Genomic DNA, 109461 nt, shown 5'->3' with positions numbered 1-109461 from the left:
TTCCTCGGGCGCCAGGCCGCCTTCATGACCGGCGCACTCGTTGGTGCCACCGGTGGCGTGCTGGCAGCGATTGCGCTTTTCCAGGGTAATTTCTGGCTGTTTGCTTTTGCCCTGATGATGATCGGCATCAGTGGCGGCTTTACCCAGAAAATCCGTTTTGCCGCAGCCGATGCCTCGCCGTCTATGTTCAAGCCCAAGGCCATTTCCTGGATCCTCGGTGCGGGCATTGTCTCCGCCATCATCGGCCCGCAGCTTGCCATCTGGGCAAAGGATGTTTTTGAGCCGGTCACTTTCGCCGGCACGTTTCTCGCCATCCTGCCCTTGAGCCTCATTGCCATCGCCATCCTTGCCTTCCTGAAGCTGCCGCAGCCGGCCAAGGTCACGGCGCAGAGCGGGGCCGCACGGCCGCTGCGCGAGATCATCACCACGCAGCGTTTTGCCACCGGCATGGTCTGCGGCATCGGCACCTATGCGCTGATGACCTTCGTGATGACCGGCGCGCCGCTTGCCATGGTCGTCGGCTGCGGTTTTCCAACGGAACTCGCCACACTCGGCATCCAGTGGCATGTGCTTGCCATGTTCGGCCCGAGCTTCTTTACCGGCATGATCATTGCCCGCCTTGGCGCCGAACGGGTCGTGGCGCTCGGTCTTGTCACGCTGATGGCCTGCGCGGTTATTGCCCATCTCGGCATCGAGCTGTGGAATTTCTGGGGTGCGCTGGTGCTTCTCGGCATTGGCTGGAACTTTGGTTTTATCGGTTCCACCGCCATCATCGCCTCTACCTACCGGCCGCATGAGGCCGACAAGGTGCAGGGTTTTCATGATATCGTGCTGTTCGGCTCTGTGGCGCTGTCGTCGTTTTCCTCCGGCAAGGTGTTCACCTCCTATGGCTGGTCATTCATCAACCTTGCCATCTGGCCGGTCGCCATCCTCTGCTTAGGCCTCATCGGCGCACTGATTCTGCGCCAGAACCGTGCGCAGACCGTTTGATCTGCCTCACATCCTTCAAATACAGACGAAGTTAGGCTGAAGGGCCACCCTTGCCGGGTAAGCCCTTGACGCCATTTCCTCATCGCCGCACTCTTGGGCTCTGGATCACGTCACAGGCTCCTTGGGAGGGGAGGCGCGTGGTTCTCGTCCGGCGCAAATGCTGCGGCCGGTATTTTGGGAGAGGAACATCGTATGACAGTGATAGTGGGTGTGATCGTTTGCGGTCTCCTGTCGATCGCTTATGCAGCCTGGGCGACACGCTCGGTGTTGGCTGCCGATCAGGGTAACGCGCGTATGCAGGAAATTGCCGGCTATATCAGGGAGGGCGCACAGGCCTATCTCACGCGCCAGTATATGACCATCGCCGTCGTCGGCGCGGTGGTGACTGTGGGCACCTGGGCGCTTCTGTCCGGGCTTGCGGCCATCGGCTTCGTCATCGGCGCGGTTCTCTCAGGGGCGGCCGGCTTTATCGGCATGCATGTGTCGGTGCGCGCCAATGTGCGCACGGCGCAGGCCGCCTCGCACAGCCTTGCTGCAGGCCTTGATATCGCCTTCAAGTCCGGTGCCATCACCGGCATGCTGGTGGCTGGCCTCGCGCTTCTCGGCGTCTCCATCTATTACGCCATCCTGGTCCACGGCCTTGGTAATGCGCCGGGCAGCCGGCATGTCATTGATGCGCTGGTTGCGCTCGGCTTCGGCGCCTCGCTCATCTCCATCTTCGCCCGTCTCGGCGGCGGCATCTTCACCAAGGGCGCAGATGTCGGCGGCGATCTTGTCGGCAAGGTCGAGGCCGGCATTCCCGAAGACGATCCGCGCAACCCCGCGACCATCGCCGATAACGTCGGCGACAATGTCGGCGATTGCGCCGGCATGGCGGCAGACCTGTTTGAAACCTATGCGGTCTCGGTCGTTGCCACCATGGTGCTTGCGGCGATCTTCTTTGCCGGCGTGCCGGCCCTTGGCGTCATCATGGTCTATCCGCTCGCCATCTGCGCGGTCTGCATTCTCACCTCGATTGCCGGCACGTTCTTTGTGAAGCTCGGCACCAACGGCTCGATCATGGGCGCGCTCTATAAGGGGCTGATCGCGACAGGCGCGCTGTCGATTGTCGGGCTTGCGGTTGCCACGTCCTTCACCATCGGCTGGGGCTCGATCGGCACGGTCGCCGGCATGGATATCACCGGGGTAAACCTGTTTTTCTGCGGTATCCTCGGCCTCGTGGTGACCGCGCTCATCGTGGTGATTACGGAATATTACACCGGCACCAACAAGCGCCCGGTCAATTCCATCGCCCAGGCTTCTGTCACCGGCCACGGCACCAATGTCATCCAGGGGCTGGCGATCTCGCTTGAATCGACGGCGCTGCCAGCCATCGTCATCGTCGGCGGCATCATCACCACCTACCAGCTCGGCGGCCTCTTCGGCACCGGCATTGCCGTCACCACCATGCTCGGCCTTGCCGGCATGATCGTCGCACTCGATGCCTTCGGCCCGGTCACAGACAATGCAGGCGGCATCGCAGAAATGGCGGGCCTTCCGCCGGAAGTGCGCAAGTCCACCGATGCGCTGGATGCGGTCGGCAACACCACCAAGGCGGTCACCAAGGGTTATGCCATCGGGTCTGCCGGTCTTGGCGCGCTCGTGCTGTTTGCTGCCTATTCGAACGATCTGGCTTACTTTGCCGCAAACGGTGCGCAATATCCTTATTTTGCCGATGTCGGCGAAATCTCCTTCAGCCTTGCCAATCCGTATGTCGTGGCCGGCCTCATCTTCGGCGGCCTCATTCCTTACCTCTTCGGCGGCATGGCGATGACGGCCGTCGGGCGGGCGGCAGGCTCCATCGTGGAAGAGGTGCGCGCCCAGTTCCGCAACCATCCAGGCATCATGCTCGGCACCGAAAAGCCGGATTACGGCCGCGCCGTCGATATCCTGACGAAGGCCGCGATCCGGGAGATGATCGTGCCGTCGCTTCTGCCGGTGCTGGCACCTGTCGTCGTCTATTTCGGCGTGTTGCTCATCTCCGGCTCCAAGGCCTCGGCCTTTGCAGCGCTTGGCGCCTCGCTTCTGGGCGTCATCATCAACGGCCTCTTCGTCGCGATCTCCATGACATCGGGCGGCGGCGCCTGGGACAATGCCAAGAAAAGCTTCGAGGACGGTTTTGTTGACAAGGACGGCCATCGCCACATGAAGGGATCGGATGCCCACAAGGCGTCCGTGACAGGCGATACGGTGGGCGACCCCTACAAGGATACGGCAGGGCCTGCCGTTAATCCGGCGATCAAGATCACCAATATCGTCGCACTGCTGCTGCTGGCGGTGCTGGCTGCCTGACCGATAGGACTAACTTTTTGCGAAACGGAAAAGGCCCGCGGCACAAAAATGCCGCGGGCCTTTTCGAATAATCCATCTGCCGCACGGGCAGGGGCTGGAGGCGTCAGTAGCCGCCGGTGGTATTGCCGCCACCCATCATGTTGCGGAAGGTCGAGGCTGCTCCACCGGCACCACCGCCGCCCGAAAGCAGCTGCTGCAGGAAGGTGAGGTCGCGGCCGCCGGTCGGCGTCGTGCGCGAAATCGTGTCGAAGACCTGGCCGTCCTTCAGCGTATAGACCGCGCGACGGGCAACCACGCCCTCCTTGTTGAAGTAGAAGGCGACCACCGTCTGCTCGACGAGCTGCGGCTTCATGAAAGCAACGGGGCGCTCGCGTTTCTGCGAGATGTAATAAAACACTTCGCCGTCGAAGGTCGCGGTCGTGGAGGGTGTGCCCATGGAGAGCAGAACCTGCTCGCGGCTCGAACCTTCCGGTGTCAGGTCCAGCGCGTCCTTGTCCAGCACATAGCCGTTGTGCAGCGTTTCGCCGATCCCTGTCGTGCAGCCGGACAGACCAAGGGTGACGGTGACCGCCACGATCGCAGCCTTGCCGGCCCTATCAAAATGAGACCCAAACACCCGCTTCTTCAACACCCTGTCCTCATGTGTTCCATCCCACCAACCAATCCGACCGTTGCTGCGATAGCATTGTGGCTATTCCGCGAACACCGGCATGTTTCAGTCGGCGAGGGCCTGAAATCCGCCTGCCTCATCGCTGCGACGCCGGAACGGCATTGCAATTCGTGCCTGCTTCGGTAAACCAGCTTTCGTTTCCATGCAACACGGCTGGCTTGACCAGCATCCGCTTTGGCGGCCAAGAAGTGCAGGCTTTCATGATCTTCGGTCTTTTCCGTCAGAAAAATCAAAACCGCGCCATTGTCGATAGGCAATATGCGACCTTGACGGCTGCTGCCCGCATTCCTTTCTTTTATACAGACCTCGATGTGCCTGATACCGTCATGGGCCGCTTCGAGATGCTGTCGGCTGTCATGATCCTGTTTTTCCGCCGCACCGCGAAATCGGGCACCAGCGGTCAGGAACTGGCGCAGGAGATTGTTGATGCGTTTTTCCAGGACATCGACCATTCGATCCGGGAACTGGGCATTGGCGATCAGGCCGTGCCCAAGCGCATGAAAAAACTGGCTGGCATGTTTTACGGCCGGCTGGAAGCTTATGGAAAAGCCATCGAGGCCGGGGATGAACCGGCTTTGTCTGCCGCCCTGCGGCGCAATTTTTATCCGTCTGGCGCTGAAGCCCCGACGATGGACGGTCTCGGACGCTGGATGCTTGAGGCGCAGGAAGCGCTTGCAGCGGTCTCCGAAGACGACATCGCACGCGGCATGCTGATGTTGCCCGAGCCCGGAAAGGGAGAACAGTCATGAATACACCCCTCGACCACAAGGAAAAACCGCCTTTCTCCTATCCGGTAAAGGTCGGCAATATCTCGGCCAATGCCGTCACTGTGCGTGTGGAGGCAGATGAGCGTGAGCGCGAAGCCCTTGCCAAACTCTGGCAGGTGGTCTCGGTCGGTTCGCTGAAGGCAGAGCTGCAGATTGCGCGCTGGAAAAAAGATGGAGTGCGGCTGAAGGGCCGGGTGCAGGCGCATATCGTGCAGGCCTGCGTTGTTTCGCTGGATCCGGTGGAAGCCGATATCGACGAAGAGCTGGAACAGATCTTCGTGCCGGAGGGTTCCAAGCTTGCCCGCATGATCACCGGCGATACCGCTGAAATGGTGCTCGATCCCGATGGACCGGATCTTCCCGAGACCTTTGTCGGCGATACCATCGACGCCGGCGCCGTGGTGGCGGAGTTTGCAGCGCTTGCGATCAATCCCTATCCGCGCAAAGCCGGCCATGAATTCACCGATCATATCGAGGCCGACGAGACGCCCAACGGGGGCAAACCAAACCCCTTTGCGGTGCTCAAGGACTGGAAAACCAAGGAATAGCGTTTGCATTTCCCCAGTAATGAGTTGTATGCGGCGGCAGAAACAGTATTTTGGCCGCGATTTCGCCAAGCGCGGGACAGAAGGATCAGGAACGCGTGATCAGGATATCTCTCGATGCCATGGGTGGCGATTTCGGTCCGCAAGTCGTCATTCCCGGCGCTGCCAAGGCGATGGACCGTCACCCCGATGTGACTTTCCTCATTTTCGGCCAGAAGGCGCTGTGCGAGCCGCTTCTTGCCAAATACCCCAAGCTTGCCGCCAAGACCGTCTTTCATGACTGTGACGTGGCCATCACCATGGACGAAAAGCCAAGCGCTGCGCTGCGGCGCGGTCGCCATGTCTCGTCCATGTGGCGCGCGATCGATGCGGTGAAGACCGGCGACGCCGATGTGGTGGTCTCTGCCGGCAATACCGGCGCGCTGATGGCGATGGCGATGTTTTGCCTGCGCACCATGTCTGGCATCGAACGCCCGGCGATTGCCGGCATCTGGCCGACACTGCGCGGCGAAAGCATTGTTCTCGATATCGGCGCCACCATCGGCGCCGATGCCCGCCAGCTTCTGGATTTCGCCCTGATGGGCGGGGCCATGGCCCGCTCGCTGTTTGAGATCGAGCGCCCGACTGTGGGCCTCCTCAATGTCGGCGTCGAGGAGGTCAAGGGCCAGGAAGACGTGCGCGAGGCGGGCCGCATGATCCGCGAGGCGAACCTGTCGACCATTGCCTATCATGGCTTTGTCGAGGGCAATGATATCGGCCGCGGCGTGGTCGACGTGGTGGTCACCGAAGGGTTTACCGGCAATATCGCGCTGAAGACGGCCGAAGGCACCGCCAAGCAGATGGCCGAGCTTTTGCGCTCTGCCATGTCGCGAACGCTGATGTCGAAGATCGGTTATCTCTTCGCCAAGGGCGCCTTCGACCGCCTGCGCGAGAAAATGGACCCGCGCAAGGTTAATGGCGGGGTCTTCCTCGGGCTGAACGGCATTGTCATCAAGAGCCATGGCGGCACGGATGCGGAAGGTTATGCCTCGGCCATCGACGTCGGCTACGACATGGTGCGCAATCAGCTGAACGACAAGATCCTGCAGGATCTCAAAGATTATCATGCCCGCCACCTGCCGCCGGCAGGTCCGGAAGAAGCGGCGTAAGGAAGCAGGAATGACGCGCATGATCCGATCAGTGGTTCTGGGTTTCGGGGCGGCGCTGCCAAAGCGCCAGGTCACCAACAAGGAACTCGAAAGCCTCGTGGAAACCTCCGATGACTGGATCGTGCAGCGCACGGGCATCCGTCAGCGTTACATTGCCGGCGAGGGGGAAACGACGGCCTCGCTCGGTGAGCAGGCGGCGCGTGCCGCGCTCGACAATGCAGGCCTGACACCTGTCGATATCGACCTCGTCATCGTCGCGACATCGACGCCTGACAACACCTTCCCGGCAACGGCCGTCAACATCCAGAACCGGCTCGGCATGACGCATGGTTATGCATTCGATGTGCAGGCGGTCTGTACGGGCTTCGTTTATGCCATGGCGACGGCCGATGCGCATCTGAAGGCCGGCCTTGCCAAGCGTGCGCTGGTGATCGGCGCTGAAACCTTCTCCCGCATTCTCGACTGGACGGATCGCACCACCTGCGTTCTCTTCGGCGATGGCGCCGGCGCGCTTGTTCTGGAAGCGCAGGAGGCCGAGGGCACCATCGCTGACCGCGGCGTGCTGACCGCGCACCTGCGCTCGGATGGTTCCCACAAGGACAAGCTCTATGTGGATGGCGGCCCGTCCACCACAGGCACGGTCGGCCATCTGCGCATGGAAGGCCGCGAAGTGTTCAAATATGCCGTCGGCATGATCACCGATGTCATCGAGGCGGCATTCACCGCCACCGGCACCACGGCTGACGATCTCGACTGGCTGGTGCCGCACCAGGCCAATCGCCGCATCATCGATGGGTCCGCCAAGAAACTCGGCATTCCCTCCGAAAAGGTTGTGGTGACGGTGGACCTGCACGGCAACACGTCGGCTGCCTCCATTCCACTGGCAATTTCGGTTGCCGCCGCCGACGGGCGGATCAAAAAGGGCGATCTGGTGATGCTGGAAGCCATGGGCGGCGGCTTTACCTGGGGCGCCCTGCTGATTCGCTGGTAATCTCGCGTTTACAAGTGCTTGACCCGAAAGACCAAGGGACATAGAGTTTGCACTCGTTAGAAATCGAACGTTGACGGGCGGGGTCCATGGCCGGCAAGACAGTGACACGCGCAGACTTGGCGGAATCGGTATTTCGCAAGGTTGGCCTTTCGCGAACCGAGTCGGCCGAGCTTGTCGAAACGGTCATCGACGAAATCTGCAACGCCATCGTGCGCGGCGAAATGGTCAAGCTTTCTTCTTTTGCCACCTTCCAGGTGCGCTCCAAGAATGAGCGCATCGGCCGCAACCCGAAAACGGGCGAAGAGGTTCCGATCTCGCCGCGTCGGGTGATGACGTTCAAGGCCTCCAACGTGCTGAAACAGCGTATCTTGAAGTCGCACCTGCAGCGCAAGGCCAAGACCAAACCGGCCAACCCTGCCACCTGAAGTTGCCCGGATGGTACTTCCGTCCGCATGGCGTGGCACGGCCAGCCAGTTAGCTGTTCATTCTCTCTCAAACCGCTTGAGTTCGACGCCGCAAACCGTTGAAATACGGTCTATCGAATACCCGTGACGTCGCGTTGAGTCGCAGACTGTTGGAGATGAAGACGTGGACAAGAGCCCGGACGCCTTTCGCACCATCAGCGAAGTTGCCGACGACCTCGACCTGCCGCAGCACGTGCTTCGTTTCTGGGAAACCCGGTTTCCGCAGATCAAGCCGATGAAGCGCGGCGGCGGCCGGCGTTATTATCGCCCCGAGGATGTCGATCTCCTCAAGGGCATCCGCCACCTGCTTTACGATCATGGCTACACGATCAAGGGCGTGCAGAAACTGCTGCGCACCAACGGCAACAAGTTCGTCTCGGCCATCGCATCCGGCGATCTCGCCACCATGGAAGCCATCATGGCCGCCAATGCCGACCGGCCGGCCGAACCCAAGGTGGCAAACCCCGAGGACGACCAGATCGTCGGTCGCCCCAAGGCGAAGCCCAGCGGCCGCTTTTTCGGCTTCGGCGGCGGTTCTGAAGATGACGGGCTGGAAGTCTCGCTCGGCAAAAGCTCGATTGCCAAGGAAGACCGCGCGCTTCTGCAGGAGGCGCTCTTCGACCTCCTGGAGTGCAAGCGCCTGCTCGATCAGGTTCGCTGATTCTCTTTTATTGTTTTTCTGTGCGGGGGAGGGCTCGGCGCGTGCGCGCGCTGGTGGCGCTTGCAGGTGCGCGCCGGTTATCCGATGCAGCGAAACAGCCTGCTATGTGGCCTCGTACGCTTCAACACCCAAACCGGTGCTTGCGACTTCAAGTCTTCATAATCGTGGGAAAGAGTGAACCGGCATCTGGGGGATGCGGCGGTTCGGATTTTAAATGGTCGGGGCGGCCGGATTTGAACCGACGACCCCTTGACCCCCAGTCAAGTGCGCTACCGGGCTGCGCTACGCCCCGACCCGCTTCTTTCGAAGCACGCCCTCATTACTGACTTGCCGCGCAGGGTGCAAGAACAAATTGGCGTGCTGTGGAAAGAATGCCTATCGAAACATCGGCGTGCGGGTGGCATTCATCAGAAGCTCCTGTTCGGAGGCAAACGGACCGAGCAGCTTCAGGAGACGGTTTTCTTCGCGGGCATCCAGCCGGTAACGTCGCGCAAATTCGCTGACGTTCCAGACTTTTTTGAAACCGGACTTTTCCGTCGTCTGCTGGTCGATATGTTTGCTCATCTGCCACCCTCTTTTTTGAAAGCGCGTAAGGCTTTCTTTTATTCCCCGTCAGATTGTATATCCGAATATAGACATGTTCGCAAACGGGGTTTCATTGATCGACGTCAATTCTGTTCCACTTTGACGCCGTTTCCAGTGATGCTCATCTCGACGCCCTTTGGCTTCGTTTCTTCGCGGATGACGTAAACGCCAAGAGCAGCGACTGCGATGACGAGGGCGCCGATGACGAAATAAAGGCTGTTGCTGCGGGCCATGAAAATTCCTTTGCGTGATTGCGCCCGACAACGACGCAAGGGCGATTTTGTTCCCGGGGATTTCAGTGATTGTTGGCTGCACACAACAGGAGAAGCGGCCCGCGTGGGCGGGCAGGGCGCGCACCGGCGGGACAGTCGCATCACTGTGCGATCAGGGGGCTGTCATAAAAGCGTCAGGCTGTGTGGGGGCGGCCGGGACCGGGGGTGTCAGCCGTCGTTGTCGGCATTGAGGTTTTCCGGCCGCATGCCTTCGTCCGAGGACGCATGGCGCAGGCGGATCCCTGGGCCGACACCGGGATCGTCTTCACCGGCCGCGAGAAACACGATGCCGCGGTTTTCAAGGCACTGGCGCAGGCGTTCGGCACCGGCGGTTCCGCCGCGCTCGATCGTCTCGATCTCGTCACTGGAAAGTCCGCTCTCTGCTGCCAGTTCTTCCACCGAAAGACCGATCATGGCGCGTGCGGCGCGAATTTGTTCTGCTGTCATCATACGGGAAAAAGTGGCACAGGTCGCGGTGATGTCAAGGCATGGGCTTTGCGCGAGTGCTGCGACGATGCCGCTGTTCCAGCGCAAAACAGCCCCAGATCACGCCGAACAGCAGGTAGACATGGCGCCAGTGATCGAGATCGATGACATTGCCGATCAGTGCATGGCCGGCGAGCACGATCCAGGCGATCATCAGATACGGTTGCCAGGGGCGATCGCGCAGCAAGGCACGAAAGCCGATGGCAAGCGTCGACCAGATCAGCAGAATGTACGACACGAACCCGAGCCAGCCATAGGTGGTGAGCGACTTCAGCCAGATATTGTGCTCGTCCTCGCCGAACATTTTTCCGAGCACCATCGGCCCGAGCCCCAGCGGTCGCTCCATCGCCATCAGGAAACCGATCTTGTGGCGCTCGAAGCGGCCGAGCCGCGCGCCGTCATAATCCTGCACCAGCTTGGCGCGGTTGAGAAAAAGGTCGGAGACCTTTTTCGACTGCATGGCGCCGCCAAGCGCCAGCATCAACAGAACAAGGGCGGCAAGCGTCAGCATGAAGATTTTCAGGCGAAAGGCCGCCGTGCGTTCCTTCAGCAGCATCACGACGACGAGCGCCAAGGCTGAAAACAGGTAAAGCCCCCAGGCGGCACGGGAAAACGACAGGAAGATGCCAAGCGTCAGCACCAGAAGCCCTGCAAGGGCAAGCGGGGCTGCCGCAAGCGGTCCGCTGAGCAGCCGGTACATCAGGTAAAGTGCCGGCGCCACCAGATAGGGACCAAAAACGTTCGGATCCTGGAAGGCGCCCTTGGCCCGGTCGTAAAGCGTAAAGACCTCGGCACCGGGAAAGGCGTGGAAATAACCGAGAATGCCCAGCAGCGCCGTGATCACCGCAGCCGCCACCCAGGCCCCAAAAATCAGGCCCAGCCGGCGATGGTCATCCTCAATGATGGCGGCATAAAACACGGAGGTGAGTGCCAGGAACAGCGAGACCGCCATATACATCGGCGCGCCGGAGAGATCCGCCATGACAGTCAGCGACAGCAAGCCACCGACGTTAAACAGCAGGAGCAGGATGAGAAGCGGCCCGACGGCGCGGGAAATCTTCAGGCCCAGCAGGAAAAACACGCCGATCTGCGCCGCCAGCATCAGCTCATAGGGCGCCGGTTCGGAAATGACGAAGCCGGAGAGAAACACACCGACCGCCACCATAGCCGAGCCCATCAGCCGCAGCGCTGCCCTTTGCGGGTGGAACGGCTGTTGTGCGGCAAGCGTGCTCAATAGGCATTCTCCGTGTTGAGCAGCCGGATGGGGGTGAGGAACAGGATCTTCAGATCGAGCAGCAGCGACCAGTTCTCGATATAATCGAGATCGAAGGCGGTGCGGGCGCGGATTTTGTCGTCGCTGTCGAGTTCGCCGCGCAAGCCGTTGATCTGTGCCCAGCCGGTCACGCCGGGCTTGACGCGGTGGCGGGCAAAATAACTCTCCACCACATCGACATACCGCCGGTCACCGGTCTGGGCATGCACCGCATGCGGGCGCGGGCCGACAAGCGAAAGCTCGCCGCGCAGCACGTTGAAGAACTGCGGTAGTTCATCCAGCGAGGATTTGCGCAGGAAGCGGCCAACGGGGGTGACGCGCGGATCGTTTTTCGTCACGGCGCGCTTGGCCGTGGGATCGGACAGTTCCGTATACATCGAGCGGAACTTCAGGACGTGGATCACCTCGTTGTTGAAGCCGTGACGCTTCTGCACGAAAAGAACCGGGCCTTTCGAGGTCGTCTTCACCGCAATGGCCGCCGCCAGCATGATTGGCCAGGCAAGGGCAAGCGCCAGCAGGGAAAAACCGATATCGAAAATCCGCTTGGCGACCTGGTCCCAGTCGCGGATCGGCTTGTCGAAAATATCGAGCATCGGCACGCTGCCAACGTGCGAATAGGCGCGCGGGCGAAACCGCAGCTGGCTGGCATGGGCGGCAAGGCGGATATCCACCGGCAGAACCCAGAGCGTGCGCACCAGCTGCAATATGCGCTCCTCGGCCGTTGCCGGCAGCGCGATGATCAGCATGTCGATGCGGGCAAGGCGGGCAAATTCCACCAGTTCGGCAAAGGTGCCGAGTTTTGGATAACCAGCCACCACATCGGGCGAGCGGGCATCGCCGCGATCGTCAAAGATGCCGCAGATGCGGATATCGTTGTCCGCCTGCCGCTCCAGCGCCCGCACGAGATCGCGGGCGGGCTTGCCACCGCCGACGATCACGGCGCGCCGCTCCATCGTGCCATTGCGCGCCCAGTGGCGGATACCGAAGGCCGTCAGGTATCGGGTTGCCATGAGAAGCACGGCGCCCACTATGGCCCAGACCAGCAGCGTCGACGGCGGGAAGGTGAGGTCGTGCAACAGATGCATGGCGACGACCTGCGCCAGAAAGCCAAGCCCCCAGGCCACCACCACACGCCGCGCCATGCGGGCGGGCGCCCGAAGCGACGGGATCAGATAGGCATCCGCCATCTGCAGCAGAAGGACGGTGAGCGTGGATGAGGCCGTGGTGACGAGGAAATAGACGGGGAACGCGCTGTTCTCGGCAAAGCCATACAGGAAACCGATGCCGAGGCCGAGGACCAGCAGGAGAAGCAGTTCGAGAAGCCGGAACTGGCCAATCAGCAGGGCAGGCGCCATGGTCTGGTGGCGAAACTGCTCGGCGATCTCACGCGCAAACGGATTGAGTTCGACAGGTGCGGAAGGGGTGTTGGTGACCGCTGCGGCTTCCGTGTCTGCCCCTGCAGGCGTCTCCATCGAAGGCGGGGAGGAAACCCGTTGGCGCAGCGCCTCCACGTTCAACTCATCCTGCTGTGCCGGCCCGCTCATCGTCTCTGATCCCGCCCGTCGCTGGCTTAAGGGCAAACACCGGCCCTTGCGCGTTGATGCGAGCAATATCAGCAAGATGCTAAGAAAGGTTTGCGCCGGTTATGCGCCCGGGCGCTGTGCCGTCAGCTCGCGGTAGAGCGCCAGCATGTCGCCCGCCATCACGCTTGCGGAAAATTTTGCGCGAAATGCATGCGGTTTCGGCATGACCCGTTCTTGCCATTTTGCATCCGTCATCGATTCGACCATGCGGGCGGCAAGATCATCCGCATCGCCCGGGGTGGCAAGCGCTGCACTGTCGGTCCCCATCACCTCGGGAATGCCGCCGACGCGGGTGGCGATCAGCGGCTTTTCGGCTGAGAGAACCTCCAGCACGATATAAGGCATGGCTTCGGCGCGCGAGGGCACAACAACGGTGCGGGCCAGCGCAAAGGCGTCCGTTGCCGGCATGGCATCCAGCATACGGATACGCCGGCCAAGGCCGAGTTCGGTAATTTTCTCACGGTAACGATCGCGGTCCGGGCCGTCGCCCACCATCACTGCCGTGAGCGGCCGTTGCAGCGCGCGCTCAGTGCGGGCAAAGGCGTCGAAAAACACGTCGGGACCCTTCAGGTCGCGCATCATGCCGATATAGAGAAAATCGGCAGCATCCGGCGCAAGCGGAACCGGTTTGAACTCCCGGTCCCGGATTCCGTTATAAATCACCCGCGCCGGCGGTCTCGGTGTACCGACCTTTTCCGCATAGGTGCGTCTTTCATAATCGCAGACGAAGACCAGATTGTCGGTCAGCCGTTCCTGCAATCGCTCGAGGCGCAGCACCACCTGGCCGGACAGTTTTTTCCGGTCATAATGCAGGCTGCCGCCATGCGGCGAATAGAGGCGGGCTACGCAATACCTGTTCACCCGCAGCAATGAGCCGATCAGCCTTGCGACAACGCCACCCTTGGCGCCGTGACCGTGCAAGACATCCGGCCGCAAACTTTTGATATGACTGTAACTTCTGTAGAGCGCCGCGAGATCCGATGGGCTGATCGAGCGGCGTATGGGAAGGCGCGTCAGGCCCAGCGAAAGCTTGGGCAGGATCGTCTCGAACAGTTTTTCCTCATGCGCCCCGCCCGTCGAGCTGTCGCAGAGAATACCGACCTCGTGGCCGGCGGCATGATGTTCCTCTACGAGATCGCGCACGTGCCGGAAGATGCCGCCAACCGGCGAGCGAAAGCAGTGAATGATCCGAAGAGGCTGATCCGCATCCATGTTCAGAACAGCCGTTCGCGTACGTAAAGCGTATCGCCAGCCAGAACCGGGCTTGAAATCGTGGTGCGGCCTGTCAGCACTTCTCCGTTGATCTTGCGGGTCACATCCACATCGCGCTGGTTGCCGCGCGGGGTAAAGCCGCCGGCAATGGCAATGGCATTTTGCGCCGTCATGCCGGGTACATAGGCATATTGTCCGGGGCGGCCCACTTCACCCATCACGAAGACGGGACGGTAGCGGTCCACTTCGATGGTCACATCGGGATCGCGCAGATATCCCTTCTTCAGTTTGGCGGCGAGTGCCCCCTCAAGCGCTGCGATGGTCTGGCCACGCGCCGGCACCTGCCCGACAAGCGGGAAAGAGATATAACCGGCCTGATCGACCGTATAGGTGTTGGAGAGGCTCGGCTGTTCGAATACGGCCACCCGCAACCGGTCTCCGCTGTCCAGCCGGTAGGGCTGGATGGTCGCCTCGTGAAAGGCCTTTGGCGCCGGCGCATAGGACGAGCAACTGGCAAGGCCTGCCGAAATGCAGGCTGCAAGAGCCATGGTCAGAACAGGTCTTGGTCGTGCGAACCACATTTCGCGCGAAACTCCGGCTGGGAAAAAGCAAGTGTCATCCTTATCCGCTGATCATGGTTAATGGCCGGTAAAGAGGCTGTGCAGGTTTTGGGCATGTGTCGATAAAGCGTCAGCCCCCACGAACATTCAGGCTCTCTCATTAACGGTCGGGTTACCATGTTCGCCTAGTTTCTGACCCACGAGATACAAGAGGAGTGGGCGATGTCCGGCATGGGCGCCAATCAGGATGCGGATATCGACATCGGGCAATTGTTCGGTGCCGTGTGGGAGCGGCGGCGGCGTATTCTCACCACTACGGCGCTGGTGGCCGTGTTTGCCTTTGCCGGCGCAAGCCTGATGACGCCCGCCTACAAGGCCGAAACGCGTGTCCTCATCGAGGCCCGCGGCAGCGGCACTGGCGAGCCGGCGCAGGGCGCCAATGAGCCGGTGCTCGACCAGTTCAACATCGCAAGCCAGGTGCAACTGCTGCAATCGGCCGATCTCATTCGCCAGGTCGCCAGCGACCTCGACCTGTCTTCCCGAAAAGAGTTCGATCCGGAAGCTGCAGCACTCCTGCCGGATTTTCTGGTGCTGCTCGGCCTCAAGCAGAACCCGCTGGACCTGCCGGCCGAAGACCGGGTCCTCAAGGCATTTCGCGAAAAGCTGCAGGTCTATCCGCTCGAGGGCTCACGCGTCATCGCGGTGGAATTCAGCTCGGCAGATCCGAAGCTTTCAGCCGAGATCCCTAATCGCATGGCGGATGCCTACCTTTCCATGCAGAGCAAATCCAAACGCGACACGCTGTCTGAGGCGGCGGGCTGGCTGGAGCCGGAGATTGCTGCGCTGCGGACAAGGGTGGCGGAGGCCGAACGCAAGGTGGCCGATTACCGCAGTTCCGCCGGGCTTTTCCAGTCGGGCGACAATACCAGCTTTTCGGCCCAGCAGCTGAGCGGCATGTCGAGCGAGCTTGCCCGCGTGCGCGGCGAGAGGGCGAATGCCGAGGCACGGGCACAGAATGTGCGCGCCGCTCTCGAAAAGGGCAGCGGTTACGATACGATGGGTGACATTGTCGGCTCGGCGATGATCCAGAGGCTGAAGGAAAACCAGTCGCTGGTGGAGGGCGAGATTTCGCAGGCCTCCATCACGCTTCTGGAAGGCCATCCGCGCCTGAAGGCGCTTCGGGCGCAGCTGTCCGGCATCCGCCGGCAGATCGAGACCGAAAGCCGCAAGATCCTTGCAAGCATTGAAAGCGAGGCATCGGTGGCGCGCCTGCGTGAACAGCAGCTGATGCAGCAGCTGGGCGGATTGAAGGCCGATTCGGCCCGCGCCGGCGAGGAGGAAGTGGGGCTTCGCGTGCTCCAACGGGAGGCAGCCGCCGAACGCCAGTTGCTGGAAACCTATCTGGCGCGCTACCGCGAGGCGGCGTCACGCGTCGAGGGCAATGCCATGCCGGCCGATGCGCGTATCGTTTCCACGGCCATCGAACCGGCCGAACCGTATTTCCCGAAGGTCATTCCGATCACCATCGTTCTGGTGCTGGCAAGTCTCATCCTGCAGGCCGTCGGCTTGATCGTCGTGGCGCTGTTTTCCGGGCGTGGCCTTCGCCCCGCAGGCGAGCGCGTATCTGTCGAGCCGCAGCCGGTATCGCAGCCTGCCGCTCTGCCCGACGCCGGTGCCGTTGCAGCGGCCGAGCGGCGTACGGAACTCTTGAACCCGCAAGGGCCGCTGCCGGGCCTCGCCCCCGTGCGGGATTATCTGATGCGGCGTGGCGATGCGGTGGCGATCATCGTTTCGCCTGAAGGAGACGACGGTTCGACGGCCACCGTCATCCTGGCGCGTGAGCTGGCCGGCCAGCGCCGTTCCGTCGTGCTGCTCGATCTCTCGGGCACTGCCTGTCCAACCCGCCTGATGGCGCAGACGCAGCAACTGGCTGGCATTACCGATCTTCTCTGCGGTGCAACGACGTTCGGCGAAACCATTCACCCGGACCGGCTGTCCAGCGCCCATATCGTTCCCAAAGGCCAGGCCGATCCGGCAGACGCCATGCGCGGTGCCGACCGGCTCAGCATAATCATCGATGCGCTCGCCGGCGCCTATGAGATCGTGCTGGTGGAATGCGGGGCGACCGAGACAGACAATCTCGACCGCCTGATGCGCGCCCATCAGGCGCAGATCGTTCTTTCTATGGGTGGCGCTTCAGCTGAAAGGATTGAGCAGGCGAAGGTGCAATATGAGAAAGCCGGTTATCCCGATGCGCTTATCATGACGGCCGACCTCTCCGGTTATCTGCCCCCGCGGGGCCGCCAGACAGCGGCCTGATCGGCCAATATCATTCCTCAGCGGATGGCCGCTTCCGGCCGGCGCGCAGGCGCTGCACCAGCCGGTAAAGTTTCGGCTGGTGCTTGAGGCGCGTCTTCAGGCGCACGAGACCCGCATAGACATGGGTGGCAATCCGTCCCTTCGGCGTCAGCGGAATGAGGATATCGAACAGCGGTGTCTCCATCGGGCACCAGCTGCGTTTATAACCCTGGTCACCGACGCCGAAATCAAACAGCTTGATGCCCTCCACCCCTGCCTTCTCGATCATCAGCCAGTAAAGAAGCTCGCCGGGACTTGCCTCCGGCACGCGCACGCTATCGATGGAGCCGAACTGGCAGATCAGGTGATCGCCCTTGCGCGACATGCCGGAAATGCCGACCACCGGTTTGCCCGGCTCGCCCGAGAGGCGGATCGCATGCAGGAAAAGCGGCTGGTCATGTCCGTCCGCGGGCACATCGAGCAGAGTATGGAAGAAATCGCGCACTTCCTTTCGCCCAAACGCATCGGGCAGGCCATGCGCCTTAAATCGCGCCCGCTTCTGGGCAAAAAAGGTTTCCAGCAGCGCATGGCGCTCTTCGCGCGTCTGCGGAATGTAATGTTCGTAACCGCCGGCCTCTTCCATGCGCCGCACCTGGACACGGAATTTCTTGCGCCGGCGTTTGGCGTTCAGCTGCCCAATCGTCTTTTCGAACGTATCGAGGATCGGCAGCTGGAAGGAGTGATTCTGATGGGCAACGGCGGTGAGGCCGGCAAAGGGGTGACGCAGGCCCCGCCAGACCAACGCCACCGTATCCATCACCACCAGATCGACGCGGTTCTTCAGGCAGGCCGCCAGCTTCTGGCAAAACAGCGCCTGTTCTTCCGCCGTCAGCGCAAAATCGTGTGAAAACAGGCCGCTGTTCAGGTTGTTATGGCCACGCGCCGGCGGATAGGCGGTGCGGATGCCGGCGCGGTGCTCGATCTCAAGCGGCAGGATCATCACGGTACGGCCATCGATCCGGCCCTCGACAACTGCAAGGTCCGGCTTGTGGCTGTCCACCCAGGCCTTGCACCAGTCATAACCCTGATGCAGGGAATTGCGCGGCAGTGCCTGCAATTGCCGCCACACCGGCTCTAGTGCGGCCATGTCGGGGACAACGAAAAGCTCCATCCTGTCCATCGCAAGGGCCGGTGCCGCCGGCTTGTCTGACCGTTCGAGGGAGCGATCTCCGGTTTGCGCGCGCGCGTCTCGCACAATGTCCTGTACCTGCATTCGTCGACACCCTTCCAGCCTGCTGTCCTCAAACATCCGGGACAGCCTAGCGGCGTGGTCGAAACAAGACAGTTAATCACACTGGTTTGACGCGCCCATCCGTTACGTGTGGTTAATATAAGGTGTCACTGATGGATCGGGGTTAGCTTCGCGGGTGCGGGCCGGCCATCCATTTGATGATCAGCATGGCCGGCAGGATCCACAACAGCCCGCTCAGAAGGAAATAGAGCAGATGCACCCACCACGGCGAGGTGGCGAGCGTCAGCGAAGCAATCGTGGTGGCCAGCAGCGCATAGGTCAGCACCAGAATGATGATGAGGATCGTGCCGATGAACTTCTTGAGCCGCAGGGGCATCGTTATCCTCCCGAAATCGCAACAGTCTGCAAGGCCGCGACGGCATGCCGCAAACCCTGAGGGCTTGTTTTGCACGGGCGCCTCGGGCAAATCAACGCAAAGCAGACATTGTTGATAAATGTCAGGAGAGCAAATGGTGATCTTGGATCAGACGAGCCTTGGCGGCGCCCATGCCCGCGTGGCGGAAAATCGCACTTTGCTGCGGCGCTGGCTGCAGGTCGTGCTGTTCACGCTCTTCTGTCTCGTGCTGGTCGGCGGTGCCACACGGCTCACCGATTCGGGCCTGTCGATTACCGAATGGAAGCCGATCCATGGCGTCATTCCGCCGCTCTCCGTTGCCGAATGGGAAGAGGAACTCGATCTCTACCGCAAGATCCCGCAATATCAGCAGATCAATCGCGGCATGTCGCTGGATGAGTTCAAGACGATCTTCTGGTGGGAATGGGCGCACCGGCTGCTGGCGCGCGCCATCGGCCTCGTATTTGCTCTGCCGCTCGCTTATTTCTGGCTGACCGGCCGCGTCGAGCGTCGCCTGCGCTGGCCGCTGGTCGGGCTTCTGGCACTCGGCGGCTTCCAGGGGTTTATCGGCTGGTGGATGGTCTCGTCTGGCCTCACGCAACGGGTCGATGTCTCGCAGTACCGGCTGGCGACGCATCTCACCATCGCCTGCCTGATCTTTGCCGCCTCTACCTTCATCATGCGCGGTCTCACACCGCAGAAGGTCGATGTGCCGCCGACGTCCCGCTCGCATCTGGCAGCTGCCGGCCTTGCCTTCCTCGTGCTATTCCAGATCTATCTCGGCGCGCTGGTGGCGGGTCTCGATGCCGGCTTTTCCTACAATACCTGGCCGCTGATGGATGGCGCGCTGGTGCCGGGAGACCTGTTCACCCATACGCCGGCGTGGATCAACCTGTTTGAAAACCCGAAGACGGTGCAGTTCGTCCACCGCTGCGGCGCCTATCTGCTTTTGACGCTGACCTTCATTCACATGATCGTCTCGGTCAACAAGACGCCGGGCAGCACGCATGCCAAGGGCGCCATGATGCTGTTCGGCCTCGTCTGCGGCCAGGCGGTGATCGGCATCGTCACGCTCTTGACGCATGTGCCGATCGAGGCGGGGCTTCTGCACCAGGCAGGGGGCCTTGTGGTGCTCGCCTATGCCATCAGCCACTGGCGCGGTTTTTATGGCGAGTTTCCGCGTGACGAAGCCGTGTCCGCACGCGGATAAATCCTAGCCGAAGCGGTAGCCGGAATAGGGCTTGCCGAGATACGTCGCGGTGAAAATGCGCGCGCCCCGGTCGTTGCCGGCAGCTCCTGCTGCCACAAACAGCGGCACCAGATGGTCATGGTCGGGCACATGGCAGGCCCGCGCATCGGGATTGTCCTGCCAGGTTGCCAGCCGCTCGGCCCGGGCCGCTGGATCGGCATCGGAAACCACATCGGCCAGCCAGTCGTCGAAACGCACCGCCTCGGCCACATGCTCGGCATCTGCCTTCCGAAACTTTGGCATGTTGTGATAGGTCATGCCGGACGCGATGATCAGCACGTCTTCATCGCGCAGCGGTTCCAGCGCCTTGCCGATCGTCACATGGCTTTCCACGTCCAGCGTGTTTTTCAGCGACATCATGGTGATCGGCACATCCGCATCCGGATAGATCAGCATGAAGGGAATAAAGACACCGTGGTCGAAGCCGCGTGTGTCATCTTCCGCTGAGGCAATGCCCGCGTCCGACAGAAGCTCCCGGGCGCGTGCCGCAAGCGCCAGCGAGTTTTCGGCCGGGTAAGACAGTTCGTAGGTGTGCGGCGGGAAATTGTAATAGTCGAACAGCATCGGCGGTTTTGGCGCGGTGCTGAGCGTCGGCACCGGTTCCTTTTCCCAATGGCCGGAGACGACGAGAACCGCTTTCGGACGCCGGCCGATCTCGCCATCGAGCCCGCGCAGGAAAGCGCCAAGCGCGTCCCAGGGGCCCTTGCCCTCGCTATCCCTTGGGAACTCCATGAAGGGCCAGGGGCCGCCGCCATGGGGGATGAAATAGACGGGAAACCGGGTCTGCGGCATGAGTGTGCTCTCTGATTGTTGAGCCATCATAACAACAGTCGATTGTTCACACTATCGTCCGAACAATAAACAGATTGTTACGCAATCAGTGAACGAATGAAGCCGGCGACGGTCGTGCGCTCGCGGATGTTCTCGGCTGCATCCGCGCTTTCCGGCGGGCGCAACGACCAGGCGGTCGAGAGCATGGCATGCGCGCCGGCATAACGCAGCACCGTGAGCGGGCTGCAGCCCAGAACCGGGGCGAGGGCCTCCGCCAATCGCACCACGCGGGCCGGTTCGAACAGATGAGCACCACCGGGATTGCCGAAGATATTGGCTACCTCATAGGCGGGATCGCCGATCAGGCCCTGTGGGTCTATGACGCGCCATGTGCCGCGTGCGTCCATCATGACATTGTCGTGGTGCAGATCGCCGTGCAGGGGGATCTGCCGCGTCTGGCGGCCAAGCAGGTCGCGCGCCTCCGCTGCCGCCCAGATGGCCATTTCCCGGTGCGGGCCGTCCCGTTCCGCCAGTTCGAACAGGCAGCGGAAGTGCTGCTCCAGCGTTATCAGGTGCGGGGGCGGTGTCCGGTCAGACGGCGCGTGCAGGAGCGGCAAAAGCTGGCACAGGATCGGCGTGGCCGCCGCATCGCCCTCCATCCTGTGCAGGTCGGCGAGGCTGATCGCGCCGGCATCTTCGAGAAGGCAGGCATCGTCCGCCTGCTCCAGCAGTCGCACGGCACCCTGGCCGTCGCGCCAGGCGAGATAGGCAAAGCCGGCGCGTTCGCGAAGGCCCTCCGGCTTCAGAAGCTTGAGGATGGCGTCGCTGCCATCGGCGCGCGCCACGCGGTAGAGGCGGCTGGAATGCGTATCGGCGAGAGGGCGCGGTGCGCTTAGCTTCCAGCGGTCCAGCAGATCAGGTCGCAGCAGCGGATCATCTGACTGGGGCCTATCGTCCATGCTCACAGGGCCGCCGGCGGCCGGTGGCAGACGGCCTCGACATTGTGGCCGTCGGGATCAAGCACGAAGGCGGCATAATAGTTCGGATGGTAATGCGGGCGCAGCCCCGGAGCACCGTTGCAGGTTCCACCGGCCGAAAGGGCCGCCTGATGAAAGGCGTCGACAGAGGCCCTATCAGGCGCAGCGAGGGCAATATGCAGGCTGCCCTTGGTGCGGCCGCCATTGCCGATCCAGAGCGACGGCTTGCCCGCCACGCCATAACCAAAACCTTCATAACCGCCGGTCTCCTCGGCCGTCACCGCCATTTGGCAGGCGGCACCGAGCGTCGGCATGACGGCGTCGTAGAAGGCGCGGGAGCGGGCAAGGTCTGCCACCGAAAGACCGATGTGATCCAGCATGCGGCATCCTCCTCCTTGCGTGAATGCTCAGGCCGAGAGCATCAGGTCCATGTTCTGCACGGCAGCGCCAGACGCGCCCTTGCCGAGATTGTCGAGCACAGCCACGAGGTTCGCATGCGCGCCACCGGGCGTGCCGAACACGTAAAGTTTCATTGTGTCGCGGCCCACCAGTTCTTCAGCATCGACGCGCGGCAGTTTTACGCTGTCCTCAAGCGGCACCACGCTCACCACAGATTGCCCGGCATAATGCGAGACGAGGGCGGCATGGATCGTCTCCAGCGTCGTGCCCTCAGCCAGATGGTCGAGGAACAGCGGCACCTGCACGATCATGCCTTGGGCAAACCGGCCAACGGAAGGGGCAAACAACGGTGCGCGATCGAGCTTCCCATGCACGGTCATCTCCGGCACGTGCTTGTGCTTCAGCGGCAGGCCGTAGAGAAAATTGTTCGCCGCCAGATGCTCGGGATGGTTCTGGTCTTCCATCTGCGCGATCAACTGTTTGCCGCCGCCGGTATAACCGGAGACCGCATTGACCGAGACCGGATAGCCGTTAGGCAGGATGCCAGCTTCGCGGAGCGGCCGGATGAGGGCGATGGCGCCGGTCGGATAACAGCCGGGATTAGCAACTGAGCGTGCCGAGCGGATCTTGTCGCCCTGCGCTGCATCCATTTCGGCAAAGCCATAGGCCCAGTCCTCGGCAACGCGATAGGCCGTCGAGGTGTCGATGATGCGCACATTGTTGTTGCCGGAGAGCATCGACACGGCCTCTTTCGAGGCCTCGTCGGGCAGGCACAGAATGGCGATGTCGGCGCTGTTCAGCAGCTCTTCGCGGAGCGCCGCATTGCGCCGCTCGGCCTCGGGGATCGAGAGCAGCGTCACATCGCGGCGGTCGGCCATGCGGGTGCGGATCTGCAGCCCCGTGGTGCCGTGTTCGCCATCGATGAAGATTTTCGCGCTCATTGTATCTACCCGTGAAATCAGTGCGTTGGAAGAAGAACCGGATTCAGTTTACCTGGCCCTTGATTCAGTTTGTTAACAGCCGCGCGCCAATCGTTCGGCTCTCAGCCCCAGCATATACATGGCGACCGTCGCACCGGCAATGGCGGTGATATCTGCATGATCATAGGCAGGCGCCACCTCCACCACATCGGAGCCTCTGATATCGAGGGGGCCAAGCTTGCGCAGCACCGAGAGGATCTTTGCCGAAGACGGGCCGCCGGCAACCGGTGTGCCAGTGCCGGGCGCAAAGGCGGGGTCGAGGCAATCGATATCGAAGGTGAGATAACAGGCGGCAGTGCCGACATGGTCGAGGATCGTTTTTGCGATCTCGGTCGTGCTCATGTCCTCCACCGTATCGCCCTTGAGAATGCGGATGCCAAAATCCTCCGGCGCCTGCGTGCGGATGCCGATCTGGATTGAGCGGCTGGCATCGATCACGCCTTCGCGCACGGCGCGTGCCACAAACGAGCCGTGGTCGATGCGTTGTCCGTCATCCTCCCAGGTGTCCTGGTGGGCGTCGAAATGCACCAGCGCCAGCGGCCCGTGTTTTGCCGCCTGCGCCTTCAGGAGCGGCCAGGTGACAAAATGATCGCCGCCGAGCCCAAGCAGGTAGGCACCCGAGGCAAGGATGTGCTCCGCCTCCTGCTGAATGCGGCCGGGCGTCGTCTGGTGATTGCCATAGTCGAGGAGAACATCGCCGTAATCAATCACCGCCATGTCCTGAAACAGATCACGCGCAAAGGGATACTGCGGGTCGTTGTCGAAGATGGCGGAGGCGCGCCTGATCGCCTGTGGCCCGAAGCGGGCGCCGGGCCGGTTGGAGGTGGCCGCATCGAAGGGAATGCCCAGCACCACCGCATCGACATCGGTCAAATCCTTGGAAAAACGCCGGCGCATGAAGGACAAGGCCCCGGCATAGGTCGGGTCCGTTGCGGCGCCCCGGTTGCCGGTGGCGGAAAAGGCGTGGTCGATGGTTTTGCTGGCCATACCGGTATCCTTCAAGGGCGCGTCACGATGGCCTGCTGCAAGGCGCAGGCAAACTGGTTGTAGCCGCGCCATCCGCATCCCGAAAGAGGGGCTTCGGCAATTGCCAGCCTATTCGAGAGGCAGAATTCAGGATTTATCCTGGTCCAGGGCGCCGCACTGTCCGTTGAACATGATTCTGCATCAGAAAAGTCCGAAAAACCTGCGCCGTCTGAAATATAGAAACGGCGTTGTAAAACAAAATGACACTCACTCTACTTTCGGAAATTCGAATGAAGCGCCGTGACACAAGAAAGGAAGCGGAAACTATCTATTAGAAAAAACAGATTTACATGGGCTGTAGTCGGAATAAACTCGATGTGTTGGCGGAGAGATTTTGGGGTCTGCTGATGTAATCCGGGGGAAATTCCATGTGTCTTGACTGTATGACGATGAGCCGTCGTCGCATGATGACGGTTGCAGGGGCGGCGGGCCTGGGGCTTGCGCTATTCGGTGGTCTTGGCCGGCCGGCTGTCGCGACCGAGGCGGCAAAGGGCTTGTCGCCGGACGAAGCACTGGAGCGGCTGAAGGCCGGCAACGCCAAGTTCGTCTCCGCTCCGCAACTGTGCGCGGCCGATATCGGTGCCACGCGCACGACGGTCGCCAAGGGCCAAAAACCCTGGGCAACGGTGCTGACCTGCGCCGACAGCCGGTTGTCTCCGGAACTTCTGTTCGGCGGCGTCAATCTGGGCGAACTTTTCGTTTGCCGCAATGCCGGCAATACCGCCGATACGGCGGTGATGGGCTCGATCGAATACGGCGTCGAACATCTCGGCTCGCCGCTGATCCTGGTGCTCGGCCATGAACGCTGCGGCGCTATTTCGGCGGCCTGCGAAGTGGCGGAAAAAGGCACGAAACTGCCGGGCTCCATCGGCCCGATGGTGGACGCCATGGTGCCGGCGGCCCGCGACCTTCTCGGCAAGCCGGGCGACTTTGTCGATAATGTCGTCAAGGAAAGTGCCCGCCGCACCGCGCAAAAGATTGCAACCGAAAGCCCGATCGTTGCCGAGTTCGTACACGAGGGCAAGGTGAAGGTCGTCTACGGCCGTTACGACCTCGACACCGGTACGGTCGAGTTTCTGGGCTGAAGGGGAAGAAAATTCAGGCAATAAAAAAGGCGGAGCCGAAACTCCGCCTTTTTCCGTGTCTGCAAGAGATCCGAGCGATTAACGCTTGGAGAACTGGAACGAACGACGGGCTTTCGCCTTGCCGTACTTCTTACGTTCGACAACGCGGCTGTCGCGGGTCAGGAAGCCACCCTTCTTCAGAACAGGGCGCAGGCCCGGCTCGAAGTAGGTGAGGGCCTTGGAAACACCGTGACGAACGGCACCGGCCTGGCCGGAAAGACCGCCACCGGCAACCGTTGCGATGATGTCGAACTGGCCGGTGCGGGCAGCGGCAACGAGCGGCTGCTGCAGGATCATCTGCAGAACCGGACGTGCGAAATATTCCGCAAATTCCTTGCCGTTGACGATGATCTTGCCGGAGCCCGGCTTGACCCATACGCGGGCAACGGCGTTCTTACGCTTGCCGGTTGCGTAGGAGCGGCCCTGTGCATCGACCTTGCGGACGTGAACCGGAGCCTGGGATTCGGTCGCCGAAGCGAGATCCTTCAGGGAGGAGAGATCGGCCATGATCAGGCGCTCCTTACGTTCTTGCTGTTCAGCGAGGCGACGTCAAGCGAGACGGGCTGCTGTGCTTCATGGGGATGGTTCGAGCCGGCGTAAACGCGCAGGTTCTTCATCTGGCGACGACCGAGCGGGCCGCGCGGGATCATGCGCTCGACAGCCTTTTCAACGACGCGTTCCGGAAAACGACCTTCGATGATGGCGCGCGCGGTGCGCTCCTTGATGCCACCCGGATAACCGGTGTGCCAGTAGTACTTCTTGTCGTTGTACTTGTTGCCGGTGAAAACCACCTTGTCGGCATTGATGACGATGACATTGTCGCCGTCGTCAACGTGGGGGGTGTAGGTGGCCTTGTGCTTGCCGCGCAGGCGGGTAGCAATGATGGTAGCGAGGCGTCCGACGACGAGACCTTCGGCGTCGATCAGCACCCACTTCTTCTCCACCTCAGCGGGCTTCTGAACGAAGGTAGACATATGTTGCTCTCTTCTCGATAATCCCGGGCGGAGCAAGCCCCAGCCCCAGGCGTTTCTTGTTGCTTGTTTGGAAAAGGCGTTTTCACGCCCAAGGCTGCGCATCCATAAGAGGATCCGCTTCCTGGCGCGGCTTATACGGATGGCGCCGGCAAGCGTCAAGAAGGACTATTGGCAGGGTCTGAAATATTCCTCATGTAATTCAATGGTTTAAGAGTGTGGTATCATGATACCACAAAATATCGCCACCCTGGACGGTCTTTCCCGTGCCGAAAACGCTTCAATCGAGGCCGAAACAGCCGGGCTCGAGGAAGTTATGGCAATCCTCCGGGTCCGGGCGGCGCTCGCAGTGCCGCACCGGGCAATTGCGCAAATCCTTCGTCGGCACGCTGGAGGCCTTGGCAAATTCGCCGGATGCGCAAAGGCGGCCGGAGGCAACGTAACGGTCATAGAGGGTAACGCCGGTGCGGCCGGGATAACGCAGGATGGCGGCCCCCTCGCGGGAAATCGCATCCTGCACGGCCGCGCAGGACATGCCCGTGGAATTGTAGCGCGAAATCGCCTGCGCCTGTGTCCCGGTGAGGAGGCTGACACCCAGCAAGGCGAGGGTCGCAGGGGCAAGAATCTTTCGCATTGTCTGTTCCCTTTTAAAGCTCCGGGAACGTAACTAGCGCACACTCCGTTGACGGCCAAGTGTTGCGCCGGGAGGAAATACGATGAACCATGATCAGTATGACGACGGTTATCTGGCCGACATCCTGAAGACTGTGAAGACGGTGGCCGTGGTCGGCGCGTCCATCAATTCCTCGCGGCCCAGCCACGGTGTCTCCGCTTTTCTGCTGGCGAAGGGCTACCGCGTCATCCCCGTCAATCCGGGGCAGGCGGGCAAGGTCATCCTCGGCCAGACCGTGATTGCGCATCTCGCCGACATTGCCGAACCGATCGACATGGTCGATGTCTTCAGGGCCTCGGCCCATGTCGGGGCTCTCGTCGACGAGGTGCTGGCACTGGACAAACTGCCGAAGGTTGTCTGGATGCAGCTTGGCGTGCGCGACGATGCGGCCGCGGCAAAGGCGGAGGCTGCCGGCATCCGGGTTGTGATGAACCGGTGCCCGGCGATGGAATATCCGCGGCTACGCAGCCATCTCTGAGAGCCGAAGGTTTTTCAATCTTCCAGCAGGTCCGGCTCGGCGCGCAGGCCGTTCATGGGGGCGGCATTGTTGCAATAACCGGCAAAGTGCGTGGCGGCCGTGCCCTCGCGAAGATCGTGCCGGCAGGTCTCTTTCGATGCGCAGAGCGCGCAACTGGCCTGCATGTCGCGGTAGACTGTCGGTTGCAGCAGGCGCACTTCCACCGGATCGATGTGCAGCGCATGCATCAGCGCCTCCATCTCGTCAGCGCCGTGTTCGCCCTTGCGGCTGATGGCGGCGAGCCGCTCCGGTGCCATGCCGAGATCCAGTGCCGTCTGCCGCTGAAGATCGCGGTCGAGCCTTTGAAATTCGTCATCGCTCGAAAAGCAGTTGCGGATATTGCCGTAAAGATGGGCGAGGCGGGCGGCAAATCCCGCAGATGTCTGTGTCGAGGCCGTCGTCAAGGCTTTCATGGCCGTTCTCCCTTCAGCTGGAAAACAGGATGAAAACGGATTGGCATCGCCGCATTGATCCGGATCAAGCTTTTGGGACGGGAACAGCGAAAGTCGAAGCTGTTTTTTCAACCGATGCCCGCTTGCCGCAAAATCCTTCTTTGCCAAGCCGCGACTTGGCTGTTCCAGAGGCTGTTGCCACCGCAGGGTGCGGGTTATAGTCCCGCCTGACCTGCCGGCCTTTGACCAATGGAGCAGGCATCAAGAATTTTCGGGAGGACAGACATGACCACGAAACATCCGGGCTTTTCCACACTCGCCATCCATGCGGGCGCCAAGCCCGATCCGGCAATCGGTGCCCGCGCCACGCCCATCTACCAGACGTCGTCCTTTGTCTTCAACGATGCCGATCATGCCGCCGCCCTGTTTGGCCTGAAGGAATTCGGCAATATCTACACCCGCATCATGAACCCGACGCAGGCGGTGCTGGAAGAGAAGGTGGCAGCGCTTGAAGGTGGAACGGCAGCGCTTGCCGTTGCGTCTGGCCACGCGGCGCAGATGCTGGTTTTCCACACGATCATGAAACCGGGCGCCAATTTCGTCGCCGCCAAGCGGCTTTACGGCGGCTCGATCAACCAGTTCGGCCATGCCTTCAAGAATTTTGGCTGGGAGGTTCGCTGGGCCGATCCGGCAGATCCGGCAGGTTTTGCCGCGCATGTGGATGAGAACACGCAAGCCATCTTCATCGAAAGCCTGGCCAATCCCGGCGGCACCTTTGTCGATATCGCAGCCATTGCCGAGGTGGCGCAGGCCCATGGCCTGCCGCTCATCGTCGACAACACGATGGCAAGCCCTTATCTGCTGCGCCCGCTCGAACATGGCGCCGATATTGTCATCCATTCGCTGACCAAGTTTTTAGGCGGCCACGGCAATTCCATGGGTGGCATTCTGGTTGACGGCGGCACGTTCGATTGGTCGGCGTCGGGGCGTTATCCCATGCTGTCGGAACCGCGTCCGGAATATGCCGGCCTCGTGCTGCACCAGACGTTTGGCAATTTCGCCTTTGCCATTGCCGCCCGCGTGCTCGGCCTTCGCGATCTCGGGCCGGCGATCTCGCCGTTCAACGCCTTCATGATTTTGACCGGCATCGAAACGCTGCCGCTTCGCATGCAGCGCCACTGCGACAATGCGGCAGCGGTGGCAGAATGGCTGAAGGGTCATGACAAGGTGTCCTGGGTCAATTACGCCGGTTTGGCCGACGATCCGAACCATGAGCTTCAGACCCGTTATTCACCAAAAGGCGCCGGTGCCGTGTTCACCTTCGGCCTGAAAGGCGGTTATGAGGCCGGCAAGAATTTTGTCGAAGGGCTGAAGCTCTTTTCGCATCTGGCCAATATCGGCGATACGCGCTCGCTGGTCATCCACCCGGCCTCCACCACGCACCGCCAGCTGACGGCCGAGCAGCAGGTGGCCGCCGGTGCCGGGCCGGATGTCGTGCGCCTCTCCGTCGGCATCGAAGATATCGCCGATATCATCGCCGACCTCGAGCAGTCGCTGGCCAAGGTCTGATCCGCCGGCGTGGGTCTTGCGGAACAACGGCACCTCGTATCGGGTTGGGCAGTCTCCACCCTTTGCCCAACCGACGCTTTAAAGCGCGCGATACGAGGAGATGTTCATGGCCCCGCAGACGGACACAAAAACGGCATTGAAGGCTGTTGCCCTCAATGCCACCCTGAAACGCAGCGGCGGCGACCCGTCTTCCACCGATCGCATGCTGGGCCTGATTGCCGAGGCGATGGCAAAAGAGGGCGTTCAGACCGAAACGATCCGTCTTGCCGACCACAATATCCTGCCGGGCGTTTCATCCGACGAGGGCGCCGGCGATGATTGGCCCGCGATCCGCCGTATGGTACTGAATGCCGATATCCTTGTGCTCGGCTCGCCGATCTGGATGGGGCAGCCGTCCAGCGTGGTGAAGCGCGCGCTGGAGCGGATGGATGCCTTCCTGTCGGAAACCGATGATGCCGGCCGTATGGTGTCCTACGGGCGCGTGGCAGCGGTTGCCGTGGTCGGCAATGAAGACGGCGCCCATCACGTGTCTGCGGAGCTTTACCAGGCGCTGAGCGATGTCGGTTTTACCATTCCCGCCAACGCAGTTGCCTATTGGGTCGGGGAAGCGATGGGCAGCACCAATTTCGTCGATCTGGAGGAGGTGCCGGACGTCGTGGTGACGGCGGTAGACATGCTGGCGCGCAATACGGTGCATCTCGCCGCACTCTTGAAAGACAACCAGTATCCCGGAGAAAAATAATCTTGGCTGCAAAGCCTCCGCTGAGGCACAAGAGCGGGCAGGGGCGTTTTGAGACGCCCGGCCCTTCACCGACAAGCGCCGTGATTTGCCCGGCCGACATGAGGAGACTGCGATGTTCCACGCGCTTGCTTTCGATCTTTCGGCCATCGAACCGGAAGACGGCGCCCCCGCACCCGACCGGGTCATCTCCGGCACCCCGAAATTTCGCACCTGGAGCGTCGAGGAGGCCGAGGGCGGCATCTATGCGGGCGTCTGGGAAGCAACGCTCGGCAAGTGGCGTATCGCCTATGACGAATGGGAATATTTTTCCATTCTCGAAGGTTATTCCATCGTGACGGAAGAGGACGGCACGCAACATCACCTGAAAGCCGGTGACCGCATGATCCTCAGGCCCGGCTTCACGGGAAGCTGGGAAGTCCTTGAAACGACTCGCAAGGATTACGTCATCCGGCTTTAGCCCCAGGCCAGATCCAGCCGTTCCAGCCCGTGGAAATGATAGACGTCCTTCACCACCGGCGGACGCGCGATGCGAAGCCCGGCTAACCGCTTGAAGAGAAGCGGCAGTGCGATGTTGAGTTCGAGCCTTGCCAGCGGCGCGCCGATGCAAAAATGGATGCCGGCGCCGAAGGAGAGGTTGGCGCCCTCGTTTCGGTCCGGCTTGAAGGTGAGCGGATCGGAAAATTTCTTCGGATCGAGATTGGCCGCGGCAAGGATGAGGCTCACCTTGTCGCCGCGTTTCAGGCTGACGCCATCCACCTCGACATCCTCCAGAGCCCAGCGCTGAAAGATGTGGACGGGCGCGCAGATGCGCAGCGTTTCCTCCACAGTGCGCTCGGTCGCCTTGGCATCGGCAAACATCACGGCCGGATCGAGCCCGCTCTCCAGAATCACCCGCACGGAATTGCCGATCTGGTGAACGGTTGCCTCATGGCCGGCGTTCAAGAGCACGATAGTGGTAGAGACCAGCTCGTCGTCGGTTAAATACTGGCCCTTGTGTTCGGTGTGGATCATGTGGCTCAAGAGGTCGTCGCGCGGGTTTTCCCGCCGCTCGGCAATCACCGTCTTCACGTAGTCGGCAAATTCCTTTGCCGAGCGGTCGGCGGCCTCCTCGTCGGCGCGGGAACGCTTGAACATGTACATGCCGACATAGTCATGGCTCCACTTCAGAAGCTGCGGCCCCATCTCTTCGGGAATGCCGATCATGCGGGCAATCATGGTGACGGGAATGATGTCGGCAAAACGCGACAGCAGTTCCGTCTCGCCATCCGCCTCAAAACCGTCGATCAGCCGGTTGGCCAGAACCTCGATCTCGCCGCTCATCTTGTCCACATGGCGCGAGACGAAGGCGCGATTAACCAGCGTGCGCAGCCGCGTATGTTCGGGCGGCTCGATCTCCAGCAGCGAATGGCGCTCGGCCAGATCGAAATTTTGCGTGTGGGCGGAAGGCTCCGGCAGGCCCAGCTCTTCGCGGCTGGCGATATGCAGGATCTGCCGGCCAAAACGGCGATCGCGCAACAACGCATTGACGTGGTCGTAGCCGGTAAAGAACCACTGCCGCTGGTCTTCCCAGTAGAAGGTCGGACACTCCGCATGAAGTGTTGCGTAAATGGCGTTCGGCTGCGAAAAGAAGGCGGGGTTTCGCCCGTCAAGGCGCACCCGGCGCGCGGCTGCATCAAGCTTCAGGACATCCGGGGCGAAGGGCGCGGGGGAAGGGAAAATCTCGGTCATGCCACGCGGTCTACTGCAAAATCCCGGAAACCGGAATTGGGCCTTTTGGAAAAAATCGCCGCCTATGCGTCAGGCTGACAGCGTCTGGGGCGGGAAGGCCGTCACGGTCTGGCCCGTATCGACAAACGTGTCCTGCACCTGGCGCGTGTCCGTTGCCCCGATCACCGTGATGGTCATCCCGTCGTCCAGTACCGTGGCATTGCGGCCGGCACTTTTTGCGGCATAAAGCGCCCGATCCGCCACCGACAGCATATGGTCTATGCCGGCCGACATCACAGGTGCAAGCATGATGCCGGCGCTGACCGTTGCCGTGACCACAGGCTCGATGCCGCCTGTCTCGATGGCCTGGCGCATCAGCGCAAGTCGCACCGATTCGGTGATCTGCACGGCCTCCTCGGCGCTAGCCACGTGCAGGAGGCCGGCAAACTCCTCGCCACCGATACGCCCGAATGTGCCGCGGGTGCCGATGCACTGCTGGGCTGCCCGGCAGAAGGTCACCAGAACCGCATCACCACAGGTATGGCCGAAGCGGTCGTTGATGTCTTTGAAATGGTCGAGATCGAAGACGGCGAGCGCCAGCATCAGCTTGCCCGCCGGAGGGTGGCTGCGCATGGTCTCGAACTGTTCCAGAAAGCCGCGCCGGTTGAGGACGCCCGTCAGCGGATCGGAGATGACAAGCTGTCGCAACCTTTCCTCGCCGCGCACCATCAGCAGCCGCGCCCCGAGGAGGATTCCCGAAACAAGACAAAATATGCCGATCACCGTATAGAGCGTCAGGTTCGGCAACTCGCTGAAATTCTGCGGCCGCACGATGGGGCTGGACAGCGCGGTCAGGGACATGGTCGTCGCTTGGAGCGCGCAGACGCCGGCAAAAACGCGGCGCGGGCCGCGCGGCTGTGGTGCGCCCCGCAGCATCAGGTATGCGAGCATGATATAACATAGAGCACCACACATCTGGAAAACCAGCACGCGCGTCCAGAATTGTGCGTTGAACAGAGGCCATTGCATGGCAGAAAGCCAGATGATGACAGGCGCCAGAAGCAAGGCGTGCAGTTTTTTACCATCATAAAGACGCATGCCAGCGCACCAGCAGATAATGCCGAGCAGCATAAGCTGGTTTCCCACCATGATCGACAGTATGTCCGGCACCAGTCCGCGGGCGCCGACAAGTGCGATGCCAATACCATGCGCCGCAAACCCAAGAGCCCAGGCGAGAACCACTTTCTGTGCACGGTCATGGAGCCACATCGCAATCAGCAATACTGAAAGCGTGAGGGATTCCACTGCCCAGAGTAGCATTGCCGTTTTGATATCCAAGTAAAACCCCTGCGCGAACTTCTCCTTGGGTAACATAATCGGCTATCAATTAAGAAGCCCTTGTATCAAAAAAGGTCGGGTCGGGGCATTTTCGAATTGTTAGCTTCGTCGGGGAGGGATTAAGGATATCCGCTAGCGCGTCTTGAAGTGCGGCCCTTGCACACTCTATGTAGGGAGTTGAGCAAGTGTAGACGATTCCTGGCGCGGCAACGCCGTCGGGCGCCCGATGAAACAAAGGAACAACATGAGAAATCCCGTTGATACCGCCATGGCTCTGGTGCCGATGGTCGTGGAGCAGACCAATCGCGGCGAGCGCTCCTATGACATCTATTCGCGCCTCCTGAAGGAGCGGATCATTTTCCTGACGGGGCCTGTGGAAGATCACATGGCTTCGCTGGTCTGCGCGCAGCTTCTGTTTCTCGAATCGGAAAACCCGAAGAAGGAAATCGCGCTTTACATCAATTCGCCGGGCGGCGTTGTGACGGCCGGCATGTCGATCTACGACACCATGCAGTTCATCCGTCCGGCCGTGTCGACGCTGTGCATCGGCCAGGCTGCGTCCATGGGCTCGCTGCTCCTGGCAGCCGGCGAAAAGGGCATGCGTTTTGCCATGCCGAACTCGCGCATCATGGTTCACCAGCCGTCGGGCGGTTTCCAGGGCCAGGCCTCGGATATCGAACGCCACGCTCGTGACATATTGAAGATGAAAAAACGTCTGAACGACGTTTACGTGAAGCATACCGGCCGCACGTACGAGGAGATTGAAAAAACCCTCGATCGTGACCACTTCATGGACAGTGAGGAAGCTCTGAACTGGGGCGTGGTCGACAAGATCCTGACCTCCAGGCTTGAACTGGAAGGCGCTCCCGCCGCCTGAGGCGGGCATGCCGCGCGAAGCTTCACCCCGTTGTGACCGAAAACAGGGGTTTTATCTCGCGAGGAAAGCGCTAAGAGTTGATATTAATGCTGTGTTGAACTCTTATGACATAGCATCGGTCTGGAAGGGGTTCGTTGCCGCCGGGCCGGGGACATTCTGGTTCCCAACCGGCAGAGTACCCTCAAGAGCGAAGCAGGCAGGTCTTCCGGCGGAAGCCTGCCAGCCGGCGAAAGAAGTGTCCGCGCCCCGATGACGGGCGAGCGGTGTGCTGGAAGGGAAGTGATATGAGCAAAGTCAGCGGCAGCAACGGCGGCGACTCCAAGAATACGTTGTATTGTTCGTTCTGCGGCAAGAGCCAGCACGAAGTCCGCAAGCTGATTGCCGGACCGACTGTGTTCATCTGCGATGAATGCGTCGAATTGTGCATGGACATCATCCGCGAAGAGAACAAGACCTCCATGGTGAAGTCCCGCGACGGCGTTCCCACGCCGCAGGATATCATCAAGGTTCTCGATGAATATGTGATCGGCCAGCGACAGGCCAAGAAGATCCTGTCGGTTGCTGTCCACAACCATTACAAGCGCCTCGCCCACGCCTCCAAGAACGGCGACGTGGAACTGGCGAAGTCGAACATCATGCTCGTCGGCCCCACCGGCTGCGGCAAGACCTATCTTGCCCAGACGCTGGCCCGCATCATCGACGTTCCCTTCACCATGGCCGATGCGACCACGCTCACAGAAGCCGGTTATGTCGGCGAGGACGTGGAAAACATCATCCTGAAGCTCCTGCAGGCTGCCGACTACAATGTCGAGCGGGCGCAGCGCGGCATCGTCTATATCGACGAAGTCGACAAGATCTCGCGCAAGTCCGACAACCCGTCCATCACGCGTGACGTGTCGGGCGAGGGCGTGCAGCAGGCGCTTTTGAAGATCATGGAAGGCACGGTTGCCTCCGTTCCTCCGCAGGGTGGCCGCAAACATCCGCAGCAGGAATTCCTGCAGGTGGATACGACCAACATCCTGTTCATCTGCGGCGGCGCTTTTGCCGGCCTCGACAAGATCATCTCGGCACGCGGCGAAAAGACCTCGATCGGTTTTGGCGCCACGGTGAAGGCCGAGGATGATCGTCGCGTTGGCGAAGTGCTGCGCGAACTGGAGCCGGAAGATCTGGTCAAGTTCGGCCTCATCCCTGAATTCATCGGTCGTCTGCCGGTTCTGGCAACGCTGGAGGATCTCGATGAGGATGCGCTGATCCAGATCCTGTCCGAGCCGAAGAACGCGCTCGTCAAGCAGTACCAGCGCCTGTTCGAGATGGAAGACGTGGAACTGAACTTCCATGAGGACGCGCTGCGCGAAATCGCCAAGAAGGCGATCACCCGCAAGACCGGCGCACGCGGCCTGCGTTCGATCATGGAAAAGATCCTGCTCGACACCATGTTTGAACTGCCGACGCTCGAAGGCGTACGTGAAGTGGTGATTTCGGAAGAAGTGGTGCGCGGGACTGCCCGTCCGCTCTACATCTATGCCGACCGCCAGGACGAGAAGGCCAACGTTTCGGCCTGATGACGACGATTGCCGGGGAAGGGGATTAATCTCCTTTCCCGCTCCGCCTTGCTCTGGCCGATGCGGCAGGATCAGGTGGAAACGCGAGCCCCGGACCGGTGGCTCCTGTTCTTTTCCTGTAGCGCTGCAGATCCGGTCAATGGTCCGGACACCCGAGGCCCGCTCTTAAGACGGCACGACAGCCTACAGTTACGCGTAAGCATCCCGTTCTACAGTTGATTGCTTGGACGTCGTCGCGATTGTGCAGATGTTCAAGGCTTGAAAACTCCATTCGAAACCTCCACGTTTGGAGGGACAAGATGAGTCCAGATTTGTTTCTGGGCCAGATCCCGTAAAAGCGGGACGAGTGAAAGGAAATGACATGACGAATACAACGTCTGCGGCACCTGGCGGTGATACCTATCCGGTCCTGCCTTTGCGCGACATTGTGGTCTTCCCCCACATGATCGTACCTCTGTTCGTCGGACGCGAAAAATCCATTCGCGCGCTGGAAGAAGTCATGGGTTCCGACAAGCAGATCATGCTGGTCACCCAGATCAATGCCGGCGACGACGATCCGGCACCGTCCGCGATCCACACGGTTGGCACGGTTGCCAATGTTCTTCAGCTGCTGAAGCTGCCCGATGGCACGGTCAAGGTGCTGGTCGAAGGCCGCGCCCGTGCAAAGATCGGCAGCTATACCGACCGCGAGGAATTTTACGAAGCCCACGCCGACGTTCTCGCAGAACCCGAGGATGAAGCCGTCGAGGTGGAAGCCCTGTCGCGCTCCGTCGTCTCGGAATTCGAGAACTACGTGAAGCTCAACAAGAAGATTTCTCCTGAAGTCGTCGGCGCTGCCAGCCAGATCGAGGATTATTCGAAGCTTGCCGATACGGTGGCCTCGCACCTCTCCATCAAGATCACCGAAAAGCAGGAAATGCTGGAAACGGTGAGCGTCAAGCAGCGCCTTGAAAAGGCGCTCGGCTTCATGGAAGGCGAAATTTCCGTTCTGCAGGTGGAAAAGCGCATCCGCTCGCGCGTCAAGCGCCAGATGGAAAAGACCCAGCGCGAATATTACCTGAACGAGCAGATGAAGGCGATCCAGAAGGAGCTTGGCGACGGCGAGGACGGCCGCGACGAGATGGCCGAGCTGGAAGACCGCATCGCCAAGACCAAGCTTTCCAAGGAAGCCAAGGAAAAGGCCGATGCCGAGCTGAAGAAGCTGAAGCAGATGAGCCCGATGTCGGCGGAAGCCACTGTCGTGCGCAACTATCTCGATTGGCTGCTGACCATTCCGTGGTCGAAGAAGTCGAAGATCAAGACCGACCTCAACAGCGCCGAAAAGGTCCTCGAACTGGATCATTTCGGTCTCGACAAGGTCAAGGAACGCATCGTCGAATATCTGGCCGTGCAGGCCCGCGCCACCAAGATCAAGGGCCCGATCCTGTGCCTCGTTGGCCCTCCGGGCGTCGGCAAGACCTCGCTTGCCCAGTCGATTGCGAAAGCAACCGGCCGCGAATATGTGCGCGTGGCGCTCGGCGGCGTGCGGGACGAAGCCGAAATCCGCGGCCATCGCCGCACCTATATCGGCTCGATGCCCGGCAAGGTCATCCAGTCGATGAAGAAGGCGAAGAAATCCAACCCGCTCTTCCTGCTCGATGAAATCGACAAGATGGGCCAGGATTTCCGTGGCGATCCGTCGTCTGCACTGCTCGAAGTGCTCGATCCGGCGCAGAACTCCACCTTCATGGACCATTACCTGGAAGTGGAATACGACCTGTCCGATGTGATGTTCATCACCACGGCCAACACGCTCAACATTCCGGCGCCCCTGATGGACCGCATGGAAATCATCCGGATCGCCGGTTACACGGAAGACGAAAAGCGCGAAATCGCCAAGCGTCACCTGCTGCCGAAGGCGATCAAGGAACACGCCCTGAAGCCGGAAGAATTTTCGGTGACGGACGAGGCCTTGATGGTGATCATCCAGCAGTACACCCGCGAAGCCGGCGTGCGTAACTTCGAGCGTGAACTGATGAAGCTCGCCCGCAAGGCGGTGACCGAGATCATCAAGGGCAAGTCGACGTCGATCGAGGTGACTGCGACCAATATCAACGACTATCTGGGCGTTCCGCGCTTCCGCCACGGCGAAGCCGAGGGCGAGGATCAGGTGGGTGTTGTCACGGGTCTTGCCTGGACGGAAGTTGGCGGCGAGCTTTTGACCATCGAAGGCGTGATGATGCCCGGCAAGGGCCGTATGACGGTGACCGGCAATCTGAAGGAAGTGATGAAGGAATCGATTTCGGCAGCGGCATCCTATGTCCGCTCGCGCGCTGTCGATTTCGGCATTGAGCCGCCACGCTTCGACAAGTCGGATATCCACGTTCACGTGCCGGAAGGGGCAACCCCGAAGGATGGACCGTCGGCCGGCGTTGCCATGGCAACCGCCATCGTGTCGATCATGACCGGCATTCCTGTTCGCAAGGATGTCGCGATGACCGGCGAGATCACGCTGCGCGGCCGCGTGCTGCCCATCGGTGGCCTGAAGGAAAAGCTGCTGGCTGCCCTTCGCGGCAACATCAAGACGGTGCTGATCCCGGAAGAAAACGCCAAGGACCTGGCGGAGATTCCGGATAACGTGAAGAACAACATGGAAATCATCCCGGTCTCGCGCATGGGCGAAGTCATTCGTCACGCGCTGGTTCGCGAGCCGCAGCCCATCGAATGGGATGGCACGGTGGAAACGCCTGTCATCGCCACGGTGGACGGGGTGGACGAGACCGGGGCAGCTGTCGCCCACTGATGGCGCCAACCTGTGCAAAACCACTGCAGAACGAAAAAAAGGCCGGCAAAACGCCGGCCTTTTTTGTGCAAATTCGCTAAAGCCCCTTGTTTTTCAGGCGATCGCGGAGCTTTTGGGTTTGCGAAGGGGTCGGCGTTCCGTTGTCGCCCCGTCAGATCCATTGTGTGAAACCATTGAAAGGGGTGGAAACATGAACAAGAACGAGTTGGTGACTGCTGTTGCTGAAAAGGCCGGTCTTTCCAAGGCTGATGCAGCTTCTGCTGTTGACGCCGTGTTCGAGACGGTCCAGGGCGAACTGAAGAACGGTGGCGATATCCGCCTCGCCGGCTTCGGCAGCTTCTCCGTCTCCCGCCGTGAAGCTTCGAAGGGCCGTAACCCCTCGACCGGCGCCGAAGTCGATATTCCGGCCCGCAACGTTCCCAAGTTCTCGGCCGGCAAGGGCCTGAAGGACGCCGTCAACAGCTAAGCTGTCGACAGCGGTCGCCGGTGGCGTCTGCCCCGGCCGCCTCTTTGGCAAGGCCCGCCCGCGATCGTTCCGGTCGCACGGCCAGTTCCTCGCCAGGCATTGAAATACCTCTCGGCCCAGGATCGGTTCTTCCGTTCCTGGGCCGAAGTTTTTTATACGACGGCTGTTTCGAAAACGGACAAGATTTTGCGCCGGCCCGTCTGCCCGCAGGATAGGCAACCTTGCAATCTTCTGTTGCGGCGCTTAACCATGACAATGCCGGTTATACGGCAACGTTCTCGGGGCGGGGTGAAACTCCCCACCGGCGGTAGGAAGCATGATGCTTCAAGCCCGCGAGCGCCCGCACGGTGTCTTGTCGCCATGCGGGGTCAGCAGATCCGGTCAGATGCCGGAGCCGACGGTCACAGTCCGGATGAAAGAGAGCGGGGAAGGCCAGCCCATGCGGTTTGCGCTGGGCTGTGCCCGGCTGTTGCATCGGCATCTGCCGGTGTGGCGGCCGCAAGACGTGCGCGTCTGTCTCATGAAGAGGCGGCGCGCATGGCCTTGTCGTCCTCGCCGTCCCTGTTGGCGTTTTCCAGCAGGTTCGAAGAGGAATGGCATGAGCACGTCGAAATTTACCTCCCTTGTCCGCTCAAGGGCCTTTGCTGGCGCCGCCTTTATGGTCGCGGCAGGCATTGCCTTTGCCGCGTTGAACGTTGTCACGCAGTGGCTCTCCATGCGTCTTGCCGTGGCGCCGGCCTCCATCGCCTTCTGGCAATATGGCCTGGCACTCGTGCTGTCTCTGCCGCTGCTGCGGCGCCTTGGATTGTCGGCCATGCGCACGGCCTATCCCGGCCGCCATGCGGTGCGCGTGGTGCTGGCAGCGCTTGGTGTTCAGGCCTGGATCATGGGGCTTGCCACGGTGCCGATCTGGCAGGCGATTGCCCTTGTGATGACGTCGCCGTTTTTCGTCATCGTCGGTGCGCGGCTGTTTCTCGGCGAACAGGTGGGGCTGCATCGCTGGCTTGCCACGCTTGCCGGCTTCTGTGGCGCGATGATCATCCTGCAGCCGTGGTCGGACCAGTTTTCGCCGCAAGCGCTCCTGCCCATCCTCTCGGCGCTTTTATGGGGCGGGTCCTCGCTCATCATGAAGAACCTGACGCGCTATGAGAGTGCGGAAACCGTCACCGTCTGGCTGCTGGTGCTGCTGACGCCTATTAATGCGGGCCTGGCGCTGGCGGAAGGTTTTGTGGTGCCGACCGGCCCGGTTTTCTGGCTGCTGCTTCTGGCGGGCTTGCTGACGGCCTTTGGCCAGTATCTGCTCACCCTTGCCTATAATGCGGCGGATGCGGCCTATGTGCAGCCCTTTGACGATCTGAAGCTGCCGCTCAACGTGCTCGCCGGTTTTGTTGTCTTCGGTTATGCGCCCAGCGGCTCGCTGTGGATCGGCGCGCTGCTGATCCTGTCTGCCTCGCTGACGCTGATGCTGAAGGAGGCGCGCGGCGAGCGGGAAAGATCCAGGCCGGAATAAACCTGTCCGCTGAGCGCAGGTCGGCCTGACACCCTGTCGGGCATCGATAAGATGACCGATGCGGTTGCATATCGGCGGCGAATGCTTTTCTATCCGCCGCCACAGACTGGAGTGACCTCATGCATTACCTCATCACCGGAACCGCGGGCTTCATCGGCTTTCATCTTGCCCGCCGTCTTCTGGAGGAGGGGCACCACGTTACCGGCTTTGATGGGATGACTCCCTATTACAACCTGCACCTGAAGGAAGCCCGCCACGCGGCGCTCTCGCAGTTTCCCGCCTTTCGGCCGGTCATCGGCATGCTGGAGGACCAGCGCCTGCTGGAGAGCACGCTGGAAACCTCTGCGGATTTCGGGGCGCCGGAGGTGATCATCCATCTCGCGGCCCAGGCGGGCGTGCGCTACAGCCTTGAAAATCCCAAGGCCTATCTTGATTCGAACCTTGTCGGATCATGGAACGTGCTGGAACTGGCCAAGAATGCCGGCGTGCGCCACCTGATGCTCGCCTCCACCTCATCGGTCTACGGCGCCAATGAAAAGATCCCGTTTGGCGAAGGCGACAAGGCCGATGAGCCGCTGACCTTTTATGCCGCCAGCAAAAAGGCGATGGAGCTGATGGCGCACAGCTATTCCCATCTCTACAAGGTGCCGACGACCGCCTTCCGATTCTTCACCGTCTACGGCCCCTGGGGCCGGCCGGACATGGCGCTGTTCAAGTTCGTCAAGGCGATGCTGGAAGACAGCGAAATCGAGATTTACGGCGAAGGTCTGATGAGTCGCGATTTCACCTATATCGACGACCTCGTGTCCGGCATCATCGGGCTGTCGCATGTGGTGCCGTCAGAAGAAAATCGCGTCACGACATCAGGCATCGACGACACGCTCTCGCACCAGGCGCCGTTCCGCGTCGTCAATATCGGCGGCGGCCAGCCGATCGGCCTCATGGATTTTGTCGATACGATTGAAAAGGTGATGGGAAAACCCGCCGCCAAGAAAATGCTGCCCATGCAGCAGGGCGACGTGCCGCGCACCTACGCAAGTCCGGACCTTCTGGTGGCACTGACCGGTCAGAAGCCCGAGATCGGCCTGGAAGAGGGCGTGCGGGCCTTTGTCGAGTGGTATGTCGAACATCGAGCAGCTTTACAGCTGTAAAGCCGCCATTGCGTCATGGAGCGGTCGCCGGTGGCGGCTCTGCGGGTCGAATCGAATCAAAAATTTCAGGGAAAAAGAACGGCCACGTATCCTCGTGGCAGCAGCGTGACGTCAATCTGCCGCCCGACCCCGTTCTAAAGATAACGGCAGTCGCGTTCTGGCGCGCTTGTGCCAGAGGCGAGGCAGGGTGTCCAGAGGTGTGTGTTGGGGATGCTTGTCGTGCAGACCCCGACAGTCGCACCAGCCGCCCCCTCATCCGCCTGCCGGCACCTTCTCCCCGAGGGGAGAAGGGAAATTGCCGCACTGTTCACGATTCTCTTGCAAGGACTACAGGACTAATACCAACCGTCATTGATCAGAACCCTTGCGCCCATGTGCGTCTCCCAATCGACATGATCTTCCATGGGCGCTCTTGCAGGGTTCTCCAAGCGTAGCAGCAATGGTCGACGATATCCTCGTAGGTCTTGAAGATGCGGTTCGAGAGCCAGTTGTCCCTCATGAACTGCCAGATGTTTTCGACAGGGTTCAATTCAGGCGACTTGGGCGGTAGTGGCAGGATGGTGATGTTTTCAGGAACGATGAGATTGTTGGACATGTGCCATCCGGCCTGATCCATGATGAGGATGGCATGGCCATCGTCCGCGACGTTGCGGGATATCTCGATCAAATGCTGGTTCATGGCATGGGTGTCGCACCACGGCATGACGAGAGCGGCGGCCTTGCCAAGCTTGGGGCAGATGGCACCGAAGATATAGGCCGAACGGGTTCGCTGGTCGTGCGGCGCGGACGGCCTCGATCCCCGCCTGGCCCAGCGGCGGGTGATCTTGTTCTTCTGGCCTATCCGAGCTTCATCTTGGAACCAGATTTCGATCACTTTGCCCTTGGCGGGGCCGGCGGTGATTTCTGCCACAGCGGCGGGGAAGTTTTTTTAAATGCCTCGGTCGCCTCCGGATCCTGCGCATGATGTCTTGGGCGAGCCGAGAGCTTGCGATACCCCATGGCACGCACTTCGCGCCCCAGGGTCTCCTCGCTCACCGAGATGCGGAACTCTTCCCAAATCCATTGAGCCAGATCACACAGACGCCATCGGACGACGCCATCAAGATAAGGTGTCGGCCCGCGCTCGATGGCTTGCGCCAAGGCCGTTCGCTGTTCGTCGTTCAGAAGAGAAGGTTTTCCCGGAGCCTTGCCGTTGATCAGGCCGTCGGGACCGCGATCATTGAAACGCACCACCCAGTCGCGCACGATCTGAACTGTCACGCTGCCGAGGCGAGCGGCATCGGCCCGTGAACCACCGTCATAGATCGATGCGAGCGCCAGAAGCCGCCGCGCCTGATCGGCATCGCGCGTCTGCCGGGCCAGACGCCGTAGCATGGACCCGTCGAAATCCGACCGCAAAGAAAGCGCTGAACCCATCGCAAACCTCCTGTTTGCCACAGAGATTCAGATTCGTCGGCTTTTGGGAATCCCAAGAGTCAGTCTCAGCGACGATTGGTATAAATTGTCGGACAACTCCGACACATCCTGTGACACACGAAAGGCTTGAGATACCGAAGCGCCGGTTGATCCCCTCTCCCCTCGGGGAGAGGTCTGCCGAGCAAAGCGGAGGCAGGGTGAGGGGGCCGCACGCGCTTCCGCGCACGGACAAGCGGCGCCCAAGCAACGCGTAAAAACGCCAGCCACCGGAACAAAATTTCAAAAAAAGGAAAATGGTGGGCGATGACGGACTCGAACCGCCGACATCCTCGGTGTAAACGAGGCGCTCTACCAACTGAGCTAATCGCCCTGACGTCCCCGCGGTTTGTGTCCGCTGCGTCGGTGGCCGTGATCTATGCGGATCGCGGAAAAGACGCAAGAGTGTTTGTGAAGTTTTTTTGATTTTTTTTGCCGCGACCGGAAGAGAAGAAGCCAAAACCCTTTAGAATCCGGCTATTTGAGCAGACGGTGATGATCAACCGTCCACAGGAGTGGTTGGTGGTCGCGGTGGGAGGGCAGACAAATTTCGCCGCGTCACGGTTTTGTCTTGAAACCTGCTTGACACCCTTTGGAGAACCCCTTAGAGAGCCGCTCATCGACTGGTTACGCCGGTCGACGGGGAAGTTTCTTCCTCTCTCAGGAATAAGCGGGTGTAGCTCAGTTGGTTAGAGTGCCGGCCTGTCACGCCGGAGGTCGCGGGTTCGAGCCCCGTCACTCGCGCCATTCCTGATAAAAAAGAAACAGGCCTTCGGGCCGCCGAATGCCGAAAGGCATTACGAAAAATGCGCGGGTGTAGCTCAGTTGGTTAGAGTGCCGGCCTGTCACGCCGGAGGTCGCGGGTTCGAGCCCCGTCACTCGCGCCATTTTTCATTTCTTCTCCAATATTTTTACAATGTGTGGCGCCACAAGGCGCCCTTCATTGCGTCGTCTTCTGCCTCCGGCAGGCGTTTGCCGGTTTGCTTTCCCAGTGCTGCGTCATCCGGCCCTTGTGGCGGGGGGAGGGCTGTGGAAAACAATTTTGCTGCGCTGCGTCATGTCGCGATGCGCGCCGACTGTTCTGCCCCTGGCTGTGTCGCACGGCGCAAGTGGCGTCCCGCATTGGTTCGTTACTCCTTGAGGCGCCGGTGTTGCGTGTCCCCGGCCGGTGCGGCTGCCGGTCATTTTCTCGTGATCCTGTCTTTGCGGTTTTCTGTGTTGTCCATCTGTTAACGCGACGATCACCGTTGCCGGAAGGTGCCGGGCGTCTGCGCCATTCGCGCGACAGGGTCGAGACAGGTCTTCAAGAAAAAGCTAATAATATATTGCAAACCGCGTTGAAACCGGTGTGGCCGGACCCTAAATGAGCTTTGACGCCGCCCGCGGGCGGGTTTTGGATCGGGTGCTGTCGCCGCGGTCGGCGCGCATATCAGTTGCAGCTCAGCTGCTGCGGCCTATCTTGATGAAAAAGATCAACTTTATTTTCGCCGTCGTAAAAATGGGTGCTGTTCGGCGCGCCGGAAGTTGAGTCTAAATCAACACCGTTCGGTGGCGGCATTTTGTCCCGTTTTGGTTCGAGGTGTGGCCGTCAAAAGTCTTGCGCGCGGCTCTTGGCTGCGCTAGTCACGGCTTGTTGCAATGCACGTTCGCTTGCCGCGCATTCGCTTAAGTGCCGCCCGGGCACTGCTTGGCAAGCAGGGATCGAATACCATGACAGAACTCCTCAGTTCCTATGTCCCGATCGCGATTTTTATCGGTATTGCCCTTGTGATCGGCCTGGCGCTTTTGATTGCGCCGTTTGCCGTGGCCTACAAGGCACCCGATGCTGAAAAGCTGTCGGCCTATGAATGCGGTTTCAACGCATTTGACGATGCGCGCATGAAATTCGACATTCGTTTTTACCTGGTGTCGATCCTGTTCATCATCTTCGATCTGGAAGTCGCCTTCCTGTTTCCCTGGGCCGTGTCCTTCGGTGAAATCGGCTGGTTCGGCTTCTGGTCCATGATGGTGTTCCTCGGCGTCCTCACCATCGGCTTCATTTATGAGTGGAAGAAAGGAGCGCTGGAATGGGAGTAGTGGATAACAACACGACCATGATCGCGCCAAGCCCGAAGGGGATCATCGATCCCAATACCGGCAAGCCCATCGGCAGCGACGATGCCTTCTTCGGCGAGATCAACAACGAGTTGGCCGACAAGGGCTTTCTCGTCACCTCGACGGATGAGCTGATCAACTGGGCGCGCACCGGCTCGCTGATGTGGATGACCTTCGGTCTTGCCTGCTGTGCGGTCGAGATGATGCAGGTGTCCATGCCGCGTTACGACGTGGAGCGTTTCGGCTTTGCGCCGCGCGCTTCTCCGCGCCAGTCCGACGTGATGATCGTTGCCGGCACGCTGACGAACAAGATGGCGCCGGCTCTGCGCAAGGTCTATGACCAGATGCCGGAGCCGCGTTACGTGATCTCCATGGGCTCCTGCGCCAATGGTGGCGGCTATTACCACTATTCCTATTCGGTGGTGCGTGGCTGCGACCGGGTTGTGCCTGTGGATATCTATGTTCCCGGCTGTCCCCCCACGGCCGAAGCGCTGCTCTACGGCGTGCTTCTGCTGCAGAAAAAGATCCGCCGCACCGGCACGATCGAACGTTGAGGGCAAGGACAGATCATGAGTGAAGCCCTGAACGAATTTGCCGCATACCTTGCCGAAGCGCGGCCGGGTCTCGTGTCGTCCTCGTCGGTTGCCTATGGCGAACTGACGCTGAAGACCGATGCCGACAAGCTGATCGCGCTCGTCACGTTCCTGCGTGACGATGTGCAGTGCGGGTTCATCAATTTCATCGACATCTGCGGTGTTGATTGGCCCAAACGCGAAAAGCGTTTCGACGTGGTCTACCATTTCCTGTCGCCGCGCCAGAACATGCGCGTGCGCATCAAGGTGGAAACCGCCGAAGACGTCGCTGTCCCGTCGCTGACCGGTCTTTTTCCGGGCGCCGACTGGTTCGAACGCGAAGCCTGGGATCTCTACGGCATCCTGTTCACCGGCCACCCGGACCTGCGCCGCATCCTCACCGATTACGGTTTCGAGGGCCATCCGCTGCGCAAGGACTTTCCGACGACCGGTTTCGTCGAGGTTCGTTACGACGACAGCGCCAAGCGCGTCGTTTACGAACCGGTGGAACTGCGACAGGAATTCCGAAGCTTCGACTTCTTGAGCCCCTGGGAAGGCACGGATTACGTGCTTCCGGGGGATGAGAAGGCGAAGGTCTAAACCAAAGTTTAGGGCGAATAGCGAGTAGCGAATAGCGAATAGTTGTCGCCACAACGAAAGGAAGAGGCAGACGATCAGTTCCTACAAGGACCTCAAGGTGTGGCAGCAGGCTATTGAATTGGCCGTTGAATGTTATCGCTGCACCGAGACTTTCCCGAAGAGCGAAGTTTACGGACTGACATCCCAGATAAGGCGCGCCTCCGCATCGGTGGCCGCCAACATTGCCGAAGGGCATGGTCGGGATAACACCGGGAATTTTGTGCAGTTTCTGAGGATTTCTCAAGGGTCGCTGAAAGAGTTGGAAACGCATATGATCATTGCGCAGAGGGTGAGTATCCTTGCGCAAGACCAGTTTCAGAGCTTGATGCAACAATGCGATGAGATTGGCCGGATGATGCGTGCGTTGATCAGAAGCCTGCAGGAGAAGACATGAGCGGCATAGATCGACTATTCGCTATTCGCTATTCGCTAATCACCAGCGCGGAGCGCGCCCATGACTGAACACGACGTTCGCAATTTCAACATCAACTTCGGTCCGCAGCATCCGGCGGCCCACGGCGTTCTGCGTCTTGTGCTGGAGCTGGACGGCGAAATCGTCGAGCGTGTCGATCCGCATATCGGCCTGCTGCATCGCGGCACCGAAAAGCTGATCGAGACGAAAACCTATTTGCAGGCGCTGCCCTATTTCGACCGGCTGGATTATGTCGCGCCGATGAACCAGGAGCATGCCTACTGTCTGGCGGTGGAAAAGCTGCTTGGCATCACGGTTCCGATCCGGGGCCAGCTGATCCGCGTTCTCTACTCGGAAATCGGCCGCATCCTGTCGCATCTTCTGAACGTCACGACGCAGGCCATGGACGTCGGCGCCTTGACGCCGCCGCTCTGGGGTTTCGAAGAGCGCGAAAAGCTGATGGTGTTTTATGAGCGCGCCTCCGGCTCGCGCATGCACGCTGCCTATTTCCGTCCCGGCGGCGTCCACCAGGATCTGCCTGTGGAACTGGTCGAGGATATCGGCAAGTGGTGCGATGCCTTCCCGGCAGCCCTTGATGACATCGACAGCCTGATCACCGGCAATCGTATCTTCAAGCAGCGTAACGTCGATATCGGCGTGGTGAAGCTCGAAGATTGCTGGGCCTGGGGCTTTTCGGGCGTCATGGTGCGCGGCTCGGGCGCTGCCTGGGACCTGCGCAAGTCGCAGCCTTACGAATGTTACGCGGATCTCGATTTCGACATTCCGATCGGCAAGAACGGCGACTGCTACGACCGTTACCTGATCCGCATGATTGAAATGCGCGAATCGGTGAAGATCATGAAGCAGTGCGTCAACCGCCTGCTGTCGGATGCCAAGACCGGCCCGGTATCGGCGCTGGATGGCAAGGTCGTGCCGCCGAAGCGTGGCGAGATGAAGCGGTCGATGGAAGCACTCATCCACCACTTCAAGCTCTACACCGAAGGTTTCCACGTGCCGGAAGGCGAGGTTTATGCGGCCGTCGAGGCGCCGAAGGGCGAGTTCGGCGTCTATCTGGTGTCCGACGGCACCAACAAGCCGTATCGCTGCAAGATCCGCGCGCCAGGTTATGCGCATCTTCAGGCGATGGATTTCCTCTGCCGCGGCCACCAGCTGGCTGACGTCTCGGCCATCCTCGGCTCTATCGATATCGTGTTTGGAGAGGTGGACCGCTGATGCGACGCCTGTCGATCATCGCCTGTCTTGTGGCGGTTGCCCCGTCTGCCCTGGCGCAGACGGCGGAACAGCCGTCGACATCTTCAGGCAGATCGACGGCGACCATGGCGGAACTCGTTTCCAGAGAGTATGAAATCAAGGCGGCCGTGCCCAATGGAACGAAGTTCATCGTTTTCCTGCAAAAGGGTGCATCTGCCTATGCCTGCGAATTCGTGACCCTCACGAAATCGCGGTGCGGTTCTGTCAATTGATAAGGCGTGAGAAAGAATGTCCGTTCGTCGACTAGCCGAAGATCAGTTCCAGCCGGCAGCCTTTGCCTTCACTGCGGATAATGCCGCGTGGGCTGAGGCGACGATCCGGAAATATCCCGAGGGCCGCCAGCAATCGGCGGTCATCCCGCTGCTCATGCGCGCGCAGGAACAGGAGGGGTGGGTCACCCGTGCGACGATCGAATTCGTCGCGCAGAAGCTTGAGATGCCCTATATCCGGGTGCTCGAAGTGGCGACCTTCTACACCCAGTTCCAGCTGAAGCCGATCGGCACCAAGGCGCATATCCAGGTCTGTGGCACCACGCCGTGCATGTTGCGCGGCTCGGAAGCGCTGATGGATGTGTGCAAGCGCAAGATCCATCACGATCCGCTGCACCGCAACGAGGCGGGCACGCTGTCGTGGGAAGAGGTGGAATGTCAGGGCGCCTGCGTCAACGCGCCGATGGTCATCATCTTCAAGGATGCCTATGAAGACCTGACGCCCGAGCGTCTGGAAGAGATCATCGATGCGTTCGAGGCAGGCAAGGGCGCCGAAGTCAAAACCGGCCCGCAGATCGACCGCCTGACATCGGCGCCGGAAGGCGGCCCTGTCACGCTGAACGACGAGATCAAGCCGGTTCGCACCAATCTTGATCCGCAGCCGGCCGTAGAGGCCGTTTCGGTTCCGCCAGCGGAAGCAGCCCGTCCGAAGGATACCGCTGTCGAGACCAATCCGGCTGTGAAGACGCCGGTGACGGCACCGGCCGCGTCGGAAGCCAACGACAAGGCGGCAGAAGCAGGCTCTGCGACGAAAAAGAGCGAGCCGGATCCGAAGGCTGTCGGCAGCACGGCCGAAGGCGCACCCGCTGAAGGCAGCAAGGTTGCCGGCACGGAAAAGCCTGCGAAAGACGAAGCGTAAGGTTTTTAAAAAGCCTTGCACCGTGCCCGGCATCCGGGCGCATCACGGAATTGACAAGCCGACCCGATGTGGCGGCGGACTGGTGGAATAGGTCATGTTGAAAGATCAGGATCGCATCTTTACCAACATCTACGGGCTCAAGGACAAGTCGCTGAAAGGCGCCATGAGCCGTGGCCACTGGGACGGCACGAACGAGATCATCGAAAAGGGCCGTGACTGGATCATCAACGAGATGAAGGCGTCGGGCCTGCGCGGCCGCGGCGGCGCCGGCTTCCCGACCGGTCTCAAATGGTCCTTCATGCCGAAGGAATCGGATGGCCGGCCGCATTATCTCGTGGTCAACGCCGACGAATCGGAGCCCGGCACCTGCAAGGACCGCGAAATCATGCGCCACGATCCGCATACGCTGATCGAAGGCTGCGTGATCGCCGGTTTCGCCATGGGCGCGCACACCGCCTATATTTACGTGCGCGGCGAATACATGCGCGAACGCGAAGCGCTGCAGGCCGCCATCGACGAATGTTATGACGCCGGCATTCTCGGCGCCAACAACAAGTGTGGCTGGGATTTCGACATCTACGTTCATCACGGCGCCGGCGCCTATATCTGCGGCGAAGAAACAGCGCTTCTCGAAAGCCTTGAAGGCAAGAAGGGCCAGCCGCGCCTGAAGCCGCCGTTCCCGGCGAATATGGGCCTCTACGGTTGCCCGACCACGGTCAACAACGTCGAATCGATTGCCGTGGCGCCGACCATCCTGCGTCGTGGCGCCTCCTGGTTCTCCTCCTTCGGCCGTCCGAACAATGTCGGCACCAAGCTGTTCATGGTCTCCGGCCACGTCAACAAACCCTGCACCTTTGAAGAGCAGATGGGCCTCACCTTCCGTGAGATCATCGAGCATCACTGCGGCGGCATCCGCGGCGGCTGGGACAATCTTCTCGCCGTCATTCCCGGTGGCGCGTCCTGTCCTGTCGTCAAGGGCGAGGACATGAAGGATGCCATCATGGACTTCGACGGCATGCGCGAGGTGAAATCCTCGTTCGGCACCGGCGGCATGATCGTCATGGACAAGTCGACGGATATCATCAAGGCAATCTGGCGCATCGCGGCCTTCTTCAAGCATGAAAGCTGCGGCCAGTGCACGCCGTGCCGCGAAGGCACCGGCTGGATGATGCGCGTGGTTGAGCGCATGGTGAAGGGCAATGCCCAGAAGCGCGAAATCGATATGCTGCTGCAGGTGACGAAGCAGATCGAAGGTCACACGATCTGCGCACTCGGTGATGCGGCGGCCTGGCCGATCCAGGGCCTCATCCGCAATTTCCGTCCGGAAATCGAAGCGCGCATCGACCAGTATTCGGCAAATTCCACCCGCGAGGGTGCTGTTCTGGAGGCTGCGGAGTAACATCATGGCAAGCGGATCGGACAACAAGGACAAGGATCAGGCAGCGGAGAAACCGCCGCTCGGTTTCACCTTGCCTTTTGCCGACGAGAGTTCTGCCAAGTCGCTCCACAATCCGATGGCGGCCATGGCTGCTGCAACGGCCGCCGGCATGGCGATCGGCGCCCAGTTTGCCCAGGCATTCTTCGGCATGATGCAGGCCTCGATGGAGGCGGCGACACGGCCGACCCCGGAGGCCAAAACGGCAGCACCGGAGAAGGCACCTCAGCCGGATGTGAAGCCGGACGTAAAGGCTGATGCGGCCGCCGCACCCAAGGCGCCAGAGGAGGCTGCCCCGCAGGCAGCACCTGCCGAGTTAAAGCCTGCCGTGGTCAAGAAGGCGGCAAAGCCGGCCGCCAAGGTTGCTGAGACGGCGAAAGCCCCGGCAAAGCCAAAGGTGGCAAGGATTGCAAAGGCAAAGCCTGAGCAAGCAAGCGCAGATAACAGTGCGCTGCCCGTCAAGGCTGAACCGGTGAAGAATGCGGCAAAGCCTGCAAAGGCCGATCCGGCCAAGGCTGCAAAGCCGGCAACACCAGAGGCTGGCGCAAAGGCCAAGCCGAAGAGACAAAAGGCCGCCGACGATCTGAAGACGATCACCGGCATCGGCCCGAAACTGGCAGACCTGCTGAACGGCATGGGTGTGACGCGGTTTGCGCATATCGCCGCTTGGACGGACAAGGATGTAGAGCATTTCGACCAGGAGCTTCAGCTCGATGGCCGCATTGCGAAAGATGGTTGGATCGCGCAGGCAAAAAACCTGCTGCGGTGACGAATGTGTCGCTGCCTTTTCGTTATGAGGGCAGGGGACTGGAAACAGGACGTAAGTGACGATGGCAAAGCTCAAGGTTGACGGTAAAGAGATCGAGGTTCCGGATCACTTCACGCTGTTGCAGGCGTGCGAGGAAGCCGGCGCCGAAGTGCCGCGCTTCTGTTTCCATGAACGCCTTTCGGTGGCCGGAAACTGCCGTATGTGTCTGATCGAGGTGAAGGGTGGACCGCCGAAGCCGGCAGCCTCCTGCGCCATGGGCGTGCGTGACGTGCGCGGTGGCCCGAACGGCGAACTGCCGGAAGTCTTCACCAACACGCCGATGGTCAAGAAGGCGCGCGAAGGGGTGATGGAGTTTCTCCTCATCAACCATCCGCTCGATTGCCCGATCTGCGACCAGGGCGGCGAATGCGACCTGCAGGACCAGGCGATGGCGTTCGGCATGGATGCCTCGCGCTACACCGAAAACAAGCGCGCCGTTGAAGACAAGTATATCGGCCCGCTCGTCAAGACCGTGATGAACCGCTGCATTCACTGCACGCGCTGCGTTCGTTTCACCACCGAAGTCGGCGGCATTTCGGAGCTTGGCCTCATCGGCCGTGGCGAGGATGCCGAAATCACGACCTATCTCGAACATGCCATGACGTCGGAACTGCAGGGTAACGTCATCGACCTTTGCCCGGTCGGTGCGCTCACCTCGCGTCCGTTCGCCTTTACGGCCCGTCCGTGGGAACTCGGCAAGACCGAATCGATCGACGTCATGGACGCTGTCGGTTCCGCCATCCGCGTCGATACCCGTGGCCGCGAAGTCATGCGCATCATGCCGCGTGTCAACGAGGCGGTGAACGAGGAATGGATTTCCGACAAGACCCGCTTTATCTGGGATGGCCTGAAGACGCAGCGCCTCGACCGGCCTTACGTGCGCCGTGACGGCCGCCTTCAGCCGGCAAGCTGGAGCGAAGCCTTTGCCGCTATCAAGACGGCAGTGTCGGCAACGAACGGCAACAGCATCGGTGCCATCGCCGGCGATCTCGCCTCCGTCGAAGAAATGTACGCGATGAAGGAACTGCTGACCGCGCTCGGTTCGCAGAACCTTGACTGCCGCCAGGATGGTGCCAAGCTCGATCCGTCGCTTGGCCGCGCCAGCTACATCTTTAACCCCACAATCGAAGGCATCGAGCAGGCCGACGCGCTTCTCCTTATCGGCGCCAACCCGCGTTACGAAGCGGCCGTGATGAACGCCCGCATCCGCAAGCGCTGGCGTCGTGGCAACTTCCCGATCGGCGTGATCGGGGAGGGGGGCGACATGCGTTACGGTTACGAATATCTCGGCGCTGGCACCGATACGCTGTCGGATCTCGTCAACGGCTCGCACGGCTTCCTCGAAAAGCTACGTTCTGCCAAGAAGCCGATTATCATCGTTGGCTCGGGCGCTCTCATGCGCGATGATGCGGAAGGCGTTCTTGCCGCCGCTGCAAGCCTTGCCGCCTCCGTCGGTGCTGTCTCGGAAGAGTGGAACGGCTTTGGCGTCATGCACACGGCAGCATCGCGCGTCGGTGGTCTCGATCTCGGCTTTGTGCCGGGCCCGAACGGCTCGAATGCCGCCACCATGCTGCGCTCGATGGACGTCCTCTTCCTGCTCGGCGCGGACGAAATGGAATTCACGGGCAAGTACGCCAAGTTCACCGTCTATATCGGCAGCCACGGCGATGCCGGCGCGCATCATGCCGACGTTATCCTGCCGGGCGCGACCTATACGGAAAAGTCCGGCACCTGGGTCAACCTCGAAGGCCGCGTCCAGATGGGCAACCGCGCCGGTTTTGCGCCGGGTGAAGCCCGCGAAGACTGGGCGATCCTCAGGGCGCTGTCGGATGTTCTCGGCAAGAAGCTGCCGTTTGATTCGCTGTCGCAGCTGCGCGCCAAGCTTTATGCCGCATACCCGCATTTCGCCGAACTTGATGAAATCGCGGCCGGTGCTGCGGATGATATTGCAACGCTTGCCAAAAAACCGGTGAGCTTGGGCAAGTCCGGGTTTGCGTCAACGATCAAAGACTTCTATCTCACGAACCCGATCGCACGCGCTTCGGCGGTCATGGCGGAGTGTTCGGCACTGGCCCGCAACAATTTCCAGGCTGCGGCAGAGTAAAGGCACAATCATGGACTCTTTCTTCTCGACCTATCTCTGGCCGGCGATCGTGATGATCGGTCAGTCCCTGTTGCTGCTCGTCTGCCTCCTGGTCTTCATCGCCTATATCCTTCTGGCCGACCGCAAGATCTGGGCTGCTGTCCAGCTGCGCCGCGGCCCGAACGTGGTTGGCCCGTTCGGCCTGTTCCAGTCGTTCGCAGACCTTCTGAAGTTCGTCTTCAAGGAGCCGATCATTCCGTCGGGCGCCAACAAGGGCGTGTTCCTGCTGGCACCGCTCGTATCGGTCACGCTTGCGCTTGCCACCTGGGCTGTCATCCCGCTCAACGAAAACTGGGTGATCGCCAACATCAATGTCGGCATCCTCTACGTGTTCGCCATCTCGTCGCTCGAAGTCTACGGCATCATCATGGCCGGCTGGGCATCGAACTCGAAATACCCGTTCCTCGGCGCGCTGCGGTCTGCAGCCCAGATGGTGTCCTATGAAGTCTCGATCGGCTTCGTCATCGTCACTGTTCTGCTCTGCGTCGGATCGCTGAACCTCACCGATATCGTGCTCGCCCAGAAGTCCGGCATCGGCACCATGGTCGGCCTGCCGTCGTCGTTCCTCGACTGGCATTGGCTCGTTCTGTTCCCGATGTTCATCATCTTCTTCATCTCGGCCCTTGCCGAAACCAACCGTCCGCCTTTCGACCTTCCGGAAGCCGAATCGGAACTGGTTGCCGGTTACATGGTGGAATATGCATCGGCCCCGTACATGATGCTGATGCTCGGCGAATATGCCGCCATCCTGCTCATGTGCGCGCTGACCACCATTCTCTTCCTCGGGGGCTGGCTGCCGCCGGTGGATGTCTGGTTCCTCAACTGGGTTCCGGGGATCATCTGGTTCCTGCTGAAGGCCTCCTTCATCTTCTTTATGTTCGCCATGGTGAAGGCCTTCGTTCCGCGCTATCGCTATGACCAGTTGATGCGTCTCGGCTGGAAGGTTTTCCTGCCGCTCTCGCTGGTCATGGTCATCATTACTGCATTCGTTCTGAAGCTGACGGCCGGCGCCTGATTTTAGGCGCGGCCTCCCGGCTGAATTGGAGACTAACATGGCAAGTCTGGCACAATCCGTCAGTTCGCTGTTTCTGAAGGAATTCGTCGGGGCGTTTTTCCTCTCGATGCGCTATTTCTTCAAGCAGAAGGCCACGATCAACTATCCCTTCGAAAAGGGCCCGATCTCTCCGCGCTTCCGCGGCGAGCATGCGCTGCGTCGTTATCCCAACGGCGAAGAACGCTGCATCGCCTGCAAGCTGTGCGAAGCGATCTGTCCTGCCCAGGCCATTACCATCGAAGCCGGTCCGCGCCGCAACGACGGCACGCGCCGCACGGTGCGTTACGATATCGACATGGTAAAATGCATCTATTGCGGCTTCTGCCAGGAAGCCTGCCCGGTGGATGCCATCGTTGAAGGCCCGAACTTCGAATTCGCGACGGAAACCCGCGAAGAGCTGTATTTCGACAAGGAACGCCTTCTCAACAATGGCGACCGCTGGGAGCGCGAAATTGCGCGCAACCTGTCGATCGATGCACCCTACCGCTGATCGCCCGATCGCGGTTCTGATTGACACTGCCGGTGCTTGAAAAAGGTGCCGGATCGACCACAAGCATGAGACCTGGCTGGTATGTGACCGCCGGGTTTTGACGGCGGGGATAAGAGCCTTGCCGGGGAAGACGAAAAGGCACCACAATGGGTTTGCAGGCTGTTTTCTTTTATCTGTTCGCCTTCGTCGCGGTGGCGTCGGCGTTCATGGTCATCTCGGCCAGGAACCCGGTGCATTCCGTGCTCTTCCTGATCCTGGTCTTCTTTAACGCCGCAGGCCTTTTCCTGCTGACCGGCGCTGAATTCCTCGCGATGATCCTGCTCGTCGTTTATATCGGCGCGGTGGCGGTTCTCTTCCTCTTCGTCGTGATGATGCTGGACATCGATTTTGCCGAACTGCGCTCGGGCTTCCTGCAATATGCGCCGGTCGGGGCGCTGATCGGGCTCATTCTCGCGGCTGAACTGGTGCTGGTCATCGGCGGCAGCGTGTTGACGCCAGAGGCGGCAAAGTCGATCACCATGCCCATTCCGTCGCCTGCGGTGCGCACCAATACGGCAGCGCTCGGCGATGTGCTTTATACGCATTACGTCTATTTCTTCCAGGTCTCCGGCCTCGTGCTGCTCGTCGCCATGATCGGCGCAATCGTGCTGACGCTGCGTCACCGGGAAAACGTCAAGCGCCAGGATATCTCCAAGCAGGTCGCCCGCACGCCGGCAACGGCTGTCGAGGTGGTCAAGGTCAAGCCGGGCCAGGGCATCTGAGCGCGATCAAGGAACAGCGAATATGGAAATCGGACTTTCTCACTACCTGACCGTCAGCGCCATCCTCTTCACGCTCGGCGTCTTCGGCATCTTCCTCAACCGGAAGAATGTCATCATCATCCTGATGTCGGTGGAACTCATCCTGCTCTCGGTCAACCTGAACATGATCGCGTTCTCGTCCTTCCTCAACGATATCACCGGCCAGGTCTTTGCGCTGTTCATTCTGACCGTTGCTGCGGCGGAAGCTGCCATCGGTCTTGCAATTCTCGTGGTCTTCTACCGCAACCGCGGCTCCATCGCGGTTGAAGACATCAATATGATGAAGGGCTGATCAGGTCATGATCTACAAGGCTATCGTCTTTCTTCCCCTGATCGGCTTCCTGATTGCCGGCCTGTTCGGCCGCCAGATCGGCGCCAAGGCATCGGAATACGTCACCAGCGGTCTGATGATCGTTGTGGCCATCCTCTCCTGGGTGGTCTTCTTCAACGTGGCGCTCGCCCATGGCGGCGAAGGCCATGAGGTCATCAAGGTCTCGGTGCTGCGCTGGGTGCAGTCCGGCGGCCTCGAATTCGACTGGGCCTTCCGCATTGATACGCTGACATCAGTCATGTTCGTCGTGGTCAACACGGTCTCGACGCTCGTCCATCTCTATTCGATCGGCTACATGCACCACGATCCGCATCGGCCTCGCTTCTTTGCCTATCTGTCGCTGTTCACCTTCGCCATGCTGATGCTCATCACGTCGGACAATCTGGCGCAGATGTTCTTCGGCTGGGAAGGCGTGGGCCTTGCGTCCTACCTGCTCATCGGTTTCTGGTTCAAGAAGCCGTCGGCCTCTGCTGCCGCCATGAAGGCCTTCATCGTCAACCGCGTCGGTGACTTCGGTTTCGTGCTTGGTATTTCCGGCGTCTTCGTGCTGTTCGGCTCGATCAACTTCGACACGATCTTTGCGTCTGCCGCGACCTATCTGCCGGCGGAAGGTGCTGCCGATGCCGGCCAGGCCGTCATCAACCTGTTTGGCATGCAGCTCGACAAGGGTCATGCCATCACAGGCGTCTGCCTGCTGCTCTTCATGGGCGCCATGGGTAAATCGGCGCAGTTCCTGCTGCACACCTGGCTGCCGGACGCGATGGAAGGCCCGACCCCGGTCTCGGCCCTCATCCATGCCGCAACCATGGTCACCGCTGGCGTCTTCCTCGTCGCCCGCATGTCGCCGATCTTCGAACTGTCGCCGAACGCGCTGCTCGTCGTCACCCTCATCGGTGCGATCACCGCCTTCTTTGCGGCAACCGTCGGCCTCGTGCAGAACGATATCAAGCGCGTCATCGCCTATTCTACCTGTTCGCAGCTCGGCTACATGTTCGTGGCGCTTGGCGTCGGTGCTTATGGTGCGGCCGTCTTCCACCTCTTCACGCACGCCTTCTTCAAGGCTCTGCTGTTCCTCGGCGCCGGCTCCGTCATCCACGCGGTCGATGGCGAGCAGGACATGCGCTACATGGGCGGTCTCCGGAAGCACATCCCCTATACGTTCTGGGCGATGACCATCGGCACGCTGGCGCTGACCGGTGTCGGCATCCCAGGCACGATGTTCGGTTTTGCCGGCTTCTTCTCCAAAGATGTCATCATCGAATCGGCTTACGCCTCGCATTCGGCGCTGTCGGGTTTTGCCTTCACGCTGCTTGTGGTTGCTGCGCTCTTCACCAGCTTCTATTCCTGGCGTCTGGCCTTCCTCACCTTCTTCGGCAAGCCGCGCGCGTCATCGGATGTCATGCATCACGTGCATGAGAGCCCGATGATCATGCTTCTGCCGCTGGTCGTCTTGGTCATCGGTGCGGTTTTCGCCGGCGTCGCCTTCGAAGGTCATTTCTTCGGCGAGGAATATTCCGAGTTCTGGAAAGGTGCGCTGTTTACGGGGGCGCACAACGAGATCCTCGAAGAGTTCCACCACGTGCCTGTCTGGGTAAAGTGGAGCCCGTTCATTGCCATGCTGACCGGTTTCGTCACCGCCTGGTACATGTATATCAAGTCGCCTTCCACGCCGAAGCGCCTGGCTGAAAACCATCGCGTCCTCTACCAGTTCCTCTTGAACAAGTGGTATTTCGACGAGCTGTACGATTTCCTCTTCGTGCGCTCGGCCAAGGCCCTCGGCAAGTTCCTCTGGAAGAAGGCCGATGTCGGCGTCATCGACACCTACGGACCAAACGGCATTGCAGCACGCGTCGCGGATATCACCCGCGGTGTGGTCCGCCTGCAGACCGGTTACCTCTATCATTATGCGTTCGCGATGCTGATCGGCATCGCCGCCCTCGTCACCTGGATGATGCTCGGGAGTTCAATCTGATGACCGACTGGCCTATTCTTTCCACGGTCACCTTCCTGCCGCTCGTCGGTGTGGTGCTTCTCCTGCTCACCCGGGAGGACGGCCCGTTCGGCCGCCGCAATATCCTGAACGTCTCGCTCTTGACGACCGTCTTTACCTTCGTCGTCTCGCTGTTCATCTGGATCGGGTTTGACAATTCCAACCCCGGTTTCCAGATGGTCGAAAAACACTCCTGGCTTGGCACCGGCATTTCCTATCATCTCGGCGTCGACGGCATTTCCATGCTGTTCGTCATTCTCACCACCTTCCTCATGCCGTTTTGCGTGCTGGCAAGCTGGGAATCGATCGAGAAGCGCCTCAAGGAATACATGATCGCCTTCCTGCTTCTGGAAGTGGTCATGGTCGGCGTCTTCGTGTCGCTGGATATCGTTCTCTTCTACGTCTTCTTTGAAGCCACGCTCGTGCCGATGTTCATCATCATCGGTGTCTGGGGCGGCAAGGATCGCGTTTACGCCTCCTACAAGTTCTTCCTCTACACGCTGCTCGGCTCCGTGCTGATGATGGTCGCCATCATGGCCATGTACTGGCAGGCCGGCACGACCGACATGACGGAACTGTTGAAGTTCGGTTTCCCCGCCGGCTTGCAGACATGGCTATGGCTTGCCTTCTTCGCCTCGTTTGCGGTGAAAATGCCGATGTGGCCCGTCCACACCTGGCTTCCGGATGCGCACGTGCAGGCGCCAACGGCAGGCTCGGTCATTCTGGCAGGCGTCATGCTGAAGCTCGGCGGTTACGGGTTCATCCGTTTCTCGCTCGCCATGTTCCCGCTGGCCTCTGATTATTTCGCGCCCTTCGTTTTCGGCCTCTCGGTTCTTGCCATCATCTACACCTCGCTGGTGGCGTTGATGCAGGAAGACATCAAGAAGCTGATCGCCTATTCCTCTGTCGCCCACATGGGTTACGTCACGATGGGCATCTTTGCGGCAAACCAGCAGGGTCTGCAGGGCGCCATCTTCCAGATGCTGTCGCACGGCATCGTGTCGGGCGCGCTGTTCCTCTGCGTCGGCGTGATCTATGACCGTCTCCACACCCGCGACATCGCGGCCTATGGCGGCCTCGTCAACAACATGCCGAAATATGCCGTCGCCTTCATGATCTTCACCATGGCCAATGTCGGCCTTCCCGGCACCTCCGGTTTCGTCGGCGAATTCCTGACGATCATCGGCGTCTTCCGGGTCAACACCTGGGTGGCTCTCTTTGCCGCCACCGGCGTCATCCTGTCGGCCTCCTATGCGCTCTGGCTCTATCGCCGGGTCATCTTCGGTGCGCTGGAAAAGGAAAGCCTGAAGGGCCTGCTCGATCTGTCGACCCGCGAAAAGATCATTCTTTATCCGCTGGCCGCGCTCACCATCTTCTTCGGCGTCTATCCGGCACCGGTCTTCGATGCCACGGCCGCTTCGGTCGACATGCTGATCAATAACTACTCCGCTGCCCTGCAGGCTGCCGAGAAACTTGCACTCCTGGTGCACTGAGACGGGACACGACTGGACATGACTGCTGAAATCCTGCTTGCGAGCCTGCAGATCTCGACGCCCGAACTGATCCTTGCGGTCGGCGCGCTGGCGCTTCTGATGATCGGCGTCTTCTCGGGTGACCGGTCGGCGCCGACGGTCACCGGCCTTGCCGTGGCAATCCTCATTGCCGCGGGCCTCTGGCTCGTTCTCGTTCCGGTGGAAGGCGAAGCCTGGGGCGGCGCCTTCATCCTCGATCCCTTCAGCCGTTTCATGAAGGTGATTGCGCTGATCGGCTCCATCACCGCCATGGTGATGACGGTCGGCAATGCGCGCTCCGAACAGCTCGACCGTTTCGAATTCCCGGTTCTGCTTGTTCTCGCCACCCTCGGCATGATGCTGCTGATCTCGGCCAACGACCTGATTGCCGTCTATCTCGGCCTCGAGCTGATGTCTCTGGCGCTTTACGTCGTCGCCGCGATCAACCGCGATAGCCTGCGTTCCACGGAAGCTGGCCTCAAATATTTCGTCCTCGGCGCACTGTCCTCGGGCATGCTGCTCTACGGCATGTCGCTGATCTACGGCTTCACCGGCAATACCGGCCTTGATAACATCGCTGCCGTACTGACCGCTGAAACCCGTTCGCTCGGCGTTGTCTTCGGCCTCGTCTTCATGCTGGCCGGCCTTGCCTTCAAGATCTCGGCCGTTCCCTTCCACATGTGGACGCCGGACGTTTACGAAGGCGCACCGACCCCGGTCACCGCCTTCTTCGCCTCCGGCCCTAAGGTTGCCGCCATGGCGGTTCTCGTGCGCGTCGTCACCGAAGCCTTCATGCCGATCTTCCATGACTGGCAGCAGGTTATCGTGTTCATCTCGATTGCCTCGATGCTGCTCGGCTCGTTTGCCGCCATCGGCCAGCGCAACATCAAGCGACTGATGGCCTATTCCTCCATCGGTCACATGGGTTATGCGCTTGTCGGTCTCGCATCCGGCACCGAAACCGGCATTTCCGGCGTTGCGCTCTATATGCTCATCTACATGGTCATGACGCTCGGTACGTTTGCCTGCATCATGGCGATGCGCCGCAAGGATGGCGGTGCTGTCGAAAACATCGATGATCTCGCGGGCCTCTCCTCCACCAACCCGTTCATGGCGCTGGTCATGACCGCGTTGATGTTCTCGCTGGCCGGCATTCCGCCGTTTGCGGGCTTCTGGGCAAAGTGGTTCGTCATCCTGCCGGCCATTGAAGCCAAGCTCTATATGCTCGCCATCATAGGCGTGCTCGCCTCGGTCGTTGGCGCGTACTACTATATCCGCGTCATCAAGGTCATGTGGTTCGATGCGCCGACAGGCGAGTTCGGCCGCACGGCTGGCGAGTTGCGGCTGGTGTTCGGCCTCTCCGGTCTCTTCGTCACCGGTTATGTCCTCTTCGGCGGCCCGGTCGGCAGTGCAGCAACGGCTGCCGCAAGGGCGTTCTTTTGAGCACGACAAGGCGAGGGAGCCGTTACTCCCTCGACACTTTCCGGCACGAGGCACTGGACGAGGTGACCTCCACCAATACCGAATGCCTGGCGCGCGCCCGGCAGGGTGACCCGGGCAATCTCTGGGTCACCGCACGGCGACAGACGGCCGGTCGCGGCCGCCGCGGCCGTGCCTGGACGTCGGAGACCGGCAATCTCTACGCATCGCTTCTCCTCATCGATCCGGCACCGCCGGAGCAACTGGCCTCCCTGCCGCTTGCCGTGGCGCTTGCCGTCCACGGCGCTTTGCGCTCTGTGTTGCCGCAGGGTGCTGAAAAGCTGGAGATCAAGTGGCCGAACGACGTGCTGATCGGCCGGAAAAAATCCTGCGGCATTCTTCTGGAAGGCGAGGGGCTGTCTGATGGCCGCCGCGCTCTGGTCGCCGGCATCGGCATCAACATGCGCCATCGGCCGGAGGACGGCCCTTACGGCGTCACCTCGCTGCAGGAGCAGGGCTGCGATATCTCGCCGGAGGAATTGTTCTCCCATCTCTACCGCGAGATGACGGAGGTTCTGAACCTCTGGGACGAGGGCCGGGCCGTGGCCGACGTGACGGCGCGCTGGCGCAGTGTCGCCTGTGGTATCGGGGAACCGATCCGCGTCAATCTGCCGGATCGCTCCATCGAGGGGCGTTTTGCCGGTATCGATGATCGAGGACTTCTGATACTCGATACTGGAAACGCCATGATGCCCATTGCGGCCGGCGATGTCTTTTTCCTTTGAATTCGAAATGAGTATGTGAATGGCCAAACAGGACGAACTGGTTTTTCTGCCGTTGGGCGGAGTTGGCGAGATCGGCATGAATCTCGCGCTCTATGGCTATGGGCCAGCCTCCCAGCGCCAGTGGATCATGGTCGACTGCGGTGTCACCTTCGCCGGCCTCGATCTTCCGGGCGTCGATCTTGTGCTGCCCGATATCCGCTTTCTTGAAAAGCAGCGCGACCGGCTGAAGGGCATCATCATCACCCACGCCCATGAAGATCATTATGGCGCGCTGAATGATCTGTGGCCGGGCCTCAACGTGCCGGTCTTTGCCTCGCGCTTCACCGCCGGCATGCTGGAAGCCAAGCGTAATTACGAGGGATCGCGGGCTGAAATCCCGATCACGCTGTTTAATGCCGGAGACCGCATCAAGGTCGGCCCGTTCGAGGTGGAAGCGATTGGCGTCAACCACTCGATCCCCGAGCCGATGTCGCTGGTCATCCGCACGCCACTCGGCAATATCGTCCACACCGGCGACTGGAAGATCGATGCCGACCCGTCGCTCGGGCCGCTCACCGACGAAGCGCGTTTCCGCGCCGTGGGCGAAGAGGGCGTGCTTGCCATGATGTGCGACAGTACCAACGCCATGCGCGAAGGTGTGTCGCCGTCGGAACAGGAAGTCTCGGAAGGTCTGCGCCAGATCATCGAGGGCGCGGAAGGCCGGGTTGCCATCACCACCTTCTCGTCCAATGTCGGGCGTATCCGCTCCATTGCCCAAGCTGCAGAAGCTGCCGGCCGCGAAGTGCTGCTGCTCGGCTCCTCGCTGAAGCGCGTCGTCGGCGTTGCCCGCGATATCGGCATCATGGAAGGCCTCAAACCCTTCATCGCCGAAGACGAATACGGTTATATCCCGCGTGACAAGGTGGTCATCATCCTTACCGGCAGCCAGGGCGAGGCGCGTGCAGCACTTGCCAAGATTTCCCGCGACGAAATGCGCCATGTGGCGCTGACCGCCGGCGATACGGTGGTGTTTTCCTCGCGCGCCATTCCCGGCAACGAAAAGCCGATCCTCGAAATCATGAACGGCCTCATCGAGCAGGGCGTCAAGATCGTCACCGACCAGCAAGGCCTCGTCCACGTCTCCGGTCACCCCCGCCGCAACGAGCTTTTGCAGATGTATGACTGGGTGCGCCCGGAAGTTCTGGTGCCCGTCCATGGCGAGGCCGCGCATCTGACGGCGCAGACCGAACTTGCGCTGTCGGCCGGCATCAAGACCGTGCCGAAGGTGCGCAACGGCAACCTGCTGCGGCTTGCCCCCGGCCCGGTTCAGGTCATCGATGACGTGCCGCACGGCCGCGTCTTCAAGGATGGCAAACTCATCGGCGATATCGACGAAATGGGAATATCCGACCGCAAGAAACTGGCTTATGTTGGCCATGTCTCGGTCAATATCCTGCTCGACGCCAAGTATGATTTCCTCGCCGATCCCGATGTCGAACCTTTTGGCCTGCCGGAATTCGATGACGAGGGCGAGGACATGGCCGATACGCTCTATGATGCCGTGCTGGGTGCCGTCGAAAGCATTCCGCGCAGCCGCCGCAAGGATCTGGCCACACTCAAAGAAGCCGTCCGCCGAGCTATCCGCTCCACGGCCAACGTCGCCTGGGGCAAGAAGCCGATCGTGACGGTGTTCGTTTCAAAGGTCTGACCCTTTGCCTGTGAGATAGGCGAAGGCGTTGCTCCAGCCAACCTCCCCCCGTGTGGGGGAGATGCCCGGCAGGGCAGAGGGGGGCAACCGTACACTCCGACGCCCGAACGCCAACTTGATCGACAGGGGAAAAACACCATGCTCGGCCGCGTCAATCACATCGCCATCGCCGTCCCGGATCTGGCCGCCGCCACCACTGTCTATCGCGACGTGCTCGGCGCCCGCGTCTCGCAGGCGCAGGCACTGCCGGAACATGGCGTCACCGTCGTTTTCGTCGAGCTTGAAAATACCAAGGTGGAACTGCTGGAGCCGCTTGGCGAGCAATCCGCCATCGCAGCCTTCCTCGCCAAGAACCCCGCCGGCGGCATGCACCATATCTGCTACGAAGTTGCCGATATTCTGGCTGCCCGCGATCAATTGGTTGCCTCCGGTGCCCGCGTGCTGGGTGATGGAGCGCCAAAAATCGGTGCCCATGGCAAACCGGTTCTCTTCCTCCACCCCAAGGATTTTCTGGGCACACTGGTGGAACTGGAAGAGGTGTGACCGACACCTGGGACTGACGCAGGTGTGACACCGCGTCCGCCCACATGCCCTTTCGGAACCTCTCTGCCTCGTGCTAGAGATCGGCGGGCAGGAGATTTTCAAAAATGCAGTTTTTATCGGCCTTCGCCGTCTATTTCGTGATCTGGTGGATCACGCTGTTTCTCATCCTGCCGATCGGGCTTCGCACGCAAGGTGATGAGCAGGAGGTGGTGCTGGGAACCGTGGAAAGTGCGCCGGCAAAATTTCGCGGCGGGCGGGTGGTTCTGATGACCACCGTCGCGTCGGCGCTCATCTACGGCGCCTGGTTCGTACTGTCCAATTACTTCGGATTTTCGATGAATTCGCTGCCGCGCATCGTGCCCGATTTCGGCCGCACTTGATGCCTCGCAAGACCTGCCAACCGCTTGGTCTGGTCTGTGATAATCAAAAAAAAACAAGGCTTTGCAGCCTTGTTTTAAATGTCGCGTGATCCTTAACCGTTGCCGGGGCAGCGTGCGTGCGCGCCTAAGATCTGATCCTCCCAAGACTTGACCGCGAATGGCAGAAATTTGAACTCCCTGCCTCTTTTATGAGCCGAAGTTAGCTTAACGTTTGGGCTTTGTCACCCTCAAAATTGGCAGTTTTGCTACACTTCGCTAAAATTATTCTGTTGACGGAAAAAATTCCCCTCTTGTCACAATCACGGCGTATTCGCGGCGGCGTCCCGTTGCAAATCACTGTGCTGCGGGGTGTGGGTTCTGCGGATGCGGGTTCCCATGGGGCTTTGAAACCGCTATGAAGCCAGCCCATTGTCAGCCATTCATGCGTCGATTCCTTAACCTCAGGAACGGCCCCAGAACCTGGAACCCGTGATGCGTCTATCCCGCTATTTCATGCCGATCCTGAAGGAAAATCCCAAGGAAGCGGAAATCGTCTCGCACCGCCTGATGCTGCGTGCAGGCATGATCCGCCAGCAGAGCCAGGGCATCTATTCGTGGCTGCCGCTCGGCAAGCGGGTTCTGGACAAGGTCAACGCCATCGTGCGCGAGGAACAGAACCGCGCCGGTGCCATCGAGCTGTCGATGCCGACGCTGCAATCGGCGGAGCTTTGGCAGGAAAGCGGCCGTTATGACGATTACGGCAAGGAAATGCTGCGCATCAAGGACCGCCAGGAGCGCCCCATGCTCTATGGCCCCACCAACGAGGAGATGATCACCGATATCTTCCGTTCGTCGGTCAAATCCTACAAGAACCTGCCGCTCAACCTCTACCATATCCAGCTGAAATTCCGCGACGAGATCCGTCCGCGTTTCGGCACCATGCGCTCGCGCGAATTTTTGATGAAGGATGCCTATTCCTTCGATCTCACGAAGGAAGGCGCGCTGCATTCCTATAACAAGATGTTCGTGGCCTATCTGCGCACGTTTGCCCGTCTAGGTGTGCGCGCCATCCCCATGCGCGCCGATACCGGCCCCATCGGCGGCAATCACAGCCACGAATTCATCATCCTTGCCGACACTGGCGAATCGGAAGTGTTTTCGCACCGGAGCTTCACCGAGTTCGACATCCCCTCGGAAAACACCGATTTTGACGATGTCGCTGGCCTGCAGGCGGTGTTTGACAAGTGGACCTCGGTTTATGCCGCCACGTCCGAAATGCACGATGCCGACGCATTTGCTGCGATCCCGGAAGGCGACCGTCTCTCGGCCCGCGGTATCGAGGTCGGCCACATCTTCTATTTCGGCACGAAATATTCCGAGCCGATGGGCGCCAAGGTGCAGGGTCCCGATGGCAAGGAACACCTTGTCCACATGGGATCTTATGGCATCGGCCCGACCCGCCTTGTTCCCGCCATCATCGAAGCCTCGCATGATGAGAACGGAATCATCTGGCCAGCGTCCGTTGCGCCGTTTGATGCCATGCTGATCACCATGAAGCCCGGCGACGAGGCCTGCGACCGCGTCTGCGCCGATCTTTACGCCGGCCTCACAAAAGCCGGTCTCGACGTGCTCTACGACGACACGGATGATCGTGCCGGAACAAAATTCGCAACGGCTGACCTCATCGGCCTGCCGGTGCAGCTGATCGTCGGTCCGCGCTCGGCCGCCACCGGCGAGGTGGAGGTCAAGGATCGCAAGACCGGCGCGCGTGAGACGATGACCGTCGAAGCAGCCCTCAACCGCCTGACGGCGGCCTGAGGCCAGGACGACAACACCGCCTGAGGCGGGAGCGACAGGAGTGACAATGGCCAAGGCCGCAAAGGTGACCGGAACGGTAAAGCAGGCGGATGTCATTCCTTCCGCCGGGCCCTTTTCGGCCTTCGAGCGCATGGTGGCCTGGCGCTACCTGCGCTCGCGCCGCAAGGAAGCGTTCATTTCGGTCATTGCCGGCTTTTCCTTTGTCGGCATCATGCTGGGGGTTGCCACCCTCATCATCGTCATGGCCGTGATGAACGGTTTTCGAACCGAGCTGATCTCGCGCATCCTTGGCATTAACGGCCACATGATCGTCCAGCCGATTGACCAGCCGTTGAATGATTACGCCGATCTTGCCAAGCGCTTCTCCGCCATTCCCGGCGTCACCATGGCGCTGCCCTTGGTAGAAGGCCAGGCGCTCGCATCGGGCAAGCAGGGCGCCGGCTCCGGCGCTCTGGTGCGCGGCATCCGCGCCGAGGATCTCGAAAAGCTGAAGGAAGTCTCCACCAATATCCGCTCGGGCGATCTGACCGGCTTTGCCACCGGCGACGGCGTGCTCATCGGCTCGCGTATGGCAGCCTCGCTTGGCCTTGCCGCCGGAGACCGCATCACGCTGGTCTCGCCGGAAGGCGATGTGACGCCGATGGGCGTCAGCCCCCGTGTCAAATCCTATGTCATTTCAGGCATTTTCGAAATCGGCATGTCGGAATACGATTCTTCCATCGTCTACATGCCGCTTGCCGAAGCGCAGGCCTATTTCAACGCCGATGGCCTCGTGCAGTCCATCGAGCTGTTCCTCACCCATCCGGAATCGGTGGATGAGATGCGCCCGAAGGTGGAGGAAGCGGCCGGCCGCCAGATCTTCATCACCGACTGGCGCCAGCGCAACCAGACCTTCTTCTCCGCCCTTCAGGTGGAGCGCAACGTGATGTTCATGATCCTGACGCTGATCGTGCTGGTCGCAGCCCTCAACATTATCTCCGGCCTCATCATGCTGGTGAAGGACAAGGGCAGCGATATCGCCATCCTGCGCACCATGGGGGCGACAGCGGGTGCCATCATGCGCATCTTCTTCATGACGGGGGCCGCCATCGGCATCGTCGGCACCTTTGCCGGCGTGGCGCTCGGCGTTCTCGTCTGCCTCAACATCGAATCGATCCGGCAGTTCTTCTCCTGGGTCTCCGGCACGGTGCTGTTTGACCCGGAGCTTTATTTCCTGAGCCAGCTGCCGGCCGAAATGAGCCTTGGCGAAACCGTCACCGTCGTCATCATGGCCCTTGTCCTGTCGTTCATTGCGACCATCTTCCCCGCATGGCGGGCCTCCCGGCTCGATCCGGTGCAGGCGCTGCGTTACGAATAGGATCCCGTTTAAATCCATGGCACGCAAAACAGTTCTGAAGCTCTCCGGCGTCGACCGTCATTATGGTCAGGGCGATACCGTGCTGTCGATCCTGAAGGGGGCGGATTTCGAGCTGCGCGCCGGCGAGATCGTCGCGCTGGTCGCCCCATCAGGCACCGGCAAGTCGACGCTTCTGCATCTGGCCGGTCTGCTCGAACACCCCGATGCCGGCGAAATCTTCATCAATGGCGAGAGCTGCGGCAATCTGCCGGATGAGCGCCGCACGGCGATCCGCCGCGGCGATATCGGCTTCGTTTACCAGTTCCACCACCTCCTGCCGGAGTTTTCAGCGCTTGAAAACATCATGATGCCGCAGCTGATCGGTGGCCTGTCGAAAAAGGATGCGCAGGAACGGGCATCCCAGCTTCTCGATTACATGCGCATCGGCCATCGCGGCACGCACCGCCCCTCGGAACTGTCGGGCGGCGAACAGCAGCGCGTGGCAATCGCCCGCGCCGTTGCCAACGCACCGCTTCTGCTTCTCGCCGACGAGCCCACCGGCAATCTCGATCCGGAAACCGCATCTTACGTGTTCGACGCGCTGGAAGCGCTGGTGCGCCAATCCGGCCTTGCCGCCCTCATCGCCACCCACAACCACGACCTTGCGTCGCGTATGGACCGCCGCGTGACGATCGAAGGCGGCAGAATCGTCGAGTTCTGAGAGTGGGCTTTGGGGCTTTGGAATAAGCCCCTCTCTGGCCTTTCGCGGAGAATACCCCCTCTGGCTGCCGCCATCTCCCCCACAAGGGGGGAGAACCGCAGAACGGACACCTTGTCCGCGCACATTGGCTGGCGATAGGCGAACATTACATATGAAATGCAGGGCTCTGTAATCAACCGCTCTGCGGTCTCCCCCCTTGTGGGGGAGATGCCCGGCAGGGCAGAGAGGGCCTTAATCAATATCCAATCTCACCAGGTCCCGGACAACCCATTCCCCACCAGCGGAATGCTCCGCTTCGCTCCACTCCGGTCACTCACGGAAAGCGCCGCCTGCATCTGCTTCGGCGATTTGCGGAACCATTGTGCCGCAACGGTTGCGAGATCGCCGATCATTGCCTGGTTGCGCCAGGTGGCAAAGCGGGCGGCCGTCGCCTGCGGTTCCGACTGATAGAAGAAATCGCCCGATTGGCTGAGATCGTTGATCGAGCCGGCCATGGCGGCAAGTGGCTTCTGGAACATTTTTGACGGCACGGCCAAACCTGCGGCCCGTTCCGAAAAGGCCGGCGCCATGAAGTCGATGGCCCAGCCGTCGGCCTCCACCCAGCAGTGAAAGTTCTCGCCGGCGCCGGTCACGAACCCATCCTCGCGGTGATCGGCAAACAGCACCACCGTGCCCCCCAGATTATAGGCGGCAAGTCCGCCCTTCGGCGTGGCGCTGACGCCAAAATGCTGCTTCAGGATAAAGGCCCCGAAGGTGGAAAAATACATGGCGGCGGTGGATGGATCGGCGTTCTCGTTGATCAGCAGGCTGTTGATGACGCGGTAGATCCGCTGGTAGTCGCTCTGCTTGATCAACATGTTTTTCGGGGCTCGCCTGTTGCGGTTTTTATCGGCCCTTGCAGTAGGCGAGGTGGGCCGGGATGTAAACGGTGGTTTCTGTCTGCCGCCGGGCAAGGCGGGGATATCCGAGAACCCTGTCTCCATGAAATCAACGGGTTGGATTTTTCCCATCCCCACCCCACAAAGCCCGGCCTACAATAGCCCCGTCTCGCAGCGGATACACCAGAAGGCGTTCTGGCGATGCGGGGCCGGCGCGGGGCATGAGGGGGCGACGCAAAACCTCATGCATCGGGTTCGCGGAAATTGGTCTCCCTCCGGCGACAAGGGGGAAATGGCAGGCCCCGGACAGGTTTTGCCGTTTCATCTCCCAGCAAGCGCGCCGGGCGTGCCTGTGCGGCACACAGGGGGCGGGAGGTTTTTGGGTTTCATCGCACGCTGTTCGCTCCCGGCTTTTGGGAGTGCGGCGATGGCAAAAACCTAAAAAACTTCCGTCAGGCAGAGGGACCCCACGCGCGCGCAAAAACCGCCGAACAGGGCGCTGAAAGGTGTCATAAAATTCTACCCCCAATCCGGCAGCTTTCAGCGTCCGGTCCATCTGTCATCCAAAACCGGGAGCGTTCACGCCGCCCGGACAAAACCCGTTGTCCGCCTGCCGGTCGCTGCGAAGGCTGGCATCAGGCGGCACCCGTAAAAGCTGATACCTCTTTGAAATATCGCGTTTCGCTTGTTTACAAAATGCTGTTGACAACGAAAACAAAATAAGAACAAATAGAAAACATAACGGAAAAGGAGAATGTTTCATGACTGATTTCCTTCGCGATGTCGCAGCCTTCGCCTCCATCATGACCTTTGTCGCAAGCCTCGGTATTCTCGTCATGGCGATGTGACCAGAAGCCGTTTTCCGTTGATGGTCTGAAGCTTTGCTGGACTCTTTGACGCCACCGCCCGACAATCACGCCGATTCAGAAATGTGAGACGGCAAGACATGGCGGACTTGGGCGCAATGACGGAAACGGGCGGGCAGGCGGAAACAACGCCACACTTCGTGCATCTGCGCGTGCATTCGGCCTTCTCGCTTCTCGAGGGCGCGCTGCCGCTCAAAAAGATCCTCGGCAAAGCAACCTCTGACAGCCAGCCGGCGATTGCCATTACCGACACCAACAATCTCTTCGTCGCGCTCGAGTTTTCTGAAAAGGCGGTTGGAGACGGCATCCAGCCGATCATCGGCTGTCAGGTCTCCATCGACATGGAAGACCAGGGCGATGAAAAGCGCGGCGGCCCGAACCACGGCCTCGTCAAGCTGCCGTCGCTGGTCCTGCTTGCGGCCAATGCCGTGGGTTACGAGCGGCTCGTGGATCTCGTCAGCCGCGCTTATTTGAGCGGTGAAGGTGGCAATCAGGCGGTGCATATCCGCATGTCATGGCTGGAGGAGGGCGGTGCGGACGGCATCATCGCGCTCACCGGCTTCAGCTCAGGTCCTATCGACCCGCTGTTGAAGGATGGCCATACGGCGCAGGCAGAACAGCGTCTGCTGCGGCTTCGCGGCGTTTTTACCGACCGGCTTTATGTCGAGCTGCAGCGCCACGGCAATTACGACCGCCGCCATGAGCGCAAGCTGCTCGATCTCGCTTACGCCCATGACCTGCCGATCGTTGCCACCAACGAGGCCTTCTTCCCGGCCAAGTCCGATTACGATGCCCATGACGCGCTGATGGCGGTGGCCCACAATGCCATCGTTTCCGATGACACCCGCTTTCGCCTGACGCCGGATCATTACCTGAAAAGCCGCGCCGAGATGGCAAAGCTGTTTGCCGACCTGCCGGAAGCGCTTGATAACACCATCGAGATCGCCCGCCGCTGCACCTTCGTGCTGAAGACACGAAAGCCGATCCTGCCGCGCTTCACCGGCGCCACCGACGATGCCGAAGAGGCAGAACGCGCCGAATCGTCGGAACTGCGCCGCCAGTCCATCGAGGGTCTGGAAAACCGTCTGAAGGCACTCGGCATGGCGCCGGGTTATACTGAGGAACAGTACCGCGAACGGCTGGATTTCGAGCTGTCCGTCATCGAACGCATGAAGTTCCCCGGTTACTTCCTGATCGTTGCCGACTTCATCAAATGGGCAAAACAGCACGACATCCCCGTCGGCCCCGGCCGTGGTTCGGGTGCGGGCTCGCTGGTCGCCTATGCGCTCACCATCACCGACGTCGATCCCTTGCGTTTCTCGCTTCTCTTCGAACGCTTCCTTAACCCGGAACGTGTGTCGATGCCCGACTTCGATATCGACTTCTGCCAGGATCGCCGCGAAGAGGTGATCCGCTACGTGCAGCAGAAATACGGCCGCGAGCAGGTGGCGCAGATCATCACGTTTGGATCGCTGCAGGCCCGTGCAGCGCTGCGCGACGTTGGCCGCGTGCTCGAAATGCCCTATGGTCAGGTCGACAAGATCTGCAAGCTCGTGCCCAACAATCCGGCCGCACCAACGCCGCTGTCAAAAGCCATCGAGGAAGAACCGAAACTTCAGGAAGAGGCCGACAAGGAGCCTGTTGTCGCGCGCCTTCTCGATATCGCCCAGAAGATCGAGGGGCTTTATCGCCACGCCTCCACCCACGCCGCCGGCATCGTGATCGGCGACAGGCCGCTGTCGAAGCTTGTGCCGATGTACCGCGATCCGCGCTCGGACATGCCGGTCACCCAGTTCAACATGAAATGGGTCGAGCAGGCCGGCCTCGTCAAGTTCGACTTTCTCGGCCTAAAGACGCTGACCGTCTTGAAGACGGCGGTGGATTTCGTGGCCAAGCGCAACATCCATGTCGATCTCGCCACCATCCCGCTCGATGACACCAAGACTTATGAGATGCTGTCGCGCGGCGAAACGGTCGGCGTGTTCCAGGTGGAAAGTGCGGGCATGCGAAAAGCCCTCATCGGCATGAAGCCTGACTGTATCGAGGATATCATTGCGCTCGTGGCGCTCTATCGCCCCGGACCGATGGAGAATATCCCCACCTACAATGCCCGAAAGCACGGCGAGGAAGAGATCGAATCTGTCCACCCGACGATCGATTATCTCTTGAAGGAAACGCAGGGCGTTATCGTTTACCAGGAACAGGTGATGCAGATCGCCCAGGTTCTTTCCGGTTATTCGCTCGGCGAAGCCGACCTTCTGCGCCGCGCCATGGGCAAGAAGATCAAGGCGGAGATGGACCAGCAGAGCGAGCGCTTCATCGACGGCGCCGTGAAGAACGGCGTGTCGAAGCCGCAGGCCAAGAACATTTTCGAGCTTCTGGCAAAGTTCGCCAATTACGGCTTCAACAAGTCACACGCCGCCGCCTACGCCATCGTCTCCTATCAGACGGCCTATATGAAGGCGCATTATCCCGTCGAGTTTCTGGCGGCGTCGATGACCTACGATATGGCCAACACCGAAAAGCTCAACGATTTCCGTCAGGATGCCGGGCGCCTCGGCATCAAGGTCGTGCCGCCGTCCATCCAGACCTCGTTTCGCATGTTCGAAACCGGCGATGCCTGCATCTTCTATTCGCTGAACGCCATCAAGGGCGTCGGCGAATCGGCGGTGGAACACATCGTTGCCGTGCGCGGCGAAAAACCTTTTGAGAGCATTGAGGATTTCTGCCTGCGCATCGATCCGAAACAGGTCAACCGCCGTGTGCTGGAAAGCCTGATTTCAGCCGGCGCCTTCGATTGTTTCCGCCGCGACCGCGCCGAACTGATCGGCGGGCTGGAGCGCATCATGGGTTATGCGCAGCGGGCGGCGGAAAACAAGACGAGCGGTCAGTCGGACATGTTCGGTTCCGGTGGCGGCAGCGCCTCGCCGGAGCGCCTCAGCCTGCCGGCCTTTAATCCGTGGCTCCCGTCGGAAATGCTGATGCGCGAATATCAGGTGCTCGGCTTTTATCTCTCGGCCCATCCGCTCGACAGCTACAAGGATGTGCTGGCGAAGATGCGGGTGCAGAACTTTGCCGAGTTTTCCGCCGCCGTCAAAGCCGGCGCCAATGCCGGACGCCTTGCCGGCACGGTGACGGGTAAACAGGAACGCAAGACGCGCACCGGCAACAAGATGGGCATCGTCACCTTTTCCGATGCCACCGGTCAGTTCGAGGCGGTGCTGTTTTCCGAAGCGCTTGCCCAGTACCGCGACCTGCTGGAGCCCGGCAAATCGCTTGTCATCACCGTGCAGGCCGACGAGCGGCCGGAAGGCATCGGCCTTCGCATCCAGACAGCGCAATCGCTGGAGGAAAAGTCGGTGCAGATGCAGAAGGCGCTGCGGGTTTATGTGCGCGATTCCGGTCCGCTTAAAACCGTCGCCCGTCATCTTAACGCCCGCGGCGATGGCCTTGTCTCCTTTGTCGTCATCAAGGATGACGGCCGGCGCGAGATCGAGGTGGAACTGACGGAAAAATACCGCATCTCGCCGGAAATTGCCGCAGCGCTTCGCGCCGCCCCCGGCGTGCTGGATGTCGAACTGGTCTGATGCTCGTTGCCCGGCGCCTTGCCTGGTCTGGCTGATGGCTTGATCGGTCTGGCAGTCCCTGTCGACGCCTTGAGTGGCCTCTCGTCAGGCGCGGGGGCCGCGATGGGTCAGGGTAATGAAATCGGTGCCGGCGGTCGTCTCAAGGCCGGTACCGGTATCGGTGATCGTCAGCGACGTCCCGGTCGACATCGTCGTGCTGATTTTCATCCGCACGTCCTCGGGAATGCTGATCCGGTCGAGCACGGCGTTCAAGGCGTTCGGCCCCTCAACGGTACCTTGCGTGATACCGAGCCGCTTGCGGTCCGCTTCGGAGAGATCGTTTGGCAGCGAAAGGCCGCGCCACTGTGCATCGCCTTTGTCCCTGTCGATGCCGATCACGCTGAGGAAATGCGTGCCGAGCGCCTTTTCGGGTTCCTTGAAAGCCACCGGTTCGGTGAGAATGTCTTCAAAACCCTGTCGAACGAGAATCTGGCCGGCCGGCGGCGGGGTGCGGCCGGAAGAGGCATAGAGGGCGGAAAGCAGGTCGGGCGTCAACTGCGGCCCCTTGGCCGGCAGTGCCTTCCAGCGCTTGAACCCGGCAAGCGCGCTGCGCGTCGTCCTCCCCATGATGCCGTCGGCCGTGCCGGCGTCAAAGCCGAGTTCGGTCAGCATGTCCTGCACATCGCGCACGGTATCCTTCTGGTCGCGGCGGGTGATGAGAATGCGCAAAGGCGCCGGTTCGCTGTCTGTGGCCGCCTGCGGGGCTTTGCCGGTCCTAGGCGGATTGCCGCTCTTGTCGGTGTTCCCCGGCGCGGTGCCGGAGACCGGGGCGGGCGGCATGGCCATGGCCACCTGAACCTCGCCTGCAGCGCCGTGGGATGCGGATGGGCGCAGCGGAACGTCGGACAGGAGTTCGCGCGGTGGCTGCTCGGCAAGCGGAGAAAACAGCGCGGGGTGGCTGACCGGCTGCGGCGCAACGGCTGTGTCGTTGATGATCACATGCACGCCGCGGCTCGTCATGCGGTAAAGCGTGCGGGCAAACTCCGCCGGCATCCGCACACAGCCGTGCGATGCGGGGTAGTTCGGCACGCTGTTTGATTCGTGGAGCGCAATGCCCGACCAGGTCAGCCGCTGCATCCACGGCATCGGGGCTGCCGAATAGATGTTGGATTCGTGGTACTTGCGTTTTTCGAGCACGGAAAAAATGCCCGTTGGCGTGTCGTGCCCCGGCTTGCCGGTGGATACTTTCGAGGTCGCGACGATCATGTCGCCATCATAAACCGTCAGGCGCTGGCTGTCGGTGGAGACGATGATCTGCAACGTGCGGGCCTCGTCGGCCGCCACTGCCGGAAGGGCCGCCCCTGACATCAGCACAAGCGCGATTGCGGCGGATCTCAACATGGCAAACCTCTTTACGCAGTAAACAGAGAAGCAGCCTATGCAGACAAGTTTAACGAAGTTTTAGAAAAGCCGGCGGTCGTTTGGCTGGAGTGTGGACGCTGTCATCACGTTGCGGTGATGGAACACGCCATCAGCGTTTTGGACGCACGGCGCCAAATGTGTAACCCGTCTCGACGGCGGTCTTGCCGAACTTTTGGCGCAGCTTGTCCATCGCCGCTTCCGCCGCTGCCCGTCGTCCCGCCTGTTCATCGACAAGGTCTGGCGGATCGGCCCGCGTGGGGTCGCTGAGGTCTGTCACGCCGATGCCGATCAGGCGGAATTTCGCGCCGTCGGTTTCCTTTTCCAGAAGGTTGAGGCCGGTGCGAAAGATCCGGTCGGCGAGCTGCGTCGGGTCTTCAAGCCGGCGGTTGCGGGTGCGGCTCTTGAAGTCGGCGGTCTTCAGCTTCAGCACCACGGTCTGGCCGGCGATCTCCTGATGTTTCAGCCGCGCCGACACCTTTTCGGAGAGACGGCGCAGGATCGGCACCAGATCCTCGAAGCGCGAGATATCCTCGAAGAAGGTGGTTTCGGCGGAAACGCTTTTTGCGGCTTCATTGGCATGCACGGTGCGCTCGTCGATGCCGCGCGAGAGGCGCGACAACCGCTGGCCCATGGCGCCATACCGGCGCATCAGGTCGGCCTCCTGCATTACCTGCAATTGCCCGATCGTGCGGATGCCATCGGCCTCCAGCGTGGTGGCAAGTGCGCGTCCGACGCCCCAGATGGCGGTGACGGGGCGAGGTGCAAGAAAGGCCACGGCCTCCGCCTGTCCGATCACCGAAAAGCCGCGCGGCTTGTTGAGGTCGGAGGCGACCTTGGCGAGGAACTTGCAGTAGGAGAGGCCGACCGACAGCGTGATTCCGATTTCCTGTTCCACCCGCCGGGCAAGCCTTGCCAGAATGCGCGCCGGTGGATCGTGGTGCAGGCGTTCCGTGCCGGAGAGATCGAGGAATGCCTCATCGATGGAAATCGGCTGCACCAGCGGCGTCAACTCCTGAAACAGCGTGCGCACCTCGCGGCCCACCTTGCCGTATTTTTCCATGTTGGGCGGAATGACCACCGCATCGGGACAGGCCTCCAGCGCCTTGAACATTGGCATGGCCGAGCGCACGCCGCTGACGCGGGCAATGTAGCAGGCGGTCGACACCACGCCACGCTTGCCGCCGCCGATGATCACAGGCTTGTCGGCGAGATCAGGATTGTCGCGCTTTTCCACGGAGGCGTAGAAGGCATCGCAATCGATATGGGCCAGCGTCAGGTCGTAGAGTTCCGGATGGTAGACAAGGCGCGGGCTGCCGCAGGCGTGGCAACGCCGGTTGCCGGCCGGCTGGCCGGTCAGGCAGTCGCGGCAGAAGCCGGTATCATGGGCAGCAGGTTGGGTCATGGCCGGGAACAAATGTTGAACATCTGCACCATACGTGTGGCAAGCCCCGCGCACAAGCACTGCCAGAGGACGTTTAGCGACAGGCCTGTGGATGGCGGCAACTGAATCCGATCTGGTCGCTCAGGCGGTCTGAAAATGTCGAAGAATATGGCCCTCGGCGTCGGCCCAGTCGCTGGCCTGCACCACATGCGGGCCGGGTTTTGGCGCGTGGCGATGCATCTCGCTTGCGGGCATCAGGTGGACGAGCAGGCATTCGGGAACGCTGTCTGCGACCGACACGTGGTTATGCGCCATGTCATCGATGAAGGCGACGGGCAGGGTGCGGTTGCCATGCAGGCGCTCGATAACCGGGCCTTTCGGGCTTTCGGTGGCGAGCAGCGGAAAGGTGAGATCCAGCCGGTCGAGCAGGCGGCGGCGCATCTGCGTGTAACGCGGCGGCATGGCGGTCAGAAACACCACATCGGCTGTCTCGCCGATGCGGTTGAGCGCCGAGACGGCATCGCCGAACGGAACCTGCCAGGTCTCCTGCGCCTCGAAGAAATCGAGGATCAGCTTGCTCACCAGCGCATCCTCGACCGGTGCCTCGTCACGCGCCGAGACGATGTTGCCGTGCAGCCGGTAGGAGCGCGGCACCAGCCGGTGCCCGAGGCTCGTCAGGTAGCTTTCAAACGGGGTGAGGAATTCCAGCACCACATCGTCCACGTCGCAGACGGCCAGCGGCCGGTCGGTGAGACGCACATGATCGAGGTCCACAATCTCGCTCACTCGTAATCTCCCGAGGCAAGGCCCGGTCCGGAATAGTGATGCCAGGCGGCCACCACCGCGTCCGGCTTCCACTGGCGTGCTTCGCAAAAGGCAAGAAGCGTCGGTTCATGCGCCATGATGAAATCGATCATGCCGGCCAGAAAACCGGGATCGCCGATGGCATCGCGCAGCTGGTCCACCTGCAGGCCGGAGAGCGCCAGAAAGCGGCCGAACATGTCCGGCTCCTCCGCCAGCCATTGAAGAACGGCAGCGGCCGTTTCCTCCGGCTTGGGCAATGCCGATGTTTTTCCCGTGTCGAGGCGCATATGTTTATAAATTACCTTTTCTTCAACCAAATGGCTTTAGTCTCCATCCTGCCGAATGAATGGAATCGGCCATGATGCGAGCTTATATCTCAAGGTGAAGCTTGCAAGGCTGGATAGGGATGATGTTATGCCCAAAAGGGTCATGATTGTCGAAGACAATGAGCTGAACATGAAGCTCTTCCGCGATCTGATCGAAGCCTCTGGCTATACGACGATCCAGACGCGCAATGGCATGGAAGCGCTGGATCTGGCTCGAAAGTATCGGCCGGATCTGATCCTCATGGATATCCAGCTGCCGGAAGTGTCGGGGCTGGAGGTGACGAAGTGGCTGAAGGAAGACGACGAACTGCACGTCATTCCGGTCATTGCCGTCACCGCCTTTGCCATGAAGGGAGATGAGGAGCGCATTCGCCAGGGCGGCTGCGAGGCCTATGTCTCCAAGCCGATTTCCGTGCCGAAATTTATAGAGACCATCAAGACATATCTGGGCGACGCCTGAACGGGACTTTTGACAGATGACGGCACGGATCCTGGTGGTTGATGACATTCCGGCAAACGTGAAGCTGCTGGAAGCCAGGCTGCTTGCCGAATATTTCGACGTGCTGACGGCTGAGGACGGCTTCAAGGCGCTCGATATCGTGCAGAAAACCCATGTGGACATCATTCTGCTTGATGTGATGATGCCTGGCATGAACGGCTTTGAGGTCTGCGAGCGGCTGAAGACCGATCCGCGCACCGCCCATATCCCTGTCGTGATGGTGACGGCACTCGACCAGCCGGCAGACCGCGTGCGCGGCCTTAAAGCCGGTGCCGACGATTTTCTGACCAAACCCGTGAACGACCTGCAACTGATCTCGCGGGTCAAGAGCCTGGTGCGGCTGAAGACACTGGGCGACGAGTTGCGTCTGCGTGCCGAAACCGCGCGTACCATGGGCATGGACGAGCCGCTGCGGCTGGATGCGATGGAAGGGCCGGGACAGGTACTGCTGGTCGATAGCCGCGCAAGCTCGCAGGAGCGCATCGTCAGGGCACTGAAGCCCGTGGCAGAGGTCATCGCCATGTCCGATCCGCAGGCGGCGCTCTTTGAAGCAGCGGAAAACCCCGTCGACATGGTGATCATCAACGGCACCGGCGACGATTATGATCCGCTGCGGCTCTGCGCGCAGCTGCGTCTTCTGGAGCGCACCCGCTTCCTGCCGCTGCTGCTGGTGACGGAGCTTGGCGATGAGGACGTGATCGTGCGGGCGCTCGATCTCGGCGTTAACGATTACATCGTGCGTCCGATCGATCCCAATGAACTGGTGGCCCGCACGCTGACGCAGATCAAGCGCAAGCGTTATAATGACCGTCTGCGCGCCAATGTGCGCCAGACGATCGAGCTGGCCGTGACCGACGGCCTGACCGGCCTCAACAACCGCCGTTACCTCGACAACCAGTTGAAGGTGCTGTTTACCCGGGCCGCAGCGCGCGGCAGGGCGCTTTCGGTCTGCATGACCGATATCGATCGCTTCAAGCAGGTGAATGACAGTTATGGCCATGATGTGGGCGATGAGGTGCTGCGCGAGTTTGCGCGGCGCGTCCGCTCCACGGTGCGTGGGGCTGACCTTGCCTGTCGCTACGGCGGCGAGGAGTTTGTCGTGGTGATGCCGGATACGGATGCGACGTCTGCGGCAGCGATTGCAGAGCGGTTGCGCGCCAGTATCGAAAACGAACCTTTCGTGCTGGAGCGCTCCGGCCTGCGCCTTGCCATAACCGCCTCGCTCGGCATTTCCACCAATATGCAAGGCATCGAGACGCCCGAGCAATTGCTGAAACAGGCCGACCGCGCGCTGTATGCAGCCAAGACCGGTGGGCGCAATCGCGTGGTTGCCGCCGCAGCGTAGTGATTCGCCTCAATATCCGGCAGGACTGCCGTCGAGAAGGCCAAAATATTGTGCATCAGGTTATGTCAAACTAAAATATGCAAGGTAGACAGGTTTCCGCGCTCGCATGCATTATTCTGTTTTTTGAATACCTTCGTTCAACGCTTGTGAGTTGCAAAGCTTGCTTTCCAGCACTTTTCCCAGCCATGGATGAACTTTGACCGGTGCCGAACGCGTCAAGAACCGGCAAGAAATTACTTACTGATATTGTCTGCGCATATAGCAATGGCCTGGTTGTTTTTAACCATGTCATGTGGAAAACCGCTGGCTGGTTAAGAATAGGTTGATTTTATTTCTGAACTAGGCAAGTTTAGCACATGCCAGATTGTTTCTGCCTCCTTTCGAGGGGTGCGGGAACTCAGATACCCCATGATGCTCAGGTCCGCCGCATCTCCTGGGTCGTGGGGTCGGTCGGTCGGTTCGCATATCACGCGGTTCCTCGTGCCGCTTTGCGCGCCGACCGACCCCCTAAACCTCTCCCCTGTGAATGATAAAACGGTATGCCCACGTTAAGCGGGGCACCACCACCGATGTGCGCATGCGATAGGCAGCCTCTGCCTCGTCGGGAGGCAGGCATGGGCGAAGCCGGCGTGATGCCGGGTTGTGGCAATGGCCGGAGGTTGGGCCGGGAGAGGCAGCGCCGGCACGGCGCGTTCAGCCACGCCTGTGGCCCGCCAGAGCGCCTGCAAGGCAGCTCCATGCCCTCTGGGCCGCGAACCTATCGGCGGCCGGTGCCGTCCACCCTGAACCGGGCGTCTGCGCATTGGCTGCGGCAGTTCATGAAAGATTTGGGCGAGGGGAGGTCCGGTCCGGCGGCTGTCGTCGTCTCCGGTCTGGTCATGCCTGTGAAACGCTCCGAACAGGGCATGATCGGGCAAGGGCGCGCATGAAAAAAGGCGCGGGGCCAGGGGCGCCGCGCCTTTTGATAAAAGGAAAAGATCAGAGTTACTTGATCTTGGTTTCCTTGAAGTCGACGTGCTTGCGTGCGATCGGGTCGTACTTGGTCTTGGTCATCTTGTCGGTCATCGTACGGCTGTTCTTCGTCGTGACGTAGAAGAAACCGGTATCGGCCGTCGACAGCAGCTTGATCTTGATGGTCGTAGCTTTCGCCATGGTCTTCCTGCCTCTAAATAAAAATCATGCCGCGGACGCCTCACGCGGTCCACGGCCAAATCTGGCGCGAAACTACAAATCGCGCCCGAAAAGTCAAGCCTGATCTCGTCCGAAAACCATTCGGCCGATGGATATCAGCACATAAAGGGCAAAGAAGCCGGCCAAGGCCCAGGCAAAGCCGTCATTTCCGCTGATATCGATGGCAGCGCCAATGGCTTGCGGGCCGGCAACCGTGCCGATGGCATAACAGAAAACGAAGGCCGCATTGGCGGCTGCAAGGTCAGCCCCGGTGAGTCGCGAGCCCAGATGCGCAAGGCCGACCGTATAGAGGCCGGACACACAGCCGCCCCAGACGAGCAGCAGGCCCGCCATCAGCCACCAGTTGCCCATCAGCGAGGGCAGCGCCAGGGCCCCTGCAAGCCCCGTCAGCGCCATCAGGAACAGCATGGGGCGGCGGTCCTTCAGCCGGTCGGAAATCATGCCGAAGGGGATTTGGAAGACCATGTTGCCGATCCCCATCACCGTCAGCAAAAGTGCAGCGCTCGATTCGGGAAGGCCGGAACGGTTGGCATAGACCGGAAACAGCGACAGGCCGCCGGCCTCCACCGCGCCAAAGACGAAAACGGCCGCGGTCGCCGTCGGCACCAGATAGACGTAGCGCAGAAAATGCTTCTGCGGTTTTTCGTCCAGGTCAGGGCTTTCGGCGCGGGCAATATAGATCGGCACGAAGGCGAGCATGATGGCGCAGGCGCCGATGACAAAGGGCAGCACGCCCTCGCTGCCGATGGCCGAAAATATGAGCGGCCCCATGGCAAAGCCGATGGCAAGCACGGTTGCATAGATGCCGAGCACCAGACCGCGCCGTTTTGGCGGTGCCGCCGCATTAATCCAGAATTCCGACAGGATGAACAGCGTGGTGGTCGCGCCATGGAAGACGAGGCGCAGCGGAAACCACATCCAGAAATCGGTGGCATAATAGAAGCCGAGCGCGCTGATGGCAGACAGTACCACGGCCCACAGCATGGTGCGGGCAACGCCGAATTCATGGGCAAGCCGGGTGGTGATCGGGGCGGCAATCATCGCCGCGACGCCGGCCATGGCTGAATTCAGCCCGATCAGCGTGGAAGAGATGCCGCGCTTTTCCAGGATGACGCTGAGCAGCGGCAGGCCAAGACCGATGGCAATGCCGACGGCACTGATCGCCGATATCGCGGCGATGAGAGACGGCCAATGGATCTCTTCGGGGTGGCGGCAACTGCCACCCGCCACATCGGGCATAGGGCCATCCTTGGTATGAATATCCATTTTTTTTACAACCGACTACGCAGGAACTGACCGTTGCGATGAGTGTATACGCTGACATCGCTTCCAAACGGCAAACAGCGACCGGACTCAAGTGATATTTTCAAGTCATCGGCCACGGCGAAGACGATTTCCGGCAGTTTCACTGCGCGCAAGTCGTCAAGATCGAGCCAGTGGAAGTCGCTGAGTTCGTCGCTTTCCCGCAACTGGCCGGTATCGATACCAGCTTCATCGATAAATGTGGCAAAGAACCGGTTGTCGAAGCGCCTGATGGCACCGGGTGGCGTGACAGCGCGGGCGATGTAGCGCAGGCTGGAGAGATCGGCGCCGTATTCCGCTGCCGTCTCAGGGCGACCGAGTGTCAGTCCGGTTTCCTCGTAAAGCTCGCGTGCGGCGGCGAGTGCCAGAGCGCGGGCGCCGGCCGCGGATACGGGAGCGGACGATCCCGCCTGCAGTTTCTGGAGGACGGCCGGGTCGAGATCCTTTGAAAAAGGCAAGGCGAAATCACGCGGGTCGCGTCGACCGCCTGGAAACACATAAACATCCGGCATAAAGACATGGCCGCTGCCGCGCCGGCCGACCAGGATGCGGGGGCTTTGCCTGGCGCGGTCGATCAGGATAAGCGATGCGGAGGGGCGTGGCCGCAGGCCTCGCAGGGGGACTTGCCGCAAAGGCTTCTCTCCACCGGTCGGCGGACGGCCATGGCCCTCGATCATTCGATGGGACCACCCCGGCCGGGATCAAAGTTTTCATCCTCATCGCCAAAGCCGTGCATGCGCAGCGCCCATTGCAGGCCGATGACGCCGCCCTTGATCGGCTGCATGGATAAAAGCGCCGTCGCGATGGTGATCGGTGTCCAGATGGCGAGATGTGTCCAGATGGACAACTGCCACACCATATCCGTCATCATGAAGCCACCGACCGTGACGTGGCCGATGAGGAAGATCACCAGATAGGGCGGCAGGTCGTCGGACCGCTGGTGGTGCAGATCCTCGCCACAGGCGGTGCAGCGGTCCACCGGCTTCAGGAAGCCGCGGAACAGCTTTCCCTCGCCGCAGGACGGACAAGTGCAGCAGAGGCCGCGCCAGATGGAGCGGCCAAGCGGACGCTCGGGCTTTTCGGCCTGCCCATAGCGGACCGGATTGGTGTCCTCACCCGATGCTGCGATCTTGGCTGTCATGTCGCTGTCTCCTAGCGCCCGCGGCGTGGGGGGCGCGTTCCCGGCATCTTGCCGCTCCGCTGGCCGGCCCTGCGGCCCGACTTGTGGAAGGACCGCGTGGCAACGCCCATTTTCTGGCCCTCGCTCAGCATCTCGAACCGGAGCGCACCCGCAAGCGGAATGGCTTCCACCAGCTTCACGTCCACCGTATCGCCCAGCTGGAAGCCGAGGGCCGTCCTGTCCCCGATCAGTGCCTGACGGCTTTCGTCGTAATGGAAATAATCGGTGCCCAGCGTAGATATGGGCACGAAACCATCGGCGCCATAGGTGGGCAGTGCGACAAACAGTCCCGCCTTGGTAACACCGGAGACGCGACCCTCGAAGGACTGGCCGACGCGTTCCGCCAGGTGATGTGCGATCAGCCGGTTGATGGTGTCGCGCTCGGCGGCCATGGCGCGCCGCTCGAAGGTGGAGATTTCAGCCGCGATATCTTCGAGCTGCGCTTCCTGTTCCGGCGTGATGCCGCCTTCGCCGAGCCCCAGCGAGCCGACCAGTGCCCGATGCACGATAAGATCGGCGTAACGGCGGATCGGGGAGGTGAAATGGGCGTATTTCATCAGGTTGAGGCCGAAATGGCCGATATTGTCGGGGCTGTAGACAGCCTGGCTCTGGCTGCGCAGCACCATCTCGTTGACCATGATCTGGTGCGGCGTGTCCTGCGCTTTCGCCAAGATGCCGTTGAACGAGTTGGAGCGCATCTGGCCGCCCTTGGCCATGGGAATGCCAAGCGTTGCCAGAAACTCGCGCAGCACTTCCTGCTTGGAGAGCGTCGGCGCATCGTGGATGCGGTAGACGAGCGGCTGGCGTTTCTTTTCCAGCGTTTCGGCGGCGCAGACATTGGCCTGGATCATCATTTCCTCGATCAGCTTGTGGGCATCGAGGCGTTCGGGAATGATGACGGTATCGACCGTGCCATCCGGCTTCAGCTTGATCTTGCGCTCGGGCATGTCAAGCTCGAGCGGCTGGCGACGGTCGCGACCGCGCTTCATGATCTCGTAGGCGGTCCACAGCGGCTTCAGGATGGGCTCCAGAAGCGGGCCGCTCTTGTCGTCGGGCTTCCCGTCGATGGCGGCCTGTGCCTGCTGGTAGGAGAGCTTTGCGGCACTCTTCATCATCACGCGGTGGAAGGTGTGGCTTGCCTTGCGGCCATCCTTGGAAAACACCATGCGCACGGCAAGTGCCGGGCGGTCTTCACCTTCGCGCAACGAACAAAGATCGTTAGAGATGCGCTCCGGCAGCATGGGCACGACGCGGTCAGGGAAATAGACCGAATTGCCGCGCTTCAGCGCCTCGCGGTCGATGGGCGAGCCGGTGCGGATATAATAGGCCACATCGGCAATGGCGACCGTGACGATGACGCCGCCTTCATTATCCGGCGAGGGGTCCGGCTCGGCATAAACCGCGTCGTCATGGTCCTTGGCGTCGGCCGGATCGATGGTGACCAGCGGCACGTGGCGCCAGTCCTCGCGGTGGGCCATGCTGGCAGGACGTGCCGCCTCGGCCTCATCCATCACCGCCTGCGGAAAAATGTGGGGAATGCCGTGCGAATAGATTGCGATCATCGAGATCGCCTTTTCGGAGGCGACCGAACCGACGACGGACAAAACCTTTGCGCGCGGCAGGCCGAAACGGGCGCCGGTGAGCACATCCGCCTCGATCAGGTCACCGTCCTTGGCATCCCCGAGATCAGCGGCGGCAATCTGCATTTCCTCGCCGCGCCGGTCGATTGGCATCAGGCGCGCGCCACCCTCCGGCATCAGGCGGATGACGCCGAGACCGGCATTGCGGCGCTTGTCGATGACTTTGACGACGCGGGCAGTATAGGCGGGGCCGGCGCGGTCCTTGTTCGGAAAGATTTTTGCAAGCACCCGGTCGCCAAGACCGGCGGCCGGTGCCTTGCTTTTGCTGCGGGCGTCAGACGACTGGCGGATCAGGACGGCGGGGGCGACGCCTGCATCCTCCGGCCATTCCGTCGGCCGGGCGATGAGATCGCCATCCTTGTCGCGGGTGGTGATGTCGAGCACGGTCATCGGCGGTAGCGCGCCGGGACGCGTCAGCGTCTTGCGGCTTTTCTGCAGAAGGCCTTCGTCTTCGAGATCACGCAGCACGTCCTTCAACTCGACGCGCGTTTCGCCCTTCAGGCCAAAGGCCTTGGCGATCTCGCGCTTGGAGGCGCGCTCGGGATTGTCGGCGATGAATTCCAGAAGCACCTCGCGCGGCGGCACGACGCCCTGGATGATGGTCGCCCGCTCGGTTGGCGCGGATTTCTCCGCACGAAGGGAAAGGGTTCGGCCACCGGCCTTGATGCGTTTGCCTTCGCGCGGTTCTCTCGTCACGTGCCTGTCTTCTTTACCTTGGGGGCCGCCTTGGGCTTGGCGGCGGATTTCGTCTTGTTGGCCGTTTTGGCCGCCGTCTTAGCCGCCGGCTTGCGGGCCTTTGGCGCGCTCTCGGCACCTTCGGCGGAGGCGGAAGCCTTGGCGGCCGGCTTCTTCGCCTTGCCCTTTGCGACCGGTGCCTTGCCGGCCTTTTCGGTGATCATGGCAAGCGCTTCCTCGACGGTGACGCTCTGCGGATCCTTGCCCTTGGGAAGCGTGGCGTTGACCTTGCCCCAGTTGACGTAAGGGCCATACTTGCCGTCGCGTACCGTCATGGCACCGCCGCTCGGATGTTCGCCAAGCTCCTTCAGGGCTGCTGCCGCACGACCACGGCCGGGACCCTTCGACTGCTTGTCGGCAAGAACCGTCACGGCGCGGTTGAGGCCGATCGAAAACACGTCCTCGATGCTTTCCAGATTGGCATAGGTGCCATCATGCAGCAGGAACGGCCCGTAACGGCCAAGGCCTGCGGAAATCATCTTGGTCGTTTCCGGATGCTGGCCGACATCGCGGGGCAGGCTGATGAGCGCGAGCGCCTTCTCGTGGTCAATATCCTCAGGCTTCCAGCCCTTGGGCAGCGAGGAGCGCTTGGCCTCCTTGCCATCGCCGCGTTGGATATAGGGGCCGAAACGGCCGGAGCGAAGCGTCAGTTCCTCGCCGGTCATCGGATCGGCACCCAGTGCCTTCGGCTCGTTGAGGCCAGACGCTTCCGCCTCATTGCCATCGGAGGAGAGCTGGCGGGTAAAATTGCACTCGGGGTAATTCGAGCAGCCGACGAAGGCGCCGTATTTGCCAAGCTTCAGCGAGAGGTTGCCGGTGCCGCAGACCTGGCAGATGCGCGGATCCGAACCATCGTCGCGTCTCGGGAAGACCAGCGGCGCCAGCGCTTCGTTCAACGCGTCGAGCACGTTGGTGACACGCAGTTCCTTGGTGTCCTCGATCTGGGCAAAGAAATCGTTCCAGAACTCGCGCAGAACCTGTTTCCAGTTCAGCTCGCCGGCGGAGATCTGGTCGAGCTTGGCTTCGAGGTCGGCGGTGAAATCATACTCCACATATTTCGTGAAGAAGTTTTCGAGGAAGGCCGTCACCAACCGTCCCTTGGAATGGGGGATCAGCTTGCGCTTGTCGATGACGATATATTCGCGGTCGCTCAGCGTCTTCAGCGTGGCTGCATAGGTGGAGGGGCGGCCGATGCCCAACTCTTCCATCTTCTTGATCAGCGAGGCTTCCGAATACCGCGGCGGCGGCTCGGTGAAATGCTGGCTGGAATTCACCTTGTTCTTGTCGAGCTTTTCGCGGGCGTTGATTTCCGGCAGACGGCCGTCCTCATCGTCATCGCCCCCTTCGCCTTCCTCACGCTGGTCGACATAGGCTGCGAGAAAACCATCGAAACGCACGACGGAGCCAACGGCGCGAAGGCCTGCGCGATCTGCGCCATTGGCGGCAAGGATCTCAACCGTGGTGCGCTCGATTTCGGCAGAGGCCATCTGGCTCGCGATGCCGCGCTTCCACACCAGTTCGTAAAGACGCAACTGGTCGCCATCGAGATAACGGCGAACCTGGTCCGGCGTGCGGTTGAAATCGGTCGGGCGGATCGCTTCGTGGGCTTCCTGGGCGTTCTTCGCCTTGGTGGAATAGAAGCGGGCCTTTTCCGGCAGGTAACGCGGGCCGAACTGGCCGTTGATGGCGCTGCGGGCCGCATCGATGGCTTCCGGCGCCATCTGCACGCCGTCGGTACGCATATAGGTGATGAGACCGACGGTTTCGCCGCCGATATCCACACCTTCATAAAGACGCTGCGCCACCTGCATGGTGCGCGAGGCGGAAAAGCTGAGATTGGAGGAGGCGGCCTGCTGCAGTGTCGAGGTGGTGAAGGGCGGGCCGGGATTGCGCTTGACGGGCTTTGCCTCGACCGTATCGACGCTGTAGGCAGCGCCTTCCAGCATCGCCTTGATGCGGCCGGCATCCTCGCCGTTCTTGATGCCGCGCGCCTGAACCCGCTTGCCATCGGCAGAGACGAGGCGGGCCTCGAACTGATCGCCGCGCGGGGTCTTCAGGAGGGCGGAAATGTTCCAGTATTCTTCGGGGACGAACCGTTCGATCTCGCTTTCGCGGTCGCAGACGAGACGCAGCGCCACAGACTGCACGCGGCCGGCCGAGCGGGCGCCCGGCAGCTTGCGCCACAGAACCGGCGACAGGTTAAAGCCGACGAGATAATCGAGCGCGCGGCGGGCAAGATAAGCATCCACCAGCGGCGTATCGATATCGCGCGGGTTGGCCATGGCATCCAGAACGGCCTTTTTGGTGATGGCGTTAAAGACGACGCGCTTCACCGGCTTGTCGCCGATCACCTTCTTCTTCTTGAGGAGATCAAGCACATGCCAGGAAATTGCTTCTCCTTCGCGATCCGGGTCGGTCGCGAGGAAGAGGCCGTCGGAGGCCTTGACGGCATCGGCAATGTCTTTCATGCGCTTGGCGGATGCCGGATCCACTTCCCAGGACATTTCGAAATCCTGGTCGGGAAGCACCGATCCATCCTTGGCGGGAAGATCGCGGACGTGGCCAAACGAAGCGAGAACCTTGTAGCCTGGGCCAAGATACTTGTTGATCGTCTTGGCTTTTGCCGGAGATTCTACAACTACAACATTCATCTTTGTTCTCTAAAGCGGGCAAAACGGCGTTGTCACAACACGCCTTCACCGGGAAACTGACCTCCCGACATGGCGGGCGTTTGCCTCGCGGTCAAGGGGGAAGCCTCATTTTCTCCAATCCCGGCACTGCAACCCATGCAAGTCCTAATCAGTATTGCAATCAAGGATAAACAATGTAGATTTGCGAGTGTTGATTATTATTTACACGCAGAGGATGAAACTCTGCCAGTGGGATGAGTTGGGGACGATGGTTTCGGATAGCGCCAATTTCAGAAGCAGCGAGCAGACCAAGGCCAATATCGCCTATATCAGACAAATGCTGGGCGAGTTGCGCCGCGTCGCCCATACCGAGGGCGCCGACATGCTGTGTTATCTCATTGAGATGGCTTTCGTGGAGGCAGGCGACCTGCAGCAGGGACGTCGCGACCTGTCAGTCCAGCATCGACAGGGACACAAGCCCGCCGACATGCCGATGTAGACGGCCGGCAAGATCCAGTTCCAGAAGCACCAGGTAGACCGTGGAAGGTGCAAGTCCGGTGTGGCGAATGATGTCGTCGATATCGACAGGGGTGGGGCCGAGCGACGAGGCGATGCGCTCGCGGTCGCTGTCATCGGGCGGCAGCATATCGGCGGGCGTCCGTTCGCCGCCCGGTTCCTCGATCACCGATTGATCGAGGAGATCCAGTTGCGAGAGGGGAGCGAGAGCCTCGATCACGTCGGCGGGGCCGGTGGTAACGATGGCGCCCTGTTTCAAAAGACCATTGGTGCCATGGCAGCGCGGATCGAGCGGAGAGCCGGGCACGGCAAAGACGAGACGACCGAAATCTCCGGCAAGGCGTGCGGTAATCAGTGAACCGGAGCGTTCAGCCGCTTCGATAACGACAACGCCGAGCGAAATGCCTGCAATCAACCGGTTTCGGCGCGGAAAATCCCGTGCCCGTGGCTCCCAGCCGAACGGCATCTCGCTGACGGCCAGGCCGTGGCCGGAGGTGATCTCGTCAAGCAGTGCAATGTTTTCGGGCGGGTAAGGCTTGTCGAGACCGCCGGCGAGAACGGCAATCGTGCCGGTTTCAAGGCTTGCGCGGTGGGCAGCCGTATCGATACCGCGGGCAAGGCCTGATGTGATCGAATAGCCGGCCCGGCCACAATCGCGGGCAATCAGGCTTGCAAACTTGGCACCGGCAATCGAGGCATTGCGCGAGCCGACAATGCCGACCGAAGGCGGCGTGGCAGACGTGAAGGCACCCTTCATGGCCAGAAGCGGCGGGGCGCCATCGATCTGGCGAAGGGCAGGGGGATAATCCGGCTCGCCGATGCCAACGAGGCGGGCGCCGTGTTTCTGGGCGCGATCCAGTTCGCGCTCGGCCTCATCGGTGGAGGCGATGCGAATGGCGCGGGCAGCGCCGCCGCGCCGTGACAGTTCCGGAAGCGCTGCAAGGGCAGCTTCTGCCGAACCGAAATGGTTGATGAGATCACGAAAGGTGGAGGGGCCGACATTGTCGCTGCGGATCAGCCGCAGCCAGGCGATTCTCTGCTTGTCCGATAGCGCAATACCCTGTCGTCTTGCGCTTTCGGGTGGCATGGATGGTTATCCCTTCTGGCCGATCTTGCTTTCGGTGCCGTTGATCAGCCGCTCGATATTCGCTTTGTGCTTCCAGTAGGAAATCAGCGTCATCACGGCCATCACCAGCGCGATCTTCTGTTCGCCCACTATCCACAATACAACCGGAATGACAAGTGTTGCAACCAGTGCGGCAAGCGAGGAATAGCGGCTGAGTTTTGCAATCGTCAGCCAGACGAAGGCAAAGACCAGCACCATGGCTGGCGCCACGCCGAGCAGCGTGCCGATATAGGTCGCCACACCCTTGCCGCCCTTGAAGCCGAGCCAGACGGGAAAGAGGTGTCCAAGGAAGGCAGCAAAGCCTGCGAGCACGCCGGCTTCCGGGCCAAGCTCCGGCCCGAGATAGGCAGCAACGAGAAGGGCAGCGGCCGTGGCCTTGAAGGCATCAAGCAGCAGCGTTGCAGCAGCCAGCTTCTTGTTGCCGGTGCGCAGCACATTGGTCGCGCCGATATTGCCGGAGCCGATGGAGCGGATATCGCCAAGGCCGGCCGCCTTCGTCAGCAGAAGGCCGAAGGGGATGGAGCCGAGCAGGTAACCGAAGGCAAGGGCTGCCAGCGCAATAGGCACCGTGATCTGCCAGGTCAGAAGGTCTGTCATGATGGCGCTCCTTAAAGCTGATGGACGAGCCGGCCGGCGACATAGGTCGCGACAGCCCGGCCGCTGAAGCGCGCATCCTCGAATGGCGTGTTCTTCGACCGCGACACAATGGTCTCCTTCGAGACGAGCCACGGCTCATCGAGATCGATCAGGGTGATATCGGCCTTCGCTCCCGGCTTCAGCGTGCCCGCGGGCAGGCCAAAAATTTCGGCAGGGCGCGTCGAGAGCGCATGGATCAGCCGCATCAGGGGCACGCGGCCGGCATGGTGGAGGCGAAGGGCGGCGGCCAGCATTGTTTCAAGACCGATCGCGCCATCGGCCGCATCGGCGAACGGCAGCCGCTTGGTATCGACGTCCTGCGGATCATGCGAGGAAACGATGATATCTATCGTGCCATCGGCGAGCGCATCGACCATGGCCTGGCGGTCGTCTTCGGTGCGCAGCGGCGGCGATAGCTTGAAGAAGCTGCGGTATTCGCCGATGTCGTTTTCGTTTAGCGACAGGTGGTTGATCGAGATGGCGCAGGTGGCGTTGGCGCCGCGCTGACGGGCAAGCCGCATGGCCTCTGCCGATTCGGGCACGGAAATCTTTGCCGCATGATAATTGGCGCCGGTGAGCTGCGCGATGCGCAGGTCCCGTTCGAGCGGCAGCAGTTCTGCTTCCTTCGGCGCGCCTGACAGGCCGAGCCAGCTGGCAAACAGGCCCTCGTTCATGACGCCGTTGACGGCAAGATAGGGGTCGCGGGCCTCAAGCGCCACCACGGCACCGAACTCACGCGCATAGGTCATGGCACGGCGCAGCAGTTGCGTATCGGCAAGGCAGTGACGGCCATTGGTGAAGGCAACGGCACCGGCCTTGGACAGAAGGCCGATCTCGGTCATTTCCTCGCCCTTAAGGCCGCGGGTGAGGGCGGCCGCCGGATGGACATTGACCAGCGCCTTGTCACGCGCCGTCTTCTTGACGAATTCGATCAGCGCGATGTCATCCAGTACCGGATCGGTATCCGGCATCATGATGAAGCTGGTGACGCCGCCGGCGGCTGCCGCGCGGCTTGCCGATTCGATGGTTTCGCGGTGCTCGGCGCCGGGTTCGCCGACGAAAACGCGGGCATCGACAAGACCGGGCACGGCGATGAGGCCGCTGCAATCGCGAACGGTCGCGCCGTCTGGCACGCCCTGGTTCTGTGCATCGCGGCCGGCGGCAAGGATCACGCCATCGGCACTGATGATAATCGTGCCGATCTCATCGAGGTTGCGGGAGGGATCGAGGACGCGGGCATTCTTCAAGACAAGCGGAGTATTCATGCGCTCCATCCCTCGCTGCGCGGGCCCTGGTTTTCAGAGACCAGCAGCGTCTCCATCACGGCCATGCGCACGGCAACACCCATTTCGACCTGGCTTTCAATGACGCTCTGCGGGCCATCGGCGACTTCCGAGGCGATTTCGACGCCGCGGTTCATCGGTCCCGGATGCATGACGAGCGCATCGTCCTTGGCGGCTTTCAGCTTTTCAGCATCGAGACCGTAGAAGTGGAAATATTCGCGCACCGACGGCACAAAGGAGCCGGACATGCGCTCGCGCTGCAGGCGCAACATCATCACCACATCTGCATCTTTCAGGCCCTCTTCCATGGAGTGGAAGACTTCCACACCCATCTGGGAGATGCCGGAGGGAAGCAGCGTGGCGGGTGCGACGACCCGGACCCTTGCGCCCATGGCGTTCAAGAGCAGGATGTTGGAGCGGGCGACACGCGAGTGGAGCACGTCGCCGCAAATGGCAACGATGATGCGCGACAGCTTGCCCTTGGCACGCCGGATGGTCAGCGCATCGAGGAGTGCCTGCGTTGGATGCTCATGCTGGCCATCGCCGGCATTGACCACCGAGCAGGCGACCTTTTGCGCCAGAAGCGCAGCAGCACCTGCCGAGGAGTGGCGCACGACAAGCACGTCCGGCCGCATGGCGTTCAGCGTCATCGCCGTATCGATGAGCGTTTCGCCCTTCTTGACCGACGAGTTTCCGACCGACATGTTCATGACATCGGCGCCAAGACGCTTGCCTGCCAGTTCAAAAGACGATTGTGTGCGGGTTGAGGCTTCGAAAAAAAGATTGATCTGGGTCAGACCGCGCAGCGTCGAGGTTTTCTTTTCTCTTTGCCGGCTGATCTTGACCGCCTCGTCTGCCTTGTCGAGAAGGAACGTAATGTCCTGCTCGGTCAGGCCCTTGATCCCGAGGAGATGGCGGTGGGGAAAGAAGACCACGAAATTGTCCTCCGCTGGTTTCACGCGGTCTATAGAGAACGAGCGCGCGGGGAGCAAGCGGAGCAGGCGACCAGAAATTCCGATCCCCATGCAATTTGCCAAAAATTCGATTAGAAGCAGCCTCATGAATCAGATCACCCGGACCGACGACACCTTATCCGAGTTGAACCAGCCGAGCCTCTGGTCCGGTATCAACGCCTATCGCACCGATCCGCTGATGGTGGACCTGACGGCGGGCCTGCACCGCACCGTGCGCGAGGAGTTCGACGTGCTCGGCCGTTACGTCACCTCGCCCGAGGCGCAGGAACTGGCCCGCATGGCCAATGAAAGCCCGCCGAAGCTGAAGACGCATGGTCCGCGCGGCGAGCGGCTGGACACGGTGGAATTCCACCCCGCCTGGCACGCGCTGATGCGCCGGTCGATGGCAACCGGGCTCAATTCCTCGATCTGGGAAAACGCACCCGAATCACGCAATGCCCAGCACCGCGCCCGCGCTGCCCGCTTTTATCTCACATCGCAGCTGGAATGCGGGCATCTCTGCCCACTCACCATGACGAGTGCATCAGTGGCTGCCATGATGGCATCGCCGCGGGTTCACAAGGAATGGGCGCCGCGGATTCTTTCGCGCAAATATGATTCGTCCAACCGGCCTGCCATGCAGAAGAATGCCATCACCATCGGCATGGGCATGACGGAAAAGCAGGGCGGCACCGATGTGCGCGCCAACCGCTCCACCGCCGAGCGCGTGGGCGAGGGCGTCTATCGCCTCTCCGGCCACAAATGGTTCATGTCGGCACCGATGAGCGACGGCTTCATCATGCTGGCAAAAACCAACGAGGGCATTGGCTGCTTTCTCGTGCCGCGGCTCCTCGAAGATGGCACAGCCAACGGCCTGCAGTTCCAGCGGCTGAAGGACAAGCTCGGCAACCGCTCGAATGCCTCGTCCGAAGTCGAGTTCACCGATGCGTTCGGTTATCTGCTCGGAGAGCCGGGCGGCGGCGTGCGCACCATTCTCGACATGGTGACGCTGACACGGCTCGATTGCGCGCTCGCTTCTTCCGGCATCATGCGCGCTTCGCTTGCCGAGGCGGTGCATCATTGCCGGGGCCGCTCGGTCTTCGGCAAGAACCTCATCGACCAGCCGCTGATGACACGGGTGCTGGCAGACATGGCGCTGGATGTCGCTGCCGCCACCGCGCTTTCCTATCGTCTGGCGGAAGCCTTCGACAAGGCCGGCAGCAACCCGACCGATGCGGCTTACGCCCGCGTGATGACGCCGGTCATTAAATACTGGACCTGCAAGATCGCGCCCTCGCTGATCTACGAGGCGATGGAATGCCTTGGCGGCAACGGCTACGTGGAAGAACGCCCGCTGGCGCGCCATTACCGCGAGGCCCCGGTTAATGCGATCTGGGAAGGGTCCGGCAATGTGATGGCGCTCGATGTGCTCCGGGTTCTCGGGCGCGGCAAGGATCTGTTCGATCTCGTTCTCGCAGGCATCGAGCGGGACCTCGGTCCGAGCGGCCGCAAGACCACCGATGTGCTGCGCGCGGCGATGGCACTTGCCGAACGGGATGAGGGCGCCTCGCGTCTTCTCGTCGAGCAACTGGCGTTGGCGGCGGGTGCTGCCGAACTGTTCCGGCTGGGTGCCGGCAAGATTGCCGATGCGTTTTTGGAAACGCGGCTCGCCGGGGGATGGCGCGCCACCTATGGCATGCTCGATTCGCGCTTTGATGCCTCCTATATCGTCGACCTGCTCTATCCCGCCGCCAGCTGAGCCGGCCGTCCGGCTACCAAACCCCTGTTGTCCACAGTCTTCGCCCCGCGATTAACCATGTCGCGGGGTTTGCGTTGCGTGGGCCGCAGCAAGGCCTACATTGGCCGTTAACAGATTGTTAACCATCCGCGAGCGTGATGCCCTTGGCCGCCAACCGTTTCTACAGTGTCTGCCTGCTTCTGGTGTCGCTGGCGTTTTTTGCCACGCTGGCACTCGACATCGCCGTTCCGGCGCTGGTGCTGACGCTGATGGCGGCGATCCGCTGGGCGCTTCTTTCCGCCGATGATCTTGCACCCAACGATTTCAACATGAAAGGGCAGGCCGCATGAAGTGGTTTCTCATCCTCTGGGCCGGCCCCGTGTTGCTGCTTGGCGCCTGGTACGGCCTTTCCTATTACGACATGAGCTTTGGCTTCTTCATGCTGACGCGCCAGACGCATGACCTGGTGTTCCAGATCTATGGCAATGTGCTCGGCATTCCGCCGGAAAACCTGCCGCCGCTGGTGGCGCGCGCCATTGCCGTCGACAGCCTGATCGTGCTGTCGATCGTTGCCTTCCGCAAGCGTAAGCAGATTGCCGCCTGGTGGCGGTCGCGTCAGTTGGCCGTCGATGCCGCCCGCAGCGATGACAACCTGTCGAGAGCCCCCTGAAGGATGAAGCTTGCGGCGGCCGAATCGATGCGCTCCTTGCGCTTGGCCCGCGACACATCCATTTCCAGAAGCGCCCGTTCGGCAGCCACCGTCGATAGTCGCTCGTCCCAGTAGACGAAGGGGATTTCTGTCTTTTCGCTCATGGCGCGCACGAAGGCGCGGGTGGCCTGAACGCGCGGTCCGGCTGAGCCATCCATGTTCGTGGGCAGGCCGATGATGAAGGCCGTCACCTTTTCCTTCTCGGCAAAGGCAAGAAGCGTCACGGCATCCTGGGTGAATTTCACCCGTTTCAGCACCGGGCGTGGCGAGGCAAAACGCAGGCCGAGATCCGACATGGAAAGGCCAATGGTCTTGGTGCCGAGGTCGAGACCGGCAACCGCCTGTCCGGGCTGAAGGTGGAGCGCCAGTTCCTCTATCGTCAAAACCGCCATGCCATTTCCTTTGTCCTTTGCGCAGGGGAATCGCATCCGCTGCTTTTATTTATTGCCGGATTGCCTATGTGCTATCCCGTGCGGGGTAAAGCAGATCCGGGCGCGAGCCCCTTGCGTAGCGCGCAGGTGCCCCAAATTATCCGTCCGTCCTTTGTCTCCCCAACCTATGCCACTTTAGCAGAAAGAGGAGTTTTTCATGAAGATCACCTGGCTTGGCCATTCCGCCTTCAAGATCGAAATCCAGGATGCAAAAATCCTCATCGATCCCTTCCTCACTGGCAATGCCTCCTTCGCCGACCTTGACCGCAAGGATGTCGCCGACGGCGTGACGCATATTCTTCTCACCCACGGTCATGGCGACCATGTCGGCGATACGATCGCTCTTGCCGCTGAAACCGGTGCCGTGGTGCTGGCCAATGCCGATCTTGCCGCATGGCTCGGTTCCAAGGGCGTGCAGAAGATCGAGATGGGCAATACCGGCGGCACCGTCGGCTTTGGCGGTTTTACCGCGACCTTTACCCAGGCGCTGCATTCCTCGGCGCAGATTACAGAAGACGGCGTGTCGCATGCACTCGGCAATGCCAACGGCCTGATGCTGCACTTTGAAGGTGAGCCCTCGCTGCTTCACATGGGCGATACCGACATCTTTACCGACATGGGCCTGATCAACGAATTGCACCAGCCCGATATCGGCCTCGTGCCGATCGGTGATCGCTTCACCATGGGTGGTGCCGTCGCAGCCCTTGCCTGCCAGCGTTTCTTCGATTTCAAGCATGCCATTCCCTGCCACTATGGCACTTTCCCGATCATCGACCAGACGCCGGAAAAGTTCGTGAAGGGCATGGAAGGCCTGAAGACCCGCGTCGAAGCACCGAAGGTCGGGGTGACGCTGTCGTTCTGATTCTGTTTCTTGTCGAGGATTGAGGTACACCAAGGCCGGACATTTGTGGTTCCGGCCTTGGGAGGGAAATTTGGACGATCGTTCCATTCATTCGATCTACTCTTCTCTACGCGAAAATATCGTAGAACACTTGTTCGTTGGAGAGCTGTTGCGCCGATTGTGGCAGCTTTCAATTTATGACGCCGAAGTTCTTAAGAGCGATTTTGATGCCGGTGGCTACGACCTCGTGCTAAGCCGAGGACCACTTGTACGTCATATCCAGCTCAAGGTGATCCTAGCGGGTGGTGCGAGAAGCCATATAAACGTGAACCTCCGTCTCGCCGAGAGAGCAAGCGGTTGCGTCCTGCTAATTGGCGTTGACGATGCTCTCAACTTTACCAGCTTCAAATGGTTTGGTTCCGATCCTGGCCATCCCTTGCCGGACATTGGGGCGCTACCTGCTGTGAAACACACCAAAGGGAATGCGCAGGGGGTGAAAGCTCCTCGCGAGAGACACCGTTCCGTGAAAGTCAAAGACTTTAAGCCAGTTGATGGCTTCGATGCGTTGCTGACCGTTTTGCTAGGGCCTCTTTCTGCAGAGCAACTCATCTCTTCCGTTTGAGTTGCCCGTTGCGAAGGCCGGAGCGGGCTATTATAGCGGGAGGGCAATTCCATCCGGAGAAAACTCAATGTCCGTCGACCTAGCCACCGTCAAGCGCGTCGCGCGCCTTTCCCGCATCGCCGTCACCGAGGAGGAGGCCGAGCGCATGGTGGGGGAGTTGAACGGCATCCTGGGTTTTGTCGAACAGCTGTCTGAAGTGGATGTGGCAGGCGTCGAACCGATGACGTCGGTAACGCCGATTACCATGCGCAAGCGCTACGACGCTGTAACGGATGGCGACAAGGCCGATGATGTGGTGGCGAACGCCCCCGCAACCGACCAGAATTTCTTCCTCGTGCCCAAGGTTGTCGAGTAAGCGCTCTCTGCCAGCGAAGCTCCAGCCCCGATCCGCACCCGAACGAGCCTTGAAAACATCATGACCGACCTGACCAGCCTTTCCATTGCCGAAGCCCGCGACAAGCTGAAGAGCCGCGACATATCCGCCGTCGAACTGACGCAGAGCTACCTGTCCGCCATCGATGCGGCAAACGGCGCGTTGAATGCCTATGTGGCGGTGACACCCGACACGGCGCTTGCCATGGCCAAGGCTTCGGACGAACGCCTTGCAACCGGCAAGGGCGGCGCGCTTGAAGGCATTCCGCTTGGCGTGAAGGACCTCTTTGCCACTGAAGGTGTGCACACCCAGGCGGCAAGCCACATTCTCGACGGCTTCAAGCCGAAATACGAATCGACCGTGACGCAGAACCTGTGGAACGACGGCGCAGTGATGCTGGGCAAGCTCAACATGGACGAGTTTGCGATGGGCTCTTCCAACGAAAGCTCCTATTACGGCCCGGTGGTGAACCCTTGGAAGGCTGAGGGATCTGACGAGAAGCTGGTTCCTGGCGGCTCTTCCGGCGGATCGGCGGCAGCCGTTGCCGCGCGTCTCTGCGCTGGTGCAACCGCTACCGATACCGGCGGCTCCATCCGCCAGCCGGCCGCCTTCACCGGCACCGTCGGCATCAAGCCCACCTATGGCCGTTGCTCGCGGTGGGGCATTGCTGCCTATGCTTCCTCGCTCGACCAGGCCGGCCCGATTGCGCGCGACGTGCGCGATGCCGCGATCCTGCTCAAATCCATGGCAAGCGTGGACTTGAAGGATTCGACCAGCGTCGATCTGCCGGTGCCGGATTACGAGGCGTCGCTCGGCCAGTCGCTGAAGGGCATGAAGATCGGCATTCCCCGCGAATATCGCGTCGAGGGCATGCCGGAAGAGATCGAAAAGCTCTGGGCGCAGGGCATGCAGTGGTTGAAGGATGCCGGTGCCGAAATCGTCGACATCTCGCTACCGCACACCAAATATGCTCTGCCGGCCTATTATATCGTGGCGCCGGCCGAAGCCTCGTCCAACCTGGCCCGCTACGACGGCGTGCGTTACGGCCTTCGCGTCGACGGCAAGGATATTGCCGACATGTACGAGAAGACGCGCGCCGCCGGTTTTGGCAAGGAAGTGAAGCGCCGCATCATGATCGGCACCTATGTGCTGTCTGCCGGTTATTACGATGCCTATTACCTGAAGGCGCAGAAGGTGCGCACGCTGATCAAGCGTGACTTCGAGACCGTGTTCCATGACGGCGTCGATGCGGTTCTGGCCCCGATCACACCGTCCTCGGCCTTTGCCATCGGCGACAAGGAACTGGCGGCCGATCCGGTGAAAATGTACCTGCAGGACGTGTTCACCATCACCGTCAACATGGCGGGCCTTCCCGGCCTTTCGGTTCCGGCAGGGCTTGATCACAAGGGGCTGCCGCTTGGCCTGCAGCTGATCGGCAAGCCGTTCGAGGAAGAAACGCTGTTCAAGACGGCACATGTCATCGAACAGGCCGCCGGCACGTTTTCGCCGGCGAAGTGGTGGTAACGAAGCTTGCCATCCGCTTGATGGCGGCCGCCGATCACCGGGCGGTCGCAGAGATCGGTTTCTCCGCGTGGATAAGCAGCGATGCCTGGAGCGTTCAGCGGCCGACCGATGCGGTGGTTGACCATGTGCGCCGCGCCTTTGATGCCTTTCCGGCAGAAGCGCAGGATCTGATCACCGTTGCCGAACAGGACGGGAAGATCGCCGGCTGGACGGCGCTGAACGGGGAGAAAAACCACATCTCCGACCTCTGGGTGCATCCTGAAAGCCAGGGAATGGGGATTGGCCGGGCGCTGATCGATCATCTGCTTTCGCGCATGCGGAGCGAAGGCATTTCGCGCGCGACCATCCACACGCATGCCAGCAATTCCGGCGCGATCCGGCTTTATGAGCGCGAAGGCTTTCGCATCGTCTGGCGCGGCATGGAGTTTTCCAGAAGCGCCGGCACGGAACTGGAGAAGGTGCATATGGAGCGGGTGCTGGGTTGAGCGCGGGTGTCGGGCTATCAGTTCAGGCCGCACCTGCATTTCACTGCCGGTAATTCACCGCTTCCCTTGCGTCAGCATATAGGCCTTCAGAACGGCGTTCATGCGGGTCTGGTAGCCTTTTCCCTGGGACCGAAACCACTCCAGAACCTCGGCATCAAGCCGCATGGTGATTTGCTCCTTGTGCGATGGCTGCACAAGTCGGGCGTTTTTAAAAAAGTCATCGCCAAGCTCTGGGATGTCGCTGTAATCGATCTGGTCATCACTCCGGTCGGCGAGGGCCTTCAGTCTCTGTTGTGATATGGGCATGGTAGCGCACCCGTTCCTTCCTGTTTGCCAGCCTTGCCGAAATGAGCCGTGTCACGCCGATTCGATCCGTATGAACAGCGGCGACAACGATCAATCCAGCGATGGCGCCAAGCGTTATGAACCGGTCTTCACCGTAGTCTTGGCGTAGATCCCTAACTGTGAAAACCGGCCCGTCGAAGATCAGTCTCGCTTCTTCGAAAGAGAGCCCGTGCTTGCGAAGGTTCGCATCGTTCTTGGCGTCGTCCCACTCAAAACGCATTGTCAGATGTAACGACACGAGAGTGTTTTCACAAGAGGCGCGAACAGGCCGGCGCTGACGTGGCACCGGCCCATCCCCCTTTACCGGTTATCCTGCTCGGAGCGTACCAGCACCAGGCCGCGTTCGGTGATGCGGTAAGGCTGGCCGCTGCGAGAGCAGATGGCTTTCTTCTGCTTCAGCTTGCGGAAGGTCAGGAGGTCGAGACCGGAAAAGGCCCAGCCTTCGCGAGTCAGCAAGCGCACAGTCTCGATCTTGCGGTTGTCGTTGCGGATGAGCTCGATCCTGCCGCCCTGGGCGAGCAGGTGGAGAATGCGCTGTTCTGCGCGGGAAATGTCCATGGTCGTGAAGTCCGAAAGGTCCCTGTGGGGACACATGAAAACGGGTCCGGACGCAAAAGCTGCGCCGGGGCTTCGTGATCATCGGGCGGCCGTGAGAGATGGGCTCTCAGGCTGCCCCGTACCGGGACTCGGACGAATTGGACATCAAAACTCCTGTTGACGTTTAAGAATTACCGGGAAAGCCACCGGCAATCAAGCGGTTGGCCGGTGGTGCCTCTTGGAATTGCCGTTATGCGATGGTCTAATCCTGTCGTCACACAGAGGCTGCCATGCTGACCATTCGCAATGCCCGGGAAGACGAGGCGGATTTATTGACTGAGATCGGGTTGCGCGCCTGGGCGCAGGCCATGGGCGCCATCGGCGGCAGCGATGCGCTGCAGGAAAGCGCTTCGTCGGCCTTCTCCAATTTTGTCCAGTCGTCCTGGCTCACCATCACTGTCATTGAGGACAATGGCGTCGTGGCCGGCTGGGCGGCGCGCGAGGAGCTGGATGAAACGATCAGCGATTTCTGGATCGACCCGGATCATCAGCGCCGCGGCCTCGGGGCGGCCCTGATCGGCGAGGTGGAAAAGGAGATCGTCCACCAGGGTTTTGCCACCGCAAGGCTTGAAACCCATGCCCACAATACGGATGCCGTGACCTTTTTTGAAAGAAACGGATATGCCGTGAACTGGCTGTCGGTCGCCTATGCGCCAAAGCTTGACCAGGATGTGCAATCGGTCGGCATGTCCAAGCAACTGGTGGCGCCGGAGGCTGAAGGCTACGGGCGCGAGTTCTGACGGCTGCGATTGAGGCCGGGCCGGTGCCGTTCAAAAGCGGGAAAGCTTGCACGCCTGCCTCATTTGCTCTACCTGACAAAGACTTCAAACAGTCCGCATGAAGAGCTTTTTCCATGACCCTTGTCGATGTTCGCACGCCTGATCCGAAACGCTTCATTCCCGGCGCCACCGGCGATTGGGAAGTCATCATCGGCATGGAAGTGCATGCGCAGGTGCTGTCGAAATCCAAGCTGTTTTCCGGCGCCTCCACCGAGTTCGGCAAGGCGCCCAATGCCAATGTGTCGCTAGTCGATGCGGCCATGCCCGGCATGCTGCCCGTGATCAACGAGGAATGCGTGGCGCAGGCCGTGCGCACCGGCCTTGGCCTGAAGGCCAAGATCAACAACCGCTCGATCTTCGACCGCAAGAACTATTTTTATCCCGACCTGCCGCAGGGCTACCAGATCTCGCAGTTCAAGGATCCGATCATCGGCGAAGGCCAGATCGTGATTTCGCTCGGACCGGATCGCCAGGGCAATTTCGAGGATATCGAGATCGGCATCGAGCGTCTGCACCTGGAACAGGATGCCGGCAAGTCCATGCATGACCAGCATCCGACCATGTCCTATGTGGATCTCAACCGGTCCGGCGTGGCGCTGATGGAAATCGTGTCGAAGCCCGATATGCGCTCCTCGGACGAGGCCAAGGCCTATATGACGAAGCTGCGCTCCATCGTGCGTTATCTCGGCACCTGCGATGGCAACATGGACGAGGGCTCCATGCGCGCCGACGTCAACGTTTCCGTGCGCCGTCCGGGCGAAGGGTTTGGCACGCGCTGCGAGATCAAGAACGTCAACTCCATCCGCTTCATCGGCCAGGCCATCGAATACGAGGCACGCCGGCAGATCGCGATCCTCGAAGACGGCGGCTCCATTGACCAGGAAACCCGTCTTTTCGACCCGAACAAGGGTGAGACCCGCTCCATGCGCTCCAAGGAAGATGCGCATGATTACAGATACTTCCCCGATCCTGATCTGCTTCCGCTTGAGTTTGATGATTCATTTGTTGAGGCGCTCAAAAAGGACCTGCCGGAACTGCCTGACGACAAGAAGGCGCGTTTCGTGTCCGAGCTTGGCCTGTCGGTCTATGATGCCTCGGTGCTGGTATCAGAAAAGTCGATTGCCGATTATTTTGAAGCCGTAGCTGCCGGTCGCGATGGCAAGACGGCGGCGAACTGGGTGATCAACGACCTGCTCGGTGCGTTGAACAAAGCCGGCAAAGGCATTGAAGAGACTCCGGTTTCGCCAGCCCAGCTCGGTGGCATCATCGATCTCATCAAGTCGGAAACCATTTCCGGCAAGATCGCCAAGGACCTGTTCGAAATCGTCTTTACCGAAGGCGGTGATCCGGCAGAGATTGTCGAGAGCCGTGGCATGCGTCAGGTGACCGATACCGGTGCCATCGAAAAGGCCGTGGACGAGATCATTGCCGCCAATCCCGATCAGGTCGCCAAGGTGCTGGCGAAGCCGACACTCGCCGGCTGGTTTGTCGGGCAGGTGATGAAGGCAACGGGCGGCAAGGCCAACCCGCAGGCGGTGCAGGCGCTGGTCAAGGCAAAGCTCGGGCTTGAAGACTGATAAGGCTGTTTGAGGCCGTTCCACAGCACCGGTCCGCGCCTGTCGCGTGGCCGGTGTTGTCGTTTGAGGAGAGATAAAAGACATGGTGTTTTTTGTACGGACCGCCGGCGAGCAGGATGTGGAGGCAATCCGCGCCCTGCTGCGCGAAACCTGGCATGCCACCTATGACGGCTTTTATGGCAGTGCAAAGGTGGCTGAACTAACCACCACCTGGCATTCGGCGGCGGCCATCAAGGCACAGATCGGCAAGCGCGACGGCGAGTTTCTGGTGGCCGATGACGGGCGCAAGCTCGGTGGTGTCGGTTATGCGGCGATGTCGCCGAAGATGACGAAGACTGCCATGCTGCACCAGTTGTACGTGCGCCCCTCCTGCCAGAATGAAGGCATCGGCCGCGATATCTTTGCCGAGCTGGAGACATGTTTTCCCGACGCCGAAATCATGCGACTGGAAGTGGAGCCACGCAATGTTCGCGCCATTGCCTTCTACAGCCGTCTCGGTTTCATCGAGGTTGATCGCACGAAAAACTGCGGTGGTGCAGACAGCGGTATCGAGGCCGTCATCATGGAAAAGCCGCTCGCCGGCTGACCGGGCAGGGGAGCTGCTCGGCTAAATGCTTGTTATGCCAGATGAGGGGTGGAGGTGCGCCACCCGACGGGATAAGATCTGAGCAGTATTCGGAACTGGAGGAGAGTGCGAATGACTGCCGAGGATTTTGTAGTGCGCAAGGCGCGGGAAGAAGACCTTCCCCAACTCATTCATCTCCTGGCGGAGGATACGGTTGGTTCCCACGGCGATACTGTCGACCCGAGCGCGTTCGAGGATTACCTGCGCGCCTTCCATGTGATCGATCAGGCGCCGCAGGAGCAGCTGTTTGTGGCTGAGCGCAACGGCGAGATCGTTGCGACCTATCAGATGACGTTTCTGCGCACGCTGCGCGGACGGGGGGCAATGGATGCGCAGGTGGAAGCGGTGCATACGCGCGCCGACTGCCGCGGGCAGGGGATCGGCCGGGCGTTGATGGACCATGCGCAGCAGGAAGCTCGTCGCCGCGACTGCCGGCTGCTGCAGCTGACCTCCAATGCAGCGCGCACCGATGCGCATCGTTTCTATGAACGGGAAGGGTTTACCCGCACCCATATCGGCTTCAAGATGAAGCTCAAATAAGAGTGCGCGGCCGCCGAACCACTGGACATAGACGGTGCGAGATTGCATAAGCAGATCAAGGAAACATTCCTTGTCTCTCGCGAGGACGTTGGAAAAAAGCATGAAAAATCTCCTCCTGCAAATCTTCACCTGGTGGAATGGCCAGACCATGGGCACCCGCTTCTTTACCTGGCGCAAGGGCACCCGCGTCGGCGAAGACGAGTTGGGCAATGTCTATTACGAGGGCCCCATGTCCTCCTATGGCCTGCAGAAGCGCTGGGTGATCTACAAGGGTTATGCGGAAGCCTCCGCCATTCCGCCCGGCTGGCATGGCTGGATGCACCACCGCACGGATATAGCCCCGAGCAAGGAAACCTATGTGGCCCGCGAATGGCAGAAGTCGCATGTGCCCAACATGACCGGTTCGCCGCTCGCCTATCGTCCCAAGGGCTCGCTCGAGGCAACCGGCGAGCGTCCGCGCGTCACCGGCGACTATGACGCCTGGACACCCGGCGGCTGACCTTTTCTTTCTCCGCCTTCGCGCCACATTTGCGGCATAACCCATGCCTGTCCCGGTTACTTGTCGGGACGGGTTTTTAAATCGTGGTGAGATCGCCGATGCGACAGAATTTCCTTCGACCGCTGCTTCTCAGCCTGACCGTGGGGGCGACCTTGCTGTCCGGCATAGCGCCTGCCTCTGCCGCGCGGCTGGAAAACCCGGTGGCGGAATTTTCCGGCATCGACAAGATCACCGGCCGCATCACCAAATTCGACGTCTATGTGAACGAGACGGTGCAATACGGCGCGCTGCAGGTGACACCGAAGGTGTGTTATTCACGCGACGACAGCGAGGCGCAGCGCATTGACGGTTTCGTAGAAGTCGATGAGATCACGCTCGACCGAAAAATCCGCCGCATCTTTACCGGCTGGATGTTTGCCGACAGCCCGGGTTTGAATGCAGTCGAACACCCGATCTATGACGTGTGGCTGACCGGCTGCAAAAAGACGTCCGACGTTCCGCCACCGGCTGCCGCACGCAAGTAAGGACCCGATTCTCACTTATTCCCTGCGCGTCGTCATTGGATATATGCGATGATGAAGATTATCGTGGGACGCCACCGGAGCCATTGCCATGCCACTCGCTGAAAAGTTCATCGTCCTGCCGTTCAAGAAGAACCGCGGCCATATCGTGCCCGGCGAGATGCGCCAGGCCTCCAGCGCTGCTTCCGCGGAAAAGATTGCCACCGCCATGTCCGCCCGCCACATCGGCGTTGCCGCCTATTCCGTTCAGGTGGATGAGGAGAGCGGCGACATGACAAGCCCGAAGCTGATCATCGGTTTTGGCGAGACGGCGGATCTGACGACAAACTGAGCAGTTTTGCGGCTGCGGGACACAGGTCTTTGTCCCTAAAACCGCAGCGTCTCGCCTTCCATCGCACCGGCCAGAAGTTTCAGATAGTCCTCCTTCGGCACGTCGATTGCGCCGAACGTCTTCAGGTGCTCGGTGGTAAATTGCGTGTCGAGGAGGCGAAAGCCCTTGGCCTTCAACCGTTCCACCAGATGGACAAGGCAGATCTTGGAGGCGTTGGTGCGGCGTGAAAACATGCTTTCGCCGAAGAAGGCGCTGCCAAGCGACACGCCGTAAAGGCCACCCACGAGTTCATCCCCCTCGAACGCTTCCACGCTATGGGCATGGCCCATGCGATTGAGTTCGGTGTAGAGCGTGCGAATGGTGGCGTTGATCCAGGTGCTTGGCCTGTCGGGTGCTTCAGCCGCACAGCCGGCCATAACGGCCTCGAAGGCGGTGTCAAAGCGGATGACGAGCGACGTGTGCTTCAGCGCCTTTTGCAGGCTGCGTGACACATGAAAAGCGTCGAGCGGCAGGATTCCGCGCAGTTCCGGCTCGACCCAGAAAATCTCCGGGTCGTCTGCCGATTCGGCCATGGGAAACAGGCCGATGGAATAGGCGCGCAGCAGAACATCCGGGGTAATGGCTGGATAATATCTGCCGCGCCGCCCTGCCATCTTTAGGCTTCGGGCTTGTCGCCTGCCAGGTACTTTTCCAACCAGTGGATATCATAATCGCCATTGGCGATATCCTGGTTGGAAACGAGGTCCTGGAACAGCGGAAGCGTCGTCTTGATACCGTCTACGACGAACTCGTCCAGCACGCGGCGCAGGCGCATCATGCATTCGACGCGGGTGCGTCCATGCACGATCAGCTTGCCGATGAGGCTGTCGTAATAGGGCGGGATCTTGTAGCCGGCATAAGCGCCCGAATCGACGCGAACGCCAAGACCACCGGGCGCATGGAAATGCGTGATCGTGCCCGGAGACGGCACGAAGGTGCGCGGATCCTCGGCATTGATGCGGCATTCGATGGCATGGCCGGAAAAGACGATCTCTTCCTGTGTGACGGAGAGGCCGGCGCCGGAAGCGACGCGGATCTGCTCATGCACCAGGTCGATATTGGTGATCGCCTCGGTGATCGGGTGCTCCACCTGCAGGCGGGTGTTCATCTCGATGAAGAAGAACTCGCCGTTTTCGTAGAGGAACTCGATCGTGCCGGCGCCCCTGTACTTCATCTTCTTCATCGCGTCGGCGCAGATCTGGCCGATCTTCATGCGCTGTTCGACGTTGAGGGCAGGGGAGTTTGCTTCTTCCCAGACCTTCTGGTGACGCCGCTGCAGCGAGCAGTCGCGTTCGCCGAGATGAATGGCGTTGCCTTCGCCGTCACCGACGATCTGCACTTCGATATGGCGTGGCTTGCCGAGATATTTTTCCATGTAGACGGCGTCATTGCCGAAGGCGGCAAGCGCTTCGGAACGGGCTGTCGACACGGCTTCTTCCAGTTCGGCCTCGGTCTTGGCAACCTTCATGCCGCGGCCACCACCGCCGGCGGTGGCCTTGATCAGGACCGGGAAGCCGATCTGACGGGCGATTTCCAGCGCGTTTTCCGGAAGCACTTCACCATCGGAACCCGGAACAACCGGAATGCCAAGCTCGACTGCCGTCTTCTTGGCGGTGATCTTGTCGCCCATCAGGCGGATATGTTCCGCCGTCGGTCCGATGAAGGTGATGCCGTGGGCGTCGAGGATATCGGCGAACTTGGCGTTTTCCGAAAGGAAGCCGTAACCGGGGTGGACGGCATCGGCGCCGGTGATCTCGCAGGCGGCAACGATCTGATGGATGTTCAGATAGCTGTCACGCGAGGGCGGCGGGCCGATGCAGACACTTTCGTCGGCAAGGCGCACGTGCATGGCGTTGGCATCGGCCGTCGAGTGGACGGCGACGGTCGCAATACCGAGTTCCTTGCAGGCGCGCAGGACGCGCAGTGCAATTTCGCCGCGGTTGGCAATGAGAATCTTGGAGATCATGGATCTGCCTTATTCGATCACGATGAGCGGTTCGCCATATTCGACAGGCTGGCCGTCGCTGACGATGATTTCCGTCACCTTGCCGGAACGCGGCGCGGGGATCTGGTTCATGGTCTTCATGGCTTCGATAATCAGCAGCGTCTGGCCTTCCTTGACCATCGCGCCGACTTCGACAAAAGGACGCGAGCCGGGGGCCGGCGACAGGTAGACCGTGCCGACCATGGGTGCGGCAACGGCGTTGCTGCGATCCTTCACGGCTTCGGCGGGGGCTGCTGCGGCCGGTGCGGCGGCTGCAGGTGCTGCGGCATATTGCGGCGCTGCGGCCTGCACATACTGTGCGGCGGGAATGTTGCGCGACACGCGGATGCGCAACTCGTCCTGCTGCACTTCGATTTCCGTGAGATCGGTATCCTTGAGGATGTTCGCCAGATCGCGGATCAACCCCTTGTCGATACCGGTTTTCTTCTCAGACATGGTCAACCTATATGTTCTGTTGTTCTTAGCTGGTGATGTCGCGCAGGGCATGCAAGGCCAACACGTAACCGCCCGGGCCCAATCCGCAGATCATTCCCTTGGCGGCCGCCGCGATCATGGATTTATGACGGAATTCCTCGCGCGCATGGATGTTGGAAATATGCACTTCCACCACCGGCACGGAAATGGCGCGGATGGCATCATGCAGGGCAATCGAGGTGTGGCCGTAGGCGCCGGGATTGATAACCACGCCGACAGCGCGGTCATTGGCCTCATGCAGCCTGTCGACCAGCACGCCCTCATGATTGCTCTGGAAACATTCGACCGAAAAGCCGAGCGTTTCGCCTGCCGCGATGCAATCCTCTTCGATGTCCTTCAACGTCTTGCCGCCGTAAATGCCGGGCTCGCGCTTGCCCAGCATGTTGAGGTTCGGCCCGTTGAGAACGAAGATTGTTTTGATCATGGAATACCCGTCAGAAAATCAGCGCCACCTATAGACCGGCCAGCGCCCAAGGGAAAGCCCCCGGCCGCGAAAGCCGTTGATAACCGGGGGGCAGGCCTATTTTCGAAGCAGGACGGACGCCTCAGCAGGTTGCCTTTCCGCAGGCGCGGATGTTGGCAATCTTCTCCGAAAGCTCCTGATGGCCAACGGCACCGAACACGGCCTCGTTGCCGACGACATAGAAGGGCGTGCCGGTGATGCCGAGATTGTTGGCGAGCGCATAGGTCTCGCGCACCTGCGCGTCGTTCGGGTTTTTCGCCATGGAGGCACGCAACGTCTTTTCCGGAATTCCGAGCGAGGCGGCAACGGCAATCGCCGAGGCTTCCGTGGCGCGATCTTGCCCTCCGAGCAGGGTGCGATGGAACTCGGCATATTTCTCAGGCGCTGTCAGGCGTACGGCGTTCGCAACGCGATGGGCTGCCATCGAATCAGGCCCGAGAATGGGGAATTCCTTGAGGATGAAGCGGACATTCTTGTCTTCTGACAGGATCTCTTCCATGTCCGACAGCGCCCGCTTGCAGTAGCCGCAATTGTAATCGAAGAACTCGACCACGGTGACATCGCCCTTGGGATTGCCCACGCTGATATCGCTCGGGGAGGAGTAGATCGCATCGCGGTTTGCCTCGATGCCGTTCGAGGCCTGTGAGATGCGCGCCTCCTGCTGCTTCTTTTCCAGCGCGTCCTGGACTTCCAGCATCACTTCCGGATTGGCGATCAGATATTCGCGGATGAAGGCGCCCATTTCCTGTTTCTGCTGGTCATCCAGCGCAACGGCTGCGCCCGCGAAAGGAACGATGGCAGTGCCGGCGATCAGGAGCGCAGCGAGCGTCTTGGAAAAGGGCTTCATGTCTGTCCTCGTCTTTAAAATTTCATCAAAGGGCCGCGCGAGCGCGCAGGACGAATCGCACCGGCGTCTGTCTGTGGCCTGCAATCGATCGAACCATAATGCCTGATCGCACCTTAGACAAACTCACATCTGTGTATGGCAGCGACAGCAGTGCATCCACCAAAGGAAACGGCCGCGGGATGCGCGGCCGTCTCGTCTTCTCAATCTGTCCGGTTTCTCAGAGGAAACCGCGGCGCTGCCACCAGCCGCCCTTTTTGGGCTTTGACGGATCGCCATCCCCTTCCGGAGAAGCGGCCGACTTGATCACCGGCTCGGAGGCCGTGATGGTGGAGGCGCGATTGGCGCGGGTAGGCTTCTGATCGGCCTCGCCGTCCTCGGCGGATGCGGTGTCGACCGGGGCGGGAGCCGCTTCGGCAGCGGGCTCATCGCGTGGGGTCTCAGCCGTTGCAACCGCTGCAGGCTCTGCAACCGGCTGGGCTTCCGCTTCAACGGCTGCCGGTGTTTCCGCAGGTGCTTCCTCGACGGCGGCAGAAGCTGTCGCTTCGGCAACCGCTACCTCATCCGGCGCGGCCTCGACGACCTTTGCCTTGCGGCTGCGGCGCGGCTTGGCAACCTTTGCTTCCGGCACTGCGACTTCAACGTCTGCAACCGGCTGTTCAACGGCTTCCGCTGCGGCTTCTACAACGATGGTGGCATCCGCGGGTGTTTCGGTTGCGGCCACTGCGCCATCGGCTTCGTCGGTGGTGTCTTCGC

112 protein-coding genes, 4 tRNA genes, 1 pseudogene and 1 riboswitch (2 of these 118 running past the window's edge) are annotated in these 109461 nt (G+C 60.8%); of the genes and pseudogenes, 67 read left to right on the top strand and 50 right to left on the bottom strand.

Translation table 11 applies throughout. From position 1 onward, the window contains the following. Window positions 1-990 carry the 3' portion of an MFS transporter gene (locus AC4CWF_RS11835; RefSeq protein WP_491281856.1) on the top strand. It extends 237 nt beyond the left edge of the window, so only the last 990 of its 1227 coding nucleotides appear in the window; the start codon falls outside the window, past its left edge; its stop codon occupies window positions 988-990. 192 nt (window positions 991-1182) lie between these two features. Then, window positions 1183-3321 (top strand): sodium-translocating pyrophosphatase, encoded by a 2139-nt coding sequence (locus tag AC4CWF_RS11830; RefSeq protein WP_491281855.1) that lies wholly within the window; start codon window positions 1183-1185, stop codon window positions 3319-3321. 103 nt (window positions 3322-3424) lie between these two features. On the opposite strand, the gene AC4CWF_RS11825 is transcribed toward AC4CWF_RS11830, so the two are convergent. Then, window positions 3425-3949 carry an outer membrane protein assembly factor BamE gene (locus AC4CWF_RS11825; protein WP_491281854.1) on the bottom strand — a complete coding sequence of 175 codons (525 nt, stop codon included), beginning with the start codon at window positions 3947-3949 and terminating at the stop codon, window positions 3425-3427. Between the two features lie 242 nt (window positions 3950-4191). Between AC4CWF_RS11825 and AC4CWF_RS11820 the strand changes: the two genes are divergently transcribed. The 6 genes from AC4CWF_RS11820 (at window position 4192) to AC4CWF_RS11795 (ending at window position 8567) form a co-directional block, all read left to right on the top strand. After that, window positions 4192-4740 (top strand): ubiquinol-cytochrome C chaperone family protein, encoded by a 549-nt coding sequence (locus AC4CWF_RS11820; RefSeq protein WP_491281853.1) that lies wholly within the window; start codon window positions 4192-4194, stop codon window positions 4738-4740. Beyond that, on the top strand, window positions 4737-5306 hold the full coding sequence (locus AC4CWF_RS11815; protein ID WP_491281852.1) for a YceD family protein: 570 nt from the start codon (window positions 4737-4739) through the stop codon (window positions 5304-5306). The genes AC4CWF_RS11820 and AC4CWF_RS11815 overlap by 4 nt, the downstream gene beginning before the upstream one ends. Window positions 5307-5401: 95 nt before the next feature. Continuing rightward, complete coding sequence (plsX, locus tag AC4CWF_RS11810) at window positions 5402-6451, top strand: phosphate acyltransferase PlsX (protein ID WP_491281851.1); 1050 nt, start codon at window positions 5402-5404, stop codon at window positions 6449-6451. A 19-nt stretch (window positions 6452-6470) separates the two neighbouring features. After that, on the top strand, window positions 6471-7442 hold the full coding sequence (locus tag AC4CWF_RS11805) for a beta-ketoacyl-ACP synthase III (protein WP_491285368.1): 972 nt from the start codon (window positions 6471-6473) through the stop codon (window positions 7440-7442). 86 nt (window positions 7443-7528) lie between these two features. Next, complete coding sequence (locus AC4CWF_RS11800) at window positions 7529-7867, top strand: integration host factor subunit alpha (RefSeq protein WP_491281850.1); 339 nt, start codon at window positions 7529-7531, stop codon at window positions 7865-7867. A gap of 163 nt (window positions 7868-8030) precedes the next feature. Beyond that, entirely contained in the window at window positions 8031-8567 is a 537-nt protein-coding gene (locus AC4CWF_RS11795) for a MerR family transcriptional regulator (protein WP_491281849.1), read from the top strand. 215 nt (window positions 8568-8782) lie between these two features. Here the strand turns inward: AC4CWF_RS11795 and AC4CWF_RS11790 are convergent. The 8 genes from AC4CWF_RS11790 to AC4CWF_RS11755 form a co-directional block, all read right to left on the bottom strand. Continuing rightward, window positions 8783-8859 (bottom strand) — tRNA-Pro (locus tag AC4CWF_RS11790). A gap of 83 nt (window positions 8860-8942) precedes the next feature. After that, a complete protein-coding gene (locus AC4CWF_RS11785; RefSeq protein WP_491281848.1) occupies window positions 8943-9131 on the bottom strand; it encodes a hypothetical protein in 189 nt (62 codons plus the stop codon). Window positions 9132-9235: 104 nt separating this feature from the next. Further along, window positions 9236-9385: a hypothetical protein gene (locus tag AC4CWF_RS11780; protein ID WP_491281847.1), complete on the bottom strand. Its 150-nt coding sequence runs from the start codon at window positions 9383-9385 to the stop codon at window positions 9236-9238. 207 nt (window positions 9386-9592) lie between these two features. Continuing rightward, entirely contained in the window at window positions 9593-9874 is a 282-nt protein-coding gene (locus AC4CWF_RS11775; RefSeq protein ID WP_491281846.1) for a helix-turn-helix domain-containing protein, read from the bottom strand. A gap of 31 nt (window positions 9875-9905) precedes the next feature. Beyond that, on the bottom strand, window positions 9906-11144 hold the full coding sequence (locus AC4CWF_RS11770) for an O-antigen ligase family protein (protein WP_491281845.1): 1239 nt from the start codon (window positions 11142-11144) through the stop codon (window positions 9906-9908). Further along, window positions 11141-12538, bottom strand: a complete 1398-nt coding sequence (locus AC4CWF_RS11765) for an undecaprenyl-phosphate glucose phosphotransferase (protein WP_491285366.1) — start codon at window positions 12536-12538, stop codon at window positions 11141-11143. Before AC4CWF_RS11765 ends, AC4CWF_RS11770 begins: the two co-directional genes overlap by 4 nt. A gap of 288 nt (window positions 12539-12826) precedes the next feature. Beyond that, on the bottom strand, window positions 12827-13978 hold the full coding sequence (locus AC4CWF_RS11760; RefSeq protein ID WP_491281844.1) for a glycosyltransferase family 4 protein: 1152 nt from the start codon (window positions 13976-13978) through the stop codon (window positions 12827-12829). Window positions 13979-13980: 2 nt separating this feature from the next. Further along, the gene (locus AC4CWF_RS11755; protein WP_491281843.1) at window positions 13981-14559 is read right to left on the bottom strand and encodes a polysaccharide biosynthesis/export family protein; all 579 of its coding nucleotides are present in this window, start codon (window positions 14557-14559) and stop codon (window positions 13981-13983) included. A gap of 201 nt (window positions 14560-14760) precedes the next feature. Here AC4CWF_RS11755 and AC4CWF_RS11750 point away from each other — a divergent pair, with 201 nt between their 5' ends. Continuing rightward, window positions 14761-16857 (top strand): GumC family protein, encoded by a 2097-nt coding sequence (locus AC4CWF_RS11750; protein WP_491281842.1) that lies wholly within the window; start codon window positions 14761-14763, stop codon window positions 16855-16857. A gap of 10 nt (window positions 16858-16867) precedes the next feature. On the opposite strand, the gene AC4CWF_RS11745 is transcribed toward AC4CWF_RS11750, so the two are convergent. Together AC4CWF_RS11745 and AC4CWF_RS11740 are read right to left on the bottom strand one after the other, a co-directional pair. Further along, complete coding sequence (locus AC4CWF_RS11745) at window positions 16868-18109, bottom strand: GNAT family N-acetyltransferase (RefSeq protein WP_491281841.1); 1242 nt, start codon at window positions 18107-18109, stop codon at window positions 16868-16870. A gap of 142 nt (window positions 18110-18251) precedes the next feature. Next, complete coding sequence (locus tag AC4CWF_RS11740; protein ID WP_491281840.1) at window positions 18252-18464, bottom strand: DUF2842 domain-containing protein; 213 nt, start codon at window positions 18462-18464, stop codon at window positions 18252-18254. Between the two features lie 133 nt (window positions 18465-18597). Between AC4CWF_RS11740 and AC4CWF_RS11735 the strand changes: the two genes are divergently transcribed. Next, window positions 18598-19692 (top strand): COX15/CtaA family protein, encoded by a 1095-nt coding sequence (locus AC4CWF_RS11735; protein WP_491281839.1) that lies wholly within the window; start codon window positions 18598-18600, stop codon window positions 19690-19692. Window positions 19693-19695: 3 nt separating this feature from the next. Here the strand turns inward: AC4CWF_RS11735 and AC4CWF_RS11730 are convergent, their stop codons facing one another. The 5 genes from AC4CWF_RS11730 to speB form a co-directional block, all read right to left on the bottom strand. After that, entirely contained in the window at window positions 19696-20523 is an 828-nt protein-coding gene (locus tag AC4CWF_RS11730) for a DODA-type extradiol aromatic ring-opening family dioxygenase (RefSeq protein WP_491281838.1), read from the bottom strand. Between the two features lie 77 nt (window positions 20524-20600). Further along, window positions 20601-21461 carry an aminoglycoside phosphotransferase family protein gene (locus AC4CWF_RS11725; RefSeq protein WP_491281837.1) on the bottom strand — a complete coding sequence of 287 codons (861 nt, stop codon included), beginning with the start codon at window positions 21459-21461 and terminating at the stop codon, window positions 20601-20603. A 2-nt stretch (window positions 21462-21463) separates the two neighbouring features. Beyond that, window positions 21464-21859 carry a VOC family protein gene (locus tag AC4CWF_RS11720; RefSeq protein WP_491281836.1) on the bottom strand — a complete coding sequence of 132 codons (396 nt, stop codon included), beginning with the start codon at window positions 21857-21859 and terminating at the stop codon, window positions 21464-21466. Between the two features lie 27 nt (window positions 21860-21886). Continuing rightward, complete coding sequence (gene argC / locus AC4CWF_RS11715; protein ID WP_491281835.1) at window positions 21887-22819, bottom strand: N-acetyl-gamma-glutamyl-phosphate reductase; 933 nt, start codon at window positions 22817-22819, stop codon at window positions 21887-21889. A 72-nt stretch (window positions 22820-22891) separates the two neighbouring features. Beyond that, a complete protein-coding gene (gene speB, locus AC4CWF_RS11710) occupies window positions 22892-23845 on the bottom strand; it encodes an agmatinase (RefSeq protein WP_491281834.1) in 954 nt (317 codons plus the stop codon). 443 nt (window positions 23846-24288) lie between these two features. On the opposite strand from speB, the gene AC4CWF_RS11705 reads away from it, so the two are divergent. Further along, window positions 24289-24969 (top strand): carbonic anhydrase, encoded by a 681-nt coding sequence (locus AC4CWF_RS11705; RefSeq protein ID WP_491281833.1) that lies wholly within the window; start codon window positions 24289-24291, stop codon window positions 24967-24969. A gap of 78 nt (window positions 24970-25047) precedes the next feature. Here the strand turns inward: AC4CWF_RS11705 and rpsI are convergent, their stop codons facing one another. From rpsI to AC4CWF_RS11690, 3 genes are all read right to left on the bottom strand, one after another. Further along, complete coding sequence (rpsI, locus tag AC4CWF_RS11700; RefSeq protein WP_491281832.1) at window positions 25048-25515, bottom strand: 30S ribosomal protein S9; 468 nt, start codon at window positions 25513-25515, stop codon at window positions 25048-25050. Between the two features lie 2 nt (window positions 25516-25517). After that, window positions 25518-25982: a 50S ribosomal protein L13 gene (gene rplM / locus AC4CWF_RS11695; RefSeq protein WP_491281831.1), complete on the bottom strand. Its 465-nt coding sequence runs from the start codon at window positions 25980-25982 to the stop codon at window positions 25518-25520. 277 nt (window positions 25983-26259) lie between these two features. Further along, complete coding sequence (locus AC4CWF_RS11690) at window positions 26260-26613, bottom strand: hypothetical protein (protein ID WP_491281830.1); 354 nt, start codon at window positions 26611-26613, stop codon at window positions 26260-26262. A gap of 82 nt (window positions 26614-26695) precedes the next feature. Between AC4CWF_RS11690 and AC4CWF_RS11685 the strand changes: the two genes are divergently transcribed. Further along, complete coding sequence (locus AC4CWF_RS11685) at window positions 26696-27130, top strand: CoA-binding protein (protein WP_491281829.1); 435 nt, start codon at window positions 26696-26698, stop codon at window positions 27128-27130. Between the two features lie 14 nt (window positions 27131-27144). Here AC4CWF_RS11685 and AC4CWF_RS11680 read toward each other — a convergent pair whose 3' ends face one another. Continuing rightward, window positions 27145-27582: a DUF6455 family protein gene (locus AC4CWF_RS11680; protein ID WP_491281828.1), complete on the bottom strand. Its 438-nt coding sequence runs from the start codon at window positions 27580-27582 to the stop codon at window positions 27145-27147. 264 nt (window positions 27583-27846) lie between these two features. Here AC4CWF_RS11680 and AC4CWF_RS11675 point away from each other — a divergent pair, with 264 nt between their 5' ends. The 3 genes from AC4CWF_RS11675 to AC4CWF_RS11665 all read left to right on the top strand — a co-directional run bounded on the left by AC4CWF_RS11675 (window position 27847) and on the right by AC4CWF_RS11665 (window position 30329). After that, entirely contained in the window at window positions 27847-29130 is a 1284-nt protein-coding gene (locus tag AC4CWF_RS11675) for an O-acetylhomoserine aminocarboxypropyltransferase (protein WP_491281827.1), read from the top strand. Window positions 29131-29236: 106 nt separating this feature from the next. Next, window positions 29237-29872 (top strand): flavodoxin family protein, encoded by a 636-nt coding sequence (locus AC4CWF_RS11670; RefSeq protein WP_491281826.1) that lies wholly within the window; start codon window positions 29237-29239, stop codon window positions 29870-29872. Window positions 29873-29984: 112 nt separating this feature from the next. Next, window positions 29985-30329, top strand: coding sequence for a cupin domain-containing protein (locus AC4CWF_RS11665; protein ID WP_491281825.1), 345 nt, complete (start codon window positions 29985-29987; stop codon window positions 30327-30329). On the opposite strand, the gene AC4CWF_RS11660 is transcribed toward AC4CWF_RS11665, so the two are convergent. Continuing rightward, window positions 30326-31600, bottom strand: a complete 1275-nt coding sequence (locus AC4CWF_RS11660; protein WP_491281824.1) for a cytochrome P450 — start codon at window positions 31598-31600, stop codon at window positions 30326-30328. The two genes, AC4CWF_RS11665 and AC4CWF_RS11660, sit on opposite strands and share 4 nt — an antisense overlap. 69 nt (window positions 31601-31669) lie before the next feature. Beyond that, window positions 31670-32899 (bottom strand): GGDEF domain-containing protein, encoded by a 1230-nt coding sequence (locus AC4CWF_RS11655; RefSeq protein ID WP_491281823.1) that lies wholly within the window; start codon window positions 32897-32899, stop codon window positions 31670-31672. Between the two features lie 262 nt (window positions 32900-33161). Between AC4CWF_RS11655 and clpP the strand changes: the two genes are divergently transcribed. From clpP to AC4CWF_RS11625, 6 genes are all read left to right on the top strand, one after another. Beyond that, entirely contained in the window at window positions 33162-33794 is a 633-nt protein-coding gene (clpP, locus tag AC4CWF_RS11650; RefSeq protein ID WP_491281822.1) for an ATP-dependent Clp endopeptidase proteolytic subunit ClpP, read from the top strand. A 284-nt stretch (window positions 33795-34078) separates the two neighbouring features. Then, on the top strand, window positions 34079-35356 hold the full coding sequence (clpX, locus tag AC4CWF_RS11645) for an ATP-dependent Clp protease ATP-binding subunit ClpX (protein ID WP_491281821.1): 1278 nt from the start codon (window positions 34079-34081) through the stop codon (window positions 35354-35356). A 361-nt stretch (window positions 35357-35717) separates the two neighbouring features. Beyond that, window positions 35718-38138 carry an endopeptidase La gene (gene lon / locus AC4CWF_RS11640; protein WP_491281820.1) on the top strand — a complete coding sequence of 807 codons (2421 nt, stop codon included), beginning with the start codon at window positions 35718-35720 and terminating at the stop codon, window positions 38136-38138. Window positions 38139-38328: 190 nt separating this feature from the next. Beyond that, entirely contained in the window at window positions 38329-38604 is a 276-nt protein-coding gene (gene hupB, locus AC4CWF_RS11635; protein ID WP_245365502.1) for a DNA-binding protein HupB, read from the top strand. A 270-nt stretch (window positions 38605-38874) separates the two neighbouring features. Continuing rightward, window positions 38875-39032, top strand: a riboswitch (FMN riboswitch). A 170-nt stretch (window positions 39033-39202) separates the two neighbouring features. Beyond that, window positions 39203-40114, top strand: coding sequence for a DMT family transporter (locus AC4CWF_RS11630; RefSeq protein ID WP_491281819.1), 912 nt, complete (start codon window positions 39203-39205; stop codon window positions 40112-40114). Between the two features lie 119 nt (window positions 40115-40233). Next, on the top strand, window positions 40234-41265 hold the full coding sequence (locus AC4CWF_RS11625) for an NAD-dependent epimerase/dehydratase family protein (protein WP_491281818.1): 1032 nt from the start codon (window positions 40234-40236) through the stop codon (window positions 41263-41265). A 355-nt stretch (window positions 41266-41620) separates the two neighbouring features. Here AC4CWF_RS11625 and AC4CWF_RS11620 read toward each other — a convergent pair. Together AC4CWF_RS11620 and AC4CWF_RS11615 are read right to left on the bottom strand one after the other, a co-directional pair. Beyond that, window positions 41621-42681, bottom strand: a protein-coding gene (locus AC4CWF_RS11620) for an IS630 family transposase (RefSeq protein ID WP_491281486.1) whose coding sequence is annotated in 2 segments (ribosomal slippage) — window positions 41621-42189 and window positions 42189-42681 — 1062 coding nt in all. Because the reading frame shifts where the segments join, the coding sequence is not laid out codon by codon here. A gap of 294 nt (window positions 42682-42975) precedes the next feature. Beyond that, window positions 42976-43051, bottom strand: a tRNA-Val gene (locus AC4CWF_RS11615). A gap of 336 nt (window positions 43052-43387) precedes the next feature. On the opposite strand from AC4CWF_RS11615, the gene AC4CWF_RS11610 reads away from it, so the two are divergent. From AC4CWF_RS11610 to AC4CWF_RS11480, 27 genes and pseudogenes are all read left to right on the top strand, one after another. After that, window positions 43388-43464, top strand: a tRNA-Asp gene (locus tag AC4CWF_RS11610). Window positions 43465-43527: 63 nt separating this feature from the next. Further along, window positions 43528-43604, top strand: a tRNA-Asp gene (locus AC4CWF_RS11605). A gap of 476 nt (window positions 43605-44080) precedes the next feature. Further along, window positions 44081-44245: a hypothetical protein gene (locus AC4CWF_RS11600; RefSeq protein WP_491281817.1), complete on the top strand. Its 165-nt coding sequence runs from the start codon at window positions 44081-44083 to the stop codon at window positions 44243-44245. A gap of 182 nt (window positions 44246-44427) precedes the next feature. Beyond that, on the top strand, window positions 44428-44793 hold the full coding sequence (locus AC4CWF_RS11595; protein WP_062552634.1) for an NADH-quinone oxidoreductase subunit A: 366 nt from the start codon (window positions 44428-44430) through the stop codon (window positions 44791-44793). Then, a complete protein-coding gene (locus AC4CWF_RS11590; protein ID WP_210102856.1) occupies window positions 44784-45365 on the top strand; it encodes a NuoB/complex I 20 kDa subunit family protein in 582 nt (193 codons plus the stop codon). The genes AC4CWF_RS11595 and AC4CWF_RS11590 overlap by 10 nt, the downstream gene beginning before the upstream one ends. Window positions 45366-45380: 15 nt before the next feature. Next, window positions 45381-45983, top strand: coding sequence for an NADH-quinone oxidoreductase subunit C (locus tag AC4CWF_RS11585; RefSeq protein WP_491281816.1), 603 nt, complete (start codon window positions 45381-45383; stop codon window positions 45981-45983). 97 nt (window positions 45984-46080) lie between these two features. Next, a complete protein-coding gene (locus AC4CWF_RS11580) occupies window positions 46081-46416 on the top strand; it encodes a four helix bundle protein (protein ID WP_491281815.1) in 336 nt (111 codons plus the stop codon). A gap of 60 nt (window positions 46417-46476) precedes the next feature. Next, a complete protein-coding gene (locus AC4CWF_RS11575) occupies window positions 46477-47667 on the top strand; it encodes an NADH-quinone oxidoreductase subunit D (protein WP_491281814.1) in 1191 nt (396 codons plus the stop codon). Continuing rightward, entirely contained in the window at window positions 47667-47918 is a 252-nt protein-coding gene (locus AC4CWF_RS11570) for a hypothetical protein (protein WP_491281813.1), read from the top strand. The genes AC4CWF_RS11575 and AC4CWF_RS11570 overlap by 1 nt, the downstream gene beginning before the upstream one ends. A gap of 16 nt (window positions 47919-47934) precedes the next feature. Beyond that, a pseudogene (nuoE, locus tag AC4CWF_RS11565) lies at window positions 47935-48819 on the top strand (NADH-quinone oxidoreductase subunit NuoE); the annotation flags it as partial. 109 nt (window positions 48820-48928) lie between these two features. Next, window positions 48929-50233 carry an NADH-quinone oxidoreductase subunit NuoF gene (gene nuoF, locus AC4CWF_RS11560; RefSeq protein WP_491281812.1) on the top strand — a complete coding sequence of 435 codons (1305 nt, stop codon included), beginning with the start codon at window positions 48929-48931 and terminating at the stop codon, window positions 50231-50233. 4 nt (window positions 50234-50237) lie between these two features. Then, window positions 50238-51038 carry a helix-hairpin-helix domain-containing protein gene (locus tag AC4CWF_RS11555; protein WP_491281811.1) on the top strand — a complete coding sequence of 267 codons (801 nt, stop codon included), beginning with the start codon at window positions 50238-50240 and terminating at the stop codon, window positions 51036-51038. A 61-nt stretch (window positions 51039-51099) separates the two neighbouring features. After that, window positions 51100-53181, top strand: coding sequence for an NADH-quinone oxidoreductase subunit NuoG (gene nuoG, locus AC4CWF_RS11550; protein ID WP_491281810.1), 2082 nt, complete (start codon window positions 51100-51102; stop codon window positions 53179-53181). A gap of 10 nt (window positions 53182-53191) precedes the next feature. Then, entirely contained in the window at window positions 53192-54235 is a 1044-nt protein-coding gene (gene nuoH / locus AC4CWF_RS11545; protein WP_491281809.1) for an NADH-quinone oxidoreductase subunit NuoH, read from the top strand. Between the two features lie 37 nt (window positions 54236-54272). Then, window positions 54273-54764 (top strand): NADH-quinone oxidoreductase subunit NuoI, encoded by a 492-nt coding sequence (gene nuoI, locus AC4CWF_RS11540; RefSeq protein ID WP_491281808.1) that lies wholly within the window; start codon window positions 54273-54275, stop codon window positions 54762-54764. A gap of 146 nt (window positions 54765-54910) precedes the next feature. After that, complete coding sequence (locus AC4CWF_RS11535; protein WP_491281807.1) at window positions 54911-55525, top strand: NADH-quinone oxidoreductase subunit J; 615 nt, start codon at window positions 54911-54913, stop codon at window positions 55523-55525. A gap of 22 nt (window positions 55526-55547) precedes the next feature. Next, on the top strand, window positions 55548-55856 hold the full coding sequence (gene nuoK / locus AC4CWF_RS11530; RefSeq protein ID WP_210102845.1) for an NADH-quinone oxidoreductase subunit NuoK: 309 nt from the start codon (window positions 55548-55550) through the stop codon (window positions 55854-55856). Window positions 55857-55863: 7 nt separating this feature from the next. Next, window positions 55864-57867: an NADH-quinone oxidoreductase subunit L gene (nuoL, locus tag AC4CWF_RS11525; protein WP_491281806.1), complete on the top strand. Its 2004-nt coding sequence runs from the start codon at window positions 55864-55866 to the stop codon at window positions 57865-57867. Beyond that, the gene (locus tag AC4CWF_RS11520; RefSeq protein WP_491281805.1) at window positions 57867-59378 is read left to right on the top strand and encodes an NADH-quinone oxidoreductase subunit M; all 1512 of its coding nucleotides are present in this window, start codon (window positions 57867-57869) and stop codon (window positions 59376-59378) included. Before nuoL ends, AC4CWF_RS11520 begins: the two co-directional genes overlap by 1 nt. Before the next feature lie 18 nt (window positions 59379-59396). Then, on the top strand, window positions 59397-60839 hold the full coding sequence (gene nuoN, locus AC4CWF_RS11515) for an NADH-quinone oxidoreductase subunit NuoN (RefSeq protein WP_491281804.1): 1443 nt from the start codon (window positions 59397-59399) through the stop codon (window positions 60837-60839). Beyond that, entirely contained in the window at window positions 60836-61600 is a 765-nt protein-coding gene (locus tag AC4CWF_RS11510) for a biotin--[acetyl-CoA-carboxylase] ligase (RefSeq protein ID WP_491281803.1), read from the top strand. Before nuoN ends, AC4CWF_RS11510 begins: the two co-directional genes overlap by 4 nt. 19 nt (window positions 61601-61619) lie before the next feature. Then, entirely contained in the window at window positions 61620-63287 is a 1668-nt protein-coding gene (locus tag AC4CWF_RS11505) for a ribonuclease J (RefSeq protein ID WP_491281802.1), read from the top strand. 138 nt (window positions 63288-63425) lie between these two features. Beyond that, window positions 63426-63830, top strand: a complete 405-nt coding sequence (gene mce, locus AC4CWF_RS11500; RefSeq protein ID WP_491281801.1) for a methylmalonyl-CoA epimerase — start codon at window positions 63426-63428, stop codon at window positions 63828-63830. Between the two features lie 104 nt (window positions 63831-63934). After that, on the top strand, window positions 63935-64210 hold the full coding sequence (locus AC4CWF_RS11495) for a DUF1467 family protein (protein ID WP_491281800.1): 276 nt from the start codon (window positions 63935-63937) through the stop codon (window positions 64208-64210). Window positions 64211-64681: 471 nt separating this feature from the next. Continuing rightward, window positions 64682-66007 carry a proline--tRNA ligase gene (proS, locus tag AC4CWF_RS11490; protein WP_491281799.1) on the top strand — a complete coding sequence of 442 codons (1326 nt, stop codon included), beginning with the start codon at window positions 64682-64684 and terminating at the stop codon, window positions 66005-66007. Window positions 66008-66053: 46 nt separating this feature from the next. After that, complete coding sequence (locus AC4CWF_RS11485) at window positions 66054-67364, top strand: lipoprotein-releasing ABC transporter permease subunit (protein ID WP_491281798.1); 1311 nt, start codon at window positions 66054-66056, stop codon at window positions 67362-67364. 16 nt (window positions 67365-67380) lie between these two features. Next, window positions 67381-68064 carry an ABC transporter ATP-binding protein gene (locus AC4CWF_RS11480; RefSeq protein WP_491281797.1) on the top strand — a complete coding sequence of 228 codons (684 nt, stop codon included), beginning with the start codon at window positions 67381-67383 and terminating at the stop codon, window positions 68062-68064. A gap of 248 nt (window positions 68065-68312) precedes the next feature. Here AC4CWF_RS11480 and AC4CWF_RS11475 read toward each other — a convergent pair whose 3' ends face one another. Next, complete coding sequence (locus tag AC4CWF_RS11475) at window positions 68313-68921, bottom strand: DUF2026 family protein (protein ID WP_491281796.1); 609 nt, start codon at window positions 68919-68921, stop codon at window positions 68313-68315. A 580-nt stretch (window positions 68922-69501) separates the two neighbouring features. Further along, window positions 69502-69705 carry a hypothetical protein gene (locus AC4CWF_RS11470; RefSeq protein WP_491281795.1) on the bottom strand — a complete coding sequence of 68 codons (204 nt, stop codon included), beginning with the start codon at window positions 69703-69705 and terminating at the stop codon, window positions 69502-69504. Window positions 69706-69888: 183 nt separating this feature from the next. Between AC4CWF_RS11470 and dnaE the strand changes: the two genes are divergently transcribed. Further along, window positions 69889-73395 carry a DNA polymerase III subunit alpha gene (gene dnaE, locus AC4CWF_RS11465; RefSeq protein WP_491281794.1) on the top strand — a complete coding sequence of 1169 codons (3507 nt, stop codon included), beginning with the start codon at window positions 69889-69891 and terminating at the stop codon, window positions 73393-73395. An 84-nt stretch (window positions 73396-73479) separates the two neighbouring features. On the opposite strand, the gene AC4CWF_RS11460 is transcribed toward dnaE, so the two are convergent. The 4 genes from AC4CWF_RS11460 to AC4CWF_RS11445 all read right to left on the bottom strand — a co-directional run bounded on the left by AC4CWF_RS11460 (window position 73480) and on the right by AC4CWF_RS11445 (window position 77268). After that, entirely contained in the window at window positions 73480-74775 is a 1296-nt protein-coding gene (locus tag AC4CWF_RS11460) for a L,D-transpeptidase family protein (RefSeq protein WP_491281793.1), read from the bottom strand. 130 nt (window positions 74776-74905) lie between these two features. After that, window positions 74906-76198, bottom strand: a complete 1293-nt coding sequence (locus AC4CWF_RS11455; protein ID WP_491281792.1) for a DNA polymerase IV — start codon at window positions 76196-76198, stop codon at window positions 74906-74908. A 120-nt stretch (window positions 76199-76318) separates the two neighbouring features. Further along, window positions 76319-76963: a hypothetical protein gene (locus AC4CWF_RS11450; protein ID WP_491281791.1), complete on the bottom strand. Its 645-nt coding sequence runs from the start codon at window positions 76961-76963 to the stop codon at window positions 76319-76321. Next, window positions 76960-77268, bottom strand: coding sequence for a DUF3572 domain-containing protein (locus AC4CWF_RS11445; protein ID WP_491281790.1), 309 nt, complete (start codon window positions 77266-77268; stop codon window positions 76960-76962). Before AC4CWF_RS11445 ends, AC4CWF_RS11450 begins: the two co-directional genes overlap by 4 nt. A gap of 127 nt (window positions 77269-77395) precedes the next feature. Here AC4CWF_RS11445 and AC4CWF_RS11440 point away from each other — a divergent pair, with 127 nt between their 5' ends. After that, the gene (locus AC4CWF_RS11440; RefSeq protein ID WP_491281789.1) at window positions 77396-77767 is read left to right on the top strand and encodes a response regulator; all 372 of its coding nucleotides are present in this window, start codon (window positions 77396-77398) and stop codon (window positions 77765-77767) included. Window positions 77768-77783: 16 nt separating this feature from the next. Next, on the top strand, window positions 77784-79151 hold the full coding sequence (locus tag AC4CWF_RS11435) for a PleD family two-component system response regulator (RefSeq protein WP_491281788.1): 1368 nt from the start codon (window positions 77784-77786) through the stop codon (window positions 79149-79151). A 984-nt stretch (window positions 79152-80135) separates the two neighbouring features. Here AC4CWF_RS11435 and rpmG read toward each other — a convergent pair. The 6 genes from rpmG to topA all read right to left on the bottom strand — a co-directional run bounded on the left by rpmG (window position 80136) and on the right by topA (window position 87850). Further along, on the bottom strand, window positions 80136-80303 hold the full coding sequence (rpmG, locus tag AC4CWF_RS11430) for a 50S ribosomal protein L33 (protein ID WP_137133030.1): 168 nt from the start codon (window positions 80301-80303) through the stop codon (window positions 80136-80138). A 93-nt stretch (window positions 80304-80396) separates the two neighbouring features. After that, window positions 80397-81581: an MFS transporter gene (locus tag AC4CWF_RS11425; RefSeq protein WP_491285364.1), complete on the bottom strand. Its 1185-nt coding sequence runs from the start codon at window positions 81579-81581 to the stop codon at window positions 80397-80399. A gap of 32 nt (window positions 81582-81613) precedes the next feature. Beyond that, window positions 81614-82321 carry an NUDIX hydrolase gene (locus AC4CWF_RS11420; protein WP_491281787.1) on the bottom strand — a complete coding sequence of 236 codons (708 nt, stop codon included), beginning with the start codon at window positions 82319-82321 and terminating at the stop codon, window positions 81614-81616. Beyond that, on the bottom strand, window positions 82318-82785 hold the full coding sequence (locus AC4CWF_RS11415) for a DUF983 domain-containing protein (RefSeq protein WP_491281786.1): 468 nt from the start codon (window positions 82783-82785) through the stop codon (window positions 82318-82320). The genes AC4CWF_RS11420 and AC4CWF_RS11415 overlap by 4 nt, the downstream gene beginning before the upstream one ends. A gap of 11 nt (window positions 82786-82796) precedes the next feature. Beyond that, the gene (rnr, locus tag AC4CWF_RS11410) at window positions 82797-85160 is read right to left on the bottom strand and encodes a ribonuclease R (RefSeq protein ID WP_491281785.1); all 2364 of its coding nucleotides are present in this window, start codon (window positions 85158-85160) and stop codon (window positions 82797-82799) included. Continuing rightward, entirely contained in the window at window positions 85157-87850 is a 2694-nt protein-coding gene (topA, locus tag AC4CWF_RS11405; RefSeq protein WP_491281784.1) for a type I DNA topoisomerase, read from the bottom strand. The genes rnr and topA overlap by 4 nt, the downstream gene beginning before the upstream one ends. 247 nt (window positions 87851-88097) lie before the next feature. Here topA and AC4CWF_RS11400 point away from each other — a divergent pair, with 247 nt between their 5' ends. After that, window positions 88098-88328, top strand: a complete 231-nt coding sequence (locus AC4CWF_RS11400) for a hypothetical protein (protein ID WP_491281783.1) — start codon at window positions 88098-88100, stop codon at window positions 88326-88328. Here the strand turns inward: AC4CWF_RS11400 and dprA are convergent. The 4 genes from dprA to AC4CWF_RS11380 are packed head-to-tail and all read right to left on the bottom strand — an operon-like array spanning window position 88281 to window position 92325. Beyond that, window positions 88281-89432, bottom strand: a complete 1152-nt coding sequence (dprA, locus tag AC4CWF_RS11395; protein WP_491281782.1) for a DNA-processing protein DprA — start codon at window positions 89430-89432, stop codon at window positions 88281-88283. The genes AC4CWF_RS11400 and dprA overlap by 48 nt on opposite strands. A 6-nt stretch (window positions 89433-89438) precedes the next feature. Further along, window positions 89439-90068: a glycerol-3-phosphate 1-O-acyltransferase PlsY gene (plsY, locus tag AC4CWF_RS11390; protein ID WP_491281781.1), complete on the bottom strand. Its 630-nt coding sequence runs from the start codon at window positions 90066-90068 to the stop codon at window positions 89439-89441. 11 nt (window positions 90069-90079) lie between these two features. Beyond that, window positions 90080-91372, bottom strand: a complete 1293-nt coding sequence (locus AC4CWF_RS11385; RefSeq protein WP_491281780.1) for a dihydroorotase — start codon at window positions 91370-91372, stop codon at window positions 90080-90082. Next, window positions 91369-92325: an aspartate carbamoyltransferase catalytic subunit gene (locus AC4CWF_RS11380; RefSeq protein ID WP_491281779.1), complete on the bottom strand. Its 957-nt coding sequence runs from the start codon at window positions 92323-92325 to the stop codon at window positions 91369-91371. The genes AC4CWF_RS11385 and AC4CWF_RS11380 overlap by 4 nt, the downstream gene beginning before the upstream one ends. Window positions 92326-92449: 124 nt before the next feature. Between AC4CWF_RS11380 and AC4CWF_RS11375 the strand changes: the two genes are divergently transcribed. The 3 genes from AC4CWF_RS11375 (at window position 92450) to AC4CWF_RS11365 (ending at window position 94751) form a co-directional block, all read left to right on the top strand. Then, complete coding sequence (locus AC4CWF_RS11375) at window positions 92450-94102, top strand: acyl-CoA dehydrogenase family protein (protein ID WP_491281778.1); 1653 nt, start codon at window positions 92450-92452, stop codon at window positions 94100-94102. A gap of 143 nt (window positions 94103-94245) precedes the next feature. Then, on the top strand, window positions 94246-94431 hold the full coding sequence (locus tag AC4CWF_RS11370) for a hypothetical protein (protein WP_491281777.1): 186 nt from the start codon (window positions 94246-94248) through the stop codon (window positions 94429-94431). Continuing rightward, window positions 94428-94751: a DUF6105 family protein gene (locus AC4CWF_RS11365; RefSeq protein ID WP_491281776.1), complete on the top strand. Its 324-nt coding sequence runs from the start codon at window positions 94428-94430 to the stop codon at window positions 94749-94751. The genes AC4CWF_RS11370 and AC4CWF_RS11365 overlap by 4 nt, the downstream gene beginning before the upstream one ends. On the opposite strand, the gene ruvX is transcribed toward AC4CWF_RS11365, so the two are convergent. After that, on the bottom strand, window positions 94697-95182 hold the full coding sequence (gene ruvX / locus AC4CWF_RS11360; protein ID WP_491281775.1) for a Holliday junction resolvase RuvX: 486 nt from the start codon (window positions 95180-95182) through the stop codon (window positions 94697-94699). The genes AC4CWF_RS11365 and ruvX overlap by 55 nt on opposite strands. A gap of 196 nt (window positions 95183-95378) precedes the next feature. On the opposite strand from ruvX, the gene AC4CWF_RS11355 reads away from it, so the two are divergent. From AC4CWF_RS11355 to AC4CWF_RS11335, 5 genes are all read left to right on the top strand, one after another. After that, window positions 95379-96083: a metal-dependent hydrolase gene (locus AC4CWF_RS11355; protein WP_491281774.1), complete on the top strand. Its 705-nt coding sequence runs from the start codon at window positions 95379-95381 to the stop codon at window positions 96081-96083. Between the two features lie 70 nt (window positions 96084-96153). Further along, window positions 96154-96684 carry a hypothetical protein gene (locus tag AC4CWF_RS11350; protein WP_491281773.1) on the top strand — a complete coding sequence of 177 codons (531 nt, stop codon included), beginning with the start codon at window positions 96154-96156 and terminating at the stop codon, window positions 96682-96684. A 67-nt stretch (window positions 96685-96751) separates the two neighbouring features. Continuing rightward, a complete protein-coding gene (gene gatC / locus AC4CWF_RS11345; RefSeq protein WP_491281772.1) occupies window positions 96752-97039 on the top strand; it encodes an Asp-tRNA(Asn)/Glu-tRNA(Gln) amidotransferase subunit GatC in 288 nt (95 codons plus the stop codon). Window positions 97040-97099: 60 nt separating this feature from the next. Beyond that, the gene (gatA, locus tag AC4CWF_RS11340; RefSeq protein ID WP_491281771.1) at window positions 97100-98581 is read left to right on the top strand and encodes an Asp-tRNA(Asn)/Glu-tRNA(Gln) amidotransferase subunit GatA; all 1482 of its coding nucleotides are present in this window, start codon (window positions 97100-97102) and stop codon (window positions 98579-98581) included. Beyond that, complete coding sequence (locus AC4CWF_RS11335) at window positions 98575-99066, top strand: GNAT family N-acetyltransferase (RefSeq protein ID WP_491281770.1); 492 nt, start codon at window positions 98575-98577, stop codon at window positions 99064-99066. The genes gatA and AC4CWF_RS11335 overlap by 7 nt, the downstream gene beginning before the upstream one ends. Before the next feature lie 54 nt (window positions 99067-99120). On the opposite strand, the gene AC4CWF_RS11330 is transcribed toward AC4CWF_RS11335, so the two are convergent. From AC4CWF_RS11330 to AC4CWF_RS11320, 3 genes are all read right to left on the bottom strand, one after another. Next, on the bottom strand, window positions 99121-99372 hold the full coding sequence (locus AC4CWF_RS11330) for a BrnA antitoxin family protein (RefSeq protein ID WP_491281769.1): 252 nt from the start codon (window positions 99370-99372) through the stop codon (window positions 99121-99123). After that, window positions 99326-99631 carry a BrnT family toxin gene (locus tag AC4CWF_RS11325; RefSeq protein ID WP_491285362.1) on the bottom strand — a complete coding sequence of 102 codons (306 nt, stop codon included), beginning with the start codon at window positions 99629-99631 and terminating at the stop codon, window positions 99326-99328. Before AC4CWF_RS11325 ends, AC4CWF_RS11330 begins: the two co-directional genes overlap by 47 nt. An 80-nt stretch (window positions 99632-99711) precedes the next feature. Next, window positions 99712-99969, bottom strand: a complete 258-nt coding sequence (locus tag AC4CWF_RS11320; protein WP_491281768.1) for a YjhX family toxin — start codon at window positions 99967-99969, stop codon at window positions 99712-99714. Window positions 99970-100238: 269 nt separating this feature from the next. Here AC4CWF_RS11320 and AC4CWF_RS11315 point away from each other — a divergent pair, with 269 nt between their 5' ends. The 7 genes from AC4CWF_RS11315 to AC4CWF_RS11285 all read left to right on the top strand — a co-directional run bounded on the left by AC4CWF_RS11315 (window position 100239) and on the right by AC4CWF_RS11285 (window position 104880). After that, the gene (locus AC4CWF_RS11315; protein ID WP_491281767.1) at window positions 100239-100748 is read left to right on the top strand and encodes a GNAT family N-acetyltransferase; all 510 of its coding nucleotides are present in this window, start codon (window positions 100239-100241) and stop codon (window positions 100746-100748) included. Window positions 100749-100861: 113 nt separating this feature from the next. Continuing rightward, the gene (gene gatB / locus AC4CWF_RS11310; protein WP_491281766.1) at window positions 100862-102364 is read left to right on the top strand and encodes an Asp-tRNA(Asn)/Glu-tRNA(Gln) amidotransferase subunit GatB; all 1503 of its coding nucleotides are present in this window, start codon (window positions 100862-100864) and stop codon (window positions 102362-102364) included. Between the two features lie 85 nt (window positions 102365-102449). Then, window positions 102450-102950, top strand: a complete 501-nt coding sequence (locus AC4CWF_RS11305; protein WP_491285360.1) for a GNAT family N-acetyltransferase — start codon at window positions 102450-102452, stop codon at window positions 102948-102950. A 111-nt stretch (window positions 102951-103061) separates the two neighbouring features. Further along, on the top strand, window positions 103062-103529 hold the full coding sequence (locus tag AC4CWF_RS11300) for a GNAT family N-acetyltransferase (protein ID WP_491281765.1): 468 nt from the start codon (window positions 103062-103064) through the stop codon (window positions 103527-103529). 100 nt (window positions 103530-103629) lie between these two features. After that, window positions 103630-104028 (top strand): NADH:ubiquinone oxidoreductase subunit NDUFA12, encoded by a 399-nt coding sequence (locus AC4CWF_RS11295; RefSeq protein ID WP_491281764.1) that lies wholly within the window; start codon window positions 103630-103632, stop codon window positions 104026-104028. 98 nt (window positions 104029-104126) lie between these two features. Then, the gene (locus AC4CWF_RS11290; protein WP_491281763.1) at window positions 104127-104552 is read left to right on the top strand and encodes a DUF2155 domain-containing protein; all 426 of its coding nucleotides are present in this window, start codon (window positions 104127-104129) and stop codon (window positions 104550-104552) included. A gap of 88 nt (window positions 104553-104640) precedes the next feature. Then, complete coding sequence (locus AC4CWF_RS11285) at window positions 104641-104880, top strand: hypothetical protein (RefSeq protein WP_491281762.1); 240 nt, start codon at window positions 104641-104643, stop codon at window positions 104878-104880. Window positions 104881-104915: 35 nt separating this feature from the next. On the opposite strand, the gene aat is transcribed toward AC4CWF_RS11285, so the two are convergent. The 6 genes from aat to AC4CWF_RS11255 all read right to left on the bottom strand — a co-directional run. Further along, complete coding sequence (gene aat, locus AC4CWF_RS11280; RefSeq protein ID WP_491281761.1) at window positions 104916-105533, bottom strand: leucyl/phenylalanyl-tRNA--protein transferase; 618 nt, start codon at window positions 105531-105533, stop codon at window positions 104916-104918. Window positions 105534-105535: 2 nt separating this feature from the next. Next, window positions 105536-106885: an acetyl-CoA carboxylase biotin carboxylase subunit gene (gene accC / locus AC4CWF_RS11275; protein WP_491281760.1), complete on the bottom strand. Its 1350-nt coding sequence runs from the start codon at window positions 106883-106885 to the stop codon at window positions 105536-105538. A 9-nt stretch (window positions 106886-106894) separates the two neighbouring features. Continuing rightward, window positions 106895-107359, bottom strand: a complete 465-nt coding sequence (gene accB, locus AC4CWF_RS11270) for an acetyl-CoA carboxylase biotin carboxyl carrier protein (RefSeq protein ID WP_491281759.1) — start codon at window positions 107357-107359, stop codon at window positions 106895-106897. A gap of 25 nt (window positions 107360-107384) precedes the next feature. Next, window positions 107385-107822, bottom strand: a complete 438-nt coding sequence (gene aroQ, locus AC4CWF_RS11265) for a type II 3-dehydroquinate dehydratase (protein ID WP_491281758.1) — start codon at window positions 107820-107822, stop codon at window positions 107385-107387. Between the two features lie 121 nt (window positions 107823-107943). After that, a complete protein-coding gene (locus tag AC4CWF_RS11260; RefSeq protein WP_491281757.1) occupies window positions 107944-108708 on the bottom strand; it encodes a DsbA family protein in 765 nt (254 codons plus the stop codon). Window positions 108709-108925: 217 nt separating this feature from the next. Continuing rightward, window positions 108926-109461, bottom strand: the final stretch of a protein-coding gene (locus AC4CWF_RS11255; protein WP_491281756.1) for an Rne/Rng family ribonuclease. The gene runs 2491 nt beyond the window's last position; the window shows 536 of its 3027 coding nt (coding positions 2492-3027); its start codon lies off the right edge, out of view; its stop codon occupies window positions 108926-108928.

It is taken from the genome of Neorhizobium sp. PAMB6630 (assembly GCF_058242775.1).
This window is presented reverse-complemented; position numbering and strand designations above follow the sequence as displayed.

What these genes read in the sequence shown, in the direction of transcription:
- AC4CWF_RS11440 (WP_491281789.1), top strand. Translation starts at nt 77,396, where the DNA reads ATGCCCAAAAGGGTCATGATTGTCGAAGACAATGAGCTGAACATGAAG.
- AC4CWF_RS11815 (WP_491281852.1), top strand. Translation starts at nt 4,737, where the DNA reads ATGAATACACCCCTCGACCACAAGGAAAAACCGCCTTTCTCCTATCCG.
- AC4CWF_RS11420 (WP_491281787.1), bottom strand. Translation starts at nt 82,321, where the DNA reads ATGATCGAGGGCCATGGCCGTCCGCCGACCGGTGGAGAGAAGCCTTTG.
- speB (WP_491281834.1), bottom strand. Translation starts at nt 23,845, where the DNA reads ATGGCCAGCAAAACCATCGACCACGCCTTTTCCGCCACCGGCAACCGG.
- AC4CWF_RS11800 (WP_491281850.1), top strand. Translation starts at nt 7,529, where the DNA reads ATGGCCGGCAAGACAGTGACACGCGCAGACTTGGCGGAATCGGTATTT.
- AC4CWF_RS11720 (WP_491281836.1), bottom strand. Translation starts at nt 21,859, where the DNA reads ATGCTGGATCACATCGGTCTTTCGGTGGCAGACCTTGCCCGCTCCCGC.
- AC4CWF_RS11365 (WP_491281776.1), top strand. Translation starts at nt 94,428, where the DNA reads ATGAAGTGGTTTCTCATCCTCTGGGCCGGCCCCGTGTTGCTGCTTGGC.
- AC4CWF_RS11495 (WP_491281800.1), top strand. Translation starts at nt 63,935, where the DNA reads ATGCAGTTTTTATCGGCCTTCGCCGTCTATTTCGTGATCTGGTGGATC.
- AC4CWF_RS11675 (WP_491281827.1), top strand. Translation starts at nt 27,847, where the DNA reads ATGACCACGAAACATCCGGGCTTTTCCACACTCGCCATCCATGCGGGC.
- AC4CWF_RS11765 (WP_491285366.1), bottom strand. Translation starts at nt 12,538, where the DNA reads ATGGCGCCTGCCCTGCTGATTGGCCAGTTCCGGCTTCTCGAACTGCTT.
- AC4CWF_RS11670 (WP_491281826.1), top strand. Translation starts at nt 29,237, where the DNA reads ATGGCCCCGCAGACGGACACAAAAACGGCATTGAAGGCTGTTGCCCTC.
- AC4CWF_RS11730 (WP_491281838.1), bottom strand. Translation starts at nt 20,523, where the DNA reads ATGCCGCAGACCCGGTTTCCCGTCTATTTCATCCCCCATGGCGGCGGC.
- aroQ (WP_491281758.1), bottom strand. Translation starts at nt 107,822, where the DNA reads ATGATCAAAACAATCTTCGTTCTCAACGGGCCGAACCTCAACATGCTG.
- rpsI (WP_491281832.1), bottom strand. Translation starts at nt 25,515, where the DNA reads ATGGCCGATCTCTCCTCCCTGAAGGATCTCGCTTCGGCGACCGAATCC.
- AC4CWF_RS11320 (WP_491281768.1), bottom strand. Translation starts at nt 99,969, where the DNA reads ATGGACATTTCCCGCGCAGAACAGCGCATTCTCCACCTGCTCGCCCAG.
- AC4CWF_RS11625 (WP_491281818.1), top strand. Translation starts at nt 40,234, where the DNA reads ATGCATTACCTCATCACCGGAACCGCGGGCTTCATCGGCTTTCATCTT.
- argC (WP_491281835.1), bottom strand. Translation starts at nt 22,819, where the DNA reads ATGAGCGCGAAAATCTTCATCGATGGCGAACACGGCACCACGGGGCTG.
- lon (WP_491281820.1), top strand. Translation starts at nt 35,718, where the DNA reads ATGACGAATACAACGTCTGCGGCACCTGGCGGTGATACCTATCCGGTC.
- AC4CWF_RS11820 (WP_491281853.1), top strand. Translation starts at nt 4,192, where the DNA reads ATGATCTTCGGTCTTTTCCGTCAGAAAAATCAAAACCGCGCCATTGTC.
- nuoN (WP_491281804.1), top strand. Translation starts at nt 59,397, where the DNA reads ATGACTGCTGAAATCCTGCTTGCGAGCCTGCAGATCTCGACGCCCGAA.
- AC4CWF_RS11330 (WP_491281769.1), bottom strand. Translation starts at nt 99,372, where the DNA reads ATGCCCATATCACAACAGAGACTGAAGGCCCTCGCCGACCGGAGTGAT.
- AC4CWF_RS11520 (WP_491281805.1), top strand. Translation starts at nt 57,867, where the DNA reads ATGACCGACTGGCCTATTCTTTCCACGGTCACCTTCCTGCCGCTCGTC.
- gatC (WP_491281772.1), top strand. Translation starts at nt 96,752, where the DNA reads ATGTCCGTCGACCTAGCCACCGTCAAGCGCGTCGCGCGCCTTTCCCGC.
- AC4CWF_RS11735 (WP_491281839.1), top strand. Translation starts at nt 18,598, where the DNA reads ATGGTGATCTTGGATCAGACGAGCCTTGGCGGCGCCCATGCCCGCGTG.
- AC4CWF_RS11570 (WP_491281813.1), top strand. Translation starts at nt 47,667, where the DNA reads ATGCGACGCCTGTCGATCATCGCCTGTCTTGTGGCGGTTGCCCCGTCT.
- AC4CWF_RS11705 (WP_491281833.1), top strand. Translation starts at nt 24,289, where the DNA reads ATGATGACGGTTGCAGGGGCGGCGGGCCTGGGGCTTGCGCTATTCGGT.
- AC4CWF_RS11740 (WP_491281840.1), bottom strand. Translation starts at nt 18,464, where the DNA reads ATGCCCCTGCGGCTCAAGAAGTTCATCGGCACGATCCTCATCATCATT.
- AC4CWF_RS11690 (WP_491281830.1), bottom strand. Translation starts at nt 26,613, where the DNA reads ATGCGAAAGATTCTTGCCCCTGCGACCCTCGCCTTGCTGGGTGTCAGC.
- AC4CWF_RS11595 (WP_062552634.1), top strand. Translation starts at nt 44,428, where the DNA reads ATGACAGAACTCCTCAGTTCCTATGTCCCGATCGCGATTTTTATCGGT.
- clpX (WP_491281821.1), top strand. Translation starts at nt 34,079, where the DNA reads ATGAGCAAAGTCAGCGGCAGCAACGGCGGCGACTCCAAGAATACGTTG.
- AC4CWF_RS11455 (WP_491281792.1), bottom strand. Translation starts at nt 76,198, where the DNA reads ATGACCCAACCTGCTGCCCATGATACCGGCTTCTGCCGCGACTGCCTG.
- AC4CWF_RS11290 (WP_491281763.1), top strand. Translation starts at nt 104,127, where the DNA reads ATGCGACAGAATTTCCTTCGACCGCTGCTTCTCAGCCTGACCGTGGGG.
- AC4CWF_RS11505 (WP_491281802.1), top strand. Translation starts at nt 61,620, where the DNA reads ATGGCCAAACAGGACGAACTGGTTTTTCTGCCGTTGGGCGGAGTTGGC.
- rplM (WP_491281831.1), bottom strand. Translation starts at nt 25,982, where the DNA reads ATGTCTACCTTCGTTCAGAAGCCCGCTGAGGTGGAGAAGAAGTGGGTG.
- AC4CWF_RS11830 (WP_491281855.1), top strand. Translation starts at nt 1,183, where the DNA reads ATGACAGTGATAGTGGGTGTGATCGTTTGCGGTCTCCTGTCGATCGCT.
- AC4CWF_RS11775 (WP_491281846.1), bottom strand. Translation starts at nt 9,874, where the DNA reads ATGATGACAGCAGAACAAATTCGCGCCGCACGCGCCATGATCGGTCTT.
- AC4CWF_RS11260 (WP_491281757.1), bottom strand. Translation starts at nt 108,708, where the DNA reads ATGAAGCCCTTTTCCAAGACGCTCGCTGCGCTCCTGATCGCCGGCACT.
- AC4CWF_RS11375 (WP_491281778.1), top strand. Translation starts at nt 92,450, where the DNA reads ATGAATCAGATCACCCGGACCGACGACACCTTATCCGAGTTGAACCAG.
- AC4CWF_RS11480 (WP_491281797.1), top strand. Translation starts at nt 67,381, where the DNA reads ATGGCACGCAAAACAGTTCTGAAGCTCTCCGGCGTCGACCGTCATTAT.
- AC4CWF_RS11750 (WP_491281842.1), top strand. Translation starts at nt 14,761, where the DNA reads ATGTCCGGCATGGGCGCCAATCAGGATGCGGATATCGACATCGGGCAA.
- AC4CWF_RS11555 (WP_491281811.1), top strand. Translation starts at nt 50,238, where the DNA reads ATGGCAAGCGGATCGGACAACAAGGACAAGGATCAGGCAGCGGAGAAA.
- AC4CWF_RS11475 (WP_491281796.1), bottom strand. Translation starts at nt 68,921, where the DNA reads ATGTTGATCAAGCAGAGCGACTACCAGCGGATCTACCGCGTCATCAAC.
- accC (WP_491281760.1), bottom strand. Translation starts at nt 106,885, where the DNA reads ATGATCTCCAAGATTCTCATTGCCAACCGCGGCGAAATTGCACTGCGC.
- nuoH (WP_491281809.1), top strand. Translation starts at nt 53,192, where the DNA reads ATGGACTCTTTCTTCTCGACCTATCTCTGGCCGGCGATCGTGATGATC.
- AC4CWF_RS11325 (WP_491285362.1), bottom strand. Translation starts at nt 99,631, where the DNA reads ATGCGTTTTGAGTGGGACGACGCCAAGAACGATGCGAACCTTCGCAAG.
- AC4CWF_RS11285 (WP_491281762.1), top strand. Translation starts at nt 104,641, where the DNA reads ATGCCACTCGCTGAAAAGTTCATCGTCCTGCCGTTCAAGAAGAACCGC.
- AC4CWF_RS11485 (WP_491281798.1), top strand. Translation starts at nt 66,054, where the DNA reads ATGGCCAAGGCCGCAAAGGTGACCGGAACGGTAAAGCAGGCGGATGTC.
- AC4CWF_RS11355 (WP_491281774.1), top strand. Translation starts at nt 95,379, where the DNA reads ATGAAGATCACCTGGCTTGGCCATTCCGCCTTCAAGATCGAAATCCAG.
- AC4CWF_RS11315 (WP_491281767.1), top strand. Translation starts at nt 100,239, where the DNA reads ATGCTGACCATTCGCAATGCCCGGGAAGACGAGGCGGATTTATTGACT.
- AC4CWF_RS11780 (WP_491281847.1), bottom strand. Translation starts at nt 9,385, where the DNA reads ATGGCCCGCAGCAACAGCCTTTATTTCGTCATCGGCGCCCTCGTCATC.
- nuoG (WP_491281810.1), top strand. Translation starts at nt 51,100, where the DNA reads ATGGCAAAGCTCAAGGTTGACGGTAAAGAGATCGAGGTTCCGGATCAC.
- AC4CWF_RS11760 (WP_491281844.1), bottom strand. Translation starts at nt 13,978, where the DNA reads ATGGATGCGGATCAGCCTCTTCGGATCATTCACTGCTTTCGCTCGCCG.
- AC4CWF_RS11785 (WP_491281848.1), bottom strand. Translation starts at nt 9,131, where the DNA reads ATGAGCAAACATATCGACCAGCAGACGACGGAAAAGTCCGGTTTCAAA.
- AC4CWF_RS11655 (WP_491281823.1), bottom strand. Translation starts at nt 32,899, where the DNA reads ATGCTACTCTGGGCAGTGGAATCCCTCACGCTTTCAGTATTGCTGATT.
- gatA (WP_491281771.1), top strand. Translation starts at nt 97,100, where the DNA reads ATGACCGACCTGACCAGCCTTTCCATTGCCGAAGCCCGCGACAAGCTG.
- AC4CWF_RS11385 (WP_491281780.1), bottom strand. Translation starts at nt 91,372, where the DNA reads ATGAATACTCCGCTTGTCTTGAAGAATGCCCGCGTCCTCGATCCCTCC.
- AC4CWF_RS11425 (WP_491285364.1), bottom strand. Translation starts at nt 81,581, where the DNA reads ATGCCCGATGTGGCGGGTGGCAGTTGCCGCCACCCCGAAGAGATCCAT.
- AC4CWF_RS11805 (WP_491285368.1), top strand. Translation starts at nt 6,471, where the DNA reads ATGATCCGATCAGTGGTTCTGGGTTTCGGGGCGGCGCTGCCAAAGCGC.
- AC4CWF_RS11585 (WP_491281816.1), top strand. Translation starts at nt 45,381, where the DNA reads ATGAGTGAAGCCCTGAACGAATTTGCCGCATACCTTGCCGAAGCGCGG.
- AC4CWF_RS11460 (WP_491281793.1), bottom strand. Translation starts at nt 74,775, where the DNA reads ATGTTGAGATCCGCCGCAATCGCGCTTGTGCTGATGTCAGGGGCGGCC.
- dprA (WP_491281782.1), bottom strand. Translation starts at nt 89,432, where the DNA reads ATGCCACCCGAAAGCGCAAGACGACAGGGTATTGCGCTATCGGACAAG.
- AC4CWF_RS11445 (WP_491281790.1), bottom strand. Translation starts at nt 77,268, where the DNA reads ATGCGCCTCGACACGGGAAAAACATCGGCATTGCCCAAGCCGGAGGAA.
- topA (WP_491281784.1), bottom strand. Translation starts at nt 87,850, where the DNA reads ATGAATGTTGTAGTTGTAGAATCTCCGGCAAAAGCCAAGACGATCAAC.
- AC4CWF_RS11745 (WP_491281841.1), bottom strand. Translation starts at nt 18,109, where the DNA reads ATGCAGGTACAGGACATTGTGCGAGACGCGCGCGCGCAAACCGGAGAT.
- nuoI (WP_491281808.1), top strand. Translation starts at nt 54,273, where the DNA reads ATGGCAAGTCTGGCACAATCCGTCAGTTCGCTGTTTCTGAAGGAATTC.
- aat (WP_491281761.1), bottom strand. Translation starts at nt 105,533, where the DNA reads ATGGCAGGGCGGCGCGGCAGATATTATCCAGCCATTACCCCGGATGTT.
- AC4CWF_RS11685 (WP_491281829.1), top strand. Translation starts at nt 26,696, where the DNA reads ATGAACCATGATCAGTATGACGACGGTTATCTGGCCGACATCCTGAAG.
- AC4CWF_RS11435 (WP_491281788.1), top strand. Translation starts at nt 77,784, where the DNA reads ATGACGGCACGGATCCTGGTGGTTGATGACATTCCGGCAAACGTGAAG.
- AC4CWF_RS11665 (WP_491281825.1), top strand. Translation starts at nt 29,985, where the DNA reads ATGTTCCACGCGCTTGCTTTCGATCTTTCGGCCATCGAACCGGAAGAC.
- AC4CWF_RS11535 (WP_491281807.1), top strand. Translation starts at nt 54,911, where the DNA reads ATGGGTTTGCAGGCTGTTTTCTTTTATCTGTTCGCCTTCGTCGCGGTG.
- accB (WP_491281759.1), bottom strand. Translation starts at nt 107,359, where the DNA reads ATGTCTGAGAAGAAAACCGGTATCGACAAGGGGTTGATCCGCGATCTG.
- AC4CWF_RS11415 (WP_491281786.1), bottom strand. Translation starts at nt 82,785, where the DNA reads ATGACAGCCAAGATCGCAGCATCGGGTGAGGACACCAATCCGGTCCGC.
- plsY (WP_491281781.1), bottom strand. Translation starts at nt 90,068, where the DNA reads ATGACAGACCTTCTGACCTGGCAGATCACGGTGCCTATTGCGCTGGCA.
- nuoK (WP_210102845.1), top strand. Translation starts at nt 55,548, where the DNA reads ATGGAAATCGGACTTTCTCACTACCTGACCGTCAGCGCCATCCTCTTC.
- gatB (WP_491281766.1), top strand. Translation starts at nt 100,862, where the DNA reads ATGACCCTTGTCGATGTTCGCACGCCTGATCCGAAACGCTTCATTCCC.
- AC4CWF_RS11590 (WP_210102856.1), top strand. Translation starts at nt 44,784, where the DNA reads ATGGGAGTAGTGGATAACAACACGACCATGATCGCGCCAAGCCCGAAG.
- nuoL (WP_491281806.1), top strand. Translation starts at nt 55,864, where the DNA reads ATGATCTACAAGGCTATCGTCTTTCTTCCCCTGATCGGCTTCCTGATT.
- ruvX (WP_491281775.1), bottom strand. Translation starts at nt 95,182, where the DNA reads ATGGCGGTTTTGACGATAGAGGAACTGGCGCTCCACCTTCAGCCCGGA.
- dnaE (WP_491281794.1), top strand. Translation starts at nt 69,889, where the DNA reads ATGGCGGACTTGGGCGCAATGACGGAAACGGGCGGGCAGGCGGAAACA.
- AC4CWF_RS11755 (WP_491281843.1), bottom strand. Translation starts at nt 14,559, where the DNA reads ATGTGGTTCGCACGACCAAGACCTGTTCTGACCATGGCTCTTGCAGCC.
- clpP (WP_491281822.1), top strand. Translation starts at nt 33,162, where the DNA reads ATGAGAAATCCCGTTGATACCGCCATGGCTCTGGTGCCGATGGTCGTG.
- AC4CWF_RS11725 (WP_491281837.1), bottom strand. Translation starts at nt 21,461, where the DNA reads ATGGACGATAGGCCCCAGTCAGATGATCCGCTGCTGCGACCTGATCTG.
- rpmG (WP_137133030.1), bottom strand. Translation starts at nt 80,303, where the DNA reads ATGGCGAAAGCTACGACCATCAAGATCAAGCTGCTGTCGACGGCCGAT.
- AC4CWF_RS11400 (WP_491281783.1), top strand. Translation starts at nt 88,098, where the DNA reads ATGGTTTCGGATAGCGCCAATTTCAGAAGCAGCGAGCAGACCAAGGCC.
- AC4CWF_RS11630 (WP_491281819.1), top strand. Translation starts at nt 39,203, where the DNA reads ATGAGCACGTCGAAATTTACCTCCCTTGTCCGCTCAAGGGCCTTTGCT.
- AC4CWF_RS11660 (WP_491281824.1), bottom strand. Translation starts at nt 31,600, where the DNA reads ATGACCGAGATTTTCCCTTCCCCCGCGCCCTTCGCCCCGGATGTCCTG.
- AC4CWF_RS11575 (WP_491281814.1), top strand. Translation starts at nt 46,477, where the DNA reads ATGACTGAACACGACGTTCGCAATTTCAACATCAACTTCGGTCCGCAG.
- AC4CWF_RS11295 (WP_491281764.1), top strand. Translation starts at nt 103,630, where the DNA reads ATGAAAAATCTCCTCCTGCAAATCTTCACCTGGTGGAATGGCCAGACC.
- hupB (WP_245365502.1), top strand. Translation starts at nt 38,329, where the DNA reads ATGAACAAGAACGAGTTGGTGACTGCTGTTGCTGAAAAGGCCGGTCTT.
- AC4CWF_RS11600 (WP_491281817.1), top strand. Translation starts at nt 44,081, where the DNA reads ATGAGCTTTGACGCCGCCCGCGGGCGGGTTTTGGATCGGGTGCTGTCG.
- mce (WP_491281801.1), top strand. Translation starts at nt 63,426, where the DNA reads ATGCTCGGCCGCGTCAATCACATCGCCATCGCCGTCCCGGATCTGGCC.
- AC4CWF_RS11680 (WP_491281828.1), bottom strand. Translation starts at nt 27,582, where the DNA reads ATGAAAGCCTTGACGACGGCCTCGACACAGACATCTGCGGGATTTGCC.
- AC4CWF_RS11300 (WP_491281765.1), top strand. Translation starts at nt 103,062, where the DNA reads ATGACTGCCGAGGATTTTGTAGTGCGCAAGGCGCGGGAAGAAGACCTT.
- nuoF (WP_491281812.1), top strand. Translation starts at nt 48,929, where the DNA reads ATGTTGAAAGATCAGGATCGCATCTTTACCAACATCTACGGGCTCAAG.
- AC4CWF_RS11470 (WP_491281795.1), bottom strand. Translation starts at nt 69,705, where the DNA reads ATGAAACATTCTCCTTTTCCGTTATGTTTTCTATTTGTTCTTATTTTG.
- proS (WP_491281799.1), top strand. Translation starts at nt 64,682, where the DNA reads ATGCGTCTATCCCGCTATTTCATGCCGATCCTGAAGGAAAATCCCAAG.